This is a genomic window from Bradyrhizobium sp. UFLA05-108 (genome assembly GCF_059803455.1).
Genome location: NZ_JBANAZ010000041.1, coordinates 1 through 84,025, shown reverse-complemented (window position 1 = coordinate 84,025; position 84,025 = coordinate 1). Strand labels below are relative to the sequence as shown.

General features: G+C 64.3%; 78 protein-coding genes and 1 tRNA gene. 34 read left to right on the top strand and 45 right to left on the bottom strand.

All coding sequences use genetic code 11. The features are described 5' to 3' along the window. Positions 1–186: 186 nt before the first annotated feature. Entirely contained in the window at positions 187–1,296 is a 1,110-nt protein-coding gene (locus tag SO140_RS27420; RefSeq protein ID WP_449380567.1) for a DUF2336 domain-containing protein, read from the bottom strand. Between the two features lie 282 nt (positions 1,297–1,578). After that, complete coding sequence (locus SO140_RS27415) at positions 1,579–2,286, bottom strand: RluA family pseudouridine synthase (RefSeq protein ID WP_449380568.1); 708 nt, start codon at positions 2,284–2,286, stop codon at positions 1,579–1,581. 57 nt (positions 2,287–2,343) lie between these two features. On the opposite strand from SO140_RS27415, the gene ftsY reads away from it, so the two are divergent. Both ftsY and SO140_RS27405 read left to right on the top strand, forming a co-directional pair. Further along, entirely contained in the window at positions 2,344–3,288 is a 945-nt protein-coding gene (ftsY, locus tag SO140_RS27410) for a signal recognition particle-docking protein FtsY (RefSeq protein WP_449380569.1), read from the top strand. 1 nt (position 3,289) lies between these two features. Continuing rightward, positions 3,290–3,892 (top strand): septation protein A, encoded by a 603-nt coding sequence (locus SO140_RS27405; RefSeq protein ID WP_027523529.1) that lies wholly within the window; start codon positions 3,290–3,292, stop codon positions 3,890–3,892. Positions 3,893–4,083: 191 nt separating this feature from the next. Here SO140_RS27405 and SO140_RS27400 read toward each other — a convergent pair whose 3' ends face one another. The 5 genes from SO140_RS27400 to ccmA all read right to left on the bottom strand — a co-directional run bounded on the left by SO140_RS27400 (position 4,084) and on the right by ccmA (position 7,227). After that, a complete protein-coding gene (locus SO140_RS27400) occupies positions 4,084–4,677 on the bottom strand; it encodes a DsbE family thiol:disulfide interchange protein (RefSeq protein ID WP_449380570.1) in 594 nt (197 codons plus the stop codon). Then, positions 4,674–4,853, bottom strand: coding sequence for a heme exporter protein CcmD (ccmD, locus tag SO140_RS27395; RefSeq protein WP_449380571.1), 180 nt, complete (start codon positions 4,851–4,853; stop codon positions 4,674–4,676). Before ccmD ends, SO140_RS27400 begins: the two co-directional genes overlap by 4 nt. A gap of 1 nt (position 4,854) precedes the next feature. Beyond that, positions 4,855–5,646 (bottom strand): heme ABC transporter permease, encoded by a 792-nt coding sequence (locus tag SO140_RS27390; RefSeq protein WP_449380572.1) that lies wholly within the window; start codon positions 5,644–5,646, stop codon positions 4,855–4,857. Positions 5,647–5,723: 77 nt separating this feature from the next. Further along, entirely contained in the window at positions 5,724–6,392 is a 669-nt protein-coding gene (gene ccmB, locus SO140_RS27385) for a heme exporter protein CcmB (RefSeq protein ID WP_011083299.1), read from the bottom strand. Between the two features lie 232 nt (positions 6,393–6,624). Then, a complete protein-coding gene (gene ccmA, locus SO140_RS27380) occupies positions 6,625–7,227 on the bottom strand; it encodes a heme ABC exporter ATP-binding protein CcmA (RefSeq protein ID WP_449380573.1) in 603 nt (200 codons plus the stop codon). A 239-nt stretch (positions 7,228–7,466) separates the two neighbouring features. Between ccmA and acnA the strand changes: the two genes are divergently transcribed. From acnA to SO140_RS27365, 3 genes are all read left to right on the top strand, one after another. Beyond that, positions 7,467–10,187 (top strand): aconitate hydratase AcnA, encoded by a 2,721-nt coding sequence (acnA, locus tag SO140_RS27375; protein WP_449380574.1) that lies wholly within the window; start codon positions 7,467–7,469, stop codon positions 10,185–10,187. A gap of 237 nt (positions 10,188–10,424) precedes the next feature. Further along, positions 10,425–11,198, top strand: a complete 774-nt coding sequence (locus SO140_RS27370) for a DUF1223 domain-containing protein (protein WP_449380575.1) — start codon at positions 10,425–10,427, stop codon at positions 11,196–11,198. A gap of 554 nt (positions 11,199–11,752) precedes the next feature. Next, the gene (locus tag SO140_RS27365; protein ID WP_449380576.1) at positions 11,753–12,124 is read left to right on the top strand and encodes a DUF2794 domain-containing protein; all 372 of its coding nucleotides are present in this window, start codon (positions 11,753–11,755) and stop codon (positions 12,122–12,124) included. A gap of 137 nt (positions 12,125–12,261) precedes the next feature. On the opposite strand, the gene SO140_RS27360 is transcribed toward SO140_RS27365, so the two are convergent. The 4 genes from SO140_RS27360 to SO140_RS27345 form a co-directional block, all read right to left on the bottom strand. Beyond that, positions 12,262–12,792 carry a GNAT family N-acetyltransferase gene (locus SO140_RS27360; protein WP_449380577.1) on the bottom strand — a complete coding sequence of 177 codons (531 nt, stop codon included), beginning with the start codon at positions 12,790–12,792 and terminating at the stop codon, positions 12,262–12,264. Between the two features lie 151 nt (positions 12,793–12,943). Then, positions 12,944–13,735 (bottom strand): Bax inhibitor-1/YccA family protein, encoded by a 792-nt coding sequence (locus SO140_RS27355; RefSeq protein ID WP_449380578.1) that lies wholly within the window; start codon positions 13,733–13,735, stop codon positions 12,944–12,946. Positions 13,736–14,002: 267 nt separating this feature from the next. Beyond that, entirely contained in the window at positions 14,003–16,588 is a 2,586-nt protein-coding gene (locus tag SO140_RS27350) for an ABC transporter permease (protein WP_449380579.1), read from the bottom strand. Further along, on the bottom strand, positions 16,585–17,307 hold the full coding sequence (locus SO140_RS27345; protein ID WP_449380580.1) for an ABC transporter ATP-binding protein: 723 nt from the start codon (positions 17,305–17,307) through the stop codon (positions 16,585–16,587). The genes SO140_RS27350 and SO140_RS27345 overlap by 4 nt, the downstream gene beginning before the upstream one ends. A gap of 55 nt (positions 17,308–17,362) precedes the next feature. Here SO140_RS27345 and SO140_RS27340 point away from each other — a divergent pair, with 55 nt between their 5' ends. The 12 genes from SO140_RS27340 to SO140_RS27285 all read left to right on the top strand — a co-directional run bounded on the left by SO140_RS27340 (position 17,363) and on the right by SO140_RS27285 (position 31,348). Then, entirely contained in the window at positions 17,363–17,998 is a 636-nt protein-coding gene (locus SO140_RS27340; protein ID WP_449380581.1) for an arylesterase, read from the top strand. 172 nt (positions 17,999–18,170) lie between these two features. Next, a complete protein-coding gene (gene thpR / locus SO140_RS27335) occupies positions 18,171–18,707 on the top strand; it encodes an RNA 2',3'-cyclic phosphodiesterase (protein ID WP_449380582.1) in 537 nt (178 codons plus the stop codon). A 142-nt stretch (positions 18,708–18,849) separates the two neighbouring features. Further along, entirely contained in the window at positions 18,850–20,037 is a 1,188-nt protein-coding gene (zapE, locus tag SO140_RS27330; RefSeq protein WP_449380583.1) for a cell division protein ZapE, read from the top strand. Between the two features lie 251 nt (positions 20,038–20,288). Further along, positions 20,289–21,257 carry a malate dehydrogenase gene (gene mdh / locus SO140_RS27325; RefSeq protein WP_449380584.1) on the top strand — a complete coding sequence of 323 codons (969 nt, stop codon included), beginning with the start codon at positions 20,289–20,291 and terminating at the stop codon, positions 21,255–21,257. A gap of 196 nt (positions 21,258–21,453) precedes the next feature. Then, the gene (gene sucC / locus SO140_RS27320) at positions 21,454–22,650 is read left to right on the top strand and encodes an ADP-forming succinate--CoA ligase subunit beta (protein WP_449380585.1); all 1,197 of its coding nucleotides are present in this window, start codon (positions 21,454–21,456) and stop codon (positions 22,648–22,650) included. A 3-nt stretch (positions 22,651–22,653) separates the two neighbouring features. Continuing rightward, on the top strand, positions 22,654–23,133 hold the full coding sequence (locus SO140_RS27315; protein WP_449380586.1) for a DUF1579 family protein: 480 nt from the start codon (positions 22,654–22,656) through the stop codon (positions 23,131–23,133). Between the two features lie 24 nt (positions 23,134–23,157). Then, positions 23,158–24,042 (top strand): succinate--CoA ligase subunit alpha, encoded by an 885-nt coding sequence (sucD, locus tag SO140_RS27310; protein WP_449380587.1) that lies wholly within the window; start codon positions 23,158–23,160, stop codon positions 24,040–24,042. 137 nt (positions 24,043–24,179) lie between these two features. Continuing rightward, positions 24,180–27,137, top strand: coding sequence for a 2-oxoglutarate dehydrogenase E1 component (locus SO140_RS27305; protein ID WP_449380588.1), 2,958 nt, complete (start codon positions 24,180–24,182; stop codon positions 27,135–27,137). Positions 27,138–27,294: 157 nt separating this feature from the next. Beyond that, entirely contained in the window at positions 27,295–28,530 is a 1,236-nt protein-coding gene (odhB, locus tag SO140_RS27300) for a 2-oxoglutarate dehydrogenase complex dihydrolipoyllysine-residue succinyltransferase (RefSeq protein ID WP_449380589.1), read from the top strand. 55 nt (positions 28,531–28,585) lie between these two features. Continuing rightward, positions 28,586–29,347 (top strand): SDR family oxidoreductase, encoded by a 762-nt coding sequence (locus tag SO140_RS27295; RefSeq protein ID WP_449380590.1) that lies wholly within the window; start codon positions 28,586–28,588, stop codon positions 29,345–29,347. Positions 29,348–29,383: 36 nt separating this feature from the next. After that, the gene (gene lpdA, locus SO140_RS27290) at positions 29,384–30,784 is read left to right on the top strand and encodes a dihydrolipoyl dehydrogenase (RefSeq protein ID WP_498543437.1); all 1,401 of its coding nucleotides are present in this window, start codon (positions 29,384–29,386) and stop codon (positions 30,782–30,784) included. 33 nt (positions 30,785–30,817) lie between these two features. Beyond that, positions 30,818–31,348 carry a hypothetical protein gene (locus SO140_RS27285; protein WP_449380592.1) on the top strand — a complete coding sequence of 177 codons (531 nt, stop codon included), beginning with the start codon at positions 30,818–30,820 and terminating at the stop codon, positions 31,346–31,348. A 157-nt stretch (positions 31,349–31,505) separates the two neighbouring features. Here the strand turns inward: SO140_RS27285 and SO140_RS27280 are convergent, their stop codons facing one another. The 5 genes from SO140_RS27280 to SO140_RS27260 form a co-directional block, all read right to left on the bottom strand. Further along, entirely contained in the window at positions 31,506–32,099 is a 594-nt protein-coding gene (locus SO140_RS27280; RefSeq protein WP_449380593.1) for a DUF4337 domain-containing protein, read from the bottom strand. A 112-nt stretch (positions 32,100–32,211) separates the two neighbouring features. Beyond that, positions 32,212–33,756 (bottom strand): sulfatase-like hydrolase/transferase, encoded by a 1,545-nt coding sequence (locus tag SO140_RS27275; RefSeq protein ID WP_449380594.1) that lies wholly within the window; start codon positions 33,754–33,756, stop codon positions 32,212–32,214. 123 nt (positions 33,757–33,879) lie between these two features. Beyond that, on the bottom strand, positions 33,880–35,028 hold the full coding sequence (locus SO140_RS27270) for a class I SAM-dependent methyltransferase (protein WP_498543436.1): 1,149 nt from the start codon (positions 35,026–35,028) through the stop codon (positions 33,880–33,882). After that, a complete protein-coding gene (locus SO140_RS27265) occupies positions 35,018–35,266 on the bottom strand; it encodes a hypothetical protein (protein ID WP_474800074.1) in 249 nt (82 codons plus the stop codon). Before SO140_RS27265 ends, SO140_RS27270 begins: the two co-directional genes overlap by 11 nt. 202 nt (positions 35,267–35,468) lie before the next feature. After that, positions 35,469–36,434 carry a tyrosine recombinase XerC gene (locus SO140_RS27260; RefSeq protein ID WP_449380596.1) on the bottom strand — a complete coding sequence of 322 codons (966 nt, stop codon included), beginning with the start codon at positions 36,432–36,434 and terminating at the stop codon, positions 35,469–35,471. Positions 36,435–36,546: 112 nt separating this feature from the next. Between SO140_RS27260 and SO140_RS27255 the strand changes: the two genes are divergently transcribed. Next, positions 36,547–38,760, top strand: coding sequence for a primosomal protein N' (locus tag SO140_RS27255; protein WP_449380597.1), 2,214 nt, complete (start codon positions 36,547–36,549; stop codon positions 38,758–38,760). Between the two features lie 254 nt (positions 38,761–39,014). Here SO140_RS27255 and SO140_RS27250 read toward each other — a convergent pair whose 3' ends face one another. Then, positions 39,015–39,518: a septal ring lytic transglycosylase RlpA family protein gene (locus tag SO140_RS27250; protein ID WP_449380598.1), complete on the bottom strand. Its 504-nt coding sequence runs from the start codon at positions 39,516–39,518 to the stop codon at positions 39,015–39,017. 647 nt (positions 39,519–40,165) lie between these two features. On the opposite strand from SO140_RS27250, the gene SO140_RS27245 reads away from it, so the two are divergent. From SO140_RS27245 to SO140_RS27220, 6 genes are all read left to right on the top strand, one after another. Next, positions 40,166–40,726 (top strand): F0F1 ATP synthase subunit delta, encoded by a 561-nt coding sequence (locus tag SO140_RS27245; protein WP_449380599.1) that lies wholly within the window; start codon positions 40,166–40,168, stop codon positions 40,724–40,726. Further along, positions 40,726–42,255, top strand: a complete 1,530-nt coding sequence (atpA, locus tag SO140_RS27240; protein WP_449380600.1) for a F0F1 ATP synthase subunit alpha — start codon at positions 40,726–40,728, stop codon at positions 42,253–42,255. The genes SO140_RS27245 and atpA overlap by 1 nt, the downstream gene beginning before the upstream one ends. Before the next feature lie 147 nt (positions 42,256–42,402). Next, positions 42,403–43,278: a F0F1 ATP synthase subunit gamma gene (locus SO140_RS27235; RefSeq protein WP_449380601.1), complete on the top strand. Its 876-nt coding sequence runs from the start codon at positions 42,403–42,405 to the stop codon at positions 43,276–43,278. A 34-nt stretch (positions 43,279–43,312) separates the two neighbouring features. Continuing rightward, the gene (atpD, locus tag SO140_RS27230; protein WP_284272803.1) at positions 43,313–44,755 is read left to right on the top strand and encodes a F0F1 ATP synthase subunit beta; all 1,443 of its coding nucleotides are present in this window, start codon (positions 43,313–43,315) and stop codon (positions 44,753–44,755) included. A gap of 141 nt (positions 44,756–44,896) precedes the next feature. Further along, positions 44,897–45,304, top strand: coding sequence for a F0F1 ATP synthase subunit epsilon (locus SO140_RS27225; protein ID WP_449380602.1), 408 nt, complete (start codon positions 44,897–44,899; stop codon positions 45,302–45,304). Positions 45,305–45,452: 148 nt separating this feature from the next. Continuing rightward, on the top strand, positions 45,453–47,129 hold the full coding sequence (locus SO140_RS27220) for an adenylate/guanylate cyclase domain-containing protein (protein WP_449380603.1): 1,677 nt from the start codon (positions 45,453–45,455) through the stop codon (positions 47,127–47,129). Here the strand turns inward: SO140_RS27220 and SO140_RS27215 are convergent. From SO140_RS27215 to proB, 10 genes are all read right to left on the bottom strand, one after another. Then, entirely contained in the window at positions 47,126–47,629 is a 504-nt protein-coding gene (locus SO140_RS27215; protein ID WP_449380604.1) for an RNA pyrophosphohydrolase, read from the bottom strand. The genes SO140_RS27220 and SO140_RS27215 overlap by 4 nt on opposite strands. Positions 47,630–47,670: 41 nt before the next feature. Further along, positions 47,671–48,177, bottom strand: coding sequence for an RNA pyrophosphohydrolase (locus SO140_RS27210; RefSeq protein ID WP_449380605.1), 507 nt, complete (start codon positions 48,175–48,177; stop codon positions 47,671–47,673). A gap of 71 nt (positions 48,178–48,248) precedes the next feature. Beyond that, positions 48,249–49,460: a divergent polysaccharide deacetylase family protein gene (locus tag SO140_RS27205; RefSeq protein ID WP_449380606.1), complete on the bottom strand. Its 1,212-nt coding sequence runs from the start codon at positions 49,458–49,460 to the stop codon at positions 48,249–48,251. Between the two features lie 144 nt (positions 49,461–49,604). Beyond that, positions 49,605–50,960: a S41 family peptidase gene (locus SO140_RS27200; protein WP_449380607.1), complete on the bottom strand. Its 1,356-nt coding sequence runs from the start codon at positions 50,958–50,960 to the stop codon at positions 49,605–49,607. Further along, positions 50,957–52,276: a murein hydrolase activator EnvC family protein gene (locus tag SO140_RS27195; RefSeq protein ID WP_474800068.1), complete on the bottom strand. Its 1,320-nt coding sequence runs from the start codon at positions 52,274–52,276 to the stop codon at positions 50,957–50,959. Before SO140_RS27195 ends, SO140_RS27200 begins: the two co-directional genes overlap by 4 nt. Positions 52,277–52,308: 32 nt before the next feature. Continuing rightward, on the bottom strand, positions 52,309–52,791 hold the full coding sequence (rlmH, locus tag SO140_RS27190) for a 23S rRNA (pseudouridine(1915)-N(3))-methyltransferase RlmH (protein ID WP_449380609.1): 483 nt from the start codon (positions 52,789–52,791) through the stop codon (positions 52,309–52,311). Between the two features lie 125 nt (positions 52,792–52,916). Then, on the bottom strand, positions 52,917–53,273 hold the full coding sequence (rsfS, locus tag SO140_RS27185) for a ribosome silencing factor (protein WP_092289999.1): 357 nt from the start codon (positions 53,271–53,273) through the stop codon (positions 52,917–52,919). A gap of 195 nt (positions 53,274–53,468) precedes the next feature. Next, entirely contained in the window at positions 53,469–54,119 is a 651-nt protein-coding gene (locus SO140_RS27180) for a nicotinate-nucleotide adenylyltransferase (RefSeq protein ID WP_449380610.1), read from the bottom strand. A 16-nt stretch (positions 54,120–54,135) separates the two neighbouring features. Continuing rightward, positions 54,136–55,455, bottom strand: a complete 1,320-nt coding sequence (locus SO140_RS27175; RefSeq protein WP_449380611.1) for a glutamate-5-semialdehyde dehydrogenase — start codon at positions 55,453–55,455, stop codon at positions 54,136–54,138. Positions 55,456–55,597: 142 nt separating this feature from the next. Next, the gene (proB, locus tag SO140_RS27170; protein ID WP_449380612.1) at positions 55,598–56,719 is read right to left on the bottom strand and encodes a glutamate 5-kinase; all 1,122 of its coding nucleotides are present in this window, start codon (positions 56,717–56,719) and stop codon (positions 55,598–55,600) included. A gap of 198 nt (positions 56,720–56,917) precedes the next feature. Between proB and SO140_RS27165 the strand changes: the two genes are divergently transcribed. Continuing rightward, entirely contained in the window at positions 56,918–57,883 is a 966-nt protein-coding gene (locus tag SO140_RS27165) for a Bug family tripartite tricarboxylate transporter substrate binding protein (protein ID WP_449380613.1), read from the top strand. Positions 57,884–58,139: 256 nt separating this feature from the next. Here the strand turns inward: SO140_RS27165 and SO140_RS27160 are convergent, their stop codons facing one another. Both SO140_RS27160 and obgE read right to left on the bottom strand, forming a co-directional pair. Further along, positions 58,140–59,771, bottom strand: a complete 1,632-nt coding sequence (locus tag SO140_RS27160) for an alkaline phosphatase family protein (protein ID WP_449380614.1) — start codon at positions 59,769–59,771, stop codon at positions 58,140–58,142. 252 nt (positions 59,772–60,023) lie between these two features. Continuing rightward, positions 60,024–61,064 (bottom strand): GTPase ObgE, encoded by a 1,041-nt coding sequence (gene obgE, locus SO140_RS27155; RefSeq protein WP_449380615.1) that lies wholly within the window; start codon positions 61,062–61,064, stop codon positions 60,024–60,026. 159 nt (positions 61,065–61,223) lie between these two features. Between obgE and SO140_RS27150 the strand changes: the two genes are divergently transcribed. Then, on the top strand, positions 61,224–62,222 hold the full coding sequence (locus SO140_RS27150) for an ABC transporter substrate-binding protein (protein ID WP_449380616.1): 999 nt from the start codon (positions 61,224–61,226) through the stop codon (positions 62,220–62,222). A gap of 3 nt (positions 62,223–62,225) precedes the next feature. On the opposite strand, the gene SO140_RS27145 is transcribed toward SO140_RS27150, so the two are convergent. Then, positions 62,226–62,705 (bottom strand): MaoC family dehydratase, encoded by a 480-nt coding sequence (locus SO140_RS27145; RefSeq protein WP_449380617.1) that lies wholly within the window; start codon positions 62,703–62,705, stop codon positions 62,226–62,228. 264 nt (positions 62,706–62,969) lie between these two features. On the opposite strand from SO140_RS27145, the gene SO140_RS27140 reads away from it, so the two are divergent. Beyond that, positions 62,970–63,884, top strand: a complete 915-nt coding sequence (locus tag SO140_RS27140) for a DMT family transporter (protein WP_449380618.1) — start codon at positions 62,970–62,972, stop codon at positions 63,882–63,884. An 85-nt stretch (positions 63,885–63,969) separates the two neighbouring features. Here the strand turns inward: SO140_RS27140 and SO140_RS27135 are convergent, their stop codons facing one another. The 3 genes from SO140_RS27135 to rplU form a co-directional block, all read right to left on the bottom strand. Beyond that, positions 63,970–64,563 (bottom strand): GNAT family N-acetyltransferase, encoded by a 594-nt coding sequence (locus tag SO140_RS27135; protein WP_449380619.1) that lies wholly within the window; start codon positions 64,561–64,563, stop codon positions 63,970–63,972. A gap of 140 nt (positions 64,564–64,703) precedes the next feature. Next, complete coding sequence (gene rpmA / locus SO140_RS27130) at positions 64,704–64,973, bottom strand: 50S ribosomal protein L27 (RefSeq protein WP_027523579.1); 270 nt, start codon at positions 64,971–64,973, stop codon at positions 64,704–64,706. Positions 64,974–65,076: 103 nt separating this feature from the next. After that, entirely contained in the window at positions 65,077–65,463 is a 387-nt protein-coding gene (rplU, locus tag SO140_RS27125) for a 50S ribosomal protein L21 (RefSeq protein ID WP_449380620.1), read from the bottom strand. Positions 65,464–65,801: 338 nt separating this feature from the next. Between rplU and SO140_RS27120 the strand changes: the two genes are divergently transcribed. Then, positions 65,802–66,950, top strand: a complete 1,149-nt coding sequence (locus SO140_RS27120) for an ROK family protein (RefSeq protein WP_449380621.1) — start codon at positions 65,802–65,804, stop codon at positions 66,948–66,950. Between the two features lie 605 nt (positions 66,951–67,555). Beyond that, positions 67,556–67,645 (top strand) — tRNA-Ser (locus tag SO140_RS27115). Between the two features lie 53 nt (positions 67,646–67,698). On the opposite strand, the gene SO140_RS27110 is transcribed toward SO140_RS27115, so the two are convergent. The 3 genes from SO140_RS27110 to SO140_RS27100 form a co-directional block, all read right to left on the bottom strand. After that, positions 67,699–68,721: an LLM class flavin-dependent oxidoreductase gene (locus tag SO140_RS27110; protein ID WP_449380622.1), complete on the bottom strand. Its 1,023-nt coding sequence runs from the start codon at positions 68,719–68,721 to the stop codon at positions 67,699–67,701. A 75-nt stretch (positions 68,722–68,796) separates the two neighbouring features. Continuing rightward, complete coding sequence (locus SO140_RS27105) at positions 68,797–69,477, bottom strand: hypothetical protein (protein WP_449380623.1); 681 nt, start codon at positions 69,475–69,477, stop codon at positions 68,797–68,799. A 170-nt stretch (positions 69,478–69,647) separates the two neighbouring features. Further along, positions 69,648–71,015 (bottom strand): aminotransferase-like domain-containing protein, encoded by a 1,368-nt coding sequence (locus SO140_RS27100; RefSeq protein ID WP_449380639.1) that lies wholly within the window; start codon positions 71,013–71,015, stop codon positions 69,648–69,650. Between the two features lie 156 nt (positions 71,016–71,171). Here SO140_RS27100 and SO140_RS27095 point away from each other — a divergent pair, with 156 nt between their 5' ends. The 3 genes from SO140_RS27095 to SO140_RS27085 all read left to right on the top strand — a co-directional run bounded on the left by SO140_RS27095 (position 71,172) and on the right by SO140_RS27085 (position 74,258). Beyond that, complete coding sequence (locus SO140_RS27095; protein WP_449380624.1) at positions 71,172–72,032, top strand: DMT family transporter; 861 nt, start codon at positions 71,172–71,174, stop codon at positions 72,030–72,032. A 342-nt stretch (positions 72,033–72,374) separates the two neighbouring features. Further along, positions 72,375–73,814 carry a DUF1254 domain-containing protein gene (locus tag SO140_RS27090; protein ID WP_449380625.1) on the top strand — a complete coding sequence of 480 codons (1,440 nt, stop codon included), beginning with the start codon at positions 72,375–72,377 and terminating at the stop codon, positions 73,812–73,814. A gap of 72 nt (positions 73,815–73,886) precedes the next feature. Beyond that, entirely contained in the window at positions 73,887–74,258 is a 372-nt protein-coding gene (locus SO140_RS27085) for a hypothetical protein (RefSeq protein ID WP_449380626.1), read from the top strand. 591 nt (positions 74,259–74,849) lie between these two features. On the opposite strand, the gene SO140_RS27080 is transcribed toward SO140_RS27085, so the two are convergent. The 4 genes from SO140_RS27080 to SO140_RS27065 form a co-directional block, all read right to left on the bottom strand. Continuing rightward, on the bottom strand, positions 74,850–76,064 hold the full coding sequence (locus tag SO140_RS27080; RefSeq protein WP_449380627.1) for an EAL domain-containing response regulator: 1,215 nt from the start codon (positions 76,062–76,064) through the stop codon (positions 74,850–74,852). A 286-nt stretch (positions 76,065–76,350) separates the two neighbouring features. After that, positions 76,351–76,761: a hypothetical protein gene (locus tag SO140_RS27075; protein WP_449380628.1), complete on the bottom strand. Its 411-nt coding sequence runs from the start codon at positions 76,759–76,761 to the stop codon at positions 76,351–76,353. Between the two features lie 108 nt (positions 76,762–76,869). Further along, complete coding sequence (locus SO140_RS27070; protein ID WP_449380629.1) at positions 76,870–78,273, bottom strand: MFS transporter; 1,404 nt, start codon at positions 78,271–78,273, stop codon at positions 76,870–76,872. Between the two features lie 344 nt (positions 78,274–78,617). After that, a complete protein-coding gene (locus tag SO140_RS27065) occupies positions 78,618–79,781 on the bottom strand; it encodes a hypothetical protein (RefSeq protein WP_449380630.1) in 1,164 nt (387 codons plus the stop codon). Between the two features lie 340 nt (positions 79,782–80,121). Between SO140_RS27065 and SO140_RS27060 the strand changes: the two genes are divergently transcribed. Next, on the top strand, positions 80,122–80,733 hold the full coding sequence (locus tag SO140_RS27060) for a LuxR C-terminal-related transcriptional regulator (RefSeq protein WP_449380631.1): 612 nt from the start codon (positions 80,122–80,124) through the stop codon (positions 80,731–80,733). A gap of 43 nt (positions 80,734–80,776) precedes the next feature. Here SO140_RS27060 and SO140_RS27055 read toward each other — a convergent pair whose 3' ends face one another. From SO140_RS27055 to SO140_RS27035, 5 genes are all read right to left on the bottom strand, one after another. Further along, complete coding sequence (locus SO140_RS27055) at positions 80,777–81,025, bottom strand: hypothetical protein (RefSeq protein ID WP_449380632.1); 249 nt, start codon at positions 81,023–81,025, stop codon at positions 80,777–80,779. A gap of 113 nt (positions 81,026–81,138) precedes the next feature. Then, a complete protein-coding gene (locus tag SO140_RS27050) occupies positions 81,139–81,513 on the bottom strand; it encodes an Hpt domain-containing protein (RefSeq protein WP_449380633.1) in 375 nt (124 codons plus the stop codon). A 72-nt stretch (positions 81,514–81,585) separates the two neighbouring features. Then, entirely contained in the window at positions 81,586–82,293 is a 708-nt protein-coding gene (locus SO140_RS27045; RefSeq protein ID WP_449380634.1) for a Crp/Fnr family transcriptional regulator, read from the bottom strand. Between the two features lie 195 nt (positions 82,294–82,488). Continuing rightward, positions 82,489–83,199 (bottom strand): Crp/Fnr family transcriptional regulator, encoded by a 711-nt coding sequence (locus tag SO140_RS27040; protein WP_449380635.1) that lies wholly within the window; start codon positions 83,197–83,199, stop codon positions 82,489–82,491. Between the two features lie 287 nt (positions 83,200–83,486). Then, the gene (locus SO140_RS27035) at positions 83,487–83,804 is read right to left on the bottom strand and encodes a hypothetical protein (RefSeq protein WP_449380636.1); all 318 of its coding nucleotides are present in this window, start codon (positions 83,802–83,804) and stop codon (positions 83,487–83,489) included. Positions 83,805–83,879: 75 nt separating this feature from the next. Between SO140_RS27035 and SO140_RS27030 the strand changes: the two genes are divergently transcribed. Then, positions 83,880–84,025 (top strand): Hpt domain-containing protein (locus tag SO140_RS27030; protein WP_232577507.1); only part of this gene is annotated, 146 nt, incomplete at its 3' end.

The following is an 84,025-nucleotide window of genomic DNA, read 5'->3' as shown; positions in this document are numbered from 1 at the left end:
TTCGAGGGGTGTCCACACCCTCACCGCCGCTTACCCCAGTCGCCGCTTACCCCATAGCATCTGGATCACCCGCTTTCCGGGTGATGACACCGTCGACGTTGGTGATCGCCTACATTCCCAACGTCGTCCTGGCTTTCGCCAGCACGACACCGAAGATTCGACGCAACGCGCTGCCAAATGCCCGGCCTACGACGCCCGCACCTGCCAGAATCTCAGGGTACGCCGGGCATTCTCCGGTGTCATTCGTCCAAAATGGCCCCTCGCCTTCGCAAGATCGGCGGGCTTCATCTTGCCGGTGGCGTAGCGGCTTTCCAGCACGACGCTGGTGGTCTCCCAGCTCAGCAGCGCCGCTCGGCAGGGCACCAGCAGGCCGTCATCGCGCAGGCTCTGCATCAAGGGCCGGATCACCTCGACGGTGGAGCCGGATAATGCTGCCAGCGCAGCGACGGTTTCCTCATAGCGTCGCTGCGCGGCAAAGCCGAGCAGTGTTGCCTCGTTGAGCTGGCCGGTCTCCTTGAGCTTTGCGACGGCGCGTCTGGCGCCGACGAAATCACGGATCCCCGACATCTCGCGATCGACGCCGGTGGCGACGCTCGCGATGGCGTTCTGGATCTCTTCGAACAGATGCGGCGGGGCGCGTGACAACAGGCGCGTGCGAACCGCGTCGGTCGCCGAGCGCAGCAATTGTCGGCGCAGGTCCGAGGGCAGATCGACGCGCACGCCGACGCTCACGGTCAGTTCGGGGTCCTGTTCGGCCTGCCCGACGATGACGGCAAAGCCGCTCGCAGAAAGCCGGGCGCCGGGATTGGCGGCAAGGCGTCGGCTGACGCTCGGATAGCGGCGTGCCAGAAGCGCGTCGGTGACGATTTCCTTCAGCCACCAGCGGCCGGCGACCGCGAGCAGATGCTGCTCGCCCTTGGTGGCCGCAATGTTGAGCAATTCGGCCTCGTCGAGGCGGGCCGATTCCTGAAGCACGGGGCCGGCGATCCTGATCTCGTCATTGCCGGCAAGGCGGCGGATCACGGACGGCGGCGCTTGTGCGACCGGTGCAAGCTGCGCGCTGATCTCGGCGAGCGCGACGCGCGCGCCCATGTCGGCGATCGAGCGCAGCTCGATGGTCTTGATCAGCCGCTCGAGCACGTCGTCGAACAGCGCAATCTGCTCGTCATTGAAGCTGCCGGCGGAGGACAGGAACAGGTCGGTGACGCGCCGCGCCGTTTCCAGACGCTTCTCGTCCGAGCCGGCGCGAATCGCACCTTCGACTTCGTCGATGATCGATGGCTGGGCCTGCGGCATGAAGCGTTGCTCGTCCTGAGCCGGTTCGAAGAAGCTTGTTCTAAGCAACCGCTATCATTAGAGGCGAGCACTGAACGTTTCGTAAACCATCGGTGGGATGGCTGCGGCCGAGTAGCTTCAGCGAGATGTCGCCGCGGAGGAACTGCGCTCCCTCTCCCGCTTGCGGGAGAGGGGTGGGGAGAGGGTGTCTCCGCAATCGTGAACCCCCAAGAGGAGAGAGCCCTCACCCGGCGCTCCGCGCCGACCTCTCCCGCAAGCGGGAGAGGTGAACGACCGGGGCGCTTATTCCCCTTCCCCGTTCCAGCCACAGGTCCTGAGCCGCTCCTGCATGTGCGGCGGCGCCGGCGCGAGGACGTGCACTGGCTCCTTGTTGCGGGAGATCGGGACCACGATCTCGCGCGAATGCAGATGCAGCCGTGGCTCGCCGAAGCGCGGGCCATTGCCGTAGATGTTGTCGCCGACGATCGGCCAGCCCTGCGCCGCGCAATGTACCCGCAATTGATGGGTGCGGCCGGTAACCGGTTCCATGGCGAGCCAGGTCAGGCCCTCGCCGCGGCCCATCACCATCCAGTTGGTGATCGCTTTCTGGCCTTCCGGGTCCGGCTTCTGCCACCAGCCGCGCTCGGCATTGAGGCGGCCGAGAGGTAAGTCGATCGTGCCTTCGTCCTCGGCCGGCCCGCCCTCGACCACGGCCCAATAGGTCTTGCCGATCTTGCCGTGCTTGAACAACAGGCCGAGCGAGGCGGTGGCCTTGCGATGGCGCCCAAGTACCAGGCAGCCCGAGGTGTCCTTGTCCAGCCGGTGGGCCAGCACCGGCGGCCGTGGCAGGCCGAATCGCAGCGCATCGAAGGAAGCTTCCAGGTTGGCCCCGCCCTTGGGGCCGCGATGCACGGGGAGGCCTGCCGGCTTGTCGATCACCAGCATCAGCCCGTCGCGGTGAAGCACGCGCGCCAGAATTTCATCCGCGGTCAACTCGGGAACATCGAGCAATATCAGGACTTTCGTTGGAGACTTTCGTTTAGGAGCCGGAACGGCTAACACGCCATCATGAACGATACCACCGACACCCCCAAACTGAGCTGGTGGCGCCGCCTGTCCAACGGGCTCAAGCGCACGTCGGCCTCGCTCGGGACCGCGGTCGCCGACCTCGTCACCAAGCGCAAGCTCGACCGCGCCATGCTCGACGACATCGAGGACGTGCTGCTGCGCGCCGACCTCGGCACCGAGGTTTCGGTGCGCATCGCGGACGCGGTCGGTGCGGGACGCTACGACAAGGCGATCTCGGCGGATGAGGTGAAGGACGTCGTCGCCACCGAGGTCGAGAAGGTGCTGGTTCCGGTTGCAAAAGCGCTCGAGATCGATGCGGTGAAAAAGCCCTTCGTCATCCTCGTGGTCGGCGTCAACGGCTCCGGCAAGACCACGACCATCGGCAAGCTGTCCGCGAAATTCGCCTCCGAAGGCCGCAAGGTGATGCTGGCGGCCGGCGATACGTTTCGTGCAGCCGCAATCGAGCAGCTCAAGATCTGGGGCGAGCGCACCAGGACGCCGGTCATATCAGGCGCGCAAGGTTCGGATTCGGCTAGCCTCGCCTTCAATGCGCTGACGGCGGCGAAGGAGCAGGGAACTGACGTGCTCCTGATCGACACCGCAGGCCGCTTGCAGAACAAGGCCGAGCTGATGAACGAGCTTGAAAAGGTCGTGCGCGTGATCCGCAAGGTAGATAGCTCGGCGCCGCATGCGGTGCTCCTGGTGCTGGACGCCACCGTCGGTCAGAACGCGCTGTCGCAGGTCGAGGCGTTCCACCGCACCGCTGGGGTCACGGGGCTCGTGATGACGAAGCTCGACGGCACCGCGCGCGGCGGAATTCTGGTGGCGCTCGCCGAGAAATTCAAACTGCCGGTGCATTTCATCGGCGTCGGCGAAGGCGTCGACGATCTCGCGCCGTTCACCGCGCGCGATTTTGCCCGCGCGATCGCCGGAATTGAGAGTTGAAATGGACAAGACCCAGCCGCATCCGCTGTTCAAGCTGGCAACCGAGCTCGGCCCGCTGCTCGTGTTCTTCTTCGTGAATTCAAGATTCAACCTGTTCGCGGCGACCGGCGCGTTCATGGTCGCAATCGTGGCGGCGATCATCGCTTCCTACGTGGTGACTCGCCACGTGCCGATCATGGCGCTGGTCACCGGCGCGATCGTGCTGGTGTTCGGCACGCTGACACTGGTGCTGCACGACGAGACCTTCATCAAGGTCAAGCCGACCATCATCTACGGCCTGTTCGCAGCGGTGCTCGGCGGCGGACTGTTGTTCGGCCGCTCCTTCATCGCCATCATGTTCGACCAGATGTTCAACCTGACGCCGCAGGGCTGGCGCATCCTGACCTTCCGCTGGGCGCTGTTCTTCGCCGGCATGGCGGTGCTCAACGAAATCGTCTGGCGCACCCAGAGCACGGACTTCTGGGTCAACTTCAAGGTTTTCGGCGTGACGCCGCTGACGATGATCTTCGCGATCGCGCAGATGCCGCTGACCAAGCGTTACCACATTGCGCCAGTGTCGCTGGAGGCGAGCGAGGCCGAAGCGGGAGATGTGCGGAAGCGGTAGGCTGGCCACACATTCAACCGTCATCGCCCGACTTGATCGGGCGATCCAGTACTCTGAGACGTCCGTGGTGAATCGATAAGCCGCGGCGTACTGGATGGTCCGGTCAAGTGTTTAGACCGGACAGATCACTCAAGCCGGGGGCATGACAGCGGGTATGCGGGGTTGGATTCTCACTCGCACTGACGACGGCGTCAGCTTCCCGTCTTCAACGCCTTCTCGAGCTGCGGCAGCAGCACGCTCTGCAAATTCTCCCGCGTGATCGGGCCGACCAGCTTGTAGGCGATCTTGCCTTCGCGCCCGACGACGAAGGTTTCCGGCACGCCGTAGACACCCCATTCGATCGAGGTGCGGCCATTGGCATCCGTGCCGACGACGCCGAACGGATTGCCGTAGCGGCCGAGGAAGCGGCGCGCATTGTCGGGCGTGTCCTTGTAATTGATGCCGACGAGCTGGAAGCGCTTGTCCTTGGCAAGCTCGGTCAAGAGCGGCGCCTCGTCGTGACAGGGCACGCACCAGGAGGCCCAGACATTGACCAGGCTGACCTTGCCGATGAACGCAGCCGGGTCGAGTCCCGGCACCTGCGCGCCGCCCACTTGCAGGCCGTCGAGCTGCGGCAGCGTGGTCTGCGGCGCCGGCCGGCCGATGAGTGCAGAGGGAATGCGCGAGGGATCGCCGCTGCCGAGCCGGACCCAGAACAGCAGCGCAAGGCCGATGAAGGCGATCAGCGGCAGCATCACCAGGAAGGCGCTGCGCGCCGGCGTGGCCGAGGTCGACTGCTCGCTCATCGCAACTCCGTCGCGCTTCGGCCCGAGCGTCGGATGACGCCGCTCTTTTCGAGCTCGCGCAGGCGCTCTGTCTGGTTGCGATAGTCGATCAGGATCCAGCCGATCAGGATCGCCACCACGATGGCTGCGGCGAGATAGGATGTCACGATGAAGGATGCGTAGGGGCCGAGCGCCATGTTATGCGGCCCCAATTTCGTTTGACGCGTTTCCTTCACGCGAACCGGTGCTCAACTCGTTCGAAAACGCTATGCGGCTCGCCTGCATCATTTGCAGGGAGCGGACGCGGCGTCGCAGGATCTCGTTGCGCATCGCCGCCAGGTGCAGCGTGATGAACAAAAACGTGAACGCGACCGCCATCACCAGCAAGGGAATCAGGAACGATTTGTCGAGCGTCGAGCCGCCCATGCGCATCACCGAGGCGGGTTGATGCAGCGTATTCCACCAATCGACTGAGAATTTGATGATCGGCAGGTTGATCGCGCCGACCAGTGTCAGCACCGCAGCGGCGCGCGCCGCGCGCGAGGGATCCTCGACCGCGCGCCACAGCGCCATCAGGCCGAGATACATCAGGAACAGGATCAGCACCGAGGTCAGCCGTGCGTCCCATTCCCAATAGGTGCCCCACATCGGCCGGCCCCATAGCGAGCCGGTCAGCAGCGCGAGGAACGTGAAGGCAGCGCCGATCGGCGCGGCGGCCTTCGCGGCGACGTCGGCGAGCGGGTGCCGCCACACCAGCGTGCCGAGCGAGGCCACGCTCATCACGCCCCAGACGAACATCGACAGCCACGCATTGGGCACGTGGATGAACATGATCTTCACGGTAGCGCCCTGCTGATAATCGTCGGGCGCCAGCGCCGATTGATAGAGGCCAAGCGCGAGCAGGATCACGGTCGCCGCCGCAAGCCACGGCAGCACGCGCGCCGTCAGCGCAAGGAACCGCGAGGGGTTGGCGAGGTCGATCAGTGTCATGGTCACCTGATAATCATGGCGAGGGGCCGCAGGCAATCAGCACGAAAGTGCGAAGCGAAAGTTGATCGGGGTCAAGATCAGTCCAGCCCGTGCCGGAGGCTTGCGGCGGCCGCGAAGGGGCCGATCACCAGGCTGACCAGCGACAGCGCGCACAGGATCGAGAACGGCGCGCCGAATGACATTGGCCCGACGATCACCGCCTGGGAGGCCGCGACGCCGAAGATCAGCACCGGAATTGACAGCGGCAGCACGAGAACGGCCATCAGCAGCCCGCCGCGATGCAGCGTCACCGCCAGTGCCGCGCCGATCATGCCGGTGAAGGTCAGGGCCGGCGTTCCCGCCAGCAGCGTCAGGGCCACCGCGCCGGTTGCGACCATGTCGAGATTGAGCAGGAGGCCGAGCACGGGGGTTGCGACGATCAGCGGCAGGCCCGCGGCCAGCCAATGCGCCAGCGCCTTGGCGGCGCAGGCGAGTTCCAGTGGCGTCCGGCTCATCGTGATCAGGTCGAGTGAGCCGTCCTCGTGGTCGGCCATGAACAGACGGTCGAGGGTCAGCAGGCTCGCGAGCAGCGCCCCGAGCCACAGGATCGCCGGCCCCAGCCGCGACAACAGCGCCAGATCGGGCCCCACCGCAAACGGCATCAGCACCACCACGGTCAGGAAAAACAGCACTCCAATCAACGCCCCGCCGCCGACGCGGAGCGCGATGCGGATGTCCCGGCGGATCAGGGCGGAGAGGGCGGTCATGGGCGGCTCCCATCGTACCCCAAAGGCGGTGCGCTCCCTCCCCCGCTTGCGGGGGAGGGTCGGGGAGAGGGTGTCTCGACAACGGAGACTCCCCCAGAGGAGAGAACCCTCACCCGGCGCTGCGCGCCGACCTCTCCCGCAAGGGGGAGAGGCGAGGGAGCCCGCGGCGACGGCTGCTTCCCGGGTGCGAGAGCCGCGCCCGGCCGTTCGAAAAGCTGAGGGTCGGCCATCCTCACGCCGCACCCCCGATCCGCAGCTCCCGTGAGTCGATCCCCAGCGGCATGTGAGTGGCGGCGATGATCATTCCCCCGCGCTCCAGGTGCTGCCTCATCAACCCGCAAAACATGTCCTGGCCGGCGCCATCGAGCGCGGTGGTTGGCTCGTCCAGCAGCCAGACCGGGCGGTGGACCGTCAGCAGGCGGGCCAGTGACAGGCGGCGGCGCTGGCCGGCAGAGAGGAAAGCGGCCGGCAGATGGGTGGCATGGTCGAGGCCGACGGTCGACAGGCTCATCGCCCCGTCGAAGCGCTCGCCGCCCAGAAAGTCGGCCCAAAATGCGAGATTTTCCGCCACGCTCAGCGCCGGCTTCAGCGCGTCGCGGTGGCCGAGATAATGGCACTGTTCGGCCAGGCTCAGCTCGGTGTCGCCGCCGGAAAGCTCGATCGTGCCGCCGGCCGGAATCAGCAGCCCCGCAATCAGCCGCAGCAGCGACGTCTTGCCGGAGCCGTTGCGCCCTACAACCGCCAGCGCCTCGCCGGAGGCGGCCACAAAATCGAGGCCGGCAAACACCTCGCGGCCGCCCCGCACGCATCTGATGCCACGCCCTGAGAGCTGCATGTCACCTCTGGTCGCCCCCTTCACCGGTGGCCCTCAAGAAAACTTGGGGTAGCGCAGCAGAATTTGAGGCTCCCGGATTGCTGCGGCACGATCGTCCTTGTGGCGGTGCGGTTAGAAAGCTTCTATAAGCCCGGAACTTGATGCAGCACTCCACTCGCTCCTGCAAGCGACCCAGCCGGATTCGCTGACGGTGTTAAAGTACCCTCTGCCGGGTATAACTAACAATTGGGATTTCCTACATGACCTCGCTCGACAGCTTCAAATGCAAAAAGACCCTCAAGGTCGGCGCCAAGACCTATGTCTATTACAGCCTGCCGACCGCCGAGAAGAATGGTCTGAAGGGGATTTCCAAGCTCCCTTATTCGATGAAGGTCCTGCTCGAGAACCTGCTGCGCAACGAGGACGGCCGTTCGGTCAAGAAAGAGGACATCGTCGCCGTCTCGAAGTGGTTGCGCAAAAAATCGCTGGAGCATGAGATCGCCTTCCGCCCGGCCCGCGTGCTGATGCAGGATTTCACCGGCGTTCCGGCGGTGGTCGACCTCGCCGCAATGCGCAACGCGATGCAGAAGCTCGGCGGCGATGCCGAGAAGATCAACCCGCTGGTGCCGGTCGATCTCGTCATCGACCACTCCGTGATCGTGAACTTCTTCGGCGACAACAAGGCCTTCGCCAAGAACGTCACCGAGGAATACAAGCAGAACCAGGAGCGCTACGAATTCCTGAAGTGGGGCCAGAAGGCGTTCTCGAACTTCTCCGTGGTGCCGCCTGGCACCGGCATCTGCCACCAGGTCAATCTCGAATATCTCGCCCAGACCGTCTGGACCAAGAAAGAGAAGATGACGGTCGGCAAGAAGACCGGCACGTTCGAGGTGGCCTATCCCGACTCGCTGGTCGGCACTGATTCCCACACCACCATGGTCAATGGCCTCGCCGTGCTCGGCTGGGGCGTCGGCGGCATCGAGGCTGAGGCCTGCATGCTCGGCCAGCCGTTGTCGATGCTGCTGCCGAACGTGGTCGGCTTCAAGCTGAAGGGCTCGCTGAAGGAAGGCGTCACCGCGACCGATCTCGTGCTGACGGTCACGCAGATGCTGCGCAAGCTCGGCGTCGTCGGCAAGTTCGTCGAGTTCTTCGGTCCCGGCCTCGATAACCTCTCGGTCGCCGACAAGGCCACGATCGGCAACATGGCGCCCGAATACGGCGCGACCTGCGGCTTCTTCCCGGTCGATGCCGCCGCGATCGATTACCTCAAGACCTCCGGCCGTGCCGCACCGCGCGTCGCGCTGGTGCAGGCCTATGCCAAGGCGCAGGGCCTGTTCCGCACCGCCAAGTCGGCGGATCCGGTGTTCACGGAGACGCTGACGCTCGATCTCGGCGACGTCGTGCCATCGATGGCCGGTCCGAAGCGTCCCGAAGGCCGCATCGCGCTGCCCTCCGTGTCGGAAGGCTTCAGCCTCGCGATGGCCAACGAGTACAAGAAGGGCGATGATGCCGAGAAGCGCTACGCAGTCGAGGGCAAGAACTTCGAGCTCGGTCATGGCGACGTCGTGATCGCGGCGATCACCTCCTGCACCAACACCTCGAATCCGAGTGTGCTGATCGGCGCGGGCCTGCTGGCGCGCAACGCGGCCAAGAAGGGCCTGAAGGCAAAACCCTGGGTGAAGACCTCGCTCGCGCCGGGTAGCCAGGTCGTCGCCGAATATCTCGCCAATTCGGGCCTGCAGGCCGATCTCGACAAGGTCGGCTTCAACCTGGTCGGCTTCGGCTGCACCACCTGCATCGGCAATTCCGGTCCGCTGCCGGAAGAGATCTCGAAGTCGATCAACGACAACGGCATCGTCGCGGCCGCCGTGCTCTCCGGCAACCGCAACTTCGAAGGCCGCGTCTCGCCGGACGTGCAGGCGAACTATCTCGCCTCGCCCCCGCTCGTCGTCGCCCACGCGCTCGCCGGCAGCGTCACGAAGAACCTCGCCACCGAGCCGCTCGGCGAAGGCAAGGACGGCAAGCCGGTGTACCTCAAGGACATCTGGCCGACGACCAAGGAGATCAACGCCTTCATGAAGAAGTTCGTGACCGCGTCGATCTTCAAGAAGAAGTATGCGGACGTGTTCAAGGGCGACACCAACTGGCGCAAGATCAAGACGGTCGAGAGCGAGACCTATCGCTGGAACATGAGCTCGACCTACGTGCAGAATCCGCCGTACTTCGAAGGCATGAAGAAGGAGCCGGAGCCGGTCACCGACATCGTCGAGGCGCGTATCCTCGCGATGTTCGGCGACAAGATCACCACCGACCACATCTCGCCGGCGGGCTCGATCAAGCTGACTTCTCCGGCCGGCAAGTATCTCAGCGAGCATCAGGTGCGCCCCGCCGACTTCAACCAGTACGGCACGCGGCGCGGCAATCATGAAGTGATGATGCGCGGCACCTTCGCCAACATCCGCATCAAGAATTTCATGCTCAAGGGCGCGGATGGAAACATCCCTGAAGGCGGCCTGACAAAGCACTGGCCCGACGGCGAGCAGATGTCGATCTACGACGCCGCGATGAAGTATCAGCAGGAGAACGTGCCGCTGGTGGTGTTCGCCGGCGCCGAATACGGCAACGGCTCCTCGCGCGACTGGGCGGCGAAAGGCACACGTCTGCTCGGCGTTCGCGCCGTGGTCTGCCAGAGCTTCGAGCGCATCCATCGCTCCAACCTGGTCGGCATGGGCGTGCTGCCGCTCACCTTCGAGGAAGGCACTTCCTGGCAGTCGCTTGGCCTGAAGGGCGATGAGAAGGTCACGCTGCGCGGCCTCGTCGGCGACCTCAAGCCGCGCCAGAAGCTGACCGCAGAGATCGTCTCGGCCGACGGCTCGCTGCAGCGCGTTTCGCTGCTCTGCCGCATCGATACGCTGGACGAGCTCGACTACTATCGCAACGGCGGTATCCTGCACTACGTCCTGCGCAAACTCGCGGCGTAAGCGCGGATTTGTGAACTATGGCTCACTGCGAAGTGAGTAGAACGTTAAGCGAAGGCGGCCTATCAAGGGCCGCCTTTGTTCGTTTGCGGTATGTTCCAGATGGGCTCGTCCGGGCAGAGATCTTCGTCTCGGACGATGCGGAGCGCACTGCGCGCGCAGGATTTGTCCGTAAGACTACGGTGACCAACTCGCAATGAGATTTCCCCTCGACATCAGCTAAAGTGTGCAGCGTTCAACATGACAATGATGGCCTCTAATCTGATTTCGCGATGGTCCGGTGCGATCTGGTCAGGTGCACTGGGCGTCTGCGCGATCATCGCGGTCATCCGTCCTGCCCACGCCGATCCCCGCGCGGTCGTCGAACTCTTCACCTCTCAGGGCTGCTCGTCCTGTCCGCCCGCCGACAAGATCATCGGTGAACTCTCGAACGATCCCTCGATCATCGCACTCAGCATGCCGATCGATTACTGGGATTATCTCGGCTGGAAGGACACGCTGGCGGATTCACGCTTCTCGGCGCGACAGCGGGCCTATTCGCGCATGCGCGGCGACCGCGAGGTTTACACGCCGCAGGTCGTGGTCAACGGCTCGGCGCATGTCATCGGCAGCGACCGCGCCGGCATCGAGAGCGCGATCGCGAAGACTGCGAAAAGCGACACCGTGATGAGCGTGCCGGTGTCGATGTCTCTCGCAGGCAAGCAGCTCAACGTCTCGGTGGCGGCGAGCAAGGAGGCAGCGGTCTCGCATGGTGAAGTCTGGATCTGCTCGATCACCAAAGCGGTGCCGATCTCGATCGGACGCGGCGAAAACCGCGGGCAGCAGATCACTTACCACAACGTGGTGCGTAACCTGCTGAAGGTCGGTGACTGGAACGGCACTTCGGAAAGTTGGACTGTGCCGCTGGAGAACCTATCGCGCGAGGGCGTCGACGGCGCGGTGGTCTATGTCCAGGATGGCAGTCGCGAGAAGCCCGGGCCCATGCTGGGCGCAGCGTACACGTCGCTGCATTGATCTCGTAGCTTCGAATTTTTCCTGACAAGCGGTCTCTCTGGATCCTCATGGTGAGGAGGCGCGCCAGCGCCGTCTCGAACCATGTAGGCCGCGCTGCCGCACCCGGGCCTTCATCCTTCGAGACGCCGCGCAAGGCGCGGCTCCTCAGGATGAGGGAACGCAGAACCATCCCGACACAACAAAAAAGGACCAACTCGCGTTGGTCCTTCCTTCGTGCGAACAGGCCCGATCCCGACGACCCCGGGGGGCTGGGGGCTGAGGAATCCGGAACCGAAAGGACCGGGCCAACGCACACGAATCTTTTCGCAATGCAGGGCGGCAGGCGCTAGGCGGAAAAGAGGCGAGACTATGATTCCTGCTAACGATCCCGTGACGGTATGTCGCGAGCGAGTTCCACAGCCAGGAGGTGTGTTTGCGGCGCGATGTGCAGCCGCGCGGTTGGCGCCTCTTGCGGCCGGCCGCGGTTGGCGCAATCATGTAACTGTCATGATCCGCGGGGCGAGGACGCTTTCGCGACCGCCGGTCATCCGTCAACGCCACAGGAGGCGCTTCGCATGAGTCTGATGTCGGAGGATGCCGATCCGAGCGAGCAGCGCGCAGTGGCGCGTAGCGCCGCTGCGGGTTCCCAACCGAGCCGGGTGACGTTCAACCGGCTCGAATTGCATCGCATCCTCAACCTTTATGGCCGCATGGTCGCCGACGGCGAGTGGCGGGACTATGCCATCGACTTCCTGAAAGACCGCGCCGTGTTCTCGGTCTATCGCCGCGCCTCCGAAGTGCCGCTTTACCGCATCGAGAAAGACCCGCGGCTCGCGCGCAAGCAGGGCATGTACAGCGTGATCTCGGCGACCGGCCTGATCCTGCGCCGCGGCCACGAGCTCGATCGCGTGTTGCTGGTGATAGATCGGAAGCTCGCGGTGGTTTAGCCGCTCGTGCAGCCGCCGTAGCGTTGCTGCGTAGGGTGGGCAAGGGCGCTCTTGCGCCGTGCCCACCAGTTCTGTCTCCCGGATTTTTGACACCAGAGGTGGGCACGCTCCGCTTTGCCCACCCTACGAATCCGGGCCTACTTCTCCGGCACGCTCGTTGCGCCCTCGCCGAGGTCGCGCTGCATCATCACCGTGTCGAGCCAGCGGCCGAACTTCAGGCCGACATTGGGATGCGTGCCGATCATCTTGAAGCCGGCGCTGGTGTGCACGCCGATCGAGCCGGCATTGGCGGAATCGCCGATCACGGCGATCATCTGGCGGAAGCCGCGCGCCTCGCATTCGACGAGCAGCCGCTGCAACAGCGCCGAGCCGATGCCGCGGCGATGGAATGACGGCTCGAGATAGATCGAGTTCTCCACCGTGAAGCGATAGGCCGGCCGCGGCCGGTAGGCGCCAGCATAGGCGTAACCGGCGATGCGGCCATCGAGCTCGGCGACGAAATAGGGATAGCCGCCATCCGTCAGTGCCTTGTAGCGGCGCGTCATCTCGGCGAGGTCGGGCGGTTCGAGCTCGAACGTCGCGGTGCCGTGGCGCACGGCGTGCTCGTAGATGGCGGTGATGGCGGGAAGGTCGGCCTCGGTTGTGGGCCTGATTTCAGGTGCGGACATGGAGGTAGCTTAAAGGCTCCGCGCGTTTGCCGAAAGAGCGAAGCCGCTTTCGCCTTTCGCGGGTGATGACAGTGGGTGTGTGGCGTGCTCCTAGCCAAACAAAAACCCCGGCCTTGCGGCCGGGGTTCGTGTCGTTCACTCGTCTCAGAGCCTAGTCGCGCTGGCCGAGGAGCTGCAGCAGCAGCGTGAACAGGTTGATGAAGTTCAAATACAGCGACAGCGCACCGGTGATCGCCGCGCGTTCGGCAATGTCGCCGCCGGCCGAGGCGTAGCCGTAGATGTAGTCGTTCTTCAGCCGCTGGGTGTCCCAGGCGGTGAGGCCCGCGAACACCAGCACGCCGCCCACCGACACGATGAACTGCAGCGCCGAGCTCGCCAGGAACAGGTTGACGAGGCTTGCGATGATGATGCCGATCAGCCCCATGAACAGGAACGATCCCATCCCGGTCATGTCACGCTTGGTGGTGTAGCCGTAGAGGCTCAGCGCGCCGAAGGTGGCCGCGGTGATGAAGAACACCCGCACGATCGAGGTGTGCGTGAACACCAGGAAGATCGAGGACAGCGAGATGCCCATCAGCGCCGAGAACACCCAGAACAGGATCTGGGCGGTCGAGGGGGCCAGGCGGTTGATGCCGGCCGAGATCACGAACACCATGGCGAGTGGCGCCAGGATGAACAGCCATTTCAGCGGGCTGACGAACATCGCGTAGCCGAACGGCGTCAGGAACGCGTTGCCGATCTTGGCGGCGGCGCCCGACGGGTCGTTGGTCACGGCCGCCATGTAGACACCGAGCGCGGCGAGGCCGGTGATGGCCAGACCGATGCTCATGTAATTGTAGATGCGCAGCATGTATGCGCGCAGGCCAGCATCGACCGTCGCGGCGTCGACACGCCCGGCGGCCCTGCCGAAAGGAGAAGCGTAGTTGCGGTCTAGGTCCGACATGGTCGAATTCCCATTGGTTGGCCGGCCGGCACAAGGGTTGATGCCGCCGGGTCGTCAAAATTCTATCCCGGATACCCATGCCTGCCGACATTAATTTTGGCTAACAATCGGGCATCCGCACCCACTCGATATGTGGGAAACTAACACATTCGCTGCAAGCGTTCACGCGCGGCTGAATGTCGCCATGGCGCAAGTCTGGCGCGCGGACGTCGTTAACCCCGAAAATCCGGGGGATTGGGGTACCGCGCAGCCACCCGCTTCAAATTGTCACAAATTCCGCAACACCGTGGCGGGCTTTTGGTTCAACGCCAGCAGCGTGCCGGCAAGCCCGAGTCCGACCGTGACGACGAGCGCGGAGGCGACCACGCCGGCCGCGCTGCCGGCCTGCCAGACGAAACTCAGCGTCATCAGCCGGGTCACGATCATCCAGGCCGCGATGCTGCCCGCAATGACGCCGAACACGGCGGTGGCAAGCCCGATCAGGAGATATTCGAGCGCATAGGCGCCGAGCAGCCGCAGCCGCGTTGCACCCAGCGTCTTCAGGATCACGGCGTCATAGACCCGGTGGCGATGGCCGGCGGCGAGCGCGCCGCCCAGCACCAGGATGGCGGAGATCAACGTCACCGCGCTGGCGCCGCGGATCGCGAGCGTGAGATTGGTGACGACCGAGCCGACCGTCTCCATGACCTCGCGGACCCGCACGCTCGTCACCATCGGATAGGCGTCGGCGACCTCTTTGATGATCCTGCCGTCGCCGGCGGCATCGCCGCCCTGCTCGGTCAGCGTCGCGATGTGGGTATGTGGCGCGCCCTTGAAGGCATTGGGCGAGAACACCAGAACGAAATTGATGCCGAGCCCCTGCCAGTCGATGTTGCGCAAATTGCTGATCTTCGCCGGGATGTCGCGGCCGAGCACGTTGACGACGACCTCGTCGCCAAGCTTGAGTCCGAGCCCGTCGGCAATCTTCTTCTCCATCGAGACCAGCGGGGGGCCGGAATAGTCGGCGCTCCACCATTCGCCCTCGACCACCTTGGAGCCCTTCGGCAGCTCGCTGGTATAGGTCAGGCCGCGGTCGCTCTGCAGCACCCATTCGGCGTCGGTCGCGGGCTTCAGCTCCTCGGCCTTGACGCCGCGCGCGGCGACGATGCGGCCGCGCAGCATCGGCACGTCCTCGACTTTCGCCCCCGGCGCGATCTGGCGCAGATAGCCGTCGAACTGCTCGGCCTGCGCGCTCGGGATGTCGATGAAGTAGAACGATGGCGCCCGATCCGGCAGCGCCGCGAGAAACTGCCGGCGCAGATTGCCGTCGATCTGAGTGATGGTGACCAGCACGGCGAGCCCCAGCCCCAGCGACAGCACCACCGACGGGGTCAGCGCGCCGGGACGGTGGATGTTGGCGATCGCGAGCCGCAGCATCGGTAGCCGTGTGCGCGGCAATCGCCGCGCGATCGTCATCAAGAGGCCTGCAATGCCGCGCAGCACCGCAAACACCACGACAGACGAGAGCACGAACACCGTGGCGATGCGCTTGTCGAAGGAGAGCCCGATCACGACCGCGACGAGCAGCGCGACCACCACGGCCATGAAGGCGAGATAGCGCCAGCGCGGCCGGTGCCATTCGGCGCTGATCGTGTCGCGAAACAGCGCGGCCACCGGCACGTCATGGACGCGTCCGAGCGGCCACAAGCCGAAGGCGAGCGCGGTGAGCAGGCCATAGACGAAGGAGAGCGCCAGCTCGTCGGCATGCACGGCCGGAATCACCGGCAGCGGCAACAGCTTTCCGAACAGGCCGACGATGGCGAAGGGAAGCGCTGCGCCAAGTGCGAGCCCGATCATCGAGCCGATCCCGGCGAGCAGGATGACTTGCACAAAATAAATGCCGAACACGTCGCGTCCGGTGGCGCCAACGGCCTTGAACGCGGCAATGACCTCGAGCCGGCGGTCGATATGGCTCTTCACGGCATTGGCGACACCGACGCCTCCGACCAAGAGGGCGGCGAGGCCGACCAGCGTCAGGAACTGGGTGAAGCGGCTGATATTGCGCTCGAGTTGCGGCGATGCATTGGAGCGGCTGCGGATCTCCCAGCCAGCCTGCGGCGCCGCGTTGCGGGCGTCGCTGATAAACGCCTCGGTGGCGCGCTCGCTGTTGGCACTGTCAGGCAGTTTGACGCGATACACCCAGCGCACCAGGCTGCCGGGCTGGATCAAGCCGGTGGCGCGCAAGGCTTGCTCGCTGATCAGGAAACGCGGGCCGAAGCCGATGCCGCCGGCGAGCTTGTCGGGCTCGGCCTCGACCGCGCTGCGGATCTGGAAGGTCGCATTGCCGATGGTGACGTGGTCGCCGTTCCCAAGGGAAAGCCGCGCCAGCAGCGTCGGATCCGCGGCGGCACCGAACGCGCCGTCGCGCTGCGCCAGAAGATCGGACAGCGGCAATTGCGGCGTCAGCGTCAACTGGCCGAGCATCGGGTAATTGCCGTCGACCGCCTTCATCTCGACCAGCGCGAGCTTGCCGTCGGCCGCGCGCGCCATGCCGCGCAAGGTTGCGGCGGTCGACACCGTGCCGCGCGAACGCAGGAAAGCGATCTCCTCTGGCTTTGCCTCGCGCTGGAACAGCACGAACGAAGCGTCGCCGCCGAGCAGCGTACGTCCCTCGCGCGCCAAGCCCTCGCTGAGACTCGCCGCGACCGAGCCGACACCGGCAATCGCCATCACGCCGAGCGCGATGCAGGCGATGAAGACGTAGAAGCCGCGCAGGCCTCCACGCAGTTCGCGTAGCGCATAGCGCAGCGACAGCGCGGCCGCGCCGCTTCGCGCGAACGGTTTTGGCGCGAACGGTTCGGCGGCGAGGGTCATGGCTGGGAATATTGCGTATCGATGCGCCCGGAGCGCAGGCGGATCACGCGATCGCAGCGATGCGCGAGCGAGGAATCATGGGTCACCAGCACCAGGGTCATGCCGCGCTCGGCATGCTTGCCGAAGATGAGATCGACGATCTGCTTGCCTGTCGCTTCGTCGAGATTGCCGGTGGGTTCGTCGGCGACCAGGATCGCAGGGTCCGGCGCCAGCGCGCGGGCGAGCGCGACACGCTGCTGCTCGCCGCCGGAAAGTTGCGAGGGATAGTGATGCAGGCGATCGCCGAGCCCGACCGATTGCAGCTCCTGCGCGGCGCGCTTGGCCGCATCCGGATTGCCGGCGAGCTCGAGCGGCACCGCGACGTTCTCCAGCGCCGTCATGGTCGGGATCAGGTGAAACGACTGGAAGACAATGCCGACCTCGCGGCCGCGGAAGCGGGCGAGCGCGTCCTCGTCGAGGGCATTGAAAGGCGTGCCGCTGACCACCACCTCTCCGCTATCAGGACGCTCCAACCCCGCCATCACCATCAGTAGCGTGGATTTGCCCGAGCCTGACGGGCCGATCAGGCCGATCGCTTCACTACGGCCGACCCGAAGGCTGATATCCTTGAGAATGTGAACGCGTGCCGCGCCCGTACCCAGTGAGAGATTGACGTTGGCGATGGAGATGGTGTCCGGCGTCGTGCCGGCCAGCGAAGAGGATTCGATGCGACTGTCCATGGTCCGGTCATATGGCAACTCCGCACATCCGGTCGAGAGGCGTTACGGATTGTTCATGCACATAGCCGTGTTGATGATCGGTTTGATGACGGGGATTGCCAGCGCCGATGCGCAGGCCAAACCGCCGGTCAAGCTCGTCGTGCTCGGCGATTCCTTGAGCGCCGGCCTCGGCCTGCAGGGCCAGGACGCATTTCCCATGAAGCTCCAAAAGGCCTTGCAAGACAAGGGTGTAGCCGTCGATATGATCAATGCCGGGGTGTCCGGCGACACTTCGTCCGGTGGCCGCGACCGGCTCGATTGGTCGGTGCCGGAGGGAACCGAAGGGGTCATCGTCGAGCTCGGCGCCAACGATGCGCTGCGCGGGCTCGACCCCGACGTTACGCGCGCAGCGCTCAGCGACATCGTGGCGCGGCTGAAGGCGCGCGGCGTCGCGGTGATGCTGTGCGGCATGCTGGCGCCGCCGAACTACGGGGCCGACTATGCCGCGCGCTTCAATTCGATTTATCCGGATCTGGCGAAGAAATTCGAGGTGCCGCTCTATCCGTTCTTCCTCGACGGCGTCGCGGCCGATGCCAAGCTCAACCAGGCCGACGGCATTCATCCCACCGCTGCGGGCGTCGACATCATCGTCAAGAACATGATGCCTACCGTCGAGGCATTCCTCGGCACGATAAGCGGGCAACGGCGTTGAAAAGCAGGCAATACTAACCCTAATTCCCAGGGTTTTCCCGGGGTAGCCCGCGCACTGCTTCGCAGAGTCACATAACTGCGATAGGAATCAGGTTACCGGTGATTCGTCACCGGCTCTAATTTGGATATGGTCCTTTTCAAGGCGCATGTCCAAGCATCGGGAGTGCTCAACGATGCCACGCTTGTTTACTGGTCTGGAAATCCCGGCCGAGGTCGGTCAGACGCTTTCCAACTTGCGGGGCGGCCTTCCCGGCGCCCGCTGGATCGATCCCGAAAATTATCACGTCACCTTGCGCTTCATCGGCGACATCGACGGCATTTCCGCCAACGAGATCGCCTCGATGCTGTTTCGCGTCGACCGCAAGCCGTTCGAGGTGAAGGTGCAGGGGCTCACGAGCTTCGGCGGCCGCAAGCCGCGCGCGGTGGTCGCAACCATCGCGCCGAGCAAGCCGCTGATGGAATTGCAGGCCGAGCTGGAGCGGATGATGCAGCGCATCGGCCTCGATCCGGAGGGGCGCAAATTCATCCCGCACGTCACGCTGGCGCGGCTGCACGATGCCTCGGACCAGGACGTCGCGGACTATCTCTCGCTGCGCGGTTATTTCCCGAGCAAGGTGTTCACGGCCGAACGTTTCGTGCTGTTCTCCTCGCGCGCATCCACCGGCGGCGGGCCGTACATCGTCGAGGATTCCTACGACCTGTGCGCGTAGGCCGTCGACGCCGCCGGAAGCCTCCGTTGACGCTGGCATTCCAGAATACGGCGCCTTAACGGCGCCGTAACCCCACCAGCGCATACCCCCTGGCACCAATTCTCGGCTTGCATTTTCGGCCGGTCTCTGGCGGTAAGGGGCCATGCTCTCCACCCCCAATTCATCGTTCCGAAGCGAATACCAGGCGCTGGTCTCCTCTGGCGCGATCGAGCCGGATGCTGCCCAGGCCGAAGTCGTAGAGGCCTATGCGGCGCTGGACCAGCGGCTTGCGAACTACAAGCCGCAGCGCAAGCAGGGCCTGTTCGGCCGTCTCTTCAAAAACGGCGACAAGGACGATGCGCCCCGCGGGCTCTACATCCATGGCGAGGTCGGGCGTGGCAAGACGATGCTGATGGACCTGTTCTTTCAGCACTCCGCCGTCGCGCACAAGCGCCGCGCGCATTTCCACGAATTCATGGCCGAGGTGCATGAGCGCATCTACGGCTATCGCCAGAACATCGCGCGCGGCGAGATCGCCGATGGAGATGTCATCGCGCTGACGGCGAACGCGATCTTCGAGGAGAGCTGGCTGCTCTGCTTTGACGAATTCCACGTCACCGACATCGCGGATGCGATGATCCTGGGCCGGCTGTTCGCAAAACTGTTCGAGCTCGGCACGGTGGTGGTTGCAACGTCGAACGTCGCTCCCGACGATCTCTACAAGGGCGGACTCAACCGCGCGCTGTTCCTGCCGTTCATCGCGCAGATCAATGATCACATGGACGTGCTGCGGCTCGATGCGCGCACCGATTTCCGGCTGGAGAAACTTCAGGGCGTGAAGATGTGGCTGGTGCCGGCCGATGCCGACGCCGATGCCGCGCTCGATCGCGCCTGGGCGAAGATGACCGGCCATGCCAAATGCAAGTCGCGCGATATTTCGATCAAGGGTCGCATCCTGCACGTGCCGTGTTCGGCGCACGGCGTGGCGCGGTTCTCGTTCGCCGACCTCTGCGAGAAGCCGCTTGGCGCATCCGACTACCTAAGGCTCGCGCACGACTATCACACCATCCTGGTCGACCATATTCCAGTGATGGACGTCGCCGAGCGCAACGCCGCCAAGCGCTTCATCACGTTGATCGACGCGCTCTATGACAATGCCGTGAAGTTGATGGCCTCGGCGGAAGCCGATCCGGTGTCGCTGTACCTGGCGAACGAAGGCAACGAGGCCAACGAATTCAAGCGGACGTCCTCGCGCCTGATCGAGATGAGCTCGGAATCCTATCTGGCGCAGCCGCACGGCCGCAAGGATTCCACCGCCAGCGGCTCCACCAAGGGCCTGGTCGAGACTTAAGTCCTATTTCACCACGCCGTCATTCCCCGGGGGCGCGTCAGCGCGAACCCGGAGTCCCGCACCACAACTTCGGGATTCCGGGTTGGCCGGCGCAATGGCGCGGACGCCCCGGAATGACGGCGTTATCGTTGCGCGCCCCGATTCTCGGCAAGCCCGACAATTGAGCATTCGGCGACTTGAACGGGGGAGGCGAAAGGGATAACCACCCGTCTCAGTTTTCCCCTCCTTACGTGTCTAAAGGACAGGTTCACATGGCGCGCGACAAGATTGCTTTGATTGGCTCCGGTCAGATCGGCGGAACGTTGGCTCATCTCATCGGCCTGAAAGAACTCGGCGACGTGGTGATGTTCGACATCGCCGAGGGTGTGCCGCAGGGCAAGGCGCTCGACATCGCACAGTCCTCGCCGGTCGACGGTTTCGACGCGCGCTATTCCGGCGCGAACTCCTACGAGGCGCTCGACAACGCCAAGGTCTGCATCGTCACCGCCGGCGTGCCGCGCAAGCCCGGCATGAGCCGCGACGACCTCCTCTCCATCAACCTCAAGGTCATGGAGCAGGTCGGTGCCGGCATCAAGAAGTACGCCCCCGACGCGTTCGTCATCTGCATCACCAACCCGCTCGACGCGATGGTCTGGGCGCTCCAGAAGGCTTCCGGCCTGCCGCACAAGAAGGTCGTCGGCATGGCCGGCGTGCTGGATTCGGCGCGCTTCCGCTATTTCCTGGCCGACGAGTTCAACGTCTCCGTCGAGGACGTCACCGCCTTCGTGCTCGGCGGCCACGGCGACACCATGGTGCCGCTTGTGAAGTACTCCACCGTCGCCGGCATTCCGCTGCCCGACCTCGTCAAGATAGGCTGGACCTCGCAGGCGCGCCTCGACGAGATCGTCGATCGCACCCGCAACGGCGGCGCCGAGATCGTCAACCTGCTGAAGACCGGCTCGGCCTTCTATGCGCCGGCGGCTTCCGCGATCGCGATGGCCGAGAGCTATCTGAAGGACAAGAAGCGCGTGCTGCCCTGTGCCGCGTATCTCAACGGCGAATACAGCGTGAAGGACATGTATGTCGGCGTGCCCGTCGTCATCGGCGCCAAGGGCGTCGAGCGCGTCGTCGAGATCGAGCTCGCCGGCAAGGACCGCGAGGCCTTCGACAAGTCGGTCGGCGCGGTGTCCGGCCTGGTCGACGCCTGCAAGAAGATCGCGCCCGACCTTCTGGGCCGCTGATCGGAAAAAATCTCGCCGAGGATCGGACCCGATCCTCGGCGCTTTCATGTCCGGGGCCCCGTTCGGGCGGTTCCCGGGTCCGGCAGTCCAGAGTCCAGAAGATTCCGGGTTGCAGTCGTGCTGGTATATGGTATGCCAGACGGCAAGTAGAGGTGAACCCCCGAGGTCACCACGCGCGGGTTCAGGGAGCGACCAGATGAATATCCATGAGTACCAGGCCAAAGCGCTTTTGAATGAGTTCGGCGTGCCGATCTCCAAGGGCGTTCCGGTCCTGAAGGCGGCTGACGCGGAGGCGGCGGCGAAAGCTCTCCCGGGCCCGGTCTGGGTGGTGAAGAGCCAGATCCATGCCGGCGGCCGCGGCAAGGGCAAGTTCAAGGAGGCTTCGGCCGGCGACAAGGGCGGCGTCCGCATCGCCAAGTCGGCAGGTGAAGTTGCCGAGTTCGCCAAGCAGATGCTCGGCGCCACGCTCGTGACCGTGCAGACCGGCCCCGCCGGCAAGCAGGTCAACCGCCTCTACATCGAGGACGGCTCCGACATCGACAAGGAATTCTACCTCTCGATCCTGGTCGACCGCGAGACCTCGCGGGTCTCCTTCGTGGTGTCGACCGAAGGCGGCGTCAACATTGAGGACGTCGCGCACAACACGCCCGAGAAGATCGTCACCTTCTCGGTCGATCCGGCGACCGGCATCATGGGCCATCACGGCCGCACCGTCGCCAAGGCGCTGAACCTGTCCGGCGATCTCGCCAAGCAGGCGGAAAAGCTCACCGCGCAGCTCTTTGCCGCCTTCGTCGCCAAGGACATGTCGATGCTGGAGATCAACCCGCTGGTCGTGACCAAGCAGGGCCAGCTTCGCGTGCTCGACGCCAAGGTCTCCTTCGACGACAACGCGCTGTTCCGTCATCCCGAAGTGGTGGCGCTGCGCGACGAGACCGAAGAGGACGCCAAGGAGATCGAGGCCTCGAAATACGATCTCAACTACGTCACGCTCGACGGCAATATCGGCTGCATGGTCAACGGCGCCGGCCTTGCCATGGCGACGATGGACATCATCAAGCTCTACGGCATGGCGCCGGCCAACTTCCTCGACGTCGGCGGCAGCGCCAGCAAGGAAAAGGTCGCCGCCGCCTTCAAGATCATCACCGCCGACCCGAACGTGAAGGGCATTCTGGTCAACATCTTCGGTGGTATCATGAAGTGTGACGTGATCGCCGAAGGCGTCACGGCTGCGGTGCGCGAAGTCGGCCTCAGCGTCCCGCTGGTGGTCCGCCTCGAAGGTACCAATGTCGAGCTCGGCAAGAAGATCATCCGTGAATCAGGCCTGAACGTCGTGCCGGCCGACAATCTCGATGACGCCGCGCAGAAGATCGTGAAGGCCGTCAAGGGAGGCTAGGCCATGCCCCAGGATCATCTCGCTCAATCATCTCCGCTGCCGGAACACGCGCGTCTCGCTGCGTTCGCCGGTGAATGGGATGGCGAGGAGATGGTCTACCCGTCGCGCTGGAATGCCGGCGGGCCGGCGACCTCGCGCACGGTGGCGCGCATGGATCTCAACGGCTTCTATCTGATCCAGGACGGTGTCCAGATGCGCGATGGCAAGGAGATCTTTGCCACCCACGGCATCTTCACCTACGACCGCGACGACCGGACCTACAAATTGTTCTGGTACGACTCGCTCGGCTACACGCCGCCCTCGCCCGCCTCCGGCGGCTGGGTCGGCAAGACCCTGACGCTGGTGCGCGGCTCGCTGCGCGGCAATGCGCGCCACGTCTACGAGATCATCGACGACAATTCCTACTCGTTGAAGATCCAGTTCTCGCCGGACGCGGAAGGCTGGGCCGACGTGCTCACCGGCGTCTATCGTCGCATCCACTAAAGTTAGTTCGCGAAAGCAGACCTCATGTCCATCCTGATCGACAAGAACACCAAGGTCATCTGCCAGGGCTTCACCGGCAAGAACGGCACCTTCCATTCCGAGGCCGCGATTGCCTACGGCACCAAGATGGTCGGCGGCACCTCGCCCGGCAAAGGCGGCGCGACGCATCTGGGCCTGCCGGTGTTCGACACCGTGCGCGAGGCGCGCGAGAAGACCGGCGCCGACGCGTCGGTGATCTACGTGCCGCCGCCGGGCGCAGCGGACGCGATCTGCGAGGCCATCGATGCCGAGATCCCGCTGATCGTCTGCATCACCGAGGGCATTCCGGTGATTGACATGGTGCGCGTGAAGCGCTCGCTCGTCGGCTCCAAGTCGCGCCTGATCGGGCCGAACTGCCCGGGCGTCATGACTGCCGGCGAATGCAAGATCGGCATCATGCCCGCCAATATCTTCAAGACCGGCAGCGTGGGCATCGTCTCCCGCTCCGGCACCCTGACCTATGAAGCCGTGTTCCAGACCTCGCAGGAAGGCCTCGGCCAAACCACCGCGGTCGGCATTGGCGGCGACCCGGTCAAGGGCACCGAGTTCATCGACGTCCTGGAAATGCTGCTGGCCGACCCCAAGACCGAGTCGATCATCATGATCGGCGAGATCGGCGGTTCCGCCGAGGAGGACGCCGCCCAGTTCCTCAAAGACGAGGCCAAGCGCGGTCGCAAGAAGCCGATGGTCGGGTTCATCGCTGGTGTTACCGCACCTCCGGGTCGCCGCATGGGCCACGCCGGCGCGATCATCTCGGGCGGCAAGGGCGACGCCGGTTCCAAGACCGAAGCAATGAAATCGGCCGGGATTACTGTCTCTCCGTCCCCCGCACGGCTCGGACATACCCTTGCCGAAAAGTTGAAAAGCTAATTCAGTTCTTGGTGCTTTTCCGGGCGAAAGTTCGCAACAGATAGGGTAAACGGTGCCTGATACGCCGATCCGCTGCCGGAGGATCGGGGTCAGCGCCGTTTTCATTTGCGCGAACCGAAATCGCCAGGAACTCAAGTATGTCTCGCCAGGACGCGAACGCAGCCTTTGCCCTCTCATCTTTTTTGCAGGGCACCAACGCCACCTACATCGACGAAATCTACGCCCGCTACGAGCAAGACCCCGCCTCGGTTGACGTCGAGTGGCAGGAATTCTTCCAGAGCCTGAAGGACCAGCCGGCCGACGTCCGCAAGAATGCGGAAGGGCCGTCCTGGGCCCGGGACAACTGGCCGGTCACGCCCCAGGACGATCTGACCTCGGCGCTCGACGGCAACTGGGCCCAGGTCGAGAAGACGGTTGGCGCCAAGATCGCCGCCAAGGCGCAGGCCAAGGGGGCCGATCTCTCCTCGGCCGACGTGCTCCAGGCTACCCGCGATTCGGTCCGCGCCTTGATGCTGATCCGCGCCTACCGCATGCGCGGCCATTTCCATGCCAAGCTCGATCCGCTCGGCATCGAGGCGCAGCGCAACCGCGAGGAGCTCGACCCGCGCACCTACGGTTTCAGCGAGGCCGATTTCGACCGCAGGATATTCCTCGATCACGTGCTTGGCCTCGAATACGGCAATCTGCGCGAGATCGTCGCGATCTGCGAGCGCACCTACTGCCAGACGCTCGGCGTCGAGTTCATGCACATCAGCAATGCCGCGCAAAAGGCCTGGATCCAGGAGCGCATCGAGGGGCCGGACAAGGAGATCTCCTTTACTCCCGAAGGCCGCCGCGCCATCCTCACGAAGCTGGTCGAAGCCGAAGGCTTCGAGAAGTTCTGCGATACCAAGTTCACCGGCACCAAGCGATTTGGTCTCGACGGCAGCGAGTCGCTGATCCCTGCACTCGAGCAGATCATCAAGCGCGGCGGCAATCTCGGCGTGAAGGAGATCGTCGTCGGCATGCCGCATCGCGGCCGCCTCAACGTGCTGACCCAGGTCATGGGCAAGGCCCACCGCGCGCTGTTTCATGAGTTCAAGGGTGGCTCGGCCAATCCCGACGCAGTCGAAGGCTCCGGCGACGTCAAGTATCACCTCGGCGCGTCCTCGGACCGCGAGTTCGACGGCAACCGCATCCATCTGTCACTCACCGCCAACCCCTCGCATCTCGAGATCGTCGATCCCGTGGTGCTCGGCAAGGTGCGCGCCAAGCAGGACCAGCATGGCGATCCGCCGGACATGCGCATCTCGGTGATGCCGCTGTTGATGCATGGCGACGCGGCGTTCGCCGGCCAGGGCGTGGTGGCGGAATGCTTTGGCCTGTCTGATCTGAAGGGCTATCGTACCGGTGGCTCGGTGCACTTCATCGTCAACAACCAGATCGGCTTCACCACCTATCCGCGCTATTCGCGTTCGTCGCCTTACCCGTCCGACGTCGCGAAGATGATCGACGCGCCGATCTTCCACGTCAACGGCGACGATCCGGAAGCCGTGGTGTTCGCGGCCAAGGTCGCGACCGAATTCCGGCAGAAGTTCCACAAGCCTGTCGTCATCGACATGTGGTGTTATCGCCGCTACGGCCACAATGAGGGCGACGAGCCGGCCTTCACCCAGCCGGTCATGTACAAGCGGATCGCGGCCCATCCCTCGACCCTCACGCTCTACGCCAAGCGCCTGATCGCCGAAGGCGTGGTCACCGAGGGTGAGGTCGACAAGCTGAAAGCCGACTGGCGCGCCCGGCTCGATGCCGAGTTCGAGGCCGGCACCAGCTACAAGCCGAACAAGGCCGACTGGCTCGACGGCAAGTGGGCGGGCTTCAAGATCGCCGACCAGGAAGAGGATGCGCGGCGCGGCGTCACCGGCGTCGAGACCGCCACGCTGAAGGACATCGGCCGCAAGATCACCAAGGTGCCGGACGGTTTTCGCGTTCACCGCACCATCCAGCGCTTCCTCGATAACCGCGCCAAGGCCATCGACAACGGCGTCGGTATCGACTGGGCGACCGGCGAGGCGCTGGCGTTCTGCTCGCTGCTGGAGGAAGGTCGTCATGTCCGCCTGTCCGGCCAGGACTGCGAGCGCGGCACCTTCTCGCAGCGCCATTCGGTGCTGATCGACCAGGAGGACGAGAGCCGCTACACGCCGTTCAACCATCTCGGCGTCGAGCAGGGTCATTACGAGGTCATCAACTCGCTGCTGTCGGAAGAAGCCGTGCTCGGCTTCGAATACGGCTACTCGCTGGCCGAGCCGAATGCGCTGGCGCTGTGGGAAGCCCAGTTCGGCGATTTCGCCAACGGCGCGCAGGTGCTGTTCGACCAGTTCATCTCCTCCGGCGAGCGCAAATGGCTGCGCATGTCGGGCCTCGTCTGTCTGCTGCCGCATGGCTATGAGGGCCAGGGACCCGAGCACTCCTCGGCGCGCCTCGAGCGCTACCTGCAGATGTGCGCGGAAGACAACATGCAGGTGGTCTATCCGACCACGCCGGCGAACTACTTCCACGTTTTGCGCCGCCAGCTCCATCGCGAGATCCGCAAGCCGCTGATCCTGATGACGCCGAAGTCGCTGTTGCGGCACAAGCGTGCGGTGTCGCGGCTCGACGAGCTCGCCAAGGGCACGACGTTCCACCGCATCCTCTATGATGACGCCCAGATGCAGCCGAGCGAGGCCACCAAGCTGGTGCCGGACGAGAAGATCCGCCGCCTCGTGCTGTGCTCGGGCAAGGTCTATTACGACCTCTACGAGGAGCGCGAGAAGCGTGGCATCGACGACATCTACCTGATGCGTGTCGAGCAGCTCTATCCGGTGCCGCTGAAGGCGCTGGTTCAGGAGCTCGCTCGCTTCAAGAAGGCCGAGGTGATCTGGTGCCAGGAGGAGCCGCGCAACATGGGTGCGTGGCACTTCATCGAGCCCTATCTCGAATGGGTGCTCAACCAGGTGAACGGCGTAAGCCGGCGTCCGCGCTATGTCGGCCGCGCCGCCTCCGCCGCGACCGCGACCGGCTTGATGTCGAAGCACCAGGCGCAGCTCAAGGCGTTCCTCGACGAAGCGTTGAGCTAAACAATTTTGGACTGCGTCATGCCCCGCGAGAGCGGGGTATCCAGTGCTCCGCGACGTTCGTTCTGACGAGGGTTGCGGCGTAGTGGGTCGCTCGCATTCGCGCGACGGTGACATCCCAATTCATGACCGCACAAGCGATCTCCTTAAGGAAAAGACCATGACTGAAATTCGTGTGCCGACGCTCGGCGAATCCGTCACCGAAGCCACCATCGGGCGCTGGTTCAAGAAGGCCGGCGATCCCGTCGCCGTCGACGAGCCCTTGGTGGAGCTCGAGACCGACAAGGTCACCATCGAAGTGCCCGCGCCCTCGGCCGGCACGCTCAGCGAGATCATCGCTGCTGACGGTGCGACCGTTGCGGTGGGTGCGCTGCTCGGACAGATCACGGGTGGCGCCGGCGCCGCCAAGCCGGCTGCCGCTCCCGCCAAGCCTGCCGCTGCCGCCGCGCCGGCCGCGGCTCCTGCACCTGCAGCGCCCAAGGCCGCGCCCGCCGATGCGCCGCTCGCCCCGTCGGTGCGAAAGCTCTCGGCCGAGACCGGCATTGATGCCTCGACCGTTCCGGGCTCCGGCAAGGACGGTCGCGTCACCAAGGGCGACATGCTCGCCGCGATCGAGCGCGCCGCCTCCGCGCCGACCCCGGTCAACCAGCCGGCCGCTGCCGTGCAGGTCCGTGCGCCGTCGCCCGCCGACGACGCCGCGCGAGAGGAACGCGTCAAGATGACCCGCCTGCGCCAGACCATCGCGCGGCGCCTCAAGGACGTGCAGAACACGGCTGCGATGCTGACGACCTTCAACGAGGTCGACATGACCAACGTCATGGCGCTGCGCGCGCACTACAAGGACGTGTTCGAGAAGAAGCACGGCTCCAAGCTCGGCTTCATGGGCTTCTTCACCAAGGCGGTGGTGCAGGCGCTGAAGGACATCCCGGCGGTCAACGCCGAGATCGACGGCACCGACCTGATCTACAAGAACTACTATCACATCGGCGTCGCGGTCGGCACCGACAAGGGACTTGTCGTTCCCGTTGTCCGCGACTGCGATCAGAAGTCGATCGCCGACATCGAGAAGGGCATTGCCGATTTCGGTCGCCGCGCGCGTGACGGCCAGCTCAAGATCGAGGAGATGCAGGGCGGCACCTTCACCATCACCAATGGCGGCATCTATGGCTCGCTGATGTCGACGCCGATCCTGAACGCGCCGCAGTCCGGCATCCTCGGCATGCACAAGATCCAGGAGCGGCCGATGGTGATCGGCGGCAAGGTCGAGGTCCGCCCGATGATGTATCTGGCGCTGTCCTATGATCACCGCGTGATCGACGGCAAGGAAGCCGTGACATTCCTGGTCCGTGTCAAGGAGAGCCTGGAAGATCCGGCGCGGCTGGTGCTGGACCTCTGACACCCAAAGTCTTGAAAGTGCCGTCGCCTGCAGGGGCGACGGCCTGTGCGCAAGGATGGAGGCGAGCGTGACGGACAAGGTTGCGATCATCACCGGCGGCAGCCGTGGCATCGGCCGCGCCACTGCGCTGGCAGCGGCGGCGCGCGGCTTTCGCGTGGTCGTCGGCTATGCAAGCAACAAGCAGGCTGCCGACGAGGTCGTAGCCGCGATCGAAGCCAAGAACGGCAAGGCAATCGCGGTGAAGTGCGATGTTGCCGAGGAAAGCGATATCCTCGCGCTGTTCAAGGCCGCCGACCAGTTCGGCACGTTAGGGGCTCTCGTCAACAATGGCGGCATTGTCGGCAAGAGCGGGGTGCGCGTCGACGAGATGTCGGCCGAGCGCATCCAGCGTGTGATGGCGGTCAACGTCACCGGCTCCATCCTCTGCGCGCGCGAGGCGGTCAAACGCATGTCGACCAAGCATGGCGGCAAGGGCGGCGTGATCGTCAACCTGTCGTCGGTCGCTGCCAAGCTCGGCTCGCCGAACACCTATGTCGACTATGCCGCCTCCAAGGGCGCGATCGATTCCTTCACCGTCGGCCTCGGCTACGAGGTCGCCGGCGAAGGCATTCGCGTCGCGGGCATCCGCCCGGGCCTGATCGATACCGAAATCCACGCCGCCGGCGGCGAGCCCGACCGCGCCCATCGTCTGGCCCATATGGTGCCGATGAAGCGCGTCGGCACCGCCGAGGAAATCGCCAATGCCATCGTCTGGCTGATGTCCGACGATGCCTCCTACGTCACCTCAGCCATTCTCGACGTGTCCGGCGGACGCTGACACGTCTTCTCACGCTAAATTACGGGACTTCCTCTCATGGCTACCTACGATCTCGTCGTCATCGGCACCGGACCGGGCGGTTATGTCTGCGCGGTGCGCGCGAGCCAGCTCGGCATGAAAGTCGCCGTGGTCGAAAAGAACCCCACGCTCGGCGGCACCTGCCTCAACATCGGCTGCATGCCATCGAAGGCCCTGCTGCATGCTTCGGAGATGTTCGAGGAAGCCGCACATTCCTTCGCCAAGATGGGCGTGTCGGTCTCGACGCCGAAGCTCGAGCTTCCGGCGATGATGAACTTCAAGCAGCAGGGCATTGACGGCAACGTCAAGGGCGTCGAATTCCTGATGAAGAAGAACAAGGTCGACGTGCTCAAGGGCAGCGGCAAGATCCTGGGCACCGGCAAGGTCGAGGTCTCCGCGGACGGCAAGTCGCAGGTCATCGAGACCAAGAACATCGTGATCGCCACCGGCTCGGACATCGCGCGGCTGAAGGGCATCGAGATCGACGAGAAGCGCATCGTGTCGTCGACCGGCGCACTGTCGCTGGAGAAGGTGCCGGGCAGGTTGCTGGTCATCGGCGCCGGCGTGATCGGGCTCGAGCTTGGCTCGGTGTGGCGCAGGCTCGGGTCCGAAGTCATGGTCGTCGAATTCCTCGATCGCATCCTGCCGGGCATGGACGGCGAAGTCGCACGGCAATTTCAACGCATCCTTGAAAAGCAGGGATTCGCGTTCAAGCTGGGCTCGAAGGTCACCGGCGTCGAATCCAACGGCAAGGCATTGCTTGCGAAGATCGAGCCGGCCGCGGGCGGTGCGGCCGAGACCATCGAGGCTGATGTCGTGCTGGTCTGCATCGGCCGTGTGCCCTACACCGACGGTCTCGGGCTGAAGGAAGCCGGCGTTGCGCTTGATAATCGCGGCCGCGTCCAGATCGATGCCCATTTCGCGACCACGTTGAAGGGCGTCTATGCCATCGGCGACGTCGTCGCCGGCCCGATGCTCGCGCACAAGGCGGAGGACGAAGGCGTTGCGGTGGCGGAGATCCTCGCCGGCCAGGCTGGTCACGTGAACTACGACGTGATCCCAGGTGTGGTGTATACCACGCCGGAAGTATCCTCCGTCGGCAAGACCGAGGAAGAGCTGAGGCAAGCGGGCGTGGTCTACACCGTCGGGAAGTTTCCCTTTACCGCCAACGGCCGCTCCAAGGTCAACCAGACCACCGACGGGTTCGTGAAAATTCTCGCAGATGCGAAGACCGATCGCGTGCTTGGCGTGCACATTATCGGCCGTGAAGCCGGCGAAATGATCCACGAGGCGTGTGTGCTGATGGAGTTTGGGGGCAGCGCGGAAGACCTCGCCCGTACCTGCCATGCGCATCCGACCCGCTCCGAGGCCGTCAAGGAAGCCGCGCTTGCAGTCGGCAAGCGGGCCATCCATATGTAGGCGACGCGCCGAGCCGAATCGGGCGGGAAAGACATGCTGCGCCGCCTTCTTCAACCGGTCTGGGTCCTGCTGGCGATCATCTTTTTGATCGAAGCCTGGCTGTGGGATCATCTCGAGCCGATCGTGGCGCGTGTCGTCGCCGCGATCCCGCTCGCGCAGTTCAAGCAATGGCTGACCGAACGAGTCGATGCGCTATCGCCGGCGATGACGCTGATCGTCTTCGCCGTACCGATCATCCCGCTGTTTCCGCTCAAGCTGGTCGGGCTCTGGCTGCTCACCCACGAATACTGGATGAGCGCGGTGTTCACGATCCTGTTCGCCAAACTGCTCGGCGTCGGCGTCACCGCCTTCGTGTTCGACGTGACGCGCGACAAGCTGCTGGAGATGGCGTGGTTCGAGCGGCTCTATGATTTCGTGATGATGATCCGCGCCAAATCGACGGCGCTGGTCGAGCCGATCAAGCTGCGCATCAAGAATGCCCTCACCGGCAATGGCGAGGGATGGTCCTCCCGGGCGCTCCGCCTGATCCAGCGTTTCCGCAAGAGCGTGCACGAGGCGCGGTAGCTATCCGCCATGCACTCGGTGTCATTGTCCGCGAAAGCGGGCAATCCAGTATCTCAGAGACATCGACGATGAGCGGCGAGGGGGCGCCGCTCCGGATACCCCGGTCAAGCCGGGGCATGCCAGCGGTATGTGTGGTACGCGTCTCGCGCCCGCCCCTTTACCCGTGCAAATGCAACAGATGCGGCCACCACAGGCCGAGCGCGGTCATCACCATGCCGGCGAGCGTCAGGATGCCGCCGACATAGGCGAGCGCAATGATGCCGGTGATGATGGTGGCGGAGGCCAGCACGATGCCGATCTGGAAGGCGGCCGAGGCCAGCTCGAAGTGGTGGTACTTTGCCGTCGCCTCGTCACGCTCGTGCTCGGCGTGCTTGGCCTTCTCGGCAAGCTGCTCGGTGCCCTCGCCGGTCTCCGGCTCGGAGCGATAGCGCGCCGCGGTCTTCTGCCAGTCCTCGATCTGCTTCTGGATAGCCGCCTTGTTGGCGTCGTCGGACGCCGTGCCCAGCGTGAGCTTGCCCTGCTCGGCCGCGGTCTGCACCACGGTGCGGCGGATGCTCTTGGCCTGGAAGAACGCCCAGAGATTGGCGGCCTCGACATTCTTGCTGATCGCCTCGGTCTGCGCACCCTTGCCGAGCGTCTCCGAGATCGCAAGGAACAGCGCCAGCACCGCGATCAGAAGGGCGATCTTCTTGTTCTCGCCGGATGCGTGCTCGGCATGCTCCGCGTGCTCCATGCTTTCGTGTGCGCTCATAATGTCCCTCCTGGATCCGCCGGTACGATTGACCGAACCGCGCGAGCTGCGCAAGAGGTAAAGCCGCACCGAACATCGCCGCATGTCCGCGGCTGCCCACGCTATCCACCGTTCATCTCACTCGTTCGGACGGATATTCGACGGCGCGGCCGAAATCCGCGTTGTCGTCATACGGCGTTACAAAAAATCGCGGAGAATGCCGCTCGAACGTGCTGCCGGCAAGGCAGGAGAACACCAGCGGAAATGTATCGACGAGCGTGAGGTCGTCGGCTGCCGCCGCGCGGCATTGCGCAGGCAGTCGCATCGCGTTCAATGCGCCGAATCTTTCATGCAGGTCGGCATCGGACCAGTCGGTCGGCGGCCGCTTGAGCTGGCCGCGGAACGCGGTGCCATGGTCCGACTGGAGGATGATCAGCGCGTCGGAATCGGACTGGACGATCTTCTGCAACAACGTCAGCGTCTGCGAATTGGTGCAGCGAAGCTGATCGATGAAGGCCGGACGTTTCGTCGGAATCCAGTGCTGGAGGTCGGGATCGCCGGCGCGAAAGCCGCAGTCTGCCGTGAAGCGGATCGGCGGATGTGGCGCCAGCACATGCGCATATAGAAAGAAGGGTGACGGCGTCGCGCGGACGGCGTCGAGTTTCGCGGTCAGGTCGTTCACGCCGCCCCAGGCGAATGGCGCCGATTGCTGGTGTTCGAGGATGAGATCGACGATCGGCGTGTTGGACAGGATGGCGATGTCGAGCTCGTCGAGCCCGAGATTGCCGCGGACGCATTTCGGCGCGTCAGGTGCGCATTCGGTCAGGTAGTCGTAGCCGTTCTCGAAGTGGACATAGTTGTATCCGGCCGTTGTGAGGCGAGACACCGTCCGGCTCTTGCCGCGCACTATGGCTTGCATCGTCTCCACCGCAAGCGGCTCGAGCGCATCGCCTTCACCCGTGACGGTGTAGTCGGAATTGAGCGTGCTGGAGATCGAGTTGACGGTGGAAGGGAAATTGGAGCGGCTCTTGCCGAGCACGACGAAATCGAGCGCGGCCAACGACCGGATAAAGTCGCCGTTGTCGAACGCGAACTCCTCCTTGAGGACATCCTCCCGTGGATAGCCGTCCAGCACGATCCAATAGATATTGGGCGAGATCCTGAACCTGGCCGCCGCCGGCTCGCTACTATCAGCGGTGTGCGCCTGGGCGCGGTGCTCCCGCGTCAGGATCGTCGCGATGCGGGCAAGCGCCGGCGCCGAAAATGCGAGCGATACGACAAGGCAGATCGTGATGGCCACAGTCTCGCGCAGCAAGCGCAGCGCGAGGGCGCCGGTGCCGATCGCCACCGCGGTCCAGGCCGCGGGCGCCCAGTCGCCGAGATGGGCCTTCAGCTCGTGCTGGATCAGGTTGACATCATAGGCGAAGAACATGAAGACCATCAGCCCGGTCGCAAGCAGGATCCGCCACAGCGGAATCTTCCGCAGCAACAGCGCAAGGCCCGTCGCGAGGATTGCAGCGGCGGCCAGCGTGCCGGCGGCGTAGTGCAGCACCCGCCAGGGGCTCGCCAGCTCGGCCATGTTCGCGGCGTAGAAGTCGAGCAGCGGTAAGGTCGACAGGATGGTCGCAGTCAGCAACGCGCGCAGCAGATTGGATTTTTCCTGGAGGTGCAGCGGCATGCCGGTTCAGCTCGCAAGTCTTTCGAATTCGTATAGCGTGCGGCCGTAGGGCGTGAGCTCGAGGCGCTGCACGATTCGGGCGTGGCGGCCGAGGGCCTGCTCGAACTGACCGCTGTCTGTCTCTTATACACATTGATGCACGATGGCAAGCGCGATCACCGCGTCCGCGCCGCGTCGCGACGTCAGGCCCGATCGTTCGGTCTCCGCCCAGCCCTGGCCGGGGCTGGGATTCGCCGCGTCGCTGAAGAGCGGCAGGAAGGATAGGCCGGCGTCGGTCGCGCGTAGGACCGCGGATTCCAGCGCATTGAGGTCGGCGTCGAGCCCGATGACCGAGCGCGTCTGGTTCTGGAGCAGCGATTGCGAATACCGGCCCGTGTTGCAGCCGACATCCCATGCGTGCAGCGGAGCATGCCGGCGCGAGAAGCAGCCGATGAATTCCTGCTTCCCGTCCTCCTCGTCGTCCGCATACGATGTGTTCGCACTCTCATATTGCTGCCACTCGGTGGGCCCGACGTCTTTCGGGACAAGGCCGGCGACCCAGCCGCGCAGGCGCCGCAGCACCATTTGCAGCGCGGCCTTGGGCAACGGCTTCCCCTCGCGCGAGGGACCGTCTGCGCGTCGCCGCGCGCGCCGTTGCAACAGCTCGGGCAGCGTGATGTTGGTCAGCACATCGGGCGCCAGCCAGCGCTTCGGCCAACTGATCAGCGCGACGATCTCGCTGGTCGGGATGCCTTCCAGAGCGCCGCGATACCATGCGTTGTGCGAGATGCCGAACAGGGCGCGCAGCAGCAGCGGGTTGACGAACTGCTCGACGAATTGGCGCTGGCCGATCCAGTAGTCGCCGTTCCGGTACGGCACGAAGGACGGAATATCGATGAACACGGGCCTGACGCCGAAGAACTGAACATTGTAGGCGCTCGCATCCGAGAGCGTGAGATCGAACTCGAGCGCGCGCAAATGAATGTCGAGATGCAACAGCGCAGCGCGCTTGAGCAGCGCGAACGGCCATTCATAGGGGTAGGAGACGAACGGAAGTCTTGGATGCTCCAGAAGATGCCAAGCTCCGGGGGGCTTGTTCGCCGCAGCCTCGTCGGGGCTGACTTCCTCGGCTCCGATAATCCATCCCTTCTCGATCAGGTCGTCGTAGGCGCCGGACGATTTCAGGAGCAGGAAATTTCGATGGGCCTCGTCATTGACCGCGCGAAAGATGCGATCGCCTGACGAGAAGATATATCCGGAGGGATCGCGGAACGAGCCTGGATCACGCATCACGGTCGGGGGATCCGTTGGACCAAACCTCCGGCGGTGTCTTGGAGCGGGCGAAGAAGCCCAGGATCCGCTTTCCATAGGAGCGGACGGCGATGATGCCACCGGCAATGCCGGCGATCAGCCCTTGTACGGCGAAGGCGCCCGTGCCGGGATCCAGATAGGCGTAAGCGCTGCTCGGCATCAGCACGGCAAGGCCGGCCAGGAGTCCCACGATGACCACAGGAGAGTTTTTGTTCTTCATTGAACGCCCCATCACTGCAGCGGCGGCCAGAACGTGCCGGCACCACCGTCAGCTACGGAACGTAGCATTCCACCACAAGGCGTAACCTTAAATCTTGTCCATCAAGCCAAGTGTGACGGGCTGATGTGACTTTTGTGCATCTGTTGTCGCAATGCCGCATTTCGACGAACAAGGCTGCTTGGAAATAATCAGAAATAAATGCTCAGCGCCGCGGATGTGCGCTGGCGTAGACTTCGAGCAGCCGTTCGGAATCGATGCCGGTATAGATCTGCGTGGTCGACAGCGAGGAATGGCCGAGCAATTCCTGGATCGCGCGCAAGTCGCCGCCGCGTGACAGAAGATGCGTGGCAAAGGAATGCCGCAGCGCATGTGGCGTGGCGCTGTCGGGCAGGCCAAGTGCGCCGCGTAGTCGCTCCATCGCGAGCTGGATGATGCGCGGGCTCAGCGGCCCGCCGCGCGCGCCGACGAAGATCGGTCCTTCGGCTGCAAGCGGATGCGGGCACATCGCGACATATTCGGCGACCAGCGCCAGCACATTTTGCAGCACCGGCACCATGCGCGTCTTGTTGCCCTTGCCGGTGACGACGAGCACATCGCCTTCGCCGGGGCGCGGCACGTCGCGTCGCTTCAGCCCCAGAGCTTCCGAGATGCGCAGGCCCGAGCCGTACAAGAGAGCCATCACGGCGGCGTCGCGCACCAGGATCCAGGTCTCGCGCTCTTCGCCGGCGCGCTCGTCGGCGTCAGTGACGCGTTTGGCTGAAACCATCGGCAGCGGCTTCGGCAGGCTCTTGGCCACCTTCGGCGCGCGGATCGCCGAGAGCGCACCGACCTTGCCCTTGCCTTCGCGCTCCAGGAAGCGGCCGAACGAACGCAGGCCTGCAAGCGCGCGCATCAGGGAGCGGCCGGCGACGTCGTCGGCGCGGCGCATCGCCATGAAGGCCCTGATGTCGCTGGCCTCGAGCGCGGCGAAGCGCTTCAGCGTCACGCGCTCGCCCCAATGCGTGCAGAGGAAATCCAGGCACTGCCTGAGGTCACGGGAATAGGCCTCCAGCGTCTTCGGCGACAGCCGCCGCTCGGCGCCGAGATGCGACAGCCAGCGCATCATCTCCTGCGCGATGTCAGGATCGGCGCTGGCGAGCTCGATTTTCGGGGCGGCCGCTTTGCTCATGCGCTCTGGACGTAATGGTTCCGCTCAGTATATCGCATCACACCCGTTTACTGTTCGCTAAGGCCGCCCCACGGCGCTAGCTTCAAGGCCTTTAGGTTCCGATTCTCCGTCCATGGATCATTCGTCGCGCAGCACGACCGCTCCCCAGGCCATTTCGACCCGCATGGTCGACGTGCTGGTGCCGGTCGCGCTCGACCAGACCTATTCCTACCGCGTGCCGCGCGGCATGGAGTTGAAGGCGGGCGATCTCCTCAGTGTGCCGCTCGGCCCGCGCGAGGTGCTGGCGGTGGTGTGGGCGGAGAACGCCAATCCGGATCCGCGCCTGCACAACCGTCTGAAGGACGTCAGCGAGAAGCTCGACGTTTCGCCGCTCAAGGGCGAGCTGCGCGCGCTGGTCGACTGGGTCGCCAACTACACGCTCGGTCCGCGCGGCATGGTTTTGCGCATGTGCCTGCGCATGGGCGAAAATCTCGGGCCCGAGCGGACGCGCGCCGGCGTGCGGCTGGTCGGCGATCCGCCAAGGCGCCTGACGCCGGCGCGGCAGCGTGTGATCGAGGTGTTGTCGGACCGTCTGCTGCACGGCAAATCCGATGTCGTGAAGGAGGCAGGTGTTTCGGCCGGGGTGATCGACGGCTTGGTCGACGAAGGCACGCTGACGGTCGAGCCGTTGCCGCCGCCGCCTCCGCCCCCGGCGCCTGATCCCGCCTACGGACAGCCGGAATTCACGCACCTCCAGCGCGCCGCGGTCGATGCGATGCGCGCGCTCGCGGCCAACGGCACCTTTCATGTCGCCCTCCTCGATGGCGTCACCGGCTCCGGCAAGACCGAGGTCTATTTCGAGGCGGTCGCCGAGACCATCCGCCGCGGCAAGCAGTCGCTGATCCTGATGCCGGAGATCGCGCTCACCGGCCAGTTCCTCGACCGCTTCGCGCAACGGTTTGGCGTGCGACCGCTGGAATGGCATTCGGAGCTCACCCCGCGCACCCGCGCGCGCAACTGGGCGGCGATCTCGGAAGGCAGCGCGCCGGTCGTGGTCGGCGCGCGCTCGGCGCTGTTTCTGCCCTACGCCAATCTCGGCCTCATCGTCGTCGATGAAGAGCACGACCAGGCCTACAAGCAGGATGACGGCGTGCATTATCACGCCCGCGACATGGCGGTGGTGCGGGCGCATATCGCAAAAATTCCGATCGTGCTGGCCTCTGCGACGCCGTCGGTCGAATCCGAGGTCAACGCGCGCAAGGGACGCTACCAGCGCATCGCGCTGCCCTCGCGCTTCGGCGGCCAGCACATGCCGCATATCGAGGCGATCGATTTGCGCCGCGAGCAGCCGGCGCGCGGCCGCTTCATCTCGCCGCGGCTCGCCGGCGAGATGAAGGCCGCGATCGAGCGGCGCGAGCAGGCGCTGTTGTTCCTCAATCGCCGCGGCTACGCGCCGCTGACGCTATGCCGCGCCTGCGGCCATCGCTTTTCCTGCACGATCTGCGATGCCTGGCTGGTCGATCACAGATTCCGCCAGCGGCTGGTCTGCCATCACTGTGGTTTCTCGATGCCGCGGCCGAACGTCTGCCCGCATTGCGCGGCCGAGGAATCGCTGGTCGCGGTCGGGCCCGGCGTCGAGCGCTTGCAGGAGGAGGCGGCGTCGCTGTTTCCGCAAGCCCGCACCATGGTGCTGTCGAGCGATCTCATCACCTCGATCGAGACCATGCGCTCGGAGCTGAACGACATTGCCGAGGGCCGTGTCGATATCATCATCGGCACGCAGCTCGTGGCAAAAGGCCACAATTTTCCGCGGCTCAATCTGGTCGGCGTCGTCGATGCGGATCTCGGCCTTTCCAACGGCGATCCGCGCGCAGCCGAGCGTACCTGGCAGTTGCTCAACCAGGTGATCGGCCGTGCCGGCCGCGAGCAGGGCCGTGGCGTCGGCTATCTCCAGACCCATCAGCCCGAGCATCCCGTGATGAAGGCGCTGATCGCCTGCGATCGCGAGGCGTTCTACAACAGCGAGATCGAGCTGCGAGAGCGCACGCTCTACCCGCCGTTCGGGCGGCTCGCGGGCCTGATCATTTCCGCCGGCGACCGCCCGAGTGCGGAAGGATTTGCGCGCCGGCTCGTTGCGGTGGCGCCGCGCGACGAACGCGTGAAGGTGCTGGGACCTGCGGAAGCGCCGCTCGCCGTGATCAAGGGCCGTTACCGTTTCCGGATCCTGGTGAAATCCGCGCGCGGCTTCGATCTCTCGGACTATTTGCGCAACTGGCTTGCCGTGGCGCCGAAGCCGAAAGGCAATCTCAAGCTCGAGACCGACGTCGACCCGCAGAGCTTTTTGTAGCGACGCGCGCGACTCCATTCCCGTCGTTGCGGGCGCAGCATGCTCAACTGTCATCGCCCGACTTGATCGGGCGATCCAGTATTCCGAAGCAGCAATTGTTCAATCGATAGGTCGCGGCGTACTGGATTCCCCGCTTTCGCGGGGAATGACTGCGGAGGGTGAGGCGGCAGCTGCGCTCGCAGTGACAGCAAAAGAAAAAGCCCGCCGTCCCCCAAGACGGCGGGCTGTTTTTCGCGCGCTTCGCGCGTCGAATGTTACGAGACGACCTCGGCGGTTACGCGGCCGACGCCGGCGCCGGTCAGGCCGATGGCGCGGGCAGCACCGGTAGAGAGGTCGAGGACACGGCCGCGAACGAACGGGCCACGGTCATTGATGGTGACGATGACGCTCTGGCCGCCATGGGTGACGCGCACCTTGGTGCCGAACGGCAGCGAACGGTGCGCCGCGGTCATGGCGTTCTGGTTGAAGCGTGCGCCCGACGCTGTGCGGCTGCCGGACTCATTGCCGTAATAGGAGGCCATGCCCGAGAATGTGTGGCCGGAACCCGAAGAGGGCGCCACGGAGGCGTTGGCGTTCATCCAGGAACCCGTATTGGACGTGTCGCTGGTGCTGGCCTCGTGATGGTGGTGGTGCCGATAATGGTGATGCCGGGATTTGGCGGAAGCTTCGGTGGCAGTTCCACCGATGACGAGAGTGGCAGCGACGAAAGCGATCGCCGTCCGCGGTCGGGTTGCGCACCCCGTGTTCAATGACAACATTTATTGGTCCCTACGCTAGTATTGCCACATATGTGGCTAGTGGAGCCCCCATCAGTTTGTGAGCGATTGCGCGTTTCACGTCGCAATGCGGCATGAATTGGGCAGTAATTTCGTCATGTGTCCGGATGAGACATCTTGTTATCCGATCGGATTTTCGTCGGATATTTTGTTATCGCCGCCTTTAACGATTGGTTAACCAAACGATTACTTGTAAATACTGTAAAGCCAAGTTTTCAACCGACGCGTTGAGAATTTGATAAGTAATTGACCAAGTGAAGCGGCGGCGACCGACCTCACGTCTCTGCGAGCTGTGTTCATGGCCGGTATGCGAAAAAGGCAGGAACTAATTCCTGTCGGACCGACCGGGCGACCCCTTTTGGGTGGGTGCAGGATGGTGGCGTGGTGCCGGGTGGCGCGCTGTGACCGTGCCCACAGCAGGGACGGAGAGCCGCAGCCTTTAATTTGGCGTCATGTTGCACCTGCGCCCCTGCTATGTTAGCAAAGCCGCGATTTTAACGAGCCCGGCACTTCCCTGTGTCGGTCGAAAATCGAAGTCCCGCTTGAATTCCAAGGGCTTGGATCGCTAGGCGCCGCTTCGTGGCGACGGTTTTTCCCTTGCGAGTTTGACAGCTATAAAGAGCGCGTCTGTGGCTGCAGAAGATACGTCCGTTTCAGGTGTGTCCGGCCGTTATGCAACGGCCTTGTTTGAACTGGCCCGCGACCAGAATGTGGTCGATGCGGTCAAAGCCGATCTCGACCGGTTCGGCACCATGCTCAACGACAGCGCCGATCTGAAGCGCCTCGTCCGCAGCCCGGTGTTCTCGGCAGACAGCCAGTCCAAGGCGCTGTCCGCGGTGCTGGACAAGGCCGGCATATCAGGCATTTCCGCCAATTTCCTCAAGGTGCTGACCGCCAACCGCCGGCTGTTCGCGGTGGCCGACGTCATCCGCGCCTACGGCGCGCTGGTCGCCAAATATAAAGGTGAGGCCTCTGCCGACGTGACCGTCGCGGAGCCGCTCTCGGACAAGAATCTCGACGCCCTCAAGGCCGCCCTCAAATCGGTGACCGGCAAGGACGTCGCGCTCAACGTGAAAGTCGATCCCTCGATCATCGGTGGCCTCGTCGTCAAGCTTGGCAGCCGAATGATCGATAGTTCGCTTCGCACCAAACTCAATTCGATCAAGCACGCGATGAAAGAGGCAGGCTGATGGACATCCGCGCCGCGGAAATTTCCGCGATCCTCAAGGACCAGATCAAGAATTTCGGCCAGGAAGCTGAAGTCTCCGAAGTCGGACAGGTGCTGTCCGTCGGCGACGGTATCGCCCGCGTCTATGGTCTGGACAACGTCCAGGCCGGTGAAATGGTTGAGTTCGAGAACGGCACCCGCGGCATGGCGCTGAACCTCGAAACCGACAACGTCGGTATCGTGATTTTCGGCGCCGACCGCGAGATCAAGGAAGGCCAGACCGTCAAGCGCACCCGCGCCATCGTGGACGCGCCGGTCGGCAAGGGTCTGCTCGGCCGCGTCGTCGACGCGCTCGGCAATCCCATCGACGGCAAGGGTCCGATCCAGGCCGACAAGCGCATGCGCGTCGACGTCAAGGCGCCCGGCATCATTCCGCGCAAGTCGGTGAGCGAGCCGATGGCGACCGGCCTCAAGGCGATCGATGCCCTGATCCCGATTGGCCGCGGCCAGCGCGAGCTGATCATCGGCGACCGCCAGACCGGCAAGACCGCGATCGCGCTCGACACCATCCTGAACCAGAAACCGCTCAACGCGCAGCCCGACGAGAACATCAAGCTCTACTGCGTCTACGTCGCGATCGGCCAGAAGCGTTCGACCGTCGCCCAGTTCGTGAAGGTGCTGGAAGAGCAGGGAGCGCTGGAATATTCGATCGTCGTCGCCGCCACCGCCTCCGATCCGGCGCCAATGCAGTACATCGCCCCCTTCACCGGCTGCACCATGGGCGAGTACTTCCGCGACAACGGCATGCACGCCGTCATCATCTATGACGATCTGTCCAAGCAGGCCGTCGCCTACCGCCAGATGTCGCTGCTGCTGCGCCGCCCGCCGGGCCGCGAAGCCTATCCGGGCGACGTGTTCTACCTGCACTCCCGCCTGCTCGAGCGCGCGGCGAAGCTCAACAAGGACCAGGGCTCGGGCTCGCTGACGGCGCTGCCGGTCATCGAAACCCAGGCCAACGACGTGTCGGCCTACATTCCGACCAACGTCATCTCGATCACCGACGGCCAGATCTTCCTGGAAACCGATCTGTTCTTCCAGGGCATCCGCCCCGCGGTGAACGTCGGTCTGTCGGTGTCGCGCGTCGGCTCTTCGGCGCAGACCAAGGCCACCAAGAAGGTCGCCGGCAAGATCAAGGGCGAGCTCGCGCAATACCGCGAAATGGCGGCGTTCGCGCAGTTCGGCTCCGACCTCGACGCCTCGACCCAGCGCCTGCTCAACCGCGGCTCGCGCCTGACCGAGCTTCTGAAGCAGCCGCAGTTCTCGCCGCTGAAGATGGAAGAGCAGGTCTGCGTGATCTGGGCCGGCACCAACGGCTATCTCGATCCGCTGCCGATCAACAAGGTGCGGGCGTTCGAGGACGGCCTGTTGTCGCTGCTGCGCGGCAAGAACGTCGAGATCCTCAATGCGATCCGCGACAGCCGTGACCTCTCGGACGACACGGCGGCCAAGCTGAAAGGCGTGGTCGAAGGCTTCGCGAAGTCCTTCGCCTAACAAAAAGCCGTCATGGCCGGGCTTGTCCCGGCCATCCACGCGCTTCCGCGTGGAGAGCAAGACGTGGATGGCCGGGACAAGCCCGGGCATGACGAATGGATAGGGTTGCGGTTGGACTAGAAGTCGGACCGTCGGGGTGAACGAAGAATGGCGTCTCTCAAAGACATGCGGGTCCGCATCGCCTCCACCAAGGCGACGCAGAAGATCACCAAGGCCATGCAGATGGTGGCGGCGTCGAAGCTGCGCCGCGCCCAGAGTGCCGCCGAAGCGGCGCGGCCCTATGCGGACAAGATGTCTGCCGTGATCGCCAATATCGCCAGCGCCGCGGCGGGCTCGCCCGGCGCGCCTGCGCTGCTCACGGGCACCGGCAAGGATCAGGTCCACCTGCTCCTGGTCTGCACCGGCGAGCGCGGCCTGTCGGGCGCATTCAACTCCTCGATCGTGCGTCTGGCGCGCGAGCGCGCGTTGGCCCTCCAGAACGAGGGCAAGGAAGTCAAATTCTTTTGCGTCGGTCGCAAGGGCTATGAGCAGCTCCGTCGCCTGTTCGACAAGCAGATCGTCGAGCACCTGGATCTTCGCGCTGTCCGCCAGCTCGGCTTCGTCAACGCCGAGGATATCGCCAAGAAGGTGCTGGCGCGCTTCGAGGCCGGCGAGTTCGACGTCTGCACGCTGTTCTACTCGCAATTCAAGTCGGTGATTGCACAGATCCCGACCGCCCAGCAGGTGATCCCGCTGGTCGTCGAGGAGCCCGCCGCCGGCGCCAGCACGACGTCCTACGAATACGAGCCGGAAGAGGACGAGATCCTCACCCGCCTCCTGCCGCGCAATCTTGCGGTGCAGGTCTTCCGCGCGCTGCTCGAGAACAACGCTTCGTTCTATGGCGCGCAGATGTCGGCGATGGACAACGCCACCCGCAACGCCGGCGAAATGATCCGCAAGCAGACGCTGGTCTACAACCGCACGCGTCAGGCTCAGATCACCAAGGAACTCATCGAAATCATCTCCGGCGCAGAAGCAGTCTGACCGGAAGCGAAATTCGGATCGAAGGAGACAGTAAATGGCTACAGCAGCCACCCAGATCGGTCGCGTCACCCAGGTCATGGGCGCCGTTGTCGACGTGCAGTTCGAAGGCCACCTGCCGGCCATTCTCAACTCGCTGGAGACCAAGAACGGCAACAACCGCCTGGTGCTGGAAGTCGCGCAGCACCTCGGCGAATCGACCGTCCGCACGATCGCGATGGACGCCACCGAAGGTCTGGTGCGCGGTCAGGAAGTGACCGACACCGGTCAGCCGATCTCGGTTCCCGTGGGTGACGGCACGCTGGGCCGCATCATGAACGTCATCGGCGAGCCGATCGACGAAGCTGGTCCCATCAAGGCCGAGGGCATTCGCGCGATCCATCAGGAAGCGCCGACCTATACCGACCAGTCGACGGAAGCTGAAATTCTCGTCACTGGTATCAAGGTCGTCGATCTGCTTGCTCCGTACGCGAAGGGCGGCAAGATCGGCCTGTTCGGCGGCGCCGGCGTCGGCAAGACCGTGCTGATTCAGGAGCTGATCAACAACGTCGCCAAGGCGCACGGTGGTTACTCCGTGTTCGCCGGCGTCGGCGAGCGCACCCGCGAGGGCAACGACCTCTATCACGAGTTCATCGAATCCAAGGTCAACGCCGATCCGCACAATCCGGATCCGAGCGTGAAGTCGAAGTGCGCGCTGGTGTTCGGCCAGATGAACGAGCCGCCGGGCGCGCGTGCCCGCGTCGGCCTCACCGGTCTGACCGTCGCCGAGCACTTCCGCGACCAGGGCCAGGACGTGCTGTTCTTCGTCGACAACATCTTCCGCTTCACCCAGGCCGGCTCGGAAGTGTCGGCGCTGCTTGGCCGTATTCCTTCGGCGGTGGGTTATCAGCCGACGCTCGCCACCGACATGGGCGCGCTGCAGGAGCGCATCACCACCACGCAGAAGGGCTCGATCACCTCGGTGCAGGCCATTTACGTGCCGGCCGACGACTTGACCGATCCGGCGCCCGCAACCTCGTTCGCGCATCTTGACGCGACCACCGTGCTGTCGCGCGCGATCTCGGAAAAGGGCATCTACCCGGCGGTGGACCCGCTCGACTCGACCTCGCGCATGCTCTCGCCGCTCGTCGTCGGGCAGGAGCACTACGACACCGCTCGCCAGGTCCAGCAGGTGCTGCAGCGTTACAAGTCGCTCCAGGACATCATCGCCATTCTCGGCATGGACGAGCTTTCGGAAGAGGACAAGCTGACGGTGGCCCGCGCCCGCAAGATCGAGCGCTTCCTGTCGCAGCCGTTCCACGTCGCCGAAGTCTTCACCGGCTCGCCCGGCAAGTTCGTCGACCTCGCGGACACCATCAAGGGCTTCCGCGGCCTCTGCGAAGGCAAGTACGACCACCTCCCGGAAGCCGCCTTCTACATGGTCGGCACCATCGAAGAGGCGGTCGAGAAGGGCAAGAAGCTGGCCGCTGAAGCGGCCTAAGCCGTCTCAACTCGTCATCGCCGGGCAAAAGCGCGAAGCGCGTCTTCAACCTAACAACCCGGCGATCCATCGAAAGAGAACTTTGATGGATGGACCCGCGGGTCAAGCCCGCGGGTGACAACCGAAGCAAGCGGAAACATCATGGCCACCTTCCACTTCGATCTCGTCTCTCCCGAAAAGCTCGCCTTCTCCGGCGAGGTCGATCAGGTCGACATTCCCGGCTGGGAAGGTGATTTCGGCGTGCTCGCCGGACATGCGCCCGTCGTGGCTGCGGTGCGACCGGGCATCCTGACCATCATCGCCGGCGGCCAGAAGCAGAAGGTCATCGTGACCGGTGGTCTCGCCGAAGTCTCCGACAATCGCCTGACGGTCCTCGCCGACGTCGCCACCTCGATCGACGAGCTCGACCGGGCGCAGTTCGCCGATACCATCACGCAGATGCAGGAGAAGCTCTCGGAGAAGGAAGGCGGTGAACTCGATCTCGCGATCGCGCGCCTCGACCACTACAAGAGCATCCAGCATCAGCTCAACACGACGGCGATGCACTAAGCCCCGGGGCACCGCTCCGGGGCTCGCACAAAAATTTCTGAATGAATTCAGCGCTCGTCATCGAAGTGACGGGCGCTGAAACCTTATTGCACCGCGTCTTGGATAACGGCATTCTGCCGCTGCAATTGGAGTTCCGGGGCTGGTGCAGATGAAACGCAAGATCGCGGCGATCTTCGCAGCCGATATTGCCGGCTATTCCAGGCTGGTCGCGGAAGACGAAGAGGAGACGCTGCGGCGTCTGGCGTCCTATCGGGCGGTCGTCGACGATTTCATCGCCAAAGCCGGCGGGCGTATCTTCAACACCGCCGGCGATGCCGTTCTCGCGGAATTTCCGAGTGCAGTGGATGCGGTGCGCTGCGCGATCGACATCCAGGAGTCCTTGCGGACCCGCAACATGGCCTACCCGCCGAGCCGGCAGATGTCGTTCCGCATCGGCATCACCATTGGCGACGTGGTCGAGCGTGACGGCGATCTCTTGGGCGACGGCGTCAACATCGCCGCGCGCCTCGAAGGGCTCGCCGAAGTCGGCGGCATCTGCGTCTCGCGCGCCGTGCACGAGCAGGTCGCCAACAAGCTCTCGGTGCAGTTCGCCGATATCGGCGCGCAGGAGGTCAAGAACATTCCGACCCCCGTGCACGCCTACATGGTCGCGATGCGCCGCGAGGACGGAAGTTATTCGACGCCGCAGGTCAAGAAGCCGGGCGCGAAGGCCGCTCCGACGCCGAACTGGATGTGGCCTCTGGTGGTCGCGGTGGTCTCCATCGTCGCGATCGGCGTCGCGGGCTTTCTCTATTTCACCAAGCTGGAGCAGTCGTCGATGGCGGTTGCGACCTCGAGCGCGGTGCCAAGTACAGCTGCCACGCCGACCAGCGCGGCGCCGTCGGCCAGCCTGGCGGCAAAGGCAGCCGCAAGCGCGCCGACTGCGACCCCGACAACAACCCCGACCGCGACCGCAGCAGCCTCACCAAGTCCGGCCCCGTCGCCGCCGGTTGCCTCAGCAGCCGCCAAGTTTCCGGCCGACATCGTCCCGTTCGTCAGCGACCGTGTCCGTGGCTATCTCGGCAACGAATACGGGCCGGCGCCCGACTACAAAGCGTTCGCCTTGAACATTGCCGGCTTCACCGGCGCGGCGCTCAATCAGCCGAGCGAGGACGCCGCACGAAACGCCGCCATCGAACAGTGCCAGAAGCGGGCCGATACCGCGCAATCGCCGCGCCGCTGCGAGATCTACGCGGTCGGCAACAACGTGGTCTATGCGCACGGCAAGCCGCCGATGCCGCCGCAGCCCTTCATGCGGCATGACGCAATGACCGAGCGTGCATTCACGTCGAAGGACGTGCCGCTGATGCGCGATCCCGGCAAGCAACGGCTCGAGACCATGTTCGCCCCGGCGGCCAAGTCGCGGGCGCTCGCGCTCGGCCCTGGCGGCGGTCAGTATTTCATGAATATCGGCGCGTCGTCGCCCGACGAGGCGACGCGGCGCGCACTGGAATCCTGCGGCGCGATCGCCGGTGCCGCCTGCATGATCGTCGCGGTCGACGACAATTTCGTCGTGCCGATTCCGAGCCTGTTCAAGGTCACCGGGTTCTTCCACGCCGCAGGCAATGCCTCGATCGCGGCTGACGCGCGCGATGACGTCGTGCGCAAGCTTGGCGATGCGGGGGGCTGGAACGCGGTGGCCGTCGGCACCACGGGACGTCCGGGCCTCGGCCTGAAAGCCAGTGACGAGCAGGGCGCCGTCAATACGGCGCTCGCCGATTGCGCCAAGCGCGACAGCGATTGCCACGTCATCGCCATCGGCCCGTTCACGGTGGGACCGAACTAGCGGGACGCAAAGCGTGTGAACTGCTGCGCCACGGCGCGATAAACCTCGCGGCGGAACGGCACCACGAGATCGGCGACACGGTCGAGACGCTCCCAGCGCCAGGCGTCGAATTCCGCGGGCTGGCCGTTGCGCGGCGTCAGCGGATCGATCTCCTCATCACGCCCCGTGAAACGCAGCGCAAACCATTTTTGCCGCTGGCCGCGGAATTTCGCCAGGCGATGCGTTTGCGGTCCGTCATAGGGCGGAAATTCGTAAGCGAGCCAGTCGGTCTCGCCGAGGTATTCGGCACTCTTGACGCTGGTCTCTTCCCAGAGCTCGCGCATGGCAGCATCGTGCAGGTTCTCGCCTTCGTCGACGCCGCCTTGCGGCATCTGCCAGTCGAGGCCAGGCAGGATGATCTCGGGGCCGTCACCGCGGAAGCGATGGCCGATCAGCACCAGGCCGTCGGCATTGAACAGCGCGATCCCGACATTGGGACGATAGGGTTTTTGATTTGTCATGAGCGCTTTTCTCTCCGTCATTCCGGGAATGACGGTGCAAATTAATCGTGCGCCAGCGCGGCAAATTCCTGCACCACGCGATCATAGACCGGGCGCTTGAAGGGAATGATCAGCGAGGAAAGATTCTTCATCGGCTCCCAGCGCCAGGTGACGAATTCCGCCTTGTGGCCGCCGCCACCGGGGTGGGCGACGTCGATCTCGCTGTCCTTGCCAGTGAAGCGCATGGCGTACCATTTCTGGCGCTGGCCGCGGTAACGGCCCTTCCAGGCGCGGCCCGCGACCGTGCGCGGAATGTCGTAGGTGAGCCAGTCGGCGACCTCGCCGAGCCGTTCCACCGAGCGCACGCTGGTCTCCTCATAGAGCTCGCGCATGGCGGCTTCCCAGGTATCCTCACCGGGATCGACGCCGCCTTGCGGCATCTGCCAGACATGGGTTTCGTCAACATGCTCGATGCCGCCGGCGCGGCGCCCGATGAAGACCAGTCCGTCCTTGTTGAGCAGCATCACACCGACGCAGGTCCGGTAGGGCAGATCCTCGTAACGCGTCATTCCGCCAAACCTCTCACCACTCGTGGTCGACCCTTTCGGCCCCGTGGGACCTGTTGTGCCAATCCGTTGATTCAGCTGGATTTTGATTTCAACATCGCGGTTGTCAATGGCACCAAGAGGACACCGCGGTCCGGAAGCGTCTTGATCCAGGAACCTAACCGCTCGATCGAGACGGGGAGGGCGGACGCGATGCCGATGGCGACGCCACGCTCGCGGGCGATGGATTCGAGCTTGTTCAGGGCGCGATCGATCTCGGCGCCGGTCGGCACCGCGTCGATCGCGATATCACCCTTGCCGAACGGCATGGCCTGGCTTGCTGCGGCCTGGGGCGCGACGCTGCGCGGCGAGGAACCGTCGTCGAAGAAGCCGAGCCCGCGCTTGGCCGCCTCGCGCACGATCGGCTGCATCGCCGCGTCGGTGGCGATGAAGCGTGCGCCCATGAAATTGGCGAGCCCGGCATAGCCCTGCATCCGGCTCAAATGCCAGTACAGCCGGTCCATGTTCTGCTCGGTGCTCAGCGAAGTCAGCAGGGTCTGCGGGCCCGGATCATTGTCGGGGAAGTCGTAGGGCTCCATCGGGATCTGGAGGAAGATCTCGTGGCGCTGGGCGCGGGCGCGCTCGGCGAGTTTTCCAGGATCTGATCCATAAGGCGTGAAGGCCAGCGTCACCGCGCCCGGCAGCTTCATGATCGCATCAGCGGTCTTGGCAGCACCGACGCCGAGCCCGCCGATGACGATCGCGACAACGGGCGTCTTCGCCGCCTTGGCGCGGTCGGCTTCCGCCGCATAGGCCGTGAACGGCTTCAGGTCGGCGGCCGCGACCGGGATCATGCCGTAGCGCGACTTCTCGAGCAGCCGCTGGTCGATCCCGGACATGATGGGCGGCGCTGCGGCGGCAGGCTCGCCCTTGTCTGCAGGCTCGCCGCCGCTGCCGATCACGACGTCATGGCGGGCGCCGCTGGAGCCGTCGATGATGGTGACGGTCTTCTGGTCGCCGGGCGCAGTCTGCTTCGGCGCCGCCTTGGTCTCATGGCCCGAACTTTCGGGCGCGGCCGCCGCCGGCTTGTCCTCGGCCGTCTTCTGCTCGCGGATGGCAACGCGCGTGATCGGCTCGCCGCCGAGCGGATCCTTGTTGAAGATCGCAAAGCCGGCAAAGGTCGCGAGGAACAGGAGAAGCAGGCCGGCGATCACCTGCAGTCCCGTGAACGGCAACCGCAGCCGGCGTTTCCGGCGCGGCTTGTCCTGTCCGAGCGGGGCGCTCAGATCATCGGCCGTTTCAGTCATGCGAGATCCCGAATCACTCGGCAATGACGATACCACGACGCGGTCAAGCGGCGGCAGGCCGGGGGTCTACCGGGGTACAGCTTCCCAGCAAAAAGGGCGGCTCGAGGAGCCGCCCTTTCGAAACGTCTAGGTTGCCGCGTGGCGTCAGTTCGCTGCTTTGGGCTTGTCGGCGGCCGCCTTGTTGTCGCCAGGTGCGGGCGCCGCGGAGGCGCTGTTCTTGATGCCGTGCAGGAGATCGTCGGCCATCTTGAGCGCCTTGTCATCCTTGGCATCCGGCGGAACGTAGGACTGCGAGCCGGTCTTCTCGTCGCCGTCGTTCTTGAGGTGGCCGCGCAGCGAAGCCTCGCCCTTGGTGTCGGTGCGGGACTTCAGCTCGTCCGGCACGTCCTGCAGCACTTCGATGTCGGGCACGATACCCTTGGCCTGGATCGACTTGCCCGACGGCGTGTAGTAGCGCGCCGTGGTCAGCCGCAATGCGCCGTTGCCGCTGCCGAGCGGGATGATGGTCTGCACCGAGCCCTTGCCGAACGAGCGCGTGCCGACGATGGTCGCGCGCTTATGATCCTGCAGTGCGCCGGCGACGATTTCCGAAGCCGAGGCTGAGCCGCCGTTGACCAGCACGATCACCGGCTTGCCCTTGGTCAGGTCGCCCGGATGGGCGGAGCGGCGCTGCGTCTCCTCGGCGTTGCGGCCGCGGGTCGACACGATCTCGCCGCGCTCCAGGAAGGAGTCGGACACGGTGACCGCTTCTTCGAGAAGGCCGCCGGGATTGTTGCGGAGATCGATGATGTAGCCCTTCAGCTTGTCGCCAATCTGGGTCGAGAGATTGGCGACCTCCTTCTTGAGGCCCTCGGTGGTCTGCTCGTTGAAGGTGGTGATGCGGATATAGGCGATGTCGTCGGCCTCGACGCGCGCACGCACCGAACGGACGCGGATGTTGTCGCGCACCAGCGTGACGTCGATCGGGTTGTCGACGCCCTTGCGGATGATCTTGAGCTTGATCTTGGTGTTGACGGGGCCGCGCATCTTCTCGACCGCCTGGTTCAGGGTCAGGCCCTGCACCGCCTCGTCGTCGAGATTGGTGATGATGTCGTTGGCCATGACGCCGGCGCGCGAGGCCGGGGTGTCGTCGATCGGCGAGACCACCTTGATCAGGCCGTCCTCCATGGTGACCTCGATGCCGAGGCCGCCGAACTCGCCGCGGGTCTGCACCTGCATGTCACGGAAGCTCTTGGCGTCCATGTAGCTGGAGTGCGGATCGAGCCCGGAGAGCATGCCGGAGATCGCCGATTCGATCAGCTTGGTGTCGTCGGGCTTCTCGACATAGTCGGAGCGCACGCGCTCGAACACGTCGCCGAACAGATTGAGCTGGCGATACGTGTCCGCGGTCGCGGCGCGCGCGCTCGAACCCATGAACACCGCGCGGGGCTGGGTCACGAACAGCGTCAGCGCCGCGCCGGTTGCCGCGCTGAGGAGGATAACTGAAGTCTTGCGCATCATCCGCGAACCTTCTCGCCTTCATTTGCGGCCCACCATGGGCCTGGATCGATAGGAGTGCCGTCTTTGCGGAACTCGACATAGAGCACGGGTTGACTCGCATTCGTGGCGAGAATGGAGGCGACTTGGGATGTCGACCCCATGATCGCGACCGGCTCCCCCGTGAGCACAAACTGTCCGATGTTTACCGAAATGCGCTCCATCCCGGCGATCAGGACATGATACCCGCCCCCTGCGTTAAGGATCAAGAGTTGTCCATAGCTGCGGAAGGGACCGGAATAGACCACCCAGCCGTCACAGGGTGTCGTGACCTGGGCGCCGGGCCGACTTACCAAAGAAATGCCCTTTTGTACGCCGCCCACGCCGTCGGAACCGCCAAAATCCCTGATCTTGGTACCGTTCACGGGTAGCGGCAGCAGGCCCTTGGCGGAGGCGAAGGCGATCGCCGGACTGGTCCGGGAACGGTCCTTGAAGGTGGCCGGCCCCGGCTTGGCATTGGCGGCCGCCTTTGCCTCGGCCTGCTTTGCGGCCTCGGCCGCCTTGGCGGCGCTTTGCAGGTCCTGTTCCATCTTGGCGATCAGGCCCTGGAGGTCACCCACCTGCCTGGAGAGCGCGATGGCGCGCGCATTCTCGGCGTCGAGGTCCTTTTCCCGCGAGGCCTGCTGGCGCTGCCGCTCGTCGACCAGCGCGGCAAGTCGCGTCTGATCGTTGCGGACCTTGTCGCGGTCGGCGGCGAGCTGGTCGCGCTCGGTTGCGATGGTCTTGCGCAGGACCACGAGCTCGCCGAGCTCGCTTGCGATCTTTTCGGCGCGGCCACGCAGTTCCGGAACCACGGCGCCGAGCAGCATCGCCGTGCGCAACGATTGCAGCGCGTCCTCGGGGCGCACCAGGAGCGCGGGCGGCGTCCGCCGGCCGGCGCGCTGCAGCGCGGCCAAGACCTCGACGATGTCGGCGCGCCGCGAATTGAGTGAATTGCGCATCTCCTGCTCGCGCCCGCTCAGCGCGGTCAGCCGTGATTCGGCCTCGCCGATCTTGGTCTCGACACCTCGCACATTGGCGGCCGTGTCGATCAATTGCTGGTTGAGCTGGGTGCGGTCCTGGCCGAGCGAGGCGATCTCGGCCTTCAGCTTGGCCTGCACCTCCTCGGCGCTCTTCTGCCGCTGCCGCGCGGCCTCGAGCTCCTGCTCGCGCTGCTTGATCGCATCGGCCGAGACTTCGGCAGTCTGCGACGCAGGCTTGGCAGTCTGTGCTGCCGCCGGCGCAAGTTGGCTGCCGGCAAAGCCTGTGATCAGCAACAGGTTGAAAAGCTGAGCCCGCATCGCGTCGGAAAAGGTGCTCGTTGAGGCGCGAATCACGCGCGATGATAGGGATGGCCGGCCAGGATGGTTGCGGCCCGATAAAGCTGTTCCAGAAGCATGACGCGGACCATTTGGTGCGGCCAGGTCGCCGCGCCGAACGCGATCACGAGCTTGGCCTTACGGCGCAATTCGGGCGAAAGTCCGTCCGCTCCGCCGATGACGAATATTGTATGCACGCTACCCTCGTCGCGCCAGCGGCCGAGATTCCGTGCGAATACGGTCGAATCGAGATTTTGCCCGCGCTCGTCGAGCGCCACGATCACCGACCTGTCGGGAATATGCGAACTGATTGCCGCGGCCTCTTCGGCCATGCGCGTCGCGGCGTCGCGCGCGCGGCTTTCCGGAATTTCATGAATGGTGAGCTCGCGGAAACCGAGCTTGCGGCCAACCTCGTCAAACCGCTCGTGATAACGATCGGCAAGCTCCCGTTCGGGGCCCTGCTTCAGCCGGCCAACCGCAATGACTGCAACACGCATGACGTCTTTAGAACCGCGTCTTTAGAACCGCGTCTTGAGAGCCGCGTTTTCAACCCGCGCGCACCACGCGCGCGCATGACGCTAGCATGCGCGTCAGCCGATTCGAAATCGGCCTCTTCTAGCCTCTAGATCGCCTTCGCCGCCCCAGGGCCCTGCGTGTACAATCTCTCGAGATTGTAGAACTCACGGACCTCGGGTCTGAACACGTGCACGATCACATCGCCGGAATCGATCAGCACCCAGTCGCAATTGGGCAAGCCCTCGACATGGATGTTCTTGATGCCGGTTTCCTTGAGGCTCTTCGTGACGTTTTCCGCGATCGCGCCAACGTGCCGGTTAACCCGGCCCGTCGTGACGATCATGTAGTCGGAGTACGCCGATTTGCCGCGAAGGTCGATGGTGACCGTCTCTTCCGCCTTCATATCCTCGAGGCGGGAGAGGATCAGGCTCAGCGTCTTGTCGGCGTCGGGTTGCGCCTTCAAGGCCGCAGCTTGGGTCGATGTTTTACGCGTAGGCTTAGCAACCTTGGGTAAAACAGACTTGGACAATACAGATGTGGCCAGGGACCATTCCTTTCACTGTATCGCGAACGCCGAATCCGGCACTCACTGGTTACACTACATCATGTGGGGTTAAGGGTTTCAATATGCCAGAGCCTGTTTCCCGCACGAGCCGCCTCACGCCTCATCGGCCGCCTTCCAGCTCCCATCCGGGTTCCGCAAGGTGGTGGACGACAGGCTGAGCTTCAGCCCGGTGAGGAAGACCCATGCCGGCGCCTGCCGGTCCGCAAGCCGCGTCGCCTCGTTCTCAGGTAAACGGTAACGGGCGAGGGCCTGTGCAGCCGGTGAGGCGAGGGCGCGAAAGCTTTGCGGCGGGCGGTCGATGACCGCCATCGGCACCTGGGCCGCGATGCGCTGCCAGTCCTGCCAGCGATGGAATTGCGCGAGGTTGTCGGCGCCCATGATCCAGACAAAGCGCAGGCCGCTTGCGCGGCGGCGCAAGAAGTTGATCGTGTCGATAGTGTAGCGTGTGCGGATGACGGATTCGAGACAGCTCACCTCGATGCGTGGGTCGTCGGCGACATCGCGCGCGGCCTTCATGCGCTCGCCGAGCGCGTGCAGCGCGCCGTTCTCCTTCAAGGGATTGCCCGGCGTCACCAGCCACCATACGCGATCAAGCTTGAGGCGCGTGAGCGCGAAGCGGCTGATCTCGCGGTGCGCGTGATGCGGCGGATTGAAGGAGCCGCCGAGCAGCCCGATGCGCATGCCATCGGTGTAAGGCGGCAACGCTTGCGCCACAAAGCGCGGCACGACGAAATTGTTGCTCAATGCCCGCCCTGCGAGGTCACGGCCGCGTCTGTCCGGTGCCGTGGACGCGGTACTTGAAGCTCGTGAGCTGCTCGGCACCGACAGGGCCGCGCGCGTGGAATCTTCCAGTGGCAATGCCGATCTCGGCGCCGAAGCCGAACTCGCCGCCATCGGCGAATTGCGTCGAGGCGTTGTGCAGCACGATCGCGGAATCCACTTCGCTCAGGAATTTTTTCGCGGCGGCTTCATCCTTGCTGACGATCGCATCGGTGTGATGCGAGCCGTGATTCTGGATGTGCGCGATCGCGCCGTCGACGCCATCGACGACTTTCGCCGCGATGATCGCATCGAGATATTCGGTGTCCCAGTCGGCCTCGCTCGCAGCTTTGACGCGCGCGTCGATCGCCTGCACGGCGTCGTCGCCGCGCACCTCGCAGCCGGCGTCGATCAACATCTCGACCAGCGGCTTCAGGCTCTTGGCGGCGCCGGCGCGATCGACCAGCAGCGTCTCGGCCGCGCCGCAGACGCCGGTGCGGCGCATCTTGGCATTGAGCACGATCGACTTTGCCATGTCGAGATCGGCGCTCGCGTCGACATAGACGTGGTTGACGCCTTCGAGATGCGCGAACACCGGCACGCGCGCCTCCGCCTCGACGCGCGCGACCAGACTCTTTCCTCCACGCGGCACGATCACGTCGACCGCGCCGTTCAGCCCCGCAAGCATCATCCCGACCGCCGCGCGGTCGCGCGTCGGCACCAGCGTGATCGCAGCCTCAGGCAGTCCTGCCTCGCGAAGACCCTGCACCAGGCATTCGTGGATGGCGCGGCAGGAGCGGAAACTGTCCGAGCCGCCGCGCAGGATCACGGCATTGCCGGATCTCAGGCACAGCACGCCGGCGTCGGCCGCGACATTGGGCCGGCTCTCGAAGATCACGCCGACGACGCCGAGCGGCACGCGCACGCGCTCGATGGTCATGCCGTTCGGCCGCTGCCAGCTCTCGGTGACGACGCCGACGGGATCGGCAATGCCGCGCACGATGGCGATGCCCTCGGCCATCGCCTCGACGCGCGCGGGCGTCAGCGTCAGGCGGTCGATGAAGGCGCCTGTCGCGTCGCCGCCGGCGCGCGCCTCGGCGACGTCCTCGGCATTGGCCGCGAGGATGGCCACCGCGCTCTTGCGGATCGCCCGCTCCATGGCCTCCAGCGCCCGGTTCTTCTGCTCCGCCGGCGCCAGCGCCAGCACGCGCGCCGCAGCCCGGGCCTGGGCGGCGAGATCGGTCATCAGCGCCAGGAGATCGGCAGTGCGATCGGCAGTGCGATCGGCGGTGCCGTCGAGGGCTTTGAGGGGGGCGGCCATGGGACTTCAACCTTCTGCTAAGGCGGTGTCCTAGCACGGAAATCCCGCATTTGCGAAGGGCGGGGAGGGTATGGCTGGTGCCTATCGGGGGCGCGCGGGGATCGGCCAATGGCCTAGCCGCCGTAACGGGGCGTTCCGGGCGTTACCCGCCCACCACCAGATCGTCGCGGTGGATCATCTCGGACCTCCCGCTAATGCCGAGGATGGCCATCACGTCCGGCGAGGAGCGGCCCTTGATCCGCTCGGCATCGTCGGCGTCATAGGCGCTCAGGCCGCGGCCGATCTCGCGCATGTCGGGGCCGCGCACGATCACGGCATCGCCGCGGGCGAATTGGCCCTCGACCTTGATGACGCCGGCCGGCAGCAGGCTGGCGCCGGCGCGAAGCGCGGCGACCGCGCCGGCGTCGATGGTCAGCGTGCCCTTCGGCTCCAGCGAGCCCGCGATCCAGCGCTTTCGCGAGGTCACGGGATTGGCGGGCGTCAGGAACCAGGTGCAGCGGCCGCCGTCGGCGATCGCCTGCAAGGGGTGCTCGATCTTGCCCGACGCAATCAGCATGTGCGTGCCGCCGGTGGTCGCGATCTTCGCGGCCTCGACCTTGGTGCGCATGCCGCCGCGCGACAGTTCGGACTCGGCATCTCCCGCCACGGCCTCGATCTCCGAGGAGATGCTGTCGACCACCGGAATCAGCTTTGCGTTCGGGTTGTTCTTCGGCGGCGCGTCGTAGAGCCCGTCGATGTCGGACAGCAGCACGAGCAGGTCGGCGCTCGCCATGGTGGCGACGCGCGCGGCGAGACGATCGTTGTCGCCATAGCGGATTTCGGTGGTCGCCACCGTGTCGTTCTCGTTGATGACGGGGATCGCGCGCCACTCCAGCAGCTTGCCGATGGTCGAGCGCGCATTGAGATAGCGGCGGCGCTCCTCGGTATCCTGGAGCGTCACCAAAATCTGCCCGGCGCCGATGCCGTGGGCCCCTAAAACCTCCGACCAGATGCGCGCCAGCGCGATCTGGCCGACGGCGGCTGCGGCCTGGCTCTCCTCGAGCTTCAGGGGGCCACGCGGCAGCTTGAGCCGGCTACGGCCGAGCGCGATCGAGCCGGAGGAGACGATCAGGACGTCGCGCCCCTCGCGGTGAAGCTTCGCGAGGTCCGCCGCAAGCGCCGCGAGCCAGGACGCCCGGACTTCGCCGGCATCGGAATCGACCAGCAGGGCTGAGCCGACCTTGACCACGATGCGGCGGAATTGACTGAGTTCGAGGCTGGCCATGGGCGCACGGTCTAAGACGATCTGCTCTGCATTTGCGAAGCGGCGGAGCGAAGAGGCGGCGCCGTTGAGGCCTGCTTTTGCAGCAGGACGATGGCCGGCGCAAGGCGGGGACGGGGGTAAACGGCGTTAACGGTCTTGTCTGGGGCGCCCGCTCGGCGCTATTGCCCTTCAGCCATGTCGGACCTGAAGGGGAAATGCATGCATCGCCGCGACTTCATTGCCGGGTGTCTCGGGCTGCCTTTGCTGGCGCAGACGGGCAGAGCGGAAGCTCAGGCCGGGCTGACCAAGATCATCTTCCCGTTCGCGGCGGGCGCCGGCGGCGACACGCTGTGCCGACTGATCGCACAGGAGATGGCGCCGGTGTTGCAGAAGACCATCGTCGTCGAGAACCGCACCGGCGGTGACGGCCTGATCGGCATCAAGGCGGTGAAGGGCGCCAACCCCGACGGCAGCATGGTGCTGGTGACGACGGGTCCCACCATGTATCTGCTGCCGATGGTGGAGACGATGCCGACCTTCGATGCGGCGAAGGACTTCATGCCGGTGTCACTGTTGGCGCGTTTCGAGTTCGCCGTCGTGATTGGACCTGCGATCGCAGCCAGGAATTTCGGCGAGTTCGTCGCCTGGCTGAAGGCGAACCCGGACAAGGCCACGTTCGGCGTGCCCAGCAATGGCACCATCCCGCACTTCATGGGCTCCAAGCTGGAGAAGGACCTCGGCATTCCCTTGAGCCGTGTGCCCTATCGCGGCAGCGCGCCGATCCTCAACGACCTCGTCGGCGGCCATGTGCCGTTCGGCATCACGACGCTGGCCGACGCGCTTCCGCAGCATCGCGCCAAGGGCGTGACGATCATCGGTGTCTCGAGCGCGCAGCGTTCGCCGTTCGCGCCGGATGTTCCCACGCTGAAGGAGAGCGGCATCGATCTCGTCGCGGACGCCTGGTACGGCATGTGGCTTCCCGCGGGCAGCCCGCCGGAGTTTGCGAGCAAGCTCAGCCTGGCGGCGGCCGCCGCGCTCGCCAAGCCAGAGGTGAAGGAGAAGCTCACCGCGATCGGGCTCATTCCGGTCGGCAGCACGGCGGACGGGCTCACTCAGGAGCTTGCCGCGAATACAGCGTTCTGGCAGCCGATCGTGAAGGCGACGGGGTATAAGATCGAAAATTAAGAGGCGCGAAGAGCGCGCCAGCACTCCGTCGTCATGGCCGGGCTTGTCCCGGCCATCCACGCGCATCCGCTGTTGAGGCAAGACGTGGATACCCGGGTCAAGCCCGGGCATGACGAGATGAGGTAGCCGCGCATTCCCCTCCATCACCTCATCCTGAGGAGCCGCGGAGCGGCGTCTCGAAGGATGAAAGGCCGAGCTGATGCAGCGAGGCCTCCATGGTTCGAGACGGCGCTTCGCGCCTCCTCACCAGGAGGTTCTACAGCTTCGCGCGCTGCGCGATGCCGTCGCGGATGGCCGCGAGCTCGGCTTCATCCCAGATGCCGATCAGGAACCCACCCTTCACCTGAAGCTGGTTGTCGGCATAGGCCGCGATCTTCTCGCGAGGCGTAGTGATGTGACCGCTTGGATGCAGCGCCCAGTCGAACAGCTCGGCCTGAAGCCGTGCAATGATGTCGGCACATTCGGGATCGTCGCCGCGATCGACAAATTCGTCGGGGTCGGTTTCGAGGTCGTACAGCATCGGGCGGAAGCCGGTGGCGTGAATATATTTCCAGCGACCGTCGAACACCATGAAAAGGCGGCAGCGTTCGATCGGCTGGCTCAGCTTCAGCCGCACGTCCTGCATGGCGTAGTCGTATTCGGAGAACGCGACCTTGCGCCATTGCGGCTTCTCGCCGCGCAGCAGCGGCAATAGCGAACGGCCCTCGAGGATATGCGCCGGCACCTTGCCGCCAAAGTAGTCGACGAAGGTCGGCGCGAGATCGATGCCCTCGACGAGCGCATCGCATGTCGTGCCACGCGTGGCGTCGGCCTCCTTCGAGGGATCGATGATAACAAGCGGGATCTTCGCCGACTGCTCGTGGAACAGGTCCTTCTCGCCCATCCAGTGATCGCCGAGATAATCGCCATGATCGGACGTGAACACGATCATGGTGGTCTCCAGGAGGCCGCGCGCTTCCAAAAACTTCATCAGCACGCCCATCTGGTCGTCGATCTGCGCGATCAGGCCCATATAGGTCGGGATCACCTTCTCGCGGGCATCGTCGCGCGCCATGTTCCTGGAATAGCGCATGTCCATGTAGGCGCCGAACACGGGATGCGGGTTTTGCCGCTCGCGTTCGGAGCGGATCGCCGGCAGCATGTCCGCGGTCTTGTACATGCTGGCGTAGGGTTCCGGCGCGATATAAGGCCAGTGCGGCTTGATGTAGGACAGATGCAGGCACCACGGACGGCCATCCGTCTCGGCCTCGGTGATGAAGTCCATCGCGCGGCGCGTCATGTAGGGCGTCTCGGAATGCTCGTCCGGCACGCGCGCGGCCTTGTCGGCGTGCACCAGCAGCCAGCCGTTCTGCAAAGACCCGTCGTCGGCCGCGCCTGAATTCGCCCAATGCTCCCAGGGATTGGTCGCCTCGTATCCTTGGCTGCGCAGATACGCGTCGTATTTCGGACGCGGCCGGCCCGTCGGATGCAAGCCGTCGTCGCGCTCATAGGGCTCGAAGCCGCATTCGGCGACGTGCACGCCAATGATCGATTCCAAGGGGATGCCGAGCGCTTTCATGCCTTCGAGGTCGGGCGCCATGTGAGTCTTGCCGACCAGCACGTTGCGCACCCCGATCTTGTTCAGGTGATCGCCGAGCGTCGGTTCACCGACGCGTAAGGGCCAGCCGTTCCAGTGCGAGCCGTGCGAGCGCATGTAGCGCCCGGTGTAGAACGACATCCGCGATGGACCGCAGATCGGCGATTGCACATAGGCCTTGGTGAAGAGCACACCACGCCTGGCCATGGCGTCGATGTTCGGCGTCTTCAGCGTCGGATGTCCGGTGCAGCCGAGATAATCGTAGCGAAGCTGGTCGCACATGATCCAGAGAACGTTTTTCGCGCGCGACATTCATCGCCCCTGTTTATTCTTGATTGCTTGATGCTGCGCTATCGAAGGCGAGATGGCAACCAGCCAACGATGTGCGTACCTGCGGCCGTACATCCCGCCGTCGTCCCCGCGACCGCGGGGACCCATAACCACAGGGAGTGGTTTGGTGAAGACTCGTAGTTCGGTGCTACGACTGTACGTAACCGATAAATCACGCGGTATGGGTCCCCGCGTTCGCGGGGACGACATTGGAGAGAGTTCAGGCCGACCAGATCAAGCCGACCAGGGCTCCGCTTCGGCGGCGCTCTTGGCCTTGCTGGAGACCGGGCTTTCGCCGATCACGTCCGCAAGCGCGCGCAATGCTTCCCTGACGCCCTGACCGGTGACGCCGGAGAGCAGCAGCGGTGTCTTCTTGGCAGCGCGCTTCAAGCGATCCTTTTGCTTCTTCAGCTCATCCGGCTCGACCGCGTCGATCTTGTTCAGCGCGACGATCTCGATCTTGTCGGTCAGCAGCCCGCCATAGGCGTCGAGCTCCTTGCGCACCGTCTTGTACGCCTTGCCGGCATGCTCGCAGGTCGCGTCGACGAGATGCAGCAGCACGCGGCAGCGCTCGACATGGCCGAGGAAGCGGTCGCCGAGGCCAGCGCCTTCGTGCGCGCCCTCGATCAGACCCGGAATATCCGCCAGCACGAATTCGCGGCCGTCGGCATTCACGACGCCGAGCTGCGGATGCAGCGTGGTGAAAGGATAGTCGGCGATCTTTGGCTTTGCCGCGCTGACCTTGGAGAGAAAGGTCGACTTGCCGGCATTGGGCAGCCCAACGAGGCCAGCATCCGCGATCAGCTTGAGCCGCAGCCAGATCCAGCGCTCCTCGCCGGGCTGGCCGGGATTGGCGTTGCGCGGCGCGCGGTTGGTCGACGACTTGAAATGCGCGTTGCCGAAACCGCCATTGCCGCCTTCGGCGAGGACGAACTTTTCGCCGACCTTCGTGAAGTCGTGGATGAGCGTCTCGCGGTCTTCGTCGAAGATCTGCGTGCCCATCGGCACCTTCAGCACGATCGCCTTGCCATTGGCGCCGTGGCGGTCCGAGCCCATGCCGTTCTCGCCCTTCTGGGCCTTGAAATGCTGCTGGTAGCGGTAGTCGATCAGCGTGTTGAGGCCGTCGGCGACCTCGATGACGACATTACCGCCACGGCCACCATTGCCGCCGGAGGGCCCGCCGAATTCGATGAACTTCTCGCGGCGGAACGCCACGCAGCCGTTCCCGCCGTCACCGGAGCGGATATAGACCTTTGCTTCGTCGAGGAATTTCATGGGCCATAGGTAGGGCAGGGGAGCAGGCGCGGCAACCCGAACTTGTCCGGGAAGAGGCCTAAATTTAAGCGATTTTCGGTCCTTGCTTAACCCGTTGGGGCGTCCGGCGGCCGACGTGATATAGCCGGGAGGAGATGCGGGAGGGTGCAGGGAGCAGGAATGAGGCGGCGGGAGTTCATTGCAGGCGCCGTGTCGGTCGCCATGCTGTCGCGGGCCGGCGCACAGACGGCACCCGGCGGCAAGCGGCTTGCGATCTACAGCCCGTCGGAGCCGTCATCCCTGATGCAGGAGGAGAGCACCAATCGGTACTACCGCGCCCTGTTCGCCGAGCTGCGCCGGCTTGGCCAGGTCAGCGGCGAGACACTCAACGTCGAGCGTTGGGGCGCAGAGAAGGCGGGCATCGGTGCGCCTGCGCTGGTCGAGGAGGTCGTCCGCAGCAATCCCGACGTGATCTACATCGTCGGGCCGGGCGCGCTCCTGTTCAAGCGCGCCACGGACAAAATTCCGATCGTGGCCCTGACCGCCGATCCGGTGGCGCAGGGGATCGCCGCGAACATCGCCCGCCCAGGCGGGAATTTCACCGGCGTCAGCGTCGATACCGGCCCGTCGATCCACGGCAAGCGCATCGCGCTGCTCCGTGAGATCTATCCAAGACTCTCCAGGCTCGCCTACGTCACGCTGCGCGGTGCGTGGGAAGGTGTGCAGGGACCGAGCGTCCGCGCGGCTGCGACCGCAACGGGAACCGAGGTCATTCCATATCTGGTCGAATTTCCGACAACCGAGGCGAGCTACCAGGACCTGATCGCCGGAATTCGTCCCAGCGGTGTCGACGCGGTCATGATCGGTGACAGTCCTGACGTGATGGCGAAGCGGACCGTGATCACGGCACAGGTCGCGGCCGCAGCACTTCCTGCCATCTACCCGCTGTCGGAATTCGTCGATGTCGGCGGTCTCATGACCTATTCCTTCGACCTCGTCGAACTGAACAAGCGTGCCGCCAACAACATCGATGCCATTTTGCGCGGCGCCTATCCCGGCGAGATCCCGTTCTATCAGGCGTCCAAATTCGAGCTGGCGTTGAATCTGAGGACGGCGAAGGCGCTGTCGCTGGATGTGCCCGCGACGCTGCTCGCGAGCGCCGATCGCGTGATCGAATAGCAGTCAGGTCGACCGCCGTCGGATCAAAAATTTCTGGGTCCCCTCGAGCACCAGCTCCTTGCGCTGGTTGTAGACGGTGCTCGCGAGCGCGACCACGCCGGTCGAGCGTCCCGGCACGAGCTTGGTCACCTCGAGCGCGGGGTAGATCGTGTCGTCGGCGAACACCGGCTTGAGAAAACGGCTTGACTGTTCGAGGAAGCCGACCAGCGACTCCTCGACCATGAAAGGAAACAGGCCTGCGCCGGGCGCGGTGTGGATCAGCGTCTGGAAGCCGTGGGCGAGCAGGTCGGGCATGCCGCGGGCACGGCAATATTCGACATCGTAGTGCACCGGGTGGGTGTCGCCGCTCGCGGTCTGGAACGCGGCGAACACGGCCGAGGTCTGCGTGCGGCTCGGCAGCACGAAGCGTTCGCCGAGGACGAAATCCTCAAACCAGCGTTGCGTAGGGATCATGCGATGCTGGGTCGGATCGAAGGCCGTCATATCTGCTGCTCTTTTGCCGGAGACACCAATCGCTACCGCGATGCGAAGAGTGCGACAATACGCTCAATTCGTCATGACCGGGCTTGTCCCGGGCGGCCACGTCATTAAAACAACCGCCAGCGAGTCCATTCGCCGGTTCCTGACGCTCCCCTCCGCCCGTCATTGCGAGCGAAGCGAAACAATCCAATCTGTCTCCGCGGAAGCAGTCTGGATTGCTTCGTCGCTTCGTTCCTCGCAATGACTGGGCCTCTACGAACGACAGCAATGCCTCTGTTCAAGAAACTCTCCGCCTATGACGAGCGCTCGGCGCGGCTGGCCGGCATCGCGCTGATGGTGCTGTCGATCTTCCTGTTCTCGTTCGGCGACGCCATGGGCAAGTTCATCGTCGCGACCTATTCGGTCGGGCAGCTCTTGTTTCTGCGCGCCTGCGCGGCTTTGCTCGTGCTGGCACCGTCGATCTGGCGGCAGCGCCACGAATTCACGCATCTGGAGCGGCCGTGGCTGCAGCTCTTTCGCGTGGTGCTCTCGACGCTGGAGGTGGCGGCCTTTTTCCTCGCGACCGTCTATCTGCCGCTCGCCGACGTCATCACTTATTATCTGGCAGGCCCCATCTTCGTCACCGCGCTGTCGGCGATCTGCCTGGGGGAGCAGGTCGGCTGGCGGCGCTGGACCGCGATCCTGATCGGCTTCTGCGGCGTCCTGATCGCGCTCCGCCCGTCAGCGCAGACGGTGAGCCTGCCGGCGCTGATTGCGCTCGGCGGCAGCCTGTCGTTTGCGACGCTGATGCTGGTCACGCGGTCCTTGCGCGCGACGCCCGACATCGTGATGGCCTCCTCGCAGTTCGGCGGCACGTTTCTGCTCGGACTCGCCCTGTCCCTGTTTCACTGGGTGCCGCCGAGCGCGGGCAGCCTCGTGGTGTTTGTGCTGGCCGGCTGCACTTCGGTCGCCGCGCTTCTGTGCGTCAACCGCTCTCTCAAGCTCGCGCCCGCGAGCGTGGTGGTGCCCTATCAATATTCGATGATCGTCTGGGCCGTGATCTTCGGCTTCGTCGTGTTCGGCGACGTCCCCTCGATCGCCACCATCATCGGCGCCGCCATCATCATCGGCGCCGGCTTCTACATATACGTGCGCGAACGGGATCTCGGGAGGCAGGACGACCAGGTCAATCCACCGGTGTGAGATGGAGACGCAAAGAAAAATCGTCGTCCCGGACAAGCGAGCGCAGATCCGGGACGACGGCGGAGGATTTGATGCCGCTCGCGCCTTACCTCACCCTTCGCGCACTGCTCCAGCTCTTCAGCGAGGACCACACGCCGCGCGACAGGCGGAAGCAGTCGACGGGCGTCGAGGATCCCAGCGCGTAGAAGCGATGCAACTGGACGCCGCTCCACTGGAAGCCGCACTTTTCCAGCACGTTGCGTGAGGCCGGATTGGTGACGCGCGCGCCGGCGTAGAGATGGCCTTCCCCGAACTCCTCGAAGAAGAAGTCGATTGCCCCGCGCGCAGCCTCGGTGGCAAAGCCCTTTCCCCAATGCTCGACGCCGAGCCAGTAGCCGAGTTCGGCATTGTCAGGCATCGAGCAGTCGATCCCGATCATGCCGACGGGCGCATTGTCATGCTCGATCAGGAACACGGTCTCGCTGCCGAGCTCTGCGGTGGCGCGGATGAATTCCACGGCGTCGTCGTGCGAATAGGGGTGCGGCAGGCGGCGCGTGTTCTCGGCGATGCGGCGGTCGTTGGCGAGGCGCGCGATCGCCTTGACGTCGGCGAGCGTCGGCTTGCGCAAGGTCAGCCGCTCGGTGGCGACGACATCGGGCCTCGCTTCGCGCAAGGTCGTGCTCGAAAAGTCCTGCAACATGTCCGGCTCCGTCAAAGACTTTAAGTCGAAACGAAAAGGGGAGGCCGGTTTCCCGCCTCCCCTGGAGCCTTCGATCTCTTGATCTCAAGGACTCCGCCGGTTTGGTCAGGACCCGGCGGACTCCAATTTGATCCACCGTATTATTCAGCCGCCTCTGCGATCGGAAGCACCGATACGAATGTGCGGCCGTTGGCTTTAGCCTGGAACGCAACGCGGCCTTCAACCTTGGCGAACAGAGTGTGGTCAGTGCCCATGCCGACATTAAGGCCGGGATGCCAGGTGGTGCCGCGCTGGCGCGCAATGATGTTGCCGGGAATCACATGCTCCCCGCCGAACACCTTGATGCCGAGGCGCTTGCCCTTCGAATCGCGTCCGTTGCGCGATGAACCGCCTGCTTTTTTGTGAGCCATGGCTCGTCTCCGAAATCCTGCGTATCTCTAGATCAATTCCTTGACGGAATCATTTCACTTTTTCTCACGCATCAATTCGTGAATTGGCGTGATCAAAGTTTCGCTATTCAGCGGCTTCCTTTGCCGACTCCTTGGCCACCTTCTCCTTCTTCGGACGCGGCCCCTTGGTGGGCTTGGCGTTGCCGGTCAGGATCTCGGTGACGCGGAGCACTGTGATCTCGTCGCGATAGCCGCGCTTGCGGCGCGAGTTCTTGCGGCGGCGCTTCTTGAACGCGATGACCTTCGGCCCGCGCTTGTGCTGGAGCACCTCGGCTGCCACGGAGGCGCCCGCAACCGTCGGGGCACCCAGGACCGGCGCGTCACCGCCGACCAGCAAAACTTCACTCAGCTGCACGATCGTGCCGACTTCGCCGGCGATCTTGCCAATTTCCAGGACATCATCCGGAACGACGCGGTACTGCCGGCCGCCGGTTTTGATGACTGCGAACATCGTTCTCTTCCTTCGTGTTCAATCCCGGCCTTTCGGACTTTCGTCCCGGCCGGCTTTTTGTCAGTCGCTATGGGTTTTCAGCATTCTGCGCGGGTGGGGTATGACCCTCAAAATCCACGCAAAAACAAGCGGCGCGAGAAACGCCCCGCGCCGGCTGGGGGACTTATAGCGGCCGAACGCTCGGAGTCAAGGAAAACCAGGTCAAAAAGGCCCCGAATTTGAAGCATTTGGGCGGCTTTTGCCGTCAGGCCCGGCCGGCATCCGATAATTGGCCGAACCTGCAACCAACGGGTTCCGCCGCCGTTGTCATCCCGAATTTCAAAGCGGGCAAGGGCTCCATGGCAGACGAGTTGGTCTTGACGACGGGAATCGCGCAGCACGGCGCTGCCCGGCTGCCGTCGGTGGACGTCGACAGTTTCAACGTCGAGCTGAAGGACGAGGACGGCTTTCTCGGCGACCGCGCCAGCAAAAGCGCGTTCCGGGCCATCCTGGACCACTGGCGCAAGCCGCTGCGCAAGACCGGCGAGGACCCCTTTGGCGACGAGCCGTCGGACCGGATCAGCAAGAAGACGCTGGATGACATGCTGGTCGGCGACGACACCGAGGCCTCCGCCGTGGTGCACAGCGCGATCGAGGATTTTGCCCAGGAGCTCGCCTACGTCACCCGTCGTTTCCTGAAGACGAAAGCCTGGGCGAAGACCGAGCGCATCGTGGTCGGCGGCGGTTTTCGCGACAGCCGCCTGGGCGAACTCGCGATCGCCCGCGCCGACATCATCCTGAAGGCCGAGGGTTTCAAGGGCGACATGCTGCCGATCCGCTTCCACCCGGACGAGGCGGCCCTGATCGGCGCGCTGCATCTGGCGCCGTCCTGGATTTTCGAGGCCCATGACAGCATCCTCGCGGTCGATATCGGCGGCACCAATATCCGCTGCGGCGTGGTCGAGAACCGCTGGAAGAAGGCGAAGGACCTCTCCAAGGCGTGCGTCTGGAAGTCCGATCTGTGGCGTCACGCCGACGACGAGCCGACCCGGGAAGGCGCGGTGAAGCGGCTCACCAAGATGCTGAAGGAGCTGATCGCGGAGGCCGACACCGAGGGCCTGAAGCTCGCGCCGTTCATCGGCATCGCCTGTCCCGGCGTGATCAATGAGGATGGCTCGATCGAGAAAGGTGCGCAAAATCTTCCCGGCAATTGGGAGAGCAGCAAGTTCAACCTGCCAGCGAGCCTCGTCGAAGGCATCCCCGTCATCGGCGAGCACGACACCGCGATCCTGATGCACAATGACGGCGTGGTGCAGGGGCTCTCCGAGGTGCCTTTCATGCAGGATGTCGAGCGCTGGGGCGTGCTCACCATCGGCACCGGACTCGGCAATGCGCGCTTCACCAACCGCCGCAGGGAGGCTGGCAGCGTCAAGGACCGTGACTCGCCGGATAACGGGAAGAAGAAAAAGGAAAACAACAAGGAAAGCAGGCACAACGACAGGGAGTAACCTTGACCGGTTAGGTTAAGGCACGGATTGCGTTGCGGCACGCCGCGCGGTCGTTACGGTCCATCCGTCGCCTCACGCGGGCCGGCGAAGCCGCCCTTCTCGGCCTGCAATTTCAATGAGCGGCAACGGGACCGCCAGTGTTTACCGCGTCTGGCGGTCCCACCCGTCGGGCCGCCGCTGCGCCGGCGCGCTCTATCTCGGCCAATTTGATTCGCGTTCGTGTAGCTCGACTGCGCCCTCTGTCGGGTTCGGGAAGTTTTGGCACAATCTGCACTTTGCACCCGTTTTCTCCGGTCTAGTATTACCGCATGGGGAATGATCTGGTGTTTCGAATCACTGTTATCGTCCTGGGAACGCTGCCGGTATTGCTGACGGCTTTCGCCGTGCTCGGCGCCCCGTTCGCAGACTGAGCGCCCAAACCCGGCGCCGGCACAGGACCACGCAAATCGGCGCGAAACCGGCTCTCGGACCGGTTTCAGCCGCGTCTTTCCTGCGCGCACCAACCACGAGGCCAGGGATTTTCGTCCCGCCCGCCTTGTCTGGCCGGCCATCCTCGCCTAGAACACGCCCCGACCGCACGGGGCTACCCCGATTTGGCGCCTTCAGGAGAGGTGGCAGAGTGGTTGAATGCACCGCACTCGAAATGCGGCATAGGTGCAAGCCTATCGGGGGTTCGAATCCCTCCCTCTCCGCCAGCCGCACGAGATTCCGGTAAGCCGTCCGCCTATAGGTCTTTGAACGCGCGGCGTCACCGCCACCCAAGCGCCGGGGCGACGTGCTTGAGAATCGCTTCGATCGCATGGGCGCAGTAGGCGACGCCCAGCTGGTTGGGGATGGTCAACAGCAACGTGTCGGCCTCGGCAATGGCCTCATCCTTGCGGAGCTGCTCGATCAGGACGTCCGGCTCGGCGGCATAGCTGCGGCCGAAGATTGCGCGCGTCTGCGGGTCGATGAAGCCGATCTGGTCCTCGGATTCGCCGCCACGCCCGAAATAGGTGCGGTCGCGATCATCCATCAGCGCGAAGATGCTGCGGCTGACCGAGACGCGGGGCACTCTGACGTGGCCGGCCTCCTTCCAGGCGGCGCGGTAGGCACGAATTTGCGCCGCCTGCTGAACGTGAAAGGCCTCGCCGGTCTCGTCGTTCTTCAGCGTCGAGCTTTGCAGGTTCATCCCGAGCTTGGCCGCCCAGACGGCGGTGGCGTTCGAGCCGGCACCCCACCAGATGCGCTCGCGCAGGCCGTCCGAATGGGGTTCGAGGCGCAGCAAACCAGGCGGGTTTGGAAACATCGGCTGCGGATTGGGCTTTGCAAAACCCTCGCCGCGCAGGAGATCGAGGAAGACCTCGGCATGGCGCCGGCCCATGTCGGCGTCATCAGCGCCCTCGGCCGGCTGATAACCGAAATAGCGCCAGCCATCGATCACCTGCTCCGGCGAGCCGCGGCTGATGCCGAGCTGCAGCCGTCCGCCGGCGATCAGATCGGCACTACCTGCATCCTCCACCATGTAGAGCGGATTCTCGTAGCGCATGTCGATCACTGCCGTGCCGATCTCGATGCGGCTGGTTTTCGCACCGACCGCCGCCAGCAGCGGAAAGGGCGAAGCGAGCTGGCGCGCGAAATGATGGACGCGAAAATAGGCGCCGTCCGCGCCGAGCTCTTCCGCCGCGACGGCAAGCTCGATGGATTGCAACAACGTATCCCCAGCCGAGCGGGTCTGCGATTGCGGCGAGGGCGTCCAGTGCCCGAACGAGAGAAAGCCGATCTTTTTCATGAGGGCAGTCTATGGCCGGATTGGTTTGCGATCGTCAATGCACGGATATTCACGAGCGCGACAGGATCCGGACCGTCACATCCTGAAGTCCAGGTTGATCGGCTCATCCGAATAGCTGGGCGAAGCGTCCGTGACCGGGACCTCCTTGCCCACGACCTTGAACTCGACGTCAGCGATCCAGACCTGCCCCGTCCCACACAGGAGGACACCGAATGCGATGTTCCTGCTGTTTTTGGCAATGTCCAGAACGACGGCGTATTTCGTCCAGCCGGTGGTCGCGCGGATCGGCCTGTCCTGCATATTGTCGATCGTAATCGTTCCGTCGGAGCCATCGACGCGCATCCAGAGGCCGGCCCACCCATCGACATTTGCGGTTCTGACATACGCCGTCATCTGGAGGCGAACGCCGCGATACCTGTCCGACTTGAAAGCTTGCGAGAGGCTGCCAAACCCTCGCGGCGGTCTTCGCGATTTGATGTAACCGCTGGCCTTGCCATGATATTGCGCTTGGTCATCGACGCCCATTTCATAATCGACGAACGAATCGCCGAAGGCGAACCAGCCGGTGGGCAATCGCGGATCGCGCGCTTTCACCGCTTCATCGAGATCGGATGCTTTCAGGATTTGACGCGCTTCCGCATCGAGTTTTCGCGCTTCCGCTCGCGTCTTTGGCAGGAGAAACAGTTGATTGACGAGCGCGACCAGCGCGCCCGTCGACAAGACTGTGACCAATACACCAATGACTCCATCGGTCATTGTCGGAAATCCATGCGATTGCGGGCATCGGCATCGCTCTCTTGCAACGCTGCATGATCGCCGACGCGCGGGAGGCGACATATTCAGGATCTGACGCGGAGCGCAGCATAGGTTGCGAAGCTATTTCCGAGCAACCTGTATCTTTGGCGTGCCGGACCTATCGGCGAGCTCTATTGACGTGCTTGCACGTCCAACGCTCGCCGCATGACGTCCCACATGCGGGACTCCGTCGATTGCGCCACGTTGAATCGCAGGAAATTTGAGGCCGACTGCGACACGCTGAACACGTTTCCCGGCGCCAGCACCACGTCTTCGGCGAGCGCGGCGCGCGCGACTTGCGTCGAATCCAGCCCGTCGGGCAGGCGGCACCACAGAAAAAATCCGCCGCGCGGCATCAGCCACGGCTCGAGGCCGAGCGCGCCGAGCTTGCGCGCCGCCTCGCGCCGCGTGCGCCCGAGCTTTTGCCGGAGCTCCTCCATGTGCTTGCGGTAGCTGCCGCCCGCGAGCACCTTCGCGATCACTTCGGTCGCAACCGGGCTCGGGCCGCCAAAGCTGGTTGCGACCTGGAGGTCGACGAGATGCTCGATCCAGTCGGGCCTTGCTGCGATATAACCGCAGCGTACCGAGGCGGAGAGCGTCTTGGAAAAGCTGCCGATGCGGATGACGTTGGCGAGGCCGTCGAGGGCGGCAAGGCGCGGCGACCGCTCCGTTTCGAAATCGGCAAAGATATCGTCCTCGATGATTGCCAGGTCATGGGCCGCGGCGGCGCTCAAGACGCGATGCGCGGTTTGCAGCGACAGCGTCGCGCCGGTCGGGTTGTGGAGCGCGGAATTGGTGATGTAGAGGCGCGGCCGCTCCGCGGCGAGGATCGCCTCGAAGCGCGCGACGTCCGGACCCGACGCCGTATAGGGTACGCCAAGGATCTTCACCTGATGCGCGCGCAGCAGCGCGCGAAAATTGAAGTAGCAGGGGTCGTCGACCAGCACGGTGTCGCCGGGCCGCAGCAGGAAGCGGCAGACGAGGTCGGTTGCTTGCGTGCCCGAGCCCGTGAGCACGAGCTGGTCGATCGAGGCCTCGATGCCGTCCTCGGCAAAGCGCGCCAGCAGATAGCGGCGCACCGCGAGCGAGCCGCGCGTAGAGCCGTAGTCCGAGAGCACGCTGTCATCGCTACGGGCGATCGCGCGAAAAGCGCGGCGCAAGGCCGCCTCCGGCATCCAGTCCGCCGGCAGCCAGCCGCAGCCGGGCTTGAGCATGGCTGAATCGGCATCGAGCGATTGCCGCGAGACCCAGAACGGATCGACGGCGCGGTCGCGGCGCGGCTCGACATCGGCGAGCGCGAGCGGTGGCATTGTTGTCGCGGAGACGTAGAAGCCGGAGCCGCGACGCGCCCGGATCAATCCCTCGGCTGCCAGGCGATCATAGGCTTCCACCACGGTGGAGGGCGACACGCCCATGCTCGCGGCCAGCTTGCGGATCGAAGGCAGGCGGTCGCCGGGGGCAAGGGCGCGGCCCGCGACCTTGGCGCGGATGGCGCGCATCACGTCGGTAGTGCGTGCCCCGCGGCCTCTGCTTTGCGTCAGCTCGTCCAAGTGTATGGGCTTCCATACTGATACAGTTTGGCCAGATTGTATGGGATTGTCGCTGGTCTCGCCACCCTCAAAAGGCCAAGGTCGACCGCGCGAAAGCGAGGCGACATGCAATCGGCCGGCAACGGATGGGGCAACGGACTTCTGGGCGTCGTCATTTTCAGTGGCTCGCTGCCGGCGACGCGCGTCGCGGTCGGCGGCTTTTCCGCAACCTTCCTGACCTCGGCGCGCGCGGTGGTCGCCGCGCTGTTGGGAGCGGCGCTGCTTGCCCTGCTTCGTCAGCAAAGACCCGCGCGAAAAGACCTTGCCTCGCTCGCCATCGTCTCGCTGGGCGTCGTGGTCGGCTTCCCGCTGCTGACCGCGCTGGCGCTTTTGCACATCACCTCGGCGCATTCGATCGTCTTCATCGGCCTGTTGCCGCTTGCGACCGCAATCTTCGCCGTGCTGCGCGGCGGCGAGCGGCCGCGATTGCCGTTCTGGCTGTTCTCGATCCTCGGCAGCGCGACGGTCGCGGGTTTTGCGCTGTCGGGTAGCGGCGCGGGCTCGCTCCGCGGCGATCTCCTGATGGTCGCCGCGATCCTGCTCTGCGGCCTCGGCTACGCCGAAGGCGCGACTTTGTCGCGCCGGCTCGGCGGCTGGCAGGTCATCTCATGGGCGCTCATTCTCGCACTGCCGCTGATGCTGCCGGTCGCGATCCTATCGTTGCCGCCAACATGGGACGGCATCGGCGCGCCGGCCTGGATCGGCCTTGCCTACGTCTCCGTCTTCAGCATGTTCGTCGGCTTCGTGTTCTGGTATCGCGGCCTCGCCCTCGGCGGCACCGCCAGCATCAGCCAACTGCAACAGCTTCAGCCGTTCTTCGGGCTCGCTCTGGCCGGCCTGGTCCTGCACGAGCCGGTGGCGTGGAGCATGATCGTAGCCACCCTGCTCGTGATTGTCTGCGTCGCCTTTGCCCGAAGATTTGCATGAGGCCGATCTCGGCGCTGTCCCGTCACCGTAGGCGTCAGCGCCTTCATTCGGACCACCGCGATCTGAAGCCATCGCGATGCGATCATCGACGTTGATCTGGATCAACGCCTGTTCTGGCACTCCGAGGCTCATTGCATGGGGAGAGTTATCTCCCTTGATGCATCGCATGCCCCATTTTCGCAATGACGGTAACAGCATCCGCATAGCAAGTATCGCCCCTCTCGTCTCGCTGGTGGAGCAGTGATCGGCATTCTCGCGCGACTGACAGAAATCCGCCCATCGTTGCTGGAGCGTCCATAGTCAATTGAATTCACGAGACCCAGAGTCATTAGGAGCAGCGTCATGACCATCACTCGGCGTAATCTGCTGTCCGCCACTCTGGGGACCGCGTTCTCGGCGCTTTCACTCTCATCAAGCCGAGCGGACTACGACGGTCCGCTGCTTAATGCGGTCGAGGGTGGCGAAGACTTCTGGCTTGCCACCGATGCCTATGTCTTTGGCTATCCGCTCGTGACAATGGAGATCACGCGGCGGGTCATAACCAATGCGGCCTCGGTCGAGGGCACGCGCGGGCCCATGGGGCAGCTCATCAAGCTGCGGTCGTATCCCGATGCAAGTTTCCGGGATGTGACGGCTCCGAATGCCGACACGCTCTACACCAGTGCGTTTATCGATGTGGGAGACGAGCCGTGGGTGCTCAGTATGCCCGACATGAAGGACCGCTATTTCCTGTTCCCAATGCTCGATGGCTGGACAAACGTGTTCCAGGTCCCCGGCAAACGTACGACAGGTACCAAAGCACAGACCTATGCGATCACCGGGCCCGGCTGGAAAGGCACGCTCCCTGCCGGCGTCAAGGAATACAAGTCGCCCACCAGCATCGTATGGATCTTGGGTCGCATCTACTGTACCGGCACACCCGAGGACTACGCGGCGGTGCACGCCGCTCAGGATGAGTTCAAGCTCGTTCCCCTGAGCGCTTATGGGAAGCCCTACACGTCCCCACCGGGCAAGGTCGATCCGTCGATCGACATGAAGACCGCGGTGCGCGATCAGGTCAACCGCATGGACGCTGCTGCCTATTTCAGCCTTCTGGCACAACTCATGAAGCGTAATCCGCCGGTGGCGGCTGACGCTGCCGAGGTCGCCAAATTCGCGAAGATCGGCCTCGTTCCGGGCAAGGATTTTGATGCCGGCAAGCTCGACGCTGCGTTTGCGAAGCGCATCCCGCAAGTCGCGTTCGACCGCATCATGATCCAGTTCAAGGTCAACAAGGCCATCAGAAACACCAACGGCTGGGGATTTGACTCGCAGACGGGCGTCTACGGCACCGATTATCTCAATCGTGCCCTGGTCACAGCCATCGGGCTCGGCGCCAACCGCATTCAGGATGCCTGCTATCCGACGTCGCAGAAGGACGCGGATGGCAAGGACTACGTCGGCAGCAACAAGTATGTGATGCGCTTCCCGAAGGGACAGCTCCCGCCCGTCGGCGGCTTCTGGTCTCTGACGATGTACGACGAAAACTACTTCTTCGTCGCCAATCCGATCAACCGATATTCGATCAGTGCCCGTCAGAACCTCAAGCCCAATCCGGACGGAACGATCGACCTTTATATCCAGAAGGACTCGCCTGGATCGGACAAGGAGTCGAATTGGCTGCCTGCGCCCGCCGGCAAGTTCATTCTGATGCTGCGGATGTATTGGCCGAACGAGAAGGGGCCTTCGATTATCAACGGCTCCTGGTCTCCGCCGGCTGTCAGGAAGGTTGCGAGTAGCTGATCGCAAAGGACCAGCAAACGGGAGCATTGGTGGAAGCAGATCAAGGCTTAGCAGGACCTGAGGGAGGTCAGGATGAAGATCGCGCTGTTGTCGGCGGCACTCCTCGGAGGCCAATTGGTGACGCCTGTTTCCGATCGCGTTCCTCATTTGAATGTGGAGGCGCTGTGCAAGGCCACAGCGGCCGATGACAAGACGAATGGAATCGTTTTGGGGCAGAGTTTCGACCAATGCATGAGCGATGAAACGAACGCTCAGCAGCAGCTGGTCGTTCTCTGGTCGGCCAGTGCCGGTCCGGTTCGTGATCGCTGCGAAAAGGAGGCGACTTCAATTGCCGACAGTCAAAGCTATGTAGATCTCCTCACCTGTATCCAGGAAGGCGAACCAGCGAATCCGCCGTCCGGAGCCCCGCTCAAGCGGGCAAGCAAGAAGCGAGAGGCGAAGTAGGTCTATCGACCCAACAAAGGAGGCTGTCATGCAATACCGAACTAAATTGTGGTTGGCCGGTGCCGTTATCGCCTGCGCAGCGATAAGCTCTGTGCAGTGGTCAGAAGAAGATGGTCTTTCGTTCTCGATTCAGAGCGCACAGGCCCGCGTCGGCCGGCCGGCGACGCCAGTAAGTGTCGCCGGCGTCGCGCGTCGAACGACGCGCCGCGCGGTAGTGGGTGGAGCGGCCGTGGGCGCAGCAACCGTAGGAGCCGCCGTAGCGGCGCCAACCTGCGCCCGCGTGCTGGTCAATGGCGCGTGGGTCTGCCGCTAGAGCGCGATGGGATTAGGTGCGCTCCCTCCCCCGCCTGCGGGGGGAGGGCTGGGGAGAGGGTGTCTCCGCAGCGGATAATCCCCAAGTGGAGAGAGCCCTCACCCGGCGCTTCGCGCCGACCTCTCCCGCAAGCGGGAGAGGTTGAGCAAGCAAGTGCCAAATCGATTCAGCCAAAACCCATCGCGCTTTGGGCATACGATCTTCGCCTCGGAGGTGGTCGCAGCGCCCGCGCTCGTCGTCTGCGCTGCCTTCGCGCGGCGATTGGTGAGACCGCCGCCTCACCCCTGTCCCATCACCGTCCGCGTCAGCGCGCTCCTGGCAAATTTCTTCAGCGGCATCGGCTTGCCGAACAGATAGCCCTGCACGAGATCGAAGCCGATTTCGTTGGCGGCGACGAGATCGGCGCGGGTTTCGATGCCTTCGGCGACGCTGCGCGCACCGTAATCCTGGGCGAGCTCGACGATGTGACGGCACACGTTGCGCTTCAGCGCATCTGAGCTGCTGCCGGTGACGAAATGCCGGTCGGCCTTGAGCTTGACGAAGGGAAACCGGTCGAGCCCCATCAGCTCCGGCCAGTTGGTGCCGACATTGTCGATGGCGAGCCCTATGTTGTGAAAGCGCACCTCGGCGGCGACGTCGAGCAGCAGATCGAGATCCCCGATCACCTCGGAGCTCTCGATCTCGATCGTCAGCCCGCCGAAGGCGGGGTGGGCGGGCATGCGCCGGCAAAGATCGCGCACGGCCTGGTGCTCGTGCAGGAAAGTGGCCGGCAGGTTGATCGAGAGATCGACCGGGCTCTGCCGCTCCAGGAGGTAGTGCCAGTCCTGCAGGGCGCGTTCGATCACGAACTCGGACAGTTCGCGAAAGTGCGGATCGCGCTCCTCCGGAATGAAATAGGCCGGCGGCACCACGCCCCAGGTCGGATGCCGCATCCGCACCAGCGCCTCGGCGCCGCACCGGATCAAGGAGCGCGCGTCGATCTTCGGTTGGTACCAAAGCTCGAGCCAGCCTGCATGCAAGGCTTCGCCGACATGCACGGCGGGGCTCGGCGCGGGCTCGTCCGGCAGCAGCATCGCGATGCGGTCGCGCAGGGTCTCCGCGGCAAACGGCGTTGTCAGCGGCGGCAGCATGGCAAGGCCATATTCCTCGCCGACCTGCTGCACCGCCTTGACGATGATCGACTCGCGCGCGCCGACGGCCAAGACCTTGCCGCCGAATTGCTCGCGCACCAGGATCTCCAGAAATCGTCCGGGCTCGATGCCGTCGACGGCAATACCGAGCAGGATCAGGTCGGGGAGCTCCGTGGCGAGCACGCCACGCAGTTCGTCGGCATTGCTACATTCGCTGGTGACGAAGCCGAGATCCTCCAGCACCTCGCTCATGAAGGCACGCAGGTGCCGCTTGCCGTCCGCCACGCAGGCGCGCGGCGTCACTTTCCGCCGTCCAAAGGTTACAGTCTTCCGTCCGGCGAGCTCGCCCAGCCCCTCGTCCATCGCACAGCACTCCCGTTCCGTGACAACTTCATAACGGTGAGCGCGGCTCCAAATATGGAGAGCTTCAGCATCATTGTTGAATTATTTGGGTAACGTTAAAGCCCTCATCATATGTAAAATTGTATGGATCCCGTTGAAGAAGACTTCACACCCTCGTTTGTCTCGCGCACGCGGCGCTGCAATCGTTGCGATATCCGCGCATGCTGCGCATGCGAAGCGGCAACTTGCCTGACCCAGCGATGAGGCGACACCGCGCGCGACGTCGCCTCATAGAATAACGCCGGTATTACTTGCTGGCGGCCTTGTCGTGCTGGGCCATGCCGACCGGCTTGTAGTCATAGGTCGGATAGAACTCGGTCCGGTACGGTCCCCACGCGCTGTCCTCGATGATGCGGTTGACCTCGCGCAGCCGCGAGGCCGGCAGGCGCAGCGTGATCACCTGGCCGATGCCCATCATGACGTACCAGCTCACCACCTCGACGCCCGGCGGCGGGAAGGATTTGTAGTAGCCTTGGCTCTCGAGCTGCGCATTCAGCTCGTGCAGCGGGCGCGACTGATCGTGCTTGAAGAACACCGTGAGCATGACGGCATCCTCAGCAGTCGGCGCGGCATTGCCCGGCGGCGGCGCGGTCTGCGCAATGGCCGCGGACTTGATCGCCAGTGCGCCGGCCAGCAACGTGGCCATGGTCAACGTCATTCTCACTGATCTCATTTGCGAGGTCCTTCCTTTCACGCATATGCCTGCCGAAAACGGCTGCCAGAGCAAGATAGCCTTTGATTGAATCAATCGGGCCGCAGGCTCACTTCACCTCCCCCGCAAGCGGAAGAGGGAGCGCACCTTCGTTCGCGGCTCGCAACCAACCTCAACCTCATCAGCGTAGCCCGCTCTATATTCTCCCGAGATGTTCTTGCCGGTGTAGTCGGTCATCGCCGCGGTCGCGATCAGGCTGATCACGGCGCACAGTGCGATATAGGCAGCGATGGCGGTTGCCGACTCGAAGGTGCCGAACAGCCAGGCCGCAATCAGCGGCGCCGGACCGCCGGCGATGACGGAGGCGAGCTGATAGCCGAGCGATGCGCCGCTGTAGCGCAGGCGCCCGGTGAAGCTTTCGGCGATCAGCGCGGCCTGCGGGCCATACATCATGTCATGCGGGATCAGTGACAGGATGATGGCGAGGAAGATGACCGGCTCCGATCCGGTGTCGAGCATGCGGAAATAGATGAAGCCGAACACGCCGGTCACGGCCGCGCCGATCATGTACATGTTCTTGCGGCCGATGCGGTCGGACAGATGGCCGAACAGCGGGATCGAGACGAAGGACACTACCGAGGCGCACAGCACCGCGGTGAGCAGGAAGTCGCGGGACACGTTCAGCGTCTTGACGCCATAGGCGAAGACGAAGGCGGTGAAGATGTAGAACGGCGCCTGCTCGGCCATCCGCGCGAACGCCGACAGCAAGATCTCCTTCGGATGCTCCTTGATCACTTGCAGCATCGGCGTGCGCTCGACCTTGCGCTCCGCGACCAGCCTGGAAAACACCGGCGTCTCCAGAATGCCGAGCCGGATGTAGAGGCCGACACCGACCAGGATGAGGCTCAGCGCAAAGGGCACGCGCCAGCCCCATGACAAGAACTGCTCGCCGGACATCTGGCTGAAGGCGAGCACGGCGAGGTTGGCCAGGAACAGGCCGCAGGGCACGCCGAATTGCGGCCAGGAGGCGATAAATCCGCGGGAGTGATCGTTGCGTGCCCATTCCATCGACATCAGCACCGAGCCGCCCCATTCACCGCCGACACCGACGCCCTGGACGAAGCGCAGCACGGTTAGGATGACCGCGCCCCAGATTCCGATGCTCTCATAGGTCGGGACCAGCGCCACCGCGAAGGTGGCGAGCCCCATCAGGAGCAGCGTGGCGATCAGCGTCGATTTGCGGCCGATGCGGTCGCCATAATGTCCGAAGATGGCCGCGCCGATGGGACGGGCGATGAAGCCGACGGCATAGATCGCGAAGGCCTCGAGCGTGCCAACCCACGGATCGGAATGCGGAAAGAACAGTTTTGCGAAAACGAGGCCGGTGACCGTCGAGTAGAGGAAGAAATCGTACCACTCGATGGCGGTGCCGATGGTGGAGGCGATCACGGCGCGGCGCAATTGAAGCTGGTGCTCGCTGTCGGGCAGCGAGATCGGATCGACATGAGACAGGGACATGGCGGGAGCCTTTCCTTGGAGGCCGCCCCCTAGCCCCTACTGTGCATGGGGTTGTTTTGACGAAAAAACTTCCGAGCCGCCGTCACGGTTCCAAGACGATTGCGTCCGTCGGGTTCGACTTATGGAGGAACCCGGTTCGCCCGGGCGGACCAAGTGTGAAGTACCTCACATGCGTCTGGCCGCACCCGCGCTATGAGTGGGGTCATGTGGTGATGGGCTGCGTGAGGATCGCAGCAATGACGATGCGGCGTATGATGACGTGGTGGTTCTGGTTCGTGCTGTCGGGACGATTTATCGATCGTTTCCTGAGCCTGCCGCGCGTGCCGCGGAACTAGCCCCAGAGCTCAGCTCTGCCCGATCAGTTTCCGGAACGCCGCCGCTCCGTCCTGCACGGCATCGCGTCCCTTCCAGGCCAGATAGGTCAGCTTGCCTGCCAGCGAGTCATGGTTGCGCAGGCGGCGTGAGCCGAGGATGTGGCCGACATTGGCGGGGAAGCGGCTGACCTCGGCGGCGACGAGCGCGGCGATCGCGTCCATCAATTGCTGGAGGCGGATGCCCCACTCCGACGACTCGATCTCGTCGATGCGGACCTTGAGCGCATATTCGGTGTCATAGATTTCGGCGAGCAGGTCGCGTGCGATCAGCACCCGGTTGTGCTTGAGCGCGACCCGGAGCGCGAGGCGCTTGTCGTCGAGCCGGTCGAGCACCATGGGAACCGTGATGGCATAGGACGTGGCGGCGATATCGGCGGCGGTTTTGGTCGGCGCGGCCCTGGTGGCGAGGCGGATCAGCTGCCAGGGCGTCTTCAGCCGGCGCGCCACCAGCGCCAGCGCAAAGGGCAGCGCCTCCGGATTGGCCTTCCTGAATGTGTCGAGGCGCGCGGCGATCTGCGTCGCCTGGCCGTCGTCGAATTTCGAGATCTTCTCGGGCAGCTTCTCGTTGAACTTCGCCAGCGCGGCGTTCGCGCGCAGCACCTGCAGCATCTTGGTCACGTCGTCGAAGGCGAAGCGCGAGGCCGTGTATTGCCCGAGCTTGGCGCGGGCGAGCTCAGTGCCGTCGGGCGAGGCGAGCGTGTTCTCGAGGACCTTGACGACCTTGATCTGGAACGTGGTCGCGGTCTTCTGCACGTCCTTCGGCTTATTGGCGGCGACCTGGTCGTTGATCGCCTTGATGTAGTCGCGCGCCATGGTTGGCAGCAGGTCGCGGCAGATCCACTCCCAGATCGGCGTCAGCGTGTTGCGCGAGATCCGGCCCATATTGGCGTGCTCGGGCGCGCCGTCCATCAAGAACAGCTCGAGCGGTGCGAAGAAGGGGCGCGACGGATTGATGGCGCGCGCCTGGGTCGATCCGTCCTTGCGGAATTCGGCGCGCAGCTTCGCCTGGATGTCGGGCGAGCCCGGCATGTCGATGCCGCACAGCTCCAGCCGCTCGAGCTCGCTGAGCAGACAGCTGCGCGATAGCGGTGTCAGCCGCTGCAAAAATTCCCAGAGCTGTTCGACCTGGCTCATGGCACGCAATTTTCCGCAACTTTTCCGGAACCGTTACTGGTTCGTCGCGTGGACGCATTTGCGCGCTCTCAACTGTGCTCCAGAGAAGCAAGTCACTGTTAATTAATTGGTAAAGTCGTACGGCGCGGCTTCCGCCGTCCGCTCCGACCTTAAGAAGGGATTTCATGAGGTGGCTGAGATTTAGGCAGGTTTTGCAACCGGTGCGTGGCCCATTGCGCGTCTCGGCACGCATGACTTGCGCCACCGCCCGGAGATCTAGCACAAAACCGTCAAAATCACCGTAGTCTTACGGAACAGAAAGTTAACCACGATTCGCCCCGGGTTCCGCTAAACGAATCGCATGGGGCATCAGAATGATCCGATCGCTGATTCGCGATCGTCGGCTTGGTACGAAAGCAGCACTTCTCCGCAGGAGCTCGAACTCGCTCAGTTGAACGCCGCCCGTGCCAAGGCTTCCGAGGAAACCGCCACGGCGATCGCCCGCGAACTCAACGGCCCCCTGACCGCCCTTCTCCTCTACATGGGCGAGATCAAGCATCACAGCGACCAGCTTTCGCCGGTCTCCGCCGATCGCGCCTATTTGCAGCGCGTGGTCGAGAATGCGCTGGCGCAGACCGAGCGCGTCTGCACGCTGGTCAAGCAGCTCGGCGGCGCGCCGCGAAACGGAGTGTCAGGGATCGACGACGCCGAGGCGAAGGCCGGACCCACGGCGCTCGCCCTGCGCGCGGCCGGCAGCGAGCTCTCCGGCCCGCAGGGCTCGAAGCGGTTGACCAGGCGCGAACGCGAGGTGCTGCGGCTGATCAGCGAAGGCTGTTCGAACAAGCAGGGCGCGCTGCGGATGCAGATCAGCCCGCGCACCTTCGAGAGCCATCGCGCGGAGGCCATGCGCAAGCTCGGGGCGCGCAACACCGCGGATCTGGTCCGCGCGGCGCTGCTACATTCGATCGATTGAGGCGGGCTGTGACGAGCTGCGGCGGGCCGGGCGCCGGGTGGTTTCAGTAATAGTCGTCCGCGAAGGGGCGTAGGCGCGAGCTCGGACGCAGCGGCTTCATCTCGTCCTTCGCTGCGCTCGGAATGATCGTGATGGTCCAGCGCGGCGGGGTGCTCGATTCCTGTTCCAGCACGGAACGCACGAAGCCGGTCACCGTCTCCTCGCCCGATTTCACCGTCGCCATGCGGCCGTTGAACTGAGCGATGCGGAAGCGGCGGACTTCCTTCTGGTCCGCGGTTTCATAGGTGAACATGGAAACCCTCCTGGTCTCGCGCGACTATCGCCACCTATGATTAGCCAAGTGTTGATTAGCCATGTGTGAAAATCCCAAGCCGTAGAAGTACGGCGGGATTTTTGCGCGAGGGATCAGACGTCCTCGTCGCGCGCTGCGGCGTAGGCTTTCGCCATCGCGTCCAGCAGCTTGCGGTAGGCGTCGTCGTCGAGCGCCGCCGCGTCTCGTTCGAGCTGCTGGGCGAGCGCCGCGAGCCGCTCATAGCCGAAGGTGCGCGCCGCGCTCTTCAGCGAATGGGCTTCGCGCTCGATCCGAGCGCGCTGCTGCGCGAGGGTGAGATCGCCGAACAGCTTTAGCCGTGCATCGGTCTCGCTCCAGAACACGGCGCGGACCTCGCCGGCCCCGTCCTCTCCGATCTCCCGCACCAGCGCCTCGAATGCACCGGGATCCCGTGCCGGCTCGGCGGCAAGGGAGGATTCGGCAGACAGCAGGACGGCAGCTTCGCGCATGCGACGGTTCTAGCCGCTGAATGTCTACGCCGTGTAAACTTCACGCCTGGTTGCGGCAGCCAGCCCTTTGGATCATCGCGACCCAAGCAGCCGGTCGTACTGCGTCTTCACCGTGGCGTAGCATTCGCACGCGGTCTGGCGCAGCCCGTCGAGATTGTTGATCTGGATGTGGCCGCGGCTGTAGTGGATGAAATTGGCCTGCTGCAGCGTGTTGGCGACCAGCGACACGCTGTTGCGCCGCGCGCCGATCATCTGTGCCAGGTTTTCCTGGGTCAGCAGCAGCCTGACGTCGCCTGACAGGTCGTGGATCTGCAACAGGCACCGCGACAGCCGCGACTCCACGGGATGGGCGGCATTGCAGCCGGCGGTCTGCTGGACCTGCGCGTAGACCGCAAGCCCGTGGCGCGCCAGCAGCGTCCGCAACGAGGAACTCTGGTCGGCCGCCGCCCGCAGCCGGTCGAGATCCATCACCGAGGCGGTGCCGCCGACGAGCACCACCGCGCTGTTCATCGCACTCGCATCGCCCATCGCCGACAAGCTTCCGAGCAGGCTGTCGCGGCCGATCATGGCGACCTGCACATGCTCGCCCTTGGCGAGTTCCACGACCAGCGAGATCACGCCGCGATGCGGGAAATAGGCGCGCTTGAGCGTTTGGCCGGCTTCCACCAGTACGGCCTCGTGGGGCAGATCGGTGAGGCGCAAGTGCGGGCGGATCAACTCATAATCATCCGCCGACATAGCAGACAGGAAACCATTGGATGGACGCACCATCGTTTCCATAGCTGCCTCCCGTCTTTCCCAGCGGCGAAGCGCTGACACGCATTCGCCATCCCTTGCACGGGTTTTGTGGCTCGCATCATGTGCCTTTCGGGATATGTTGGCAATTGGACATATAGCGTCCTCAAGGTCGCGGGCAGCTCATGTGCACGTCGGCGTGCACATGAAGTTGCGTCACCACGACACCAGTCTGCTGGCTCACGGAGCGGATACCAGCAGCCGCGCATAGATATTCTTCACCGCGCCGTAACACGCACAGCATGTTGCCTCCAATGCATGGGAGTCCGTGATTTCGATCTGGCCGCGGCTGTAGTGAATGATGCCCGCCCGTTGCAACGAGTGCGCCACCAGCGAGATTGCGTTGCGCCGCACGCCGATCATCTGCGCCAGCAACTCCTGTGTCACTGGAACGGTCGCGCCGTCGCAGAGATCGCGGGCACGCAGCAGCCAGCGCGCGAGGCGCGCTTCGGCCGGATGCAGCGTGTTGCAGAGCACCGATTGTTGCGCGTGCGCCAGCAGCGCCTGTTCGTGCCGAACCATCAGGCGACGGAACCGCGGGCTTCTGTCAGCGATACCGCGAAATGCGGTGCAGTCCAGGCTGACCGCCGTGCCGGGAAACAGCACGACGACGTCTGCCAGCGCAGTCCAGCCAGCCAGCGTCGCACCGCTGCCGATGACGCTGTCGCGGCCCAGCATCGCCACCTCGATCGTCTGCCCCTCTACGAGATTGACCGTCGTCGAGACCGCGCCGCGAAGCGGGAAGTAGACCTGCTTTGGCCGAGCTCCGTCCACGCCCAGGGACATCTCCCTGACCAGCTCGACGGTTGCGAGATGGGGTTCCAGCAGCGCGAAGTCCGCCGCATCGAGCGTCCTGAGCAATTGATTGGGCGGGCGACCGCTTGCAATCATGCGAAATCAATCCGGCGCTGCGGTTCGTCGTCATGCCATGCGTTGCGTGTCGTGGTGCTGTGCACGGCTGGTCCATAATACAACATAAGTTGTGTATTGGTCCACATACACGTCGCGGACACCTCGCCACATTTGCGACGGAAATGAGAGCGCGCTCCGGTTGCTGATTTGCAGCCGGGAGGCTGAGCGCATCGGATCCTGTGCCGCGCCAGCAGAGTTCTCTCGGCCGCGCGATTGGGTTAGCGCGTCCTCGCCCGATGCGTTCATGGGGTAAGGGTCTGTTTACCTCAAATGCCCATCGCATGCGTCGCGGCCGGGGCAGCAATCGCCGGCCCTACGTGCGATGACGGATGCGGATGATTTGACTTTACCCGCGCGGCGCCGGCGTAGCGCGTTTCACCGCCGAGGCTTTCTTTTGCGGAGCGTTCTGCGTTGCGCGGCACGCCGACCGTTTGCGTCGTCGCCGCGACGCCTGCGGTCGGTTTTGTCGAAAGCTGCCGAGGCGCAGCGGAAACGACAAAGTTGTCTTCAATATCCGTATTAGCACGGAGGTCGAAATTAACGCGGCCGTGAAATGCGATGTCTAACGATCGAGGGGAGGGCATTGCGTCGATTGTGAGAAAGCGGATCAGGCGTCACCACGACACCCTCCGCCTGGCAAGGTTGGTAAGGCGTATTTCATGGATGATCTGTTGCGGGAGTTTTTGACGGAGACCAGCGAGAGCCTGGACACCGTCGACAATCAGCTGGTGAAGTTCGAGCAGGAGCCGAACAACGCCAAGATCCTGGATAACATCTTCCGCCTCGTCCACACCATCAAGGGCAC

Bases quoted from the DNA above. Each gene is read 5' to 3' on its own strand.
- SO140_RS27420 (WP_449380567.1), bottom strand. From the start codon at position 1,296: ATGCCGCAGGCCCAGCCATCGATCATCGACGAAGTCGAAGGTGCGATT.
- ftsY (WP_449380569.1), top strand. From the start codon at position 2,344: ATGAACGATACCACCGACACCCCCAAACTGAGCTGGTGGCGCCGCCTG.
- SO140_RS27405 (WP_027523529.1), top strand. From the start codon at position 3,290: ATGGACAAGACCCAGCCGCATCCGCTGTTCAAGCTGGCAACCGAGCTC.
- SO140_RS27400 (WP_449380570.1), bottom strand. From the start codon at position 4,677: ATGAGCGAGCAGTCGACCTCGGCCACGCCGGCGCGCAGCGCCTTCCTG.
- ccmD (WP_449380571.1), bottom strand. From the start codon at position 4,853: ATGGCGCTCGGCCCCTACGCATCCTTCATCGTGACATCCTATCTCGCC.
- SO140_RS27390 (WP_449380572.1), bottom strand. From the start codon at position 5,646: ATGACACTGATCGACCTCGCCAACCCCTCGCGGTTCCTTGCGCTGACG.
- ccmB (WP_011083299.1), bottom strand. From the start codon at position 6,392: ATGACCGCCCTCTCCGCCCTGATCCGCCGGGACATCCGCATCGCGCTC.
- ccmA (WP_449380573.1), bottom strand. From the start codon at position 7,227: ATGCAGCTCTCAGGGCGTGGCATCAGATGCGTGCGGGGCGGCCGCGAG.
- acnA (WP_449380574.1), top strand. From the start codon at position 7,467: ATGACCTCGCTCGACAGCTTCAAATGCAAAAAGACCCTCAAGGTCGGC.
- SO140_RS27370 (WP_449380575.1), top strand. From the start codon at position 10,425: ATGACAATGATGGCCTCTAATCTGATTTCGCGATGGTCCGGTGCGATC.
- SO140_RS27365 (WP_449380576.1), top strand. From the start codon at position 11,753: ATGAGTCTGATGTCGGAGGATGCCGATCCGAGCGAGCAGCGCGCAGTG.
- SO140_RS27360 (WP_449380577.1), bottom strand. From the start codon at position 12,792: ATGTCCGCACCTGAAATCAGGCCCACAACCGAGGCCGACCTTCCCGCC.
- SO140_RS27355 (WP_449380578.1), bottom strand. From the start codon at position 13,735: ATGTCGGACCTAGACCGCAACTACGCTTCTCCTTTCGGCAGGGCCGCC.
- SO140_RS27350 (WP_449380579.1), bottom strand. From the start codon at position 16,588: ATGACCCTCGCCGCCGAACCGTTCGCGCCAAAACCGTTCGCGCGAAGC.
- SO140_RS27345 (WP_449380580.1), bottom strand. From the start codon at position 17,307: ATGGACAGTCGCATCGAATCCTCTTCGCTGGCCGGCACGACGCCGGAC.
- SO140_RS27340 (WP_449380581.1), top strand. From the start codon at position 17,363: ATGCACATAGCCGTGTTGATGATCGGTTTGATGACGGGGATTGCCAGC.
- thpR (WP_449380582.1), top strand. From the start codon at position 18,171: ATGCCACGCTTGTTTACTGGTCTGGAAATCCCGGCCGAGGTCGGTCAG.
- zapE (WP_449380583.1), top strand. From the start codon at position 18,850: ATGCTCTCCACCCCCAATTCATCGTTCCGAAGCGAATACCAGGCGCTG.
- mdh (WP_449380584.1), top strand. From the start codon at position 20,289: ATGGCGCGCGACAAGATTGCTTTGATTGGCTCCGGTCAGATCGGCGGA.
- sucC (WP_449380585.1), top strand. From the start codon at position 21,454: ATGAATATCCATGAGTACCAGGCCAAAGCGCTTTTGAATGAGTTCGGC.
- SO140_RS27315 (WP_449380586.1), top strand. From the start codon at position 22,654: ATGCCCCAGGATCATCTCGCTCAATCATCTCCGCTGCCGGAACACGCG.
- sucD (WP_449380587.1), top strand. From the start codon at position 23,158: ATGTCCATCCTGATCGACAAGAACACCAAGGTCATCTGCCAGGGCTTC.
- SO140_RS27305 (WP_449380588.1), top strand. From the start codon at position 24,180: ATGTCTCGCCAGGACGCGAACGCAGCCTTTGCCCTCTCATCTTTTTTG.
- odhB (WP_449380589.1), top strand. From the start codon at position 27,295: ATGACTGAAATTCGTGTGCCGACGCTCGGCGAATCCGTCACCGAAGCC.
- SO140_RS27295 (WP_449380590.1), top strand. From the start codon at position 28,586: ATGGAGGCGAGCGTGACGGACAAGGTTGCGATCATCACCGGCGGCAGC.
- lpdA (WP_498543437.1), top strand. From the start codon at position 29,384: ATGGCTACCTACGATCTCGTCGTCATCGGCACCGGACCGGGCGGTTAT.
- SO140_RS27285 (WP_449380592.1), top strand. From the start codon at position 30,818: ATGCTGCGCCGCCTTCTTCAACCGGTCTGGGTCCTGCTGGCGATCATC.
- SO140_RS27280 (WP_449380593.1), bottom strand. From the start codon at position 32,099: ATGAGCGCACACGAAAGCATGGAGCACGCGGAGCATGCCGAGCACGCA.
- SO140_RS27275 (WP_449380594.1), bottom strand. From the start codon at position 33,756: ATGCCGCTGCACCTCCAGGAAAAATCCAATCTGCTGCGCGCGTTGCTG.
- SO140_RS27265 (WP_474800074.1), bottom strand. From the start codon at position 35,266: ATGAAGAACAAAAACTCTCCTGTGGTCATCGTGGGACTCCTGGCCGGC.
- SO140_RS27260 (WP_449380596.1), bottom strand. From the start codon at position 36,434: ATGAGCAAAGCGGCCGCCCCGAAAATCGAGCTCGCCAGCGCCGATCCT.
- SO140_RS27255 (WP_449380597.1), top strand. From the start codon at position 36,547: ATGGATCATTCGTCGCGCAGCACGACCGCTCCCCAGGCCATTTCGACC.
- SO140_RS27250 (WP_449380598.1), bottom strand. From the start codon at position 39,518: ATGTTGTCATTGAACACGGGGTGCGCAACCCGACCGCGGACGGCGATC.
- atpA (WP_449380600.1), top strand. From the start codon at position 40,726: ATGGACATCCGCGCCGCGGAAATTTCCGCGATCCTCAAGGACCAGATC.
- SO140_RS27235 (WP_449380601.1), top strand. From the start codon at position 42,403: ATGGCGTCTCTCAAAGACATGCGGGTCCGCATCGCCTCCACCAAGGCG.
- atpD (WP_284272803.1), top strand. From the start codon at position 43,313: ATGGCTACAGCAGCCACCCAGATCGGTCGCGTCACCCAGGTCATGGGC.
- SO140_RS27225 (WP_449380602.1), top strand. From the start codon at position 44,897: ATGGCCACCTTCCACTTCGATCTCGTCTCTCCCGAAAAGCTCGCCTTC.
- SO140_RS27220 (WP_449380603.1), top strand. From the start codon at position 45,453: ATGAAACGCAAGATCGCGGCGATCTTCGCAGCCGATATTGCCGGCTAT.
- SO140_RS27215 (WP_449380604.1), bottom strand. From the start codon at position 47,629: ATGACAAATCAAAAACCCTATCGTCCCAATGTCGGGATCGCGCTGTTC.
- SO140_RS27210 (WP_449380605.1), bottom strand. From the start codon at position 48,177: ATGACGCGTTACGAGGATCTGCCCTACCGGACCTGCGTCGGTGTGATG.
- SO140_RS27205 (WP_449380606.1), bottom strand. From the start codon at position 49,460: ATGACTGAAACGGCCGATGATCTGAGCGCCCCGCTCGGACAGGACAAG.
- SO140_RS27200 (WP_449380607.1), bottom strand. From the start codon at position 50,960: ATGATGCGCAAGACTTCAGTTATCCTCCTCAGCGCGGCAACCGGCGCG.
- SO140_RS27195 (WP_474800068.1), bottom strand. From the start codon at position 52,276: ATGCGGGCTCAGCTTTTCAACCTGTTGCTGATCACAGGCTTTGCCGGC.
- rlmH (WP_449380609.1), bottom strand. From the start codon at position 52,791: ATGCGTGTTGCAGTCATTGCGGTTGGCCGGCTGAAGCAGGGCCCCGAA.
- SO140_RS27175 (WP_449380611.1), bottom strand. From the start codon at position 55,455: ATGGCCGCCCCCCTCAAAGCCCTCGACGGCACCGCCGATCGCACTGCC.
- proB (WP_449380612.1), bottom strand. From the start codon at position 56,719: ATGGCCAGCCTCGAACTCAGTCAATTCCGCCGCATCGTGGTCAAGGTC.
- SO140_RS27165 (WP_449380613.1), top strand. From the start codon at position 56,918: ATGCATCGCCGCGACTTCATTGCCGGGTGTCTCGGGCTGCCTTTGCTG.
- SO140_RS27160 (WP_449380614.1), bottom strand. From the start codon at position 59,771: ATGTCGCGCGCGAAAAACGTTCTCTGGATCATGTGCGACCAGCTTCGC.
- obgE (WP_449380615.1), bottom strand. From the start codon at position 61,064: ATGAAATTCCTCGACGAAGCAAAGGTCTATATCCGCTCCGGTGACGGC.
- SO140_RS27150 (WP_449380616.1), top strand. From the start codon at position 61,224: ATGAGGCGGCGGGAGTTCATTGCAGGCGCCGTGTCGGTCGCCATGCTG.
- SO140_RS27145 (WP_449380617.1), bottom strand. From the start codon at position 62,705: ATGACGGCCTTCGATCCGACCCAGCATCGCATGATCCCTACGCAACGC.
- SO140_RS27140 (WP_449380618.1), top strand. From the start codon at position 62,970: ATGCCTCTGTTCAAGAAACTCTCCGCCTATGACGAGCGCTCGGCGCGG.
- SO140_RS27135 (WP_449380619.1), bottom strand. From the start codon at position 64,563: ATGTTGCAGGACTTTTCGAGCACGACCTTGCGCGAAGCGAGGCCCGAT.
- rpmA (WP_027523579.1), bottom strand. From the start codon at position 64,973: ATGGCTCACAAAAAAGCAGGCGGTTCATCGCGCAACGGACGCGATTCG.
- rplU (WP_449380620.1), bottom strand. From the start codon at position 65,463: ATGTTCGCAGTCATCAAAACCGGCGGCCGGCAGTACCGCGTCGTTCCG.
- SO140_RS27120 (WP_449380621.1), top strand. From the start codon at position 65,802: ATGGCAGACGAGTTGGTCTTGACGACGGGAATCGCGCAGCACGGCGCT.
- SO140_RS27110 (WP_449380622.1), bottom strand. From the start codon at position 68,721: ATGAAAAAGATCGGCTTTCTCTCGTTCGGGCACTGGACGCCCTCGCCG.
- SO140_RS27105 (WP_449380623.1), bottom strand. From the start codon at position 69,477: ATGACCGATGGAGTCATTGGTGTATTGGTCACAGTCTTGTCGACGGGC.
- SO140_RS27100 (WP_449380639.1), bottom strand. From the start codon at position 71,015: ATGCGCGCCATCCGCGCCAAGGTCGCGGGCCGCGCCCTTGCCCCCGGC.
- SO140_RS27095 (WP_449380624.1), top strand. From the start codon at position 71,172: ATGCAATCGGCCGGCAACGGATGGGGCAACGGACTTCTGGGCGTCGTC.
- SO140_RS27090 (WP_449380625.1), top strand. From the start codon at position 72,375: ATGACCATCACTCGGCGTAATCTGCTGTCCGCCACTCTGGGGACCGCG.
- SO140_RS27085 (WP_449380626.1), top strand. From the start codon at position 73,887: ATGAAGATCGCGCTGTTGTCGGCGGCACTCCTCGGAGGCCAATTGGTG.
- SO140_RS27080 (WP_449380627.1), bottom strand. From the start codon at position 76,064: ATGGACGAGGGGCTGGGCGAGCTCGCCGGACGGAAGACTGTAACCTTT.
- SO140_RS27075 (WP_449380628.1), bottom strand. From the start codon at position 76,761: ATGACGTTGACCATGGCCACGTTGCTGGCCGGCGCACTGGCGATCAAG.
- SO140_RS27070 (WP_449380629.1), bottom strand. From the start codon at position 78,273: ATGTCCCTGTCTCATGTCGATCCGATCTCGCTGCCCGACAGCGAGCAC.
- SO140_RS27065 (WP_449380630.1), bottom strand. From the start codon at position 79,781: ATGAGCCAGGTCGAACAGCTCTGGGAATTTTTGCAGCGGCTGACACCG.
- SO140_RS27060 (WP_449380631.1), top strand. From the start codon at position 80,122: ATGGGGCATCAGAATGATCCGATCGCTGATTCGCGATCGTCGGCTTGG.
- SO140_RS27055 (WP_449380632.1), bottom strand. From the start codon at position 81,025: ATGTTCACCTATGAAACCGCGGACCAGAAGGAAGTCCGCCGCTTCCGC.
- SO140_RS27050 (WP_449380633.1), bottom strand. From the start codon at position 81,513: ATGCGCGAAGCTGCCGTCCTGCTGTCTGCCGAATCCTCCCTTGCCGCC.
- SO140_RS27045 (WP_449380634.1), bottom strand. From the start codon at position 82,293: ATGGAAACGATGGTGCGTCCATCCAATGGTTTCCTGTCTGCTATGTCG.
- SO140_RS27040 (WP_449380635.1), bottom strand. From the start codon at position 83,199: ATGATTGCAAGCGGTCGCCCGCCCAATCAATTGCTCAGGACGCTCGAT.
- SO140_RS27035 (WP_449380636.1), bottom strand. From the start codon at position 83,804: ATGCCCTCCCCTCGATCGTTAGACATCGCATTTCACGGCCGCGTTAAT.